Here is an 88,674-nt window from a genome sequence, read left to right as displayed (position 1 = left end):
AGTTCATCACCAAAGCTCCATTCGGGGGTCGGCGCACCCACAACCCATGGGGGTGGGCAGGGCACGCAAGCACCGTCAGGCGCTCAAACAAGGGGGAAAGTCTTCAAACCAGCAGCTCGCGGGGCGACGGGGGTCGCCTCTTCGCGGCGCCGGGACCATATCCAACGACCGACGGCCCCACATCATTCCGGGCCCGGCCACCCAGCGGGCGCCTCGATCGCGTGGTTCATGTGCAACGACCGGCGGCCCACCATCATTCCGGGCCTGCCACCCCTTGCGGGGGCTCGGTCGGGCGGTTCATGTGTAACGACCGGCGGCCCGCCATCATTCCGGAACCGCGCCGGCGCCCCAGATCTCCGTGGGGCCGACCCCGGCAGCCCCGGCTCCAAGGGGCCTTCCTCGGCCGTGCACCCGCGTTCAACGACCCCCGGCCGCCCACCATTCCGGCCCCAGGATGCCGCCGGCCACTCGCAAACCGGACATCATCCGCCAGAACACTCCGACAGGCGACCACGAACCTCCGCTGATCCACACCAGGTCGCGTAAACGGCGGTATCCGACAGCCGCCGATAGCGCCACATCCCGTATATGGAGTCGATCAAGGACCGGCGGCACCGGCCCGGGCTGCGTCGGGCCGGCCACCGGACCGGTCGACGCCCCGGCCAGAGCCGCCTAGCCGGCACGCAAAGGGCAAAACTTCACGGCCTCGGTGGGCGTCTGCGCGGAGCGCGGTGGCCGTCTGCTCGGAGCGCACCGTGGGGAAGGTGTGGTTTCCCGCGGCCCGAGGGTCCCTTCCGTGGGGTCAGGTTCGGCACCCCCGTACACGATGGGCGAACCACGCGGCCCCGGACATCCGGGCGGTGAATGCCCGCGACGGGGATGTGGCCCGCCGTGACCGACGGAGGGATCAAGCCTGACCGCCCGGAGCCGGGCACGGCGGGCCACATCCCACACCGCGCCACAGACGGACGTCGAAGGTGCAGCGAGAGGCCGGCAACCAGGTACGGCAAAGGGGCCCCCTCCCGTCCCCGGGAAGGGCCCCTTTGCTACGAAACTCAGCTGCGCGCGCCCAGCGGCGCCGACGCCTCGGCGAACTCCTCGCGCGGGTCGTGCAGCTGGCCCAGCGCGACCACCTCACGCTTGAGGAAGAACGCCAGCGTCCAGTCGACCACGACCCGGACCTTGCGGTTGAACGACGGGATCCGCGACATGTGGTACGTGCGGTGCATGAACCAGGCCGGCCAGCCGGTCATCTTCACGCCGTAGACCTGGGCCACGCCCTTGTGCAGGCCGAGGCTGGCCACGCTGCCAGCGTGCTTGTGCTTGTAGTTGACCGGCTCGCGGCCCCGGATCACGTTCGCGATGTTGTCGGCCATCCTGGCGGCCTGCCGGACCGCGTGCTGGGCGCTGGGCGAGCAGAAGTTGCCCGGCTCCTTGGTCAGGTCCGGTACGGCGGCGCAGTCACCCGCGCTCCACGCGCCCTCGACCACCCGGTCGCCGTCCACGATCTGCAGGGTGGGCACGCAGGTGACCCGGCGGCGCTCGTCGCGCGGGAAGTTGGTGGCGTCCAGCATCGGCGACGGCTTCACGCCGGCCGTCCAGACGATCGTGTCGGCGGGGAAGCTGTCGCCGTCGGAGAGCTTGACCACCCCGTCGACGCAGGATTCGAGCCGGGTGTCCAGGCGGATGTCCATGTTCCGCTTCAGCAGCTGCTGCACCGTGTAGGCGCCCATGTCCCGGTCGACCTCCGGCAGCACCCGCTGGGTGGCCTCGACCAGGACCCAGCGCATGTCCTCCGGCTTCAGCTCCGGGTAGTAGCGCAGCGCGTCCCGGGCCATGTCCTCCATCTCGGCCAGCGCCTCGATGCCGGCGTAGCCGCCGCCGACGAAGACGAAGGTGAGCGCGCGCCGGCGGACCTCCGGGTCGGTCGTGACGGCCGCCACGTCGAGCCGGTCCAGCACGTGGTTGCGCAGGAAGACGGCCTCACCGATGGTCTTGAACCCGATGCCGTGCTCGTGCAGCCCGGGGATCGGCAGGGTGCGGGAGACCGAGCCGGGGGCGACCACCACGTGGTCGTACTGGATCTCCCGGGTCGGGCCGCTGATCGGCTGCACGATCGCCGTCTTCCGGTCGTGGTCGATCCGGGTGACCGCACCCGCCACCACCGTGCACCGCCGCAACTCCCGCCGCAGCGGCACCACCGCGTGCCGGGGCGAGATGTTGCCCGCCGAGGCCTCCGGGAGGAACGGCTGGTAGGTCATGTGCGGCTGCGGGTCGACGACGATGACCTCGGCCTCACGGGAGCTCAGCTTCTTGGACAGGCGCAGAGCGGCGTACAGGCCCACGTGCCCGGCACCCACGACAAGGATCCGCTTCGGGTTCACGTCATCTATCTTTCCCCCGGCGGCTTGACTAATCCCGGTCGAGACCCCCCGTTGTGACGGAGCACAACCCCTGTGACCTGCACAACGTCCCGCGACGTCCCGTTATTTGCGACGCAGGAGAAAGCTGAGCAGCGCGGCGAGACCCACCGCCACGAGCAGCCCGGCCACGGTGGCCGCCTGGAAACCACGGTCCCCACCGAGCCCACCGAGCCAGGCCAGCACGATGCCGAGCACCGCGCTCGCCAGCACCACCCCGCCGGCCCGGGCCAGCCACCGCAGCACCAGATCCGGGTCGACCAGCGCGTCGGGCGGCAGCAGCGCGGCCAGCGCGCAGAGTGTGTGCGCCAGGTAGAGCAGGGCCGCCACGGCGAGCAGCCGCCACAGCGCCAGCGGTCGCCCGTACCCGAGGGTGGCGAGCAGCCAGCCACCGACCGTGACCAGCGCCGCGAAGGTCGGCCAGATCCGGCGCGGCCCGACCGCCGGCAGCACCGCCACCACCGTGAGGGCCAGCACCGACCGTGGGGTGAAGGCCTGCACCGGGTACGCGACCAGGAAGCCGACCAGCACGCTGAGGAAGACACCGGCGCGGACCAGCAGCGGCGTGAGGCTGATCCGGCGGACCGCGTACCGAAGGGCGCGGACCCGCTCGTTCAGTCCTTCCACGAGCTCGGTCATCGCACTCCCACCCGCGGGGCGGTGGCCAGGCGGGCCACGTCGCGCAGCACCTGGTCGAGGCTGCCGGCGCCGGCCCAGCGGACCACCGGCACGCCGTGCTCGCGGAGCTGACCGATCATCGTGTCCCGGTCCAGCCGCCACAGCCGGTACGCGACCTCGGCCCAGCCGCGGTCCTTCGGCGCCGGCAGGTCGGCCGGCAGGGTGTCCACCGCGACCACGAACCGCCCGCCCCGGGCCATCCGGGCCAACATCTGGGCCGAGCGCTCGTCCAGCAGCGGGGTGAGCACCACCACCAGCGCGTCCGAGGAGAGCAGCTGCGGGCCGAAGACCTGGTCGTACGGCTCGTGCGGGGAGGACTCGGCCCGCACGTCGAGCAGCCATTCCAGCACGGTCAGGTACTGCCGACGGCCGGTGGCCGGGCGGAGTCGACGGGCGGCCGGGCCGTACTCCAGCAGCGCCACCCGGTCGCCCCGGTGCAGGTAGTGCTCGGCGATCGCGGCGGCGGCCCGGACCGTGGTGTCCAGCACGGACGCCGGGCCACCTACGCCGCCGGACCGGCCCGCCTCGGCGAGCACGTCGAGCAGCACCACCACCTCGGCGTCCCGGTCGGACAGGGTGGCCGCCACGTGCAGTTGGCGGGCCCGCAGCGACACCCGCCAGTCGATCCGGCGCAGCCGGTCCCCGGGAGCGAAGACCCGCACGCCGGCCAGCTCACCGCCCTCCCCCGGCCGCCGGGAGTGGTGCGCGCCGACCAGCCCAGCGGCCCGGGGCATCGCCTCGACCGCCTCGAACGGCTCGGTCCTCGGGTAGACCCGCGTCCGCACCGGATCGGTGATGACCGCTCGCGAGACCAGCAGCCCGTCGGCGATGGCGACCCGCACCCCGGCCGGACCGATCGGGTGCCACCCCCAGCGCAGCGCCGTCCCGGTCAGCGCCAGGTCGACCGCGGTGCCGCGAGGCACCGAGGTGACGAACGGCCGGTCGGCACCGCCGGAGCGGCTCACGTCCACCCCGGAGCCGCCGAAATCGACCCGCTCGACCCGCAGCCAGTGGGACATCCGGGTACGGACCACCGCCATGTCGTACGAGACGGTGTCCGAGTTGGCGACGGCGACCGTGGCGGCCATCGGGGAACCCTCGACCAGGTGCGCGTCCCCGGCGTCGATCTCCAGCTCGGGCAGCGTGCCGGGCCGGCGGCGCAGCCCGTACGCGGTGCCCAGGGCGAACGGCGTGGCCAGCACGACCAGGTCGATCCGGCCGAGCAGCACGGCGGCGACGAGCAGCAGCCCGGTGAGCAGCACGGCCCGGCCGAGCGCCCAGGTGGGCGCCCAGCTCGCCGGCTCCTGGCGGTCGGCCATCAGCGCCCGGCGGCGTAGCTGGGCAGCGCGCCGCTGGCCGGGGCGGGCGTGGACTCCAGCACCTCACCGACCACGAAGGACGGGTCGACCCGGCGCAGCCACATCTCCGGGCGCAGGGTGATCCGGTGGGCCAGCGCGGGCACCGCCACCGCCTTGACGTCCTCCGGCACCACGTAGTCGCGGTTGGCGAGCACGGCCCGGACCCGGGACAGCAGCAGCAGCGCCAGCGAGCCGCGCGGCGAGGCGCCGACCAGCGCCGACGGATGCTCCCGGGTGGCCGCGGTCAGCGCCACGATGTAGCGGCCGACGGAGTCCTCGACCACCACGTCCTCCAGCGCCGCCTGCATGGCAAGCAGCGTGCCGGCGTCCACCACCGGCTTGATCTCGGCCTCCTCGCGGCGGCGGGCGATCCGCCGGCGCAGCACGTCCCACTCCTCCTCGTGGTCGGGGTAGCCGAACGACACCCGGAGCAGGAACCGGTCGAGCTGCGCCTCGGGCAGCGGGTACGTCCCCTCGTACTCGATCGGGTTGGCGGTGGCGAGCACGTGGAACGGCTCGTCCAGCCGGTAGGTGACGCCCTCGACGGAGACCTGTTTCTCCTGCATCGCCTCCAGCAGCGCCGACTGGGTCTTCGGCGGGGTCCGGTTGATCTCGTCGGCGAGGAGCAGGTTGGTGAAGACCGGTCCGGCCCGGAACGAGAAGTCGCCGCTGCGCTGGTCGTAGAGGAAGGAGCCGGTGACGTCGGCGGGCAGCAGGTCGGGGGTGAACTGGAGGCGGCGGAAATCCAGCCCGAGGGCCTGCGCGAACGAGCGCGCGGTCAGCGTCTTGCCCAGGCCGGGCAGGTCCTCCAGCAGCACGTGGCCGCCGGCCAGGATGCCGGCGAGGACCAGCTCCAGCGCCTCCCGCTTGCCGACCACGACCGTGCCGACCGCGTCCAGCACCTCCTGGGCCAGCCGGCCCACCTCGGCGGGGGGCATCCCCCGCGCCACGTCGTTCATCAGAGCTTCTCCAGTTCGGCGACGATCGCCGCGAGGTCGCGCGGCGACGGGGGACGGCGGGAGGGCGTAGCGAGGAAGGTCCACAGCGGCTCGCCCAGCAGGCTGCGGGCCCGGGCCGGGTCGGACTCGCGGGTGACGCCGTGCTTCTGGCGCAGCCGCTCGTCGGCGAGCTCGCCGAGCCGGGGAAGGATCCGCTCGGTGAACCGCTCCCGGTTGCCGCCGCTCCAGTCCAGCGGGCGTTCCCAGCCGTTGATGGCGGCGCGCAGCGCGTCCCGGGCGCCCCAGTTCCAGGTGCCCGGCTCCTCGCCGGCCGGGGCCCGGCCACCGGCCCGGGGCGGCGGCGGGGGTGACAGCGCGGTGGTGACCCGGCGCACCGCGAGCACCGCGAGCACCCCCGCCACGATGATCCAGAGCGACACCTGGAGGCCGACCGCGCGCAGGCCGACCACGATCACCACCACGATCGCCGCGGTGACCGCGAGGATCCGCAGCGCCGCGCGCAGCCACCCGCCACGCGCGTCCCGCGCCTCCCCGGCCGGCTCCTCGTCGAACGACAGCAGGTCATCGATACTCGTGCTCATGCGGCCACCCTGAGCCGGCCGATTCGCTCACTCATACCGCCGCCTCCCTCCGGCCGGCGACGTCATGAGGCACCACCACCCTGAGCTGACCGATTCGCTCGCTTCGCTCACTCATACCGCCGCCTCCCCGGGACCGGCGGCGGCCACGGTGGTCAGTTCGCCGCGCAGCCGGCGCAGCGCGGCTCGGGCCTGGTCGCGCATCTGCTCGTCGACCGTGTGGGTGGCGTACCGGGCCTCCCGGTAGACGTGCGCGAAGCCGTCCAGAACCCCGACGCTGGCGATCGCCGGGACGCCGGCCGCCGGGTCACCGCGCAGCAGCCGGGTGACCAGGTCGGTGGGGGTGTCCCCGACCAGCCGGGGCACCCCGGCCTCCTCGGCGGCCTCCTCCAGCCGGACCCAGCAGGCGATCACCGCCGTCCGCGGATCGGTGGACCGGTCGTCCAGCTCCACCAGGCCGGCGTCCAGGGCGGCCACCACCTCCCGGGCGGTGCCGTCGGCGGTACGCCGGACCCGTTGCGTCGGGACGGCCCGGGTGGTCCGCCGCAGCGCCCCGCCGACCAGCGTCCACACGACGTACCCGGCGACCACCAGCGCGGCCGTACCGAGCACGACGAGGAAGGCGGTGATGATCCACTGAGGAATCTCGACAGAGTTGGCCTGGCCCGCGTCCCGGGGCTCGACCGGAATCGAGGGCGCGGGCTCGGCGGTGGGATAGTCCGGCACGTAGGGGATGTTGTCCGCGGCGGGCGGGATCCGGCTGGCGCCGATCGCGGAGTGCCCGGCGGCGAGCGCGGCGACGGCGAGCAGCAGGGTCACCGCGACGACCGGCCACCACCTGCGCAGCACGCCGAGGTCCATCCCACCGCCCTACGCAATCCTCAGTCGTCCACCCCGGCCAACCGCTTCGCCCGGGCGAACACGTCGTCCAACATCGCTGGTGTCAGCCGCCCGGTGAAGGTGTTCTGCTGGCTGACGTGGTAGCAGCCGAGCAGCGCCGGTACGGACCTGCCGGACCAGTGTGCCCCATGACCGAAGGCTGGGCGCGGAGTGGGCGGGCGCTGTCCGTACACGTCGCGCAGGACCGGCCACCACGCGGCCCAGGCGAACGCGCCCAGCGCGACCACGACGCGCAGCGTGGGCCGGATCAGCGCGACCTCCCGGTGCAGCCAGGGCGCGCAGGTGTCGCGTTCGGTCGGGGTGGGCTTGTTGTCCGGCGGCGCGCAGCGGACCGCGGCGAAGATGCGGGTGTCGCGCAGGGCCAGGCCGTCGTCGACGGCGACGCTGGTCGGCTGGTTGGCCAGCCCGGCGCGGTACAGCGCGGCGAACAGCACGTCACCGGAGCGGTCGCCGGTGAAGATCCGGCCGGTGCGGTTGCCGCCGTGTGCGGCCGGCGCCAGGCCGAGGATGCCGATCCGCGCGTCGGGCGCGCCGAAGCCGGGCACCGGGCGGCCCCAGTATTCCTGGTCGCGGAAGGCGGCCCGCTTCGTCCGGGCGACCTCCTCCCGCCAGGCGACCAGCCGGGGACAGGCGAAACAGTTGCTGATCTCGGCGTCGAGGTTGGCCAGATCGGTCGCCCGCGCGGCGCGGGCGACCACCTCGGCGGGGGTACGCGGCTCAGCCAAGCCTGGCCCGGAAGAGTTCGAGGGTACGGGCCCAGGCGGTGGCGGCGGCGCGCTGGTCGAAGTGCTCCGGCCGGTCCTCGTTGAAGAACGCGTGCGAGGTGCCCGGGTAGTCGTAGGTCTGGCAGTCGCCACCGGCGGCCTCGACGGCCCGGCGTACGCTCTGCACCCCGTCCGCGGCCGAGGTGCCGTCCGCCTCCGAGCAGTGGATGAGCGCGGCCTTGCCCGCGTAGTCGGCCCAGTCGGTGCCCATGCCCTCCCAGGGCAGGCGGGGGTAGAAGCCGGCGGTGGCGACGATCCGCTCGGAGAACGTGCCCGACCAGAGGGCCAGGCTCGCCCCGGCGCAGAACCCGGCGCAGCCGATCCGGCCGGCGACCTCGGGGCGGCCGGAGAGGTATTCGGCGGCAGCCGCGATGTCACTGGCCGCCTCGTCCATCTGCGTGCTGTTCAGCATCTGCCGGGGCTCACTCGGCTTGCTGGCCGGGCCGCCGTGGCGGAAGTCCGGCGCGAGGGCGACGAAGCCGGCCTCGGCGAAGCGGTCCACCACCGCCCGGACGTGGGGCACCAGACCCCACCAGTCCTGGATGACGATGACCGCCGGGCTGGCCGCACCGCCGGAGGGTATCGCGAGATACCCCTCGCTCGTCCCCCCGTTGCCGGTGAAGCTCACCATCTCGCCCATTGGCTCGTCCTCCTAGCGGTCAGTCATCGTTGGCTGGTCGCCCAGTGGGTGTTACGTGCGGGTAGCGTGCCACGCCCTCGGCGGCCCGGGGAAGACGCGGGCAGAGTGGCCTTCACCTCCCGTTCGCCCTGTGGACGAGACAGAGCAGGTAGCCGTCGCCGTCGTCGCCGACACGGTATAGGACGTACCCGTCGTCGCCCGGCCGGAAGTACGGCTCGCAGCCGGCCGCCGAGCGGCCCCGTGCCGCCGCCGGGTCCTGCACCCGGCCGGTCACCGCGTACGCCGCGGCGGGCGAGTCGCAGCGGACCACCCGCGCGTCGTCGGCCGCCTTCGCCTCGACACCGGCGACGGTGGGCAACTCGGCCACGCAGTCACCGATCCTCGCCTCGGCGGTGCCGTCCTCGCCGCCGAGGACGTCGCGCAGGTCGCCACCCGGACCCACCTTGATCAGCAGGCCGACCAGCAGGGCGGTGGCGACGCCCAGCAGCAGCACGACCACGCCCAGCACGGCACCGAGGCGGGACGGTGCGGCGACAGGTCCCGGCGGCGTCCCGTCGGTGGCCGGCCGGGCGGAGGAGGGGGTGGCCTGCTCTGACACGGGCGTCCTTTCGCGGGAGTCGACGAGCATGCGACACCGTAGCGATCGGGACCGTACCCCGTCGCCCCTCCCCGGCCAATCGGTCCATCATGGACACGACACGGGGCGCCCGTCGGTCGACGGACGCCCCGTGGCGAGGGATCAGCGGGTCGGGGTCGGCCCCGGGTCGGTCGGTTCCGGCGCGCCGGGCGGCGAACTCGCGGTCGGCGTGACCGTCGGCTCCGTGGACGGCGTGGGGCTCGCGCTCGGCGCGGGCGACGCCGGGGCCGCGGTCGGCTGCGGCGGCACCGGGGTCGGGGCGGACGGCCGGGGCGCGAAGGGGGCCCGGTCCGGGCAGTACGGGTAGACGTTGCGCGGCGGGTACTGGCTGCTGTCGGCGCAGGTGGGGTAGCCGAGCCGGATCGGCACGCCGTTCTGGTCGAAGAGCCGGGCGTTGCGCACCAGGCGCCCCTCCTCGTCGTAGACGAAGACGTCCTCGATCGAGTCGTACGGGTTGCCGACCGAGACCCCCTGGTAGGGGGCGAACTCGTCCGAGCTGGCGTGCTGGTCGACGTTGACCAGCGCGGCGAGGGCGAAGAGCAGCAGGGCGGCCGTGCCGAGGCGCAGCACCCGCCGCGGCCAGCCCCGGAGGTCGACGGAGTGGCGGCCCAGCCAGACCGAGGCGAGGACCGTGCCGGCGAGCAGGAACAGGCCGGCCAGCACGCTGCCGCTGAGCCGGGGCAGCAGCCCGGACGGCTCGCCGAGGGCGGCGGAGACCAGCAGCGCGGCCAGCCAGCCGCGGACCAGCCACCACGCCGGGCGCAGCGGCCGGAGGAACGCGCTCGCCGTGGCGTACCCGAGGAGCGGGCCCAGCCGGGTGTCGAGGCCGCGCAGCGCGGCGGCGATCCGGGCGCGGGTGGCGGCGAATCGGCGGTCCGGGGAAGGCTGCCCGCCCCCGTCGGCGCCGGCGGCGGTCCGCAGCTCGGCCGCGTACGCCTCCGGCGCGCCGAGCCGGTCGATCAGCGTGCCGTCGGTCTCCGCGGCGACCTCGGTGAGGTGTTCCGGCAGATCTTCGGTCAACTCGTCGCGGACGGCGGGCGGCAGGTCGGCCAGGGCGGCCCGCACCCGGTCGACGTAGTCCGCGATCTCCTGCCCAGTGACGGTCATGCCGCCATCCCCCGATCGTCGAGCAGTGCGTCCATGGTGGTGGCGAAGGAGCGCCAGGTCTTGCCGGAGCGGACGAGCTGGTCCCGACCGGCGGCGTTGAGGGCGTAGTACTTGCGGTGCGGGCCGGACTCGCTCGGCACCACGTACGCGGTCAGCAGGCCGGCGGCGAAGAGCCGGCGCAGGGTGCCGTAGACGGAGGCGTCGCCGACCTCCTCCAGGCCGGCCTCGCGCAGCCGGCGGAGGATGTCGTAACCGTAACCGTCCTCGTCCTTGAGCACGGCGAGAACGGCCAGGTCGAGCACGCCCTTGAGGAGCTGCGTCGTATCCACGCATTGCACGGTACTGTGGATTGCACAGTACCGTCAAGAAAACAGTAGTTCTCCGCCGTGTCATAGGTTGGAGCCATGTCGTGGAGCAGCTACGCCTCGTTCCTGGTCTTCGCCACGGTGCTGATCCTCATCCCGGGGCCGGACTTCGCCGTGGTCACCCGCAACACCCTGGCCGCCGGCCGCCAGCGCGGCAGGTGGAGCGCGCTCGGCGTGACCGCCTCGAACGCGGTACAGGGGGTGACCGCCGCCGCCGGCCTCGGCGCGCTCATCGTGCGCTCGCAGCCGCTGTTCGAGACGATCCGCTGGGCCGGGGTGGCGTACCTGGCGTACCTGGGATTGCAGGCGTGCCGCTCGGCCTGGCGCGGCGACTACGCACCGCTGGCCGGCGACGCCGTCACCGCACCCGGCCAGGCGCTCACCGGCTTCCGGCAGGGCTTCCTGTCCAACATCACCAACCCCAAGGTGCTGGCCTTCTACCTGGCCGTGCTGCCGCAGTTCGTCGGCGGCTCGGCATCCCTGGGCGCGCTGCTCGCCTTCGCGCTCAGCCACGCGGTGCTCAGCCTGGCGTACCTGCTGGTGCTGGTCGCGGCGCTGAACCGGGCCCGCGAGCTGCTGTCCCGGCGACGGGTACGCCGCTGGTTGGACGGGCTGACCGGGGTGGCCCTGCTCGGCTTCGGCACCCGCCTCGCCCTCGCCCTCGCCTGAGGATCCTCGGTCACCTCACCGTCCGCGACCCGCAGCATTTCCTGGAGTACGCCCACCAGCGCGCGAGCCTGCGCCAGGCCGATCGGCCACCACTCGACCTCCTCGCCGATGGAGAGTTCCAGCGCCACGCCGTCAGCGGCGGCTGCCGTCGAAGTCGTCGGAGCGGATGTTCGGCTTGATGCGCTTGACGATCATCAGCTGAGGCATGCCGTGTGAATTACTCAGGGAATCCGCAACGTGACCGCACGCCTGCCAACCCGGATCCCTTTCTGTGCTGGCACTTAAGTTTGGCTTACGTGCGGGCTGATTCACGAGGAAGATCGATAGCTTGCCCCGATGCGACACATCGGAACCGTGATCGCCGCAGCCATCGTCGGTCCGCTGGCGTGGGTCCTCTTCGCCCTTGGCCAGGACCGGTCGGCGCAGGCGTTCGCAGATGCACAGAACGGCGGCGCACTGGACAGCGCTGACCTCGTCCGGCCCGCGCTGGTGCTGGCGGCGGCCGGGATCCTGCTCGGGCTCATCGCCACGCTTCGGATCTCCCCGCTGGGCGCGACACTGGCCGGGTTGTTCTACTCGGCCAGTTACCTGGGCCTGCTGGTCAGCCCGACCGCGATGATGAGCCTGCTCGACCACAAGCTGACCTTGGCCGGCCGCGAAGTCGACCTGGCCGTCCCCCTCCGGACCGGGACGGCACTGGTGGTGGGCTCGCTGTTGCTCGTCGCGGTCGTGAGCGTCCGCCGGTGGCAGCGGTGGCCGCAGCCTGCGGCCGACGCTCCCGCAGCGCTGCAACCGGACGAGATCATCTCGTCCACGACGCAACAGGACCGCCCCCTGGGTGTGGACGGTCTCGGATTGAGCACGCCGAGCAAGAAGCCCGAGCCGGAGCTGGTTCGGGCCGGCGGTTCGGACGGGGCGGGTCGCTCGGATGACACCAGCTCGGACTGGGCCGGTCGCTCGGACTGGGCCGGTTCGCTGTCGGGCGGTGCCGGGGACAGGCTCGGGCGGTCGTCGGGTTGGCCGCGCCAGACGTCGCGGTGAGCCGTTGACGGCCTCACCCGCGCCGGCCTGCGTCTACGCGATGCGACGGAGCATGGCTGACAGATCCCGGACATGGGACCTGTCAGCCCCTCCGTCCCATCCGTCTTTCTGCGGCAGAATTTGCACGAACCGACTAGACATAGAGCTTGCGGAGTTCGTCACCGTATCGAGGCGATCTCCACGAGGTTGCCGACCTCAAGATATTTGATCACTCCGCCAGCCGCCGAAGCAGTTCAGCGTCCCGCTCGGCAACCTCACGGGCAAGATCCCGCACACCGGCGCGATGACTGCGCGCCGAAACGTACTCCTCGATTGCCACAACAGTGGTCGAGTTCATCGACCGGCGCTCCTGCTCGGCGAGCTGCTTGAGCCGCTCGTGCAGCCCGTCAGGCAGATTGACGATGGTGATCATATGGAAATCGTACGGCCGCGGGCAGGGCAACCACCTACTCTGAGGTCCCCGCGAGGCTCCAGGCGATGCCGTCGAGGATGTCGTGCTCGCTGGCGACGACCGACGGCATCCCGGCGCGCTCCATGATGACCCGGAGCACCAGGGCGCCCGCGCCGATCACGTCGGCGCGGCCGGGGTGCATCACCGGAATCGCCAGCCGCTGCTCGCTGCTCTTCGCCAGCAGGTCGGCGGTCACCTCGGCGACCTGGTCGTACGACACCCGGGCGTGGTGGATGCGCTCCGGGTCGTACTCCTGGAGCCCTTGGGCGATGGCGACCACGGTGGTGACCGACCCGGCGAGCCCGACCAGCGTGGCGGCCTGGCGCCCCGGCACCACCTCCAGGGCGCGGTCCACCGCCACCGCGATGTCGGCCTGCGCGGCGGCGATCTCGTCGAGGCTCGGCGGGTTGCCGTGCAGGTGCCGCTCGGTCATCCGGACGCAGCCGATGTCCATAGACACTGCCGCCGTCACCCCGCCCTCGCGGGTGCCGACCACGAACTCGGTCGAGCCGCCGCCGATGTCGACCACCAGGTACGGCGGCTGGGCGTCAGCGGGCAGCCCGCGCACCGCGCCGGTGAAGGAGAGGCGGGCCTCCTCGTCGCCGGTGACCACCTCGGGCGGCACGCCGAGGGTCTGCTCGACCATCGCCCGGAACTCCGCGGCGTTGCTGGCGTCCCGGGTCGCCGAGGTGGCGCACATCCGGACCCGCTCCGCGCCGAACTTCTCGATCTCGGCGGCGTAGTCGGCGAGCGCCACCCGGGTCCGCTCGATCGCCTCCGGGGCGAGCCGGCCGGTCCGGTCGACGCCCTGACCCAGCCGGACGATCTCCATCCGGCGGCACAGGTCCACCAGCGGCGCCTGTGGGCCGGCCGCCGGGTCGGGCAGGTCGGCGACCAGCAGTCGGATCGAGTTCGTCCCGCAGTCGATGGCAGCCACGCGCGTCGTCACGGCAGTCACCCTACGGCAGCCGGCCGCCCCGCAGCAGGCGCGCCGGGTAGCCGGCGGCGACGGCGCGAGCGCAGCAGGTCAGGCAGCCAGGGCAGCCCGGCGACCAGCGCCAGCAGGGTGAGCAGCGGGAGCCGCCACCACCCGGAGACGGTCACCCGGGGCGGGTCCGGCGTCGGCGAAACCCACGGGCGGGCGGTCTTCGACCAGGCCAGGAAGGCGTCGCCGACCGGCAGCAGGCCCAGGGCGTACCGCTTGGTGTCCGGGGTGTCCACCGGCAGGCCGACCAGCTCGCCGTAGTTGGCCAGCGCACGGGCCAGCGCCGCGTCCCCCTGCACCTGGGCCGCGCCGAGGGTGACCACGGTGGCCGAGAAGCTCACGCCGAGCGGCAGCGGGCCGGAATCCACGTCGGCCGGGCCGTCCGTCCCGCGCGGGTACTCGCGCACGGCCGGGCCGAGCCCCAGCGGCGACACCACGTACAGCTCGCGGAAGCGCAGGTACTGGGCGCGGGCGAAGGCCGGCTCGATCTCGCCGAGGAAGCGGTGGATGACACTCTGCGAGGTCGCCCGGGCCACCTCGGCCGGGGCACCGGTGGCCAGGTCGACCCGGTGCGGCAGCAGCCCGGTCGCGGGATCCAACCGCTGGCGTACGCCGTCCAGCCAGCGCCGTACCGTCGGGTCGAAGCGGGGTGGCAGCAGCGAGTCGTGCAGCCGTAGCGAGGCGACCGCCACGGTCGAGTCCACCGGCCACGCCTGTCCCGGATACGCGGGCAGGTACGGCGAGGCCGAGGCGTCGAACGCGGCGGCGAGGGCGGCCGAGGCGTCGGCGAAGCGGCGGACCTCGGCCGGGTCACGGTGCTGCGGAGCCTGGAGGGTGAGCACCCCGCCGCGCAACCAGTTCGTCCAGCCCTGGTAGAAGACCCCGTACGCCGGGACGAGGTCGGGACTGAACGGTGCCCGGCCGGCCGGCGACTCCAGCCGATCCAGCGCCCAGCGGGCCTCCCGCAGCGCGGTGACCCGTTCCCCCTGCGCCGCGCGCAACCCGGTGTCGACCCGAGCTAGTCCGTAGAGGACGTGGGCGAAGAACCAGCCCTCCGGGAAGAGTGCCTGGGCGTCCTCGCCCGCGCCCTCGTCCAGCGCCTGCCGCAGGAAGGTGAGCTGCCTCGTCACGCCGGGCGCGTCGCCGGTCGGGCCGGACGCGGTGGCCGGTGCGACGAGGCGTACCGCACCGAGCAGGGCGGCGAGGCTGATCAGGGCCGCCGCGACGCGGCCGACCCATCGCATGATCCGCACCGGGACAGGATGCCGGAACCGGTCAAGCGGTCGTCAGAGACGCAGCAGCATGCGGGTGTTGCCGAGGGTGTTCGGCTTGACCCGTTCCAGGTCGAGGAACTCGGCCACGCCCTCGTCGTACGAGCGGAGCAGCTGCTCGTAGACGGGCTGCGGCACCGGCGCACCGTCGATCTCCGTGAAGCCGAACGAGCCGAAGAACCGGGTCTCGAAGGTCAGCACGAAGATCCGGGCCACTCCGACCTCGCGGGCCGCGTCGATCAGCTCGCCGACGATCCGGTGCCCGATCTTGCGGCCCCGGCAGGCCGGGTCGACCGCCACGGTGCGGATCTCGGCCAGGTCCTCCCACATCACGTGCAGGGCGCCGCAGCCGACCACCGTGCCGTCCGGGGTGACCGCCACCCGGAACTCCGGCACGTCCTCGTAGAGGGTGACGGTGGCCTTGCTGAGCAGCCGCCGGTCGTCGGTGTAGGTGTCGACCAGCCGCCGGATGCCGCGTACGTCGGCGGTGCGGGCCCGGCGGACCGTGATCTCGTCGGCGGCGCTCATCTCACTCCGCCGCCGGGACGTCCACGCACGGGCCGGCCGCCCACCACTTCTCCACCAGGGCGAGGGTCTCGTCGCCGAACGGGTTGACTCCAGGCCCGGCGGCGAGCGCGTGCCCGAGGTGGACGTGCAGGCACTTCACCCGTCCGGGCATGCCGCCGGCCGAGATGCCGGCGATCTCCGGCACCTGGCCGATCGCCTCCCGGCGGGCCAGGTAGTCCTCGTGCGCGGCCCGGTAGCGGGCGGCCAGCTCCGGGTCGGCGGCCAGCCGCTCGGCCATCTCCTTCATCAGCCCGGCCGACTCCAGCCGGCTGCACGCGGCCGTCGCCCGCGGACAGGTCAGGTAGAACAGCGTCGGGAAGGGGGTGCCGTCGGCCAGCCGCGGCGTCGTCTCCACCACGTCGGGCAGGCCGCACGGGCAGCGGTGGGCCACCGCCCGGGTGCCGCGGGGCGGGCGTCCGAGCTGCGCGGCCACCGCGGCCAAATCGGCCTCGGTGGCCGGTTGCCGCTCCGGAGGGGGTACGGAATCCGCCGCCGGATCCTGCGGTGGTACGACGCTCACGGTGACGCCTTTCGTTCCCGACTGCGGGGCTCGCAGAACCGGCTCACTCCTCGCGCTCACGGGTGCCTGTCTCCTGCTTGGGTGGTGCCTACTTGTCCGGGCGCTCGGCGTTGGCCGCCTGCACGCTGGACCACAGCGTGTCGTACCAGGGATCCGGCGGCTTCGGCGGCCCCGGCTTCGCGCCCTTGCCGGCGTCCCGGGCGGCCCCCTCGGGATCGGAGAGCACCACCAGCAGGGTCTCCCCCGGCCGCCCCATGAAGAAGCGCTCCCGGGCCTGCGTCTCGATGTACGCCGGGTCCTGCCACTTGGCCGCCTCGGCGGTGAGCTCCTCGATCCGCTTGCGCTGGTCGGCCTGGGACGCCTCCATCCGCTGGATGTCCGCCTGCTGGTCCAGATAGACCCGGACCGGATAGGTGTACGCCAGGGCGAGCGCGATCAGCACCGCGAAGAGCACGGTCGCGCGCCCGGTGAAGCGCCGGGGTTGGGGTGCGGTGAGCCGCTTGACCGTGCCACCGGCGGCGGTACGCCGCGCCGCCGCGGGACGGCTCGTGGAGCGTACGCCGTCGGTGCCGCGGGCACCGGCGGACGAGCGGCCGGCGGCGCGCGGCTCGGCGCGCACCCCGCCCTCGCGGACGGACGGCCGGATCCGGGCACCGCCCGGCCGGCCGGCCTGGCCCGGCCGACGGGCGGGACGCTGACCACCCGGTGTGCGGCGCTGCTGCATCGTCACACCCCTCCCCCGGAGCTCTCCGCTCAGGCCGAACGGTAGCGCGGGAACGCGCCGGCGCCGGCGTACCGCGCCGCGTCGGCCAGCTCCTCCTCGATCCGCAGGAGCTGGTTGTACTTGGCGACCCGGTCGGACCGGGCCGGGGCGCCGGTCTTGATCTGGCCGCAGCCGGTGGCGACCGCCAGGTCGGCGATGGTGGTGTCCTCGGTCTCGCCGGAGCGGTGGCTCATCATGCAGGTGAAGCCGGCCCGGTGGGCCAGGTCGACCGCGTCCAGGGTCTCGGTGAGCGAGCCGATCTGGTTGACCTTCACCAGCACCGCGTTGGCGGCCTTCTCGGTGATGCCCCGGGCGATGCGCTGCGGGTTGGTGACGAAGAGGTCGTCACCGACGATCTGGATGCGCTCGCCGAGCGCCGCGGTCAGCGTGGCCCAGCCGCTCCAGTCGTCCTCCGACAGCGGGTCCTCGATGGACACGATCGGGTAGTCGCCGACGAGCTTGGTGTAGTAGTTGCTCATCTCCTCGGCGGACTTGGTGGCGCCCTCGAAGGTGTAGGTGCCGTTCTCGAAGAACTCGGTGGCGGCAACGTCGAGGGCGAAGACGATGTCGGTGCCCAGCCGGTAGCCGGCCTTCTCCACCGCCTCGGCGATCAGGTCCAGCGCGGCGGCGTTGGTCGGCAGGTTCGGGGCGAAGCCGCCCTCGTCGCCGAGGCCGGTCGACAGGTCCTTCTTCTTCAGCACCGACTTCAGCGCGTGGTAGACCTCGGCACCGGAGCGCAGCGCGTCCCGGAAGGTGGGCGCGCCGATCGGCGCGATCATGAACTCCTGGATGTCGACGTTGGAGTCGGCGTGCGCGCCACCGTTGAGGATGTTCATCATCGGCACCGGCAGCAGGTGTGCGTTCGGGCCGCCCAGGTAGCGGAAGAGGCTCAGCTCGGCGCTGCCCGCGGCGGCCTTCGCGACGGCCAGGGAGACGCCGAGGATCGCGTTGGCGCCCAGCTCGGCCTTGTTGTCGGTGCCGTCGAGGTCGAGCATCTTCTGGTCGATCAGCCGCTGCTCGCTGGCCTCGTACCCGATCAGCTCGTCGACGATCTTGTCCTCGATGTTGGCGACCGCCTTCTCGACACCCTTGCCCTGGTAGCGGTCCTTGTCACCGTCGCGCAGCTCGATCGCCTCGAAGGCGCCGGTGGAGGCGCCGGACGGCACCGCGGCGCGGGCGATCGTGCCGTCGTCGAGCCCGACCTCGACCTCGACCGTCGGGTTGCCCCGCGAGTCCAGGATCTCCCGGGCGACGATTCCCTCGATGGTTGCCACTGAGTCGCTCCTCGTTTGTGTGTTCCGGTCCGGTATGGGCCGCGACGGTGCGGCTGAGGCAGGTGTTGAACGCAGCGTATCGGGCGACGCCGGGACCCACCTCGCGGCCCGGCGCGCCGCGACGCTCGGTGACGACTCGCCCGATGCCGCCACGACGGACATTCCCGAATTCCCGGGCGTCAACCGGCAACGAGTTTGCGAGAGGTTGCCCCGATCGACAAGGCTGTGCGGCATGCCCGCCGCCTCGACGACTCTCCGCGTGCTCGCCGCCTCGGTCATCGCGTCGCTCTCGGTCACCGGCTGTCAGACCCTCGACGACGCCGGGGTCGCGCTCGGGCGGGCCGACCTGGTCAACGACCTCACCGCCCGGATGGACCGGGCACTGGAACAGACCTGGGCGGCCGACTACCAGCTCCCGGGCGGCCGCACCGCCTCGATCGCCCAGACCGTGAAGCCGCTCCGCTCGTCCTACACCTGGCCGGACGGCAAGATCACGGTCACTCAGCAGGCGGTGACCCGCTGCGCGACCACCGGCGGGCGTACCTCCTGCGAGGTGTCGCCGCCCGTGCTGACCGCCGGCAAGCCGTCGGTGATCGTCTACGCCGACGCCCGCCAGCACGGCCTGGTCACCCCGCCGGCGGTGATCCGACTGCTGACCGACGCGGCCCTCGACCAGGCGGCGACCATCGAGCAGACCGACACCACCCTGGCCGGCCGCCACGCCACCTGCGTCGACGTCACCCGCGCCGGTGAGCACTTCACCGCCTGCGTCACCAACGAGGGGGTGCTCGGCAGCTTCACCGGCACCCTCGACGGCAAGCCGGCGGAGATCACGCTGACCCGCTACACCGACGCCGTCGAGGCGGCCAGCTTCGACGTGCCGGCCGGGGCGAGCGTGGTGGACCGCCGCCGCCCCGAGACCTCGTGACCGGGCGGCCCGAGGAAGCCGCTGCCACGCCCGGATCCCCGGCCGGGACCGGCGCGCCGGCCGGGAGCGACGCGCCTGCCGCCGGCGCCCTGACCCGCCGGGCCGGGGCGGGCGGGGGTGGATTCGTCCCGGGCGCCGCCCCGGGCCGACCCCCGGCGTCCGGCGACCTGGCGTTGCCGGTGGCCGGACGGAAGCTGCTGACCGGCCCGGACGGGCACCTCTCCCGGATCGGTGACCTGCCCGCCGGCCTCGGCTGGGTGCCGGTGGGCACGCTGGACGGCGTGCCGGCCTGGGCGGCCGAGGCGGTCGACGCCGAGGCGCTGCCCGGGCGCTGGCGCGGCTGGCGGGGCATCGCCGCCGAGCTGCCGGAACCGCTGGCCGCCCTGGCCGGGCGGGCCCTCGCGGTGGTCACCTGGCGGCGTACGCACCGATGGTGCGGGGCGTGCCGGACGGAACTGGCCGACGTGCCGGGCGAGACCGCCCGCCGCTGCCCCGGCTGCGGCCTGACCGTGTTCGTGCCGCTCTCGGTCGCCGTGCTGGTGGCGATCACCCGGCCCGGCCGGGCCGGCGGCCTTGACGAACTGCTGCTGGTGCGGCACGCGTACGGGCCGACGGAGCTGTGGGCGCTGGTGGCCGGCTTCGTGGAGGCCGGCGAGTCGCTGGAGGCGGCCGCGCACCGGGAGGTCGGCGAGGAGGTCGGGCTGGCCATCGGGCGGCCCGCCTACGTCGACAGCCAGCCCTGGGCCATGTCCGGGCCGGGCACCCTGCTCGCCGGCTTCACCGCCCCGGTGACCGACCCGGCCGCCGAGCCGGTGGTCGACGCCAAGGAGCTCACCGAGGCCCGCTGGTTCCCGGTGGACGCGCTGCCGGCGGAGCTGCCGCCCGCGTACTCCCTCTCGCGCTGGCTGATCGACGCGGTCGCCGCCCGCCCGCGAGGCTGAACCGGACGCGACCGCCCGGTCAGATGGCGGTCGCCGCCCGCCCGCCAGGCTGAACCGGGCGCGGCCGCCCGGTCAGATCCCCAGCAGGGTACGCAGGTGGCGTGGGGGCGGGCAGTCGTGCGCCAGCATCGCGTCGTGCCACTCGCGGACCGACACGCCGTCCGGCCGGGCACGGGCGATGTCGGCCAGCTCGCTGTAGCCGACGAAGTAGGTGGAGAGCTGGGCGGAGGTGAGCAGCGCCCGCCGCCACTTGCCGGCCGCCTCGCCCTCCTCCTGGAAGCCGCGCCCGGTCATCAGCGCCATCGCCTCCGCCTCGGGCAGCTCCTCGCAGTGCACGAGCTGGTCGAGCAGCGCGTTGATGGTCATCCGGAGCTGCATCTTGAGCTGCTGGAGGCGGACCGGCAGCCCGCCGAACCCGAGGCCGACCATCAGCTCCTCGGTGTAGACGGCCCAGCCCTCGACGAACACCCCCGACTCGGTGAGCGGCCGGACCCGGGTCGGTCCGGCGTACCGGCGGGCGTGGGCGAGCTGGAGGAAGTGCCCCGGCATCGCCTCGTGCACGGTCAGGTTGCGGATCATGTGGTCGTTGTATTCGCGGTAGAACGACTCGACCCGCTGCGCCGGCCAGTCCGCCGGGGTCGGCGCGATGCAGTAGAAGGTCGGCACGTCCGCCGTCTCCAGCGGGCCCGGCGAGTCGCAGTAGGCCACCGCCACGCCCCGGGCGAACTCCGGCATCTCCTGGATCACGCACGGGTCGTCGACCAGGGTGACCAGGTCGTGCGCGCGGACGAAGTCGGTCGCCTCGTCCAGCGTGACCGAGGCCAGGTCCACGATGGTGGCGTCGTCGGGGTGCTCGGCGGCGAGCAGGTCCAGCGCCCGGCGTACGGTCTCGTCGTCGGCCGGGCCGCCGACCAGCTCGACGGCCGCCTCGCGGATCTCCGCGGTGACCCGGTCCAGGTTGTCCCAGGCGCGGCGCTGGACCTCGGCGGCGCTCAGCTCCGTGTCGAGGGTGTGCCAGAGCCGGGCCTCCCAGCGCCGCCGGCCCAGCCGGGGGTCGCGCCCCGGCCCGGAATCGGCGGCGAGACCCATCCGCAGCCAGGCCACGAACTCCTCCAGCGCGGCGATCGCCGCGGTGGCGGCCGGCTCCACCCGGGCGTACATCGCCGGCGCCTCGGCCAGCAGCCCGGGCAGCTCGTCGCGGATCAGCGCCGCCGTGCCGGTGAACTGCCCGACCGCCGTCTCGGCGTGGATCCGCGGCATGTCGCGCAGCGTGGCGCGCGCGGTCGCCAACGCGTCGGGCACGGCCGCCAGCCGCCCGGCCAGGGAGGTCAGCCGCTCCTCGGCCGGCGCGAACGGGCGGGCCAGCAGGGCGTGCAGCAGCGGGCCCGGGTTGTGCCGCAGCGGGTCCCACTCGTCCGCGCGGATCTCCGCCGCCTCGAACAGCTCCCGGTCGACCAGGCTGCTCAGCAGCGCGTGGTCCACCCGCTCCTCGACGTCCAGCGAGTCCGGGTCCAGCTCCGAGAGCGCGTCGGCCGCGTCCCGGAGCATCGCCTGGTCGGCGGCGCGGGCGTCGGCGGACAGATCGGGCAGGCGGTCGTCGTAGCGGTGGTCCCCGGCCGACGTGGCCAGCCCGGGTCGGCTCTCCAGCAACGCCTCGACGATCCGCTCCGCCAGCGGCACAAACGCTTCCACGCCCCTGACCCTACCGATCTCCACCGACGTTCTCGTTGATGCCCGCGTTCTCGTTGATCAAGGAGTGTGCGTCAGCCTCCGCTTTCCGACGCCAGCTCCTTGATCAACTCTCGTCGGCGCTGGGCGGCGCGGGGCGGGCGGCGGCTTCGGCGGCGCGGACGGCGTCGGCGTAGGCCAGGGTGGTGCGGCGCAGCGCCGCCTCCGGGTCGATACCCGCCTGCCTGGCCGCGGCGACGGTGGCCAGGAGGCTGGCGCCGAGCCGGGCCTCCGGGTCCACCTGGGACTCGGCGAGCGGCGGCGGCACGGCGAGCCCGATCCGCCCGGCCCGGTCCAGGATCTTCGCGGCGAGCGCCAGCGCCGGCTGGCTCAGCGCGATGCCGTCCAGCACCGACGCGCGTGCCTTCTCGGCCCGCTTGATCCGCTCCCAGGCCGCCTCGATCTCCTCGATCGAGCCAGCCTGCTCCCCGGAGAAGACGTGCGGGTTGCGCCGGACCATCTTGTCGACCAGGTCACCGGCCACGTCGTCGACCGTCCAGCGCTTCCCCTCCGGCAACTCCTCGGCGAGCCGGGCGTGCAGCAGCACCTGGAGCAGCACGTCGCCCAACTCCTCGCGGAGCGCGTCGGTGTCGTCCGCGCTGATCGCGTCGTACGCCTCGTAGCACTCCTCGAGCAGGAAGCCGGCGAGGCTGCGGTGGGTCTGTGCCCGCTTCCACGGGTCACCGCCAGGGGAGGCGAGCCGGTCCATCACCTCGACCGCGTCGAGCAGCCGGGCGCCCGGCGGGTCCCAGGACCCGTACATCAGCTCCAGCTCGGCCAGGCCCGGCTCGCGGGCCAGCCGCAGCCCCAACTCCCGGGCCAGCGCCTCGTCGCCGGCCGGCCCGGCCAGCCAGACCGCGCTGCCGTGCGCCGCCACCGCGTCGAGCAGGGCCTGGGTGGCGCCCTCCGCCACCACCGTGACCTCGGCGCCCGCCGCCCGGACCGCCCTGGTCAGCTCGCTCTCCGCGCCGGCGAGCACCGGCGCGGAGCGTACGACGTCCCAGGCGGCCGCGGTCAGCAGACCGGCCGGCAGCCGGGGCGAGGTGACCAGCAGGACGATCCGCGCGGTCATGCTCAGGGTGTGACCGCGCCGGCCGACTCGGAGACCTCCGGCTCGGGCTTGGAGACGTCGGTCACCGCGTCGGACCCGGGCTCGCCCAGCGGCACGCTCACCGCGGCCTGGCCGGCGGCGAAGCTGAGCAGCGGGATCTCCAGCGGACGGTAGCGGGGGCTGACGCTCACCTGGTAGTCGGCGACCGCCGTGGCCAGTACCTTCTTGCTGCCCAGCGCCCCACGCAGCTGGTCTCCGTCGAGCTGGGCGGCGGCCTGCTGGACGGTCACCTCGGCCGGGATCACCCCGGCCGCCTTACCGGCGGCGACCAGCTCGACGAGGTCCTGCTCGGTCGGCGCCACCGGCTCGGCGGCGGGCAGGGAGTTCATGCAGGTGGTCAGCTCGGCCACCCGCTCGGCGTACGCGGTGTCGGCGGGGACGCCGAGCTGCGGGCCGACCTGGTCCGCGGTGATCTGCTGCTGCGGCTGGTAGCCCTTGTCGTCGGCGATCCGCTGGCACACGTCGAGCAGCACCAGGTTGCTGACCACCTGGTTGCGGGACGGCATCCGCAACCCGTTCGACGCGGCCTGCTTCGGGCTGGCGCTGGGCGTGGACTGCTCGGCCCGCAACTCGTCGAGCAGGCGGGTCACCGCATCCTCGGTGATCCGGTGGTCACCGACGTAGGCGGCGACTCCCGGCTCGGCACGGCAACCGGCGATGGCGACGAGACCGACCGCCACACTGGCGGCGGCGATGAGACGGCGAGCACGCATGACGGCCACTCTCTCATGCCCGGCAGGCAGCTGTGACGCCGCCCACCCGGATGGGCTCACCGCGCCCCCGCGCCGGCCGGTTCCGCCGCGACCGGCTCGCCCAGCACATCCTTGAGGAGCTGGGCGCACCACTCCAGCAGCGCCTGATCGCGCAGCGGCTCGCCGCCGACCCGGCGAGTGCTCGGCCGGGGCACGCTGACCTGGTCGAGCGCCTGCTTGTAGACCGAGTCCGGGTGGTAGCGCTTGAGCCGCAGCTGCTTCGAGTCGGGCAGCGGCAGCGGGCTGAACCGGATGTGCTTGCCCTGCATCGACACGTCGGTCAGGCCGTACCGCCGGGCCAGCAGCCGGAACCGGGCCACCGCGACCAGGTTCTGCACCGGCGCGGGCGGCTCGCCGTAGCGGTCGGTCATCTCGGCGACCACCTCACGCAGCCGCTCCTCGTCGCGGGCCTCGGCGAGCTTGCGGTACATCTCCAGGCGCAGCCGTTCCACGCCGACGTAGTCGTGCGGCAGGTGCGCGTCGACCGGCAGGTCCACCTTGACCTCGGTCTCCTCCTCCGCGTGCTCGCCCTTGAAGGCGGAGACGGCCTCGCCGACCATCCGGACGTACAGGTCGAAGCCGACGCCCTCGATGTGGCCGGACTGCTCGCCGCCGAGCAGGTTGCCGGCGCCCCGGATCTCCAGGTCCTTCATCGCCACGTACATGCCGGCGCCCAGCTCGGTGTGCTGGGCGATGGTGGCCAGCCGCTCGTGCGCGTTCTCGGTGAGCGGCTTGTCCGTCGGGTAGAGGAAGTAGGCGTACGCCCGCTCCCGGCCGCGGCCGACCCGGCCCCGGATCTGGTGCAGCTGGGACAGGCCGAGCAGGTCGGCCCGCTCCACGATCAGGGTATTGGCGTTCGGGATGTCGATGCCGGACTCCACGATCGTGGTGCAGACCAGGACGTCGAACTCCTTCTCCCAGAAGCCGACCATCACCTTCTCGAGCGCTTCCTCGCTCATCTGGCCGTGCGCCACCGCGACCCGGGCCTCGGGCACCAGCTCGCGGAGCCGGCGGGCCGCCTTCTCGATCGACTCGACCCGGTTGTGCAGGTAGAACACCTGGCCGTCGCGGAGCAGCTCGCGGTGCACCGCGGCGGCCACCTGCCGCTCGTCGTACGCCCCGACGGCGGTGAGCACCGGGTGCCGCTCCTCCGGCGGGGTAGCGATGGTGGACATCTCCCGGATCCCGGTGATCGCCATCTCCAGCGTGCGCGGGATCGGGGTGGCCGACATGGCCAGCACGTCGACCGAGGCGCGCAGGGTCTTCAGGTGCTCCTTGTGCTCGACGCCGAAGCGCTGCTCCTCGTCGATGATGACCAGGCCGAGCTGCTTGAACCGGGTGGCCGCCTGGAGCAGCCGGTGGGTGCCGATCACGATGTCGACCGTGCCGTCGGCCACCATCGCCAGGGTCTGCTCGGCCTCCTTCGGCGTCTGGAACCGGGAGAGCTGCCGGATGGTGATCGGGAACTGGCTCATCCGCTCGGCGAAGGTGTTGTAGTGCTGCTGCACCAGCAGGGTGGTGGGCACCAGCACGGCCACCTGCTTGCCGTCCTGCACCGCCTTGAACGCCGCCCGGACCGCGATCTCGGTCTTGCCGTAGCCGACGTCGCCGCAGATCAGCCGGTCCATCGGGACGGTCTGCTCCATGTCCCGCTTGACCTCCTCGATGGCGGCCAGCTGGTCCGGCGTCTCCTGCCAGGGGAAGGCGTCCTCCAACTCCCGCTGCCACGGGGTGTCCGGGCCGAACGAGTGCCCCTTGGACGCCTTGCGGGCGGCGTAGAGCTGGATGAGCTGAGCGGCGATCTCGCGGACCGCCTTGCGGGCGCGCGCCTTCGACTTCTGCCAGTCCGAGCCGCCCATCTTGTGCAGGGTGGGCTGCTCGCCGCCGACGTAGCGGGAGAGCTGGTCGAGCTGGTCGGTGGGGACGAAGAGCCGGTCGCCGGGCTGGCCGCGCTTGCTCGGGGCGTACTCGATGACCAGGTATTCCCGGGAGGCGCCGTTGACCGTGCGCTGCACCAGCTCGACGTACCGGCCGATGCCGTGCTGCTCGTGCACCACGTGGTCGCCGGCCTTGAGCTCCAGCGGGTCGATGGTGTTGCGCCGCCGGCTGGGCAGCTTGCGCATGTCCCGGGTGGAGGCGCCCCGGCCGCCGGTCACGTCGTTGCCAGTGAGCAGCACGAACCGGGACGCCTCGTCGACGAAGCCGGCGGTCAGGCAGCCGCAGGAGACCAGCAGCTCGCCGGGGGCGGGCGCGGCCGGCACCTCCTCGATGAGCCGGGCGCCGAGCCCGGCGTCGCGGAGCACCTCGACGGCCCGCTGGGCGGGACCGTGCCCCTCGAAGACCAGCGCGATCGACCAGCCCTCGCCGGCCCAACGCTTCAGGTCGTCGACCACCCGGGCGGTCTCCCCGTGGTAGAGCGGCGCCGGCTGGGCGGCCAGGGTCACCGCGATCGCGTCGTCGGGGGTGACGTCGACCTCGGTGGGCTCGGTGGGCTCGTCCTCCCACGGCTGCCGGGTCGGCGCGGCCTCCGCCTCCACTAGGCCGAACGGCGCGAGCGTCCACCAGGGCTGGCGCAGGGCGCGGGCGGCCGTGCGTACGTCGGCCAGGGTCCGGAATGCGGCGGCGCCCAGGTCGATCGGGGCCTGGCCCCCGACGGCGGCCGCGGCCCAGCTCGCCTGGAGGAACTCCTCCGAGGTACGCACCAGATCGTGCGCACGAGTACGGATCCGCTCCGGGTCGCAGAGCAGCACGTGGCTGCCGGCCGGCATGCAGTCCAGCAGCAGCTCCATCGAGTCGGCGCCGATCAGCGCCGGGGCGAGCGACTCCATCCCCTCGACCGGGATGCCCTCGGCCAGCTTGTCGAGGATCTCGGCCAGCTCCGGATGCTCCTCGGCCAGCGCGGCGGCCCGCCGGCGCACCGCCGGGGTGAGCAGCAGCTCCCGGCACGGTGGCGCCCAGAGCTGCGGAACCTGCTCGATGGTCCGCTGGTCGGCGACGGCGAAGGTACGGATCTCCTCCACCTCGTCGCCCCAGAACTCGACCCGGGACGGGTGCTCGTCGGTGGGCGGGAAGACGTCGAGGATGCCGCCCCGGACGGCGAACTCGCCCCGCTTGGTCACCAGATCCACCCGCGCGTACGCCATGTCGGTGAGCCGGCGGGCGACCTCCTCCAGGTCCGCCTCGTCACCGGCGGTGAGCTGCACCGGCTCCAGGTCGCCGAGCCCCTTGAGCTGCGGCTGCAGCAGCGACCGGACGGGCGCCACCACCACCCGCAGCGGCCCCGTCCGCCCGTGCGCGTCGGCCGACTCCGGGTGCGCCAGCCGGCGCAGCACGGCCAGCCGCCGCCCGACGGTGTCGGAGCGGGGCGAGAGCCGCTCGTGCGGCAGCGTCTCCCAGGACGGGAAGACGGCCACCTGCTCCGGCGGCAGCAGGCTGCCCAACGCGGACGCGAGGTCCTCGGCCTCCCGGGTGGTGGCGGTGACGGCGAGCACCGGACGCCCGGCACCGCCCACCGGCTCGTCCGCGGCGACGGCCGCCACCGCGAACGGACGCAGCGCGGCCGGCGCGGTGATGTCGAGGCCGTCGACCTGCGCGGCACCGGAGCGCGCCAGGTCACGCGCCCGGGCCAGCCCGGGGTCGGCCAGGGCGGCGGAGAAGAGTCCGGTGAGCATGAGTGATCACTTCCAGGAGGTCGACGCACGGCGACGACCCCGCGTCCAGCCGGACGGGGGGTGCACCGTTCGAGACTATCCCCCTCCCGGGACATTCCGGGTGGTGCCCGACGCCACCGGCGGGGGCGGGAGGCTGCCCGGGGGCGCCACATCGGCGAGGTGGCGGTATCCCACGCCGAGCACACCGCCAACTCGGCGAGGTGGCGGTGTCCGGATCTTGACCACGGCCGGCGGGCGTGGTGCGGTGACCGCATGGCAGGTGAGTACCGGGCGGTCTTCGACGCGGAGGTCGTCTTCGTCAACGGCGGCGGGTTGCGGACCGAGGGATTCCGGCTGGACGTCCCTGGCCCGGAGGTCGACGACGCGACGCTGGGCACGCTCCTGGTCCGGCATCTCGGGCTGCTGATGGTGGGCGAGGTGCGGATCACCAACAAGACGGTCGTCGAGGAGCCGCACAAGGGCGGCCGGGGAGTCGGCGTCCCGGCGGGCGAGGGCGGCCGGCGCCTGGTCGAGTTGAGTCACCTGATCACCGACGGGATGACCACGCTGCCCGGCTGGCCGGCGCCGCGGATCACCGACTGGCTGACCCGGGAGGCGTCCCGCGCGAACTACGCCCCGGGCGTGGAGTTCCACGTCGCCCGGATCGACATGATCGCCAACACCGGCACCTACCTCGACACGCCCGCCCACCGCTGGGCGGACGGGGCCGACCTCGCCGGCACCCCGCTCGACCGCCTCGCCGACCTGCCCGGAATCGTGGTCCGGGTGCCGGCCGGCACCCGGGCGGTGGACGGGCTGATGCTGGCCCCGTACGACGTGGCGGGGCGGGCGGTGCTGCTGCACACCGGGTGGGACGCGCACTTCGGCACCGACCGGTACGCCGGTCCCGACGCACCCCACCTGACCGGCGACGGCGCGGAGTGGCTGGTGGCGGCGGGAGCCGCACTGGTTGGCATCGACTCGATCAACATCGACGACATGACTGCGGCCGCCGCTGGCGAGCGCCCCGCGCACAGCACCCTGCTCGCCGGCGGCATCCCGATCGTGGAGCACCTGACCGGGCTGGGCACCCTGCCTCCGGAGGGGTTCCGGTTCACCGCCGCGCCGCCGATGGTGGCCGGCATGGGCACCTTCCCGGTCCGCGCCTTCGCCGTCGTCGACGGCTGACCGACCTCCGCTTGGGGCAGGTCAGGCCGGTGCGGAGCCGTCCGACGGTCCGGCCGGCTCAGGAGCTGTCCAGGTGAGCCGGCCGGTACGCAGATCCTCGACCACCGACCGCAGCCACCGCTCCTCGGCGGCGGCCACCGCGTCCAGGTGCTCGTCCTCCAGGTTGAACACCCTGGGCAGGTCGGGGTGCGCGCCCAGCGCGGCGGCCCGCTCGTTCCGGGTCCGCCCAAGGCGCTCGGCCCGCTCCTCCAGCACCTCTGCCGCCTCCGTCGGGCTGAGCATCGCCAGGTGGGACAGGGCCGCCGGGAACTGCGGAAACTCCTGCTTCGGCTCGGCCAGCATCCGCCTCAGCCACTCTCGGGCGACCCGCCGGCCGGCGTCGGTCAACTCGTACACCGTGCGTTCCGGGTAGGCCTGCTCCCGGCCGGTCTCGCGCACCGCGATCAGGCCGTCGGCGTGCAGGCGCTCGATGGTCCGGTAGAGGCTCGCCCGCTGCCCCACGTTGACCACCTGGTCCTTGCCCCACTGCCGGATGAGCCGCTGCACCCCGTACGGGTGCAGCGGCTCGTGGTGCAGCAGGGCGAGCACGGTCAGGGCGAGCGGCGAACTCCGTACGGCGGTCTCCATGACAGCGATCGTAGAGCCAGTCGAACTAGTTGACACGGACTAGTTTCACTGCAACTATTCTCCTTGTTACGCGCCAAGAGGGGAGCCCGCAGATGAGCGCGGTACGGACGGCACTGGTGATCGGTGGCGGCATCGGCGGCACGGTCACCGCGATGGCACTCGCCCGGGCAGGCATCGAGGCGACGGTTCACGAGGCGTACCCGGGGGACGCCGACGGGGTCGGCGCGATGCTGAGCCTGGCCCCGAACGGCCTGGCGGCCCTGCGGATCGTCGGAGCGGAGGAGGTGGTCCAGGCCGCCGGCCACCCCGTCCCCGGTGTGGTCCTCGCGGACAGCGCGGGGAACCAGCTCAGCGAGTTCCACGGCTTCCCCGGGCTGCCCGCCACCCACGCGATGGCCCGCGCGGACCTGTACCGGGCGCTGACCGACCACGCGCTCGCCCGAGGCGTGAAGATCGAGTACGGCAAGCGCCTCGTCGCGGCCGAGGAGCGCCCGGACGCGGTCACCGCCGTCTTCGCCGACGGCAGCACCGCGAGCGCCGACGTGCTGATCGGCGCGGACGGCATCCGTTCCACCGTCCGCACACTGATCGACCCGGCCGCACCCGGCCCCGAGTACGCCGGCGTGCTCGGCTTCGGCGGGCTGGCCGCCGAGGACACCGTGGCCGCCGCGCCCGGCACCATGTACTTCGCCTTCGGCAGCTCGTTCATCGGGTACTGGCGGCTGCCCGACGGTCAGCTCTGCTGGTTCGCCAGCCTGCCGCGTACCGAGCCGCTGAGCCGGGCGGAGGTCCACCGGATCCCGGCCGAACAGTGGCTGGCGGAGCTGCGCGAGCGCTACGCGGACCACGTCCCCGGCGCCCAACTGCTGGCGCACACCACACCCGACACCCTGATGGCGACCGGGCCGATGGAGCGCATGCCGTCCGTGCCGCACTGGCACCGGGGACGCCTGGTCCTCGTCGGCGATGCGGTTCACGCCCCCTCGTCCAGCTCCGGGCAGGGCGCCTCGCTGGCCATCGAGAGCGCCATCGAGCTGGCCCGCTGCCTACGTGACCTGCCCGACCACGCCGCCGCGTTCGACGCGTACGAGCGGCTGCGGCGCGGCCGGGTGGAGCTGATCGGCGGCAACGCGGCCGCCACGAACCGGGCCAAGGCCGGGCAGGCGGCCTCCCCGCCCACCCTGCCCAGCCCGGAGCAGATGTTCGGCCCCGTCCACCGTCACCTGATCGACTGGGACGCGACGGCGAGCCACGCCGGTCAGTAGCGCACCGAGATCCGCCGCTCGACGGCGTCGACCCGGACCTCCCCGCCGTACGGGATGATCAACTGCGGGTCGGTGTGGCCGAGGTCGACGTCGAACACCACCACAGCGTCGGGGTGGTACGCCGCCAGCGCCCGCGTGACCGCGTCCCGCTGCGCCTCGGCGAACTCCCGGCGCTGTGCCGTGGTGTGCGGGCGGTCGAAATCCCACGCCTTGGCCCGGCCCACCAGCACCGCCGGGAAGCCGGCGAGCAGCCCGCGCTCGCCCATGTTGCGGAGGATTCGGAAGACCTCGGTGGCCGAGGGCAGTTCCTCCGACGTCTCGATGATCAGCACCTCACCCGCGTGGTCCGCCACCGCACCGACCCGGTCGGTGGCCAGCAGCCAGTGCAGGATCTCCAGGTTCCCGCCCCAGGTACGCCCCTGCACCACGGTCGCCGGCCCCTGCCAACGCCACCCGGTGCCGGGGAACATCACCGGCTCGTCCGCCAGCGTGGCCGGGTCCCGCCAGTCGTTCGGCTGGTCGCCCCACTCGGTGGCCGGGCTCAGGTCGTACCAGCCGAAGGTGAAGAAGGCGGCCCGCAGCGAGTCGAAGGTCAGCGGGTGCGGCTTGCCGGGCCGGCCGAGGTGTACCAGCACCGATCCGCCGTGGTACGCCACGATCCCCAGCCGGTAGAGGTGGTTGAGGACGTTGGTGTTGTCCGAGTAGCCGAAGTACGGCTTCGGGTTGGCCCGCAGCACCGCGTCGTCCAGGTGGGGCGTGACCGTGATCAGGTCTTCCCCGCCGACGGTGGCCAGCACGGCGGTGATCGTCGGATCGGCGAAGGCGGCGGTCAGGTCCCGCGCCCGGTCCCGCGGGTCGGCGCCCATCTGCCGGGTCGTCGGATACTCCACCGGCTCCAGCCCGAACTCGTCGCGCAGCCGGCGCAGCCCCAGTTCGTACACGTGGGGGAAGAGGCCCGGCAACCCGGCGGACGGGGAGACCACGGCGACCCGGTCGCCGGGCTTCGGCTTGCCGGGATAGCGCAGCGACGTCATGCCGCGACGCTATCGGCCCGGGCCAGCGGATTTTCCGGCCGTCCACCGGGCCGGCCGGTCGCGCGCCGGGCGGGGCGGGGCGGCGAAACCGCACAACCCGGGCGAAGCGCCGCCCTAGGCTGGCCACGTGGGCGAGCAGGGGCGGGAGCTTCCGGTACGCGAGTGGCTGCCGCGGGCGGCCGGGCTGCTGATCGGCACGCTCGCCCTGGCCACCGCGTTCATCGCGGCGTACGTCGGGGCGCTGCACAAGCCGACCCCGCACGACCTGCCGGTCGGGGTGGCCGCGGGTGACCAGCGCGCCCAGGCGGTGCTGGCCGCCGTCCGCAGCCGGACCGACACGCTCAAGCCCGTCCAGTACGACAACCAGGACCGCGCCCTCGACGCCCTGCGGTCCCGCGAGGTCTACGCGGTGCTCCACGCCGACCCGGGCGGCGGCCTGACCCTGACCACGGCCAGCGCCAGCGCGCCCGCCGCCACCGATCTGGTCACCCAGGTGCTCACCCAGGCCGCCCGGCAGGCCAACCTGCCGCTCCAGGTCACCGACGAGGTGCCCACCGCCGCCGGCGACCCGCGCGGGTTGGTGCCGTTCTACCTCGCGGTCGGCCTGGTCCTCGGGGGCTACCTGGCGTCCACCGCCCTGGGCATCTCGCTCGGCACCGCACCCCGCAGCCTGCGCCGCGCCGGCCTGCGGATCGCCACCCTCGCGGTGCACTCCGTGCTGCTCGGGATCATCGGCGCGGTGCTGGTCGGGCCGGTGATGCACATCTGGGACCACGAGGTCGTGGTGGTCTTCCTGGTGGGCGCGCTCACCGTGTTCGCCGCCGGCATGGTCGCCGCGGCGGTGCAGGGGTGGCTGGGGTTGCTCGGCACCGGGCTGGTGATCCTGCTGCTGGTCGTGCTCGGCAACCCCGGCTCGGGCGGCATCTACGCCCCGGAGTTCCTGCCCGCCTTCCTGCGCGGGATGCACCGGTGGAACGTCCCCGGCCTGGCCACCGACTCGCTCAAGTCGGCCGTCTACTTCGACTGGCGGGGCGCGCGCTGGCCGCTGGTGGCACTGGGGATCTGGGCCGTGCTCGGGATCCTCGGGCTGGTCACCGCGACGCTCTTCCGGGTGCACCGGCGCGCCGTCCGGGCCGCGCGGGCCCGTCCGGCCGCACCCGGGAGACCGATGGCCGATGGCTGAACCGGTCGATCCGTCCTGGAGTGCAGATCATCACCCCGTCCCCCTCCTGACACCGGGGCCCACGCGGATACGATCCAGGGAGTCGGACAGCGCTGTCCTTCGTACTCGCGTAAGGAGCGCACCGTGACCGACCAGCACGACCACGACGGGCCCGACGCCGCTCTCCGGGCCGACATCCGCCGCCTCGGCACCCTGCTCGGGCAGACCCTCGCCCGCCAGGAGGGCCGGCCGCTCCTCGACCTGGTCGAGGAGATCCGCGCGCAGGTCCGCTCCGACGCCCCCGCCGCCGCGCAGCGCCTCGCCGGCCTGGACGTCACCACCGGCACGAAGCTGGCCCGCGCCTTCTCCACCTACTTCCACCTGGCCAACATCACCGAGCAGGTGCATCGGGCCCGTGACCTGCGCCGCCGCCGGGCGATGCACGGCGGCTGGCTGGACCAGGCTGCCAAGATGATCGCCGAGCGCGGGGTCCCGGCCGAGGAGATCGCCGCGGTGGCCCGCCGGCTGGCGGTACGCCCGGTCTTCACCGCCCACCCCACCGAGGCGGCCCGCCGGTCGATCCTGTCCAAGCTGCGCGCCATCGCCGACGAACTCGACGCGGAGACCGCCAACGCCATCCTCTACGGGGCCAGCGACGAGGGCCCGGCCAACCGGCGCCTGGCCGAGCTGCTGGATCTGATGTGGCAGACCGACGAGCTGCGGCTGGACCGGCCCGACCCGACCGACGAGGCCCGCAACGCCATCTACTACCTCCGCGACCTGCACGCCGAGGCCGCCCCGCAGGTCCTCGACGACCTCGCCGACACGCTGCGCACCCTGGGCGTGGAGACCTCGCCGACCGCCCGCCCGCTGACCTTCGGCACCTGGATCGGCGGCGACCGGGACGGCAACCCGTTCGTCACCCCGACGGTCACCCGCGAGGTGCTGCGGATCCAGCACGAGCACGGCATCGAGGCCACCGAGAAGGCGATGGACGAGCTCATCAGCGAAGTCTCCGTCTCCCGCCGGCTGCGCGCGGTCTCGCTGGACCTCTCCGCCAGCCTCGCCACCGACCTGGACGCGCTGCCCGAGGTGGCGCCCCGGTTCCGGCGGGTCAACGCCGAGGAGCCCTACCGGCTCAAGGCGCGGTGCGTGAAGGCGAAGCTGGCCAACACCCGGGAGCGGCTGCGCAACGACACCCCGCACGTGCCGGGGCGGGACTACCGCGGCTCCGCCGAGCTGATCGCCGACCTGGAGCTGCTGCGCGCCTCGCTGGCCCGCAACTCCGGGCAGCTCACCGCCGTGGGCCGGCTCGCCTCGACGATCCGTACGGTCTCCGCGTTCGGGCTGCACCTGGCCACCATGGACGTCCGCGAGCACGCCGACGCGCACCACGCAGTCCTCGCCCAGCTCTACGGGGCGGTCGGTGAGGTGTCCGACTACCCGTCGCTGAGCCGACTGGAGCGCACCAAGCTGCTCGCCGACGAGCTGGCCGGCCGCCGGCCGCTCTCCACCCTCGACACGCCGCTCACCGAGAACGCCCGGAAGACGTTCGACGTGTTCGGGGCGATCCGCGAGGCCCAGGACCGGTTCGGCGCCGAGGTGATCGAGTCGTACATCATCTCGATGACCCTCGGCGTGGACGACGTGCTCGCCGCGGTGGTGCTGGCCCGCGAGGCCGGCCTGATCGACGTGCACAGCGGCCGGGCCCGGATCGGTTTCGTGCCGCTGCTGGAGACCCCGGCCGAGCTGAACGCCGGCGGCGAACTGCTGGACGAGCTGCTGTCGCTGCCGGCGTACCGGGCGCTGGTCGCGGCCCGGGGCGACGTACAGGAGGTGATGCTGGGCTACTCCGACTCCAACAAGGAGGCCGGCATCACCACCAGCCAGTGGTCCATCCACCGGGCCCAGCGGGCGCTGCGCGACGTGGCCGCCCGGCACGGCGTGCACCTGCGGCTCTTCCACGGCCGGGGCGGCACGGTCGGCCGGGGCGGCGGACCCACCCACGACGCCATCCTGGCCCAGCCGTACGGCACCCTGGACGGTGCCATCAAGGTCACCGAGCAGGGCGAGGTCATCTCCGACAAGTACACGCTGCCCGCGCTGGCCCGGGAGAACCTGGAGCTGACCGTGGCCGCGGTGCTCCAGGCGACGCTGCTGCACACCGCGCCCCGGCAGCCGGCCGAGATGCTGGAACGCTGGGACGCGACCATGGACGTGGTCTCCGAGGCGGCGTTCCGGTCGTACCGGTCGCTGGTCGAGGACCCGGACCTGGCCGCGTACTTCTGGGCCTCCACTCCCACCGAGCTGCTGGGTCAGCTGAACATCGGCTCCCGGCCGGCGAAGCGGCCGAACACCGGTGCCGGCCTGGCGGGCCTGCGGGCCATCCCGTGGGTGTTCGGCTGGACGCAGACCCGGCAGATCGTCCCCGGCTGGTTCGGCGTCGGGTCCGGGCTGGCCGCCGCGCGTGCCGCCGGTCTGGAGGACGTGCTCGCCGAGATGCACCGGAACTGGCACTTCTTCCGCACGTTCCTGTCGAACGTCGAGATGATGCTGACCAAGACCGACCTCACCATCGCCCGCCGGTACGTCGAGACCCTGGTCCCGAAGAAGCTGCACCCGATCTTCGAGAAGATCGAGCAGGAGTACGAGCTGACCAAGCAGGAGGTGCTGGCGGTCACCGCCTCGCCGGCCCTGCTGGAGAACTCGCCCGTCCTCCAGCGGACGCTGGCGGTGCGCGACACCTACCTCGAGCCGCTGCACCACCTCCAGGTGGCGCTGCTGCGGCAGTACCGGGACTCCGGCGCCGCGGGCCGCGCGGTGGCGACCGCGCCCGGCGGCCGCCGCGCCCCCAACGACGGTACGGCGCTGGAGCGGGCGCTGCTGACCACGGTCAACGGCATCGCCGCCGGCATGCGCAACACCGGCTGACCGACGTCGGACGGCAACGGGCCCCGGTCACGCCGACCGGGGCTCGTTGCCGTGCTGCGCTCAGCGGCCGGTCACCAGTCGCCGCCGCCGAAGTCGCCCCCACCGAAGTCCCCGCCGCCGAAGTCACCGAAGCCGCCGTAGTCGCCACCGCCGGAATAGTCCCCGCCGGAGAAGTCGCCACCGCCCTGACCGCCGGTGAACTGGTCGCCGCCGAACTGGTCGCCGCCGAACTGGTCGCCGCCGAAGTCGTTACCCTGGTCGCCGTAGTCCTGGCCGTCGCCGAAGCCGTCCTGGAAGCCCTCCTGATAGCCGGCCTCGTAGCCGTAACCAGGGTCGGCGAAGGCGGGTGAGAAGAGGGCGTCGGCGATCAGCATGCCGCCGATCACCCCGGCCCCGGCGCCGAGCGCGGTCTTCCACCACGGCGTCGAGTACCAGCCGGCGGGCACCCGCCGCCCCTGCCAGTTGCCGCCCGGGTAGTAGTAGGGGGTGTGGTTGCCCGGCTGCGGGCCGGCCCGGTAGGTCTGCCCCTGCACGTTGACCTCGCGCTCCTTGGTGAGCACCCCGGCGCCCCGGGCGGCGGCCAGCGGCGGCAACTCCGGCCCCGGGTCGATGCCCAGCGCGGTCCGCGCCGCCCGGATGTACGCCAGCCCCTCCAGCGCGGTCTCCCGGGCCAGCGCGAACTGGTGCGGGGTGCGCGCCTGCTCCAGCTGGGAGCCGGCCGCGTTGTACCGCTCGCCAGCGTCGGCCAGCGCCTGGCGTACCGCCGGGGCGTCGCCGTGCAGGTTCATCAGCTGCCCGCCGAGCCGCTCGTACCAGCGCTGCGCCTCGGCCCGGGCGTCGGCCAGCTCGGTGGCCCTGCGCGACCTGCTCCCCCACCGCCAGAACACCAGGGCACCTCCGAGCATCAGCACCAGGACGAACCACAGCGCAACTCTCATGACTCGACGGTACCCACGCCGGTCACGTCGTACCTGTTTGGCAAGCTTCGGAGGGTGACGAGCATCGCAACGCTGGCCGTGGTGATCATCTGTCTCGCCGCCGGCGGCGCGGTGGGCTGGCTGGCCGCCAAGTCCCGCTCGGCGACCCAGATCGCCCGGCTGGAGGCGACTCTCGCCGCCACCCGCGAGGGCGAGGGGCGGCTGGAGCAGTCGATGCGGGCGCTCAGCTACGAGGCGACCGCCCAGTCACAGGAGGCCGTGGCCCGGGCGGTGGCCCCGCTGCACGACACCCTCCGGCGCTACGAGCAGCGGGTCGCCGAGCTGGAGCATGACCGGGTCGACGCGTACGCGGAGCTGCGCGAGCAGGTGCGGGCGATGAGCACGGTCTCCGGGGAGCTGCGCACCGAGACCAAGCAGCTCGTCGCGGCGCTGCGCGCCCCGCAGGTCCGCGGCCGCTGGGGCGAGCACCAGCTCCGCCGGATCGTCGAGGCGGCCGGCATGCTGGAGCACTGCGACTTCTCCGAGCAGGTCACCGCCGCCACCGACCACCAGGGGGTACGCCCCGACCTGGTGGTCCGGCTGCACGGCGGCCGGACGGTGGTGGTCGACGCCAAGGCGCCCTTCGACGCGTACCTGACCGCCATGGAAGCGCGCGACGAGCGGGGGCGGGACACCCACCTCGACGCGCACGCCCGGCACCTGCGGGCGCACGTGGACTCCCTGGCCGCCAAGTCCTACTGGGCCGCGTTCGACCAGTCGCCCGAGTTCGTGGTGCTCTTCGTGCCGGCGGACCCGTTCCTCGACGTGGCGTTGCAGCGCGACCCAACGCTGCTGGAGCACGCGTTCGCCCGCAACGTGGTGCTGGCCACGCCGGCCACCCTGGTGGCGCTGCTGCGCACCGTGGCCTACTCGTGGCGGCAGGAGGCCCTGGCCCGCAACGCCGCCACGGTGCACTCGCTGGCCCGCGAGCTGTACGGGCGACTGTCCACCCTGGGCGACCACGTGGGCAAGCTGGGCGCCTCGCTGGGCGGGGCGGTGACCGCGTACAACCGGGCGGTGGGTTCGCTGGAGGCGCGAGTGCTGGTCAGCGCCCGCAAGCTGGCCGAGCTGGGCGTCTCCGACCAGGCGTTGACCGCTCCGCCCCAGGTCGAGGTGGCGCCCCGCCAGCCGCAGGCGCCTGAGCTGCTGTCGCCCGGCACCGGCCCGGCGTCCACGTCGGCCGGCCGGGACATCGAGGACTGACCGGGGCGACGACCACGACCGATCCGTGTCACGGACTGATCACAACCGACCTCGCGCTAGTGACACCGGCACGGCCCACCCCGAAGGATCTCGGTTACCTGTGCCCTGTTCCTGAAGGGCCCTGTTCTCTGGAGGAAGAGAACGTGAGTCAACCCCGCAACCGGAGCCGGCGCACCTCCGCCGCGCTCTTCGCCTCGGTCCTGGCGGCCGGCGCCATGACCATCGGGAGTGGTGCCGCCACCGCGAGCGCCGCACCCGCCGCCGCTCCCGACGCCGCCCAGCCGACCGCCGCTGAGACGCTCGGTGCCCACGACGCCAAGCTGCTCGACGAGGCGGAGGCGAAGCACGCCCCCACCGTCACCCTGATCATCGCCGCCAAGCAGGGCTCGACCAAGAAGGTCGCCGACGGGCTCAAGGGCCTCGGCGCCGCGGTCACCCAGCGGTACGACCAGGTCGGCTTCCTGCTGGCCAAGGTCCCCACCGGGAAGGTCCTCAAGGCCGCCACGCTGCCGGGTGTCTCGGCGGTCGACCTCGACGAGACCATCAAGCTGCCCGACCCAACCCCCGAGGCCGCCCCGGCCGGCGCGAAGATCGCCAAGCAGGGCGAGACGCTGGCCGGCCCGGGCGCGGACACCGGTGCCGTCAACCCGTACATGCCGACCAACGAGACCGGCGCGGAGGCCTTCAAGGCCGCGCACCCGACCTGGGACGGCCGCGGCGTCACCATCGGCATCATGGACTCCGGTGTGGACCTGGACCAGCCGGCGCTCCAGCAGACCACCACCGGCGAGCGCAAAATCGTCGACTGGGTCACCGCGACCGACCCGTTCGAGGACGCCTCCTGGCGCGCGATGATCACCGAGGTGAGCGGCCCGTCGTTCACCACCTCGCTCGGCACCTGGAAGGCGCCGGCCGGCACGTACAAGTTCAACGTCTTCCGGGAGAACATCACCGCCGCCAGCGACGCCGGCGGCGACGTGAACCGCGACGGTGACAAGACCGACTTCTGGGGCATCCTGTACGACCAGGCCACCGGCAACATCTGGGTGGACGCCAACCAGAACAACGACTTCACCGACGACGAGCTGATGCGGCCGTACAAGGAGAAGTTCCAGGTCGGCCACTTCGGCACGGACAACCCGGCCACCGCGGTACGGGAACAGATCCCGTTCGTGGTCGAGTACCGTCGCAACGTCGACACCACTCCGGTCGGCGGCCCCGGCCTGGTCGACTACGTCAACATCGGCATCATCGAGAGCACCCACGGCACGCACGTCGCCGGCATCACCGCCGCCAACGACATGCTGGGCAACAGCGCCTTCGACGGCGCGGCCCCGGGCGCCAAGCTGGTCTCCGCCCGGGCCTGCTCGTGGGGCGGCGGCTGCACCTACGCGGCGCTCACCACCGGCATGGTCGACCTGGTGGTCAACCGCAAGGTCGACGTGATCAACATGTCGATCGGCGGGCTGCCGGCGCTGAACGACGGCGCCAACGCCCGCGCCCAGCTCTACAACACCCTGATCACCACGTACGGCGTGCAGATGTTCATCTCGGCCGGCAACTCCGGCCCGGGCCTGAACACCGTCGGCGACCCGTCGGTCGCCGACAACGTGGTCAGCGTCGCCGCCAACATCAGCAAGGACACCTGGCTGGCCAACTACGGCTCGGTGGTCCGCAAGGACAACGCGCTGTTCAACTTCTCCTCGCGCGGCCCGCGTGAGGACGGCGGGTTCAAGCCGAACATCGCCGCCCCCGGCTCGGCCATCTCGACCGCGCCGACCTGGCAGCCCGGCGTCCCCGTCGCGGAGGCCGGCTACCCGCTGCCCCCGGGCTACCAGATGCTGAACGGCACCTCGATGGCCTCCCCGCAGGCCACCGGCGCCGCCGCGCTGCTGCTCTCCGCCGCCAAGGCCACCGGCCAGGCGGTCACCCCGGCCGCGCTGCGCCGGGCCATCTACACCTCCGCCAAGCCGATCGCGGGCGTCCCGACGTACGCCCAGGGCTACGGCATGTTCAACGTGCCGGGCGCGTGGAAGCTGCTGGCCCAGGGCGTGACGACCCGCACCTACACCTCCGCGGCGGCGGTCTGCACCGAGCTGTCGGCGAACCTGGCGAAGTACAACGAGCAGCTCGGCACCTTCGAGCCGAGCCCGAACGTGGGCACCGGCATCCACAACCGCTGCGCCGCCGACCGCGGTGGCCAGCAGGTGAAGGAGGGCCGCTTCTACGAGGTCAAGTTGACCCGGACCAGCGGCCCGAACAAGAGCATCAGGCACGAGATCGCCTTCCGCGGCAACGACGGCACCTTCACCGCGCCGGCCGTCGTGTGGCTGCCGCTGAACAAGACCGTCACGGTCCAGGTGAAGGCCAAGCCGATGACCGCCGGCGCGCACGGCGCCATCATGACCGTCGACGACCCGGCCACCCCGGTGGTCGACTTCGAGGTCTCCACCGTGGTGGTCGCCTCGAACACGGTCACCGCCCCGGCCTACTCGTTCTCCACCCAGGGCTCGGTGGAGCGCAACGGGTTCACCTCGTACTACGTGACGGTTCCCCAGGGCGCCGGCGCGCTGCAGGTGAACCTGTCCGGCGTCGCCACCGGCTCGCAGACCCGGTTCATCGCCATCAACCCGTACGGCGTGCCGGTGGAGAGCACCGCGAGCACGGCCTGCTACACCAACTTCTCCGACGCCGCCGCCTGCAAGCCGCAGGAGCGGGACTACCAGAACCCGATCCCGGGCGTCTGGGAGATCGAGGTGGAGGCCCGGCGTACCTCGCCGACGCTGGACAACCCGTTCCAGCTGCAGGCGCGGGTGCAGGGCGTCAAGGTCGAGCCGGGCGTCGTCGAACTGCCGTCCGTCACCGCCGGCGCGCCCACCGAGGTGAGCTGGGGCCTGACCAACACCTTCGGTCCGGTCCAGGTGACCGGTGTGGGTGGCCCGCTCTCCAGCGTGCGCGCCGAGCGGCCGACCATCACCGAGGGCACCGTCCAGGAGTACACGGTCGACATCCCGGCCGGCGTGTCCAGCTTCACCGCCCGGATCGGCAACCCGGCCAACCCCAGCACCGACCTCGACCTGTACGTCTTCCTCGGCACCACCGAGGTCGGCCGCTCGGCCGACGGTGACTCGGAGGAGGCGGTGACCCTGCGGAACCCGGCTCCCGGCACCTACCGGGTGCGGATCGACGGGTACGCGGTGGACGGCGCCGGCGGCAGCACCGCCTACGACTACCGGGACTCGTTCGCCTCGGCGTCGCTGGGTAACGTCTCCGCCCCGGCCACGCCGCTGACCCTGGCCAACGGCGCCACCGCGACCCTGACCGGTACGGTGACCGCCCTGGCCACCCCGGCCGCCGGCCGGGAGCTCTTCGGCGACCTGGCCGTCACCACCACCGAGGGCGCGGTCGTCGGCCGCGGCTCGGTGGCCATCGGCGCGGTCAACTGACCCCACCAAACCCGAGGAGCCCCGCCCCCAACCAGGGGGCGGGGCTCCTCCCTTTGCCGGGTCAGGCGGGTTTGGCGGTCTCGACGACGAAGGGGGTGCCCTGCTGGCAGGTGGTCATCATGCCGGGCTGGGCGTGGCCGGTGACGGTGACCCGGGCACCGGCCTTCAGCACGTCACGCGGGCCGCCGACCAGCAGGTTGCCGTCGAGCAGCAGGCAGTTCGGCTCCACCCCGGCCTGCACCGTGCCGGTGAGCGTGGTGGTGCCGGCGCTCGACGGCCCGCCCTTGGTGGGCGGTGTCGGGTCGGTCGGGCTGACGCTGGGGTCGGGGCTGGGCGTGCTGGTCACCGGGGCGGCTCCCGTCGGGCCGGGGCCGGCAGTCTCGGCGCCCGGGCCGGCGCAGGCGGTGAGCGCGACGCCGGCGAGCAGGGCGACGATCGCCGTCCGAGGAGTCTTCATGAGCGGTTGGACGTACCGGGCGGCCGATCCGTTCCGCCGGGTCAGCCGCGAGCGGCCGCGGCGGCCTTCAGGTCGCGCTTGAGCTCCTGCGGCAGCGAGAAGGTCAGCCGCTCGTTGGCGGTGGTGACCTCCTCCACGTCGGTGAAGCCCCGCTCGGCCAGGCGCGCGAGCACCTGCTGAACCAGCTCGTCTGGCACGCTGGCACCCGAGGTGACGCCGACCGTACGCGCGTCGGTCAGCCAGGCGTCGTCGATCTCGTGGGCGAAGTCGACCAGGTGCCCGGCCCGGGCGCCGGCGTCCAGGGCCACCTCGACCAGGCGTACCGAGTTGGAGGAGTTGCGCGAGCCCACCACGATCACCACGTCGCAGTCCGGGGCGATCTCCTTCACCACGTGCTGCCGGTTGGAGGTGGCGTAGCAGATGTCGTCGCTGGGCGGCGACTGGAGCAGCGGCAGCTTCTGCTTGAGCCGGGCCACCGTCTCCAGGGTCTCGTCGACGGAGAGGGTGGTCTGGGAGAGCCAGACGACCTTGCCGGGGTCGCGCACGGTGACCTTGTCGACGCCGTCCGGGCCGTCGACCAGCTGGATGTGCGCGGGGGCCTCACCGGCGGTGCCGATGACCTCCTCGTGCCCCTCGTGGCCGATCAGCAGGATGTCGTAGTCCTCGGCCGCGAACCGCCGGGCCTCCTGGTGCACCTTGGTGACCAGCGGGCAGGTCGCGTCGATCGCCTTGAGCGAGCGCGCCTTCGCCTGCTCGTACACCTCGGGGGCCACGCCGTGCGCGGAGAAGATGACGGTGGCGCCCTCCGGCACCTCCTCGTTCTCCTCCACGAAGATCGCGCCCTTGGCCTCCAGGGTCTGCACCACGTGCTTGTTGTGCACGATCTGCTTGCGGACGTAGATCGGGGCGCCGTAGAGCCGCAACGCCTCCTCGACGGTCTGCACCGCCCGATCCACGCCCGCGCAGTAGCCGCGGGGCTTGGCCAGGAGCACGCGCTTGCCGGTCCGGTGAGTCGTCTCAGCCTCAGTCACCCAACCATCGTACGTGCCCGATTTTTCCCCGGCAGCGACCGCGAGCCTGACCCCAGCTCGCCACCGTGACCCGACGCCGCCGTACCACACCCGGGGCACGCCCGCCCGCTTGCACCCGTCGATCATGAGCTTCGCGGCGGCGGGAGATCGACACCGCCGCCAACCTCATGATCGACGCGGGTGGTGTCGGCCCCGGGCCGTAGGGTGGGCGGGTGAGCACGGGCAAGGTGGAGCGGAGCACGTCCGAGGAGCCGTGGCCGGTCCGGGTGGTCAGCCAGAAGATCGGCGCCTGGATCGCCCGGCTGGGCTGGGTCTGGGTGGACGGTCAGGTGGCGCAGATCAGCCGCCGGCCCGGCGCCACCACCGTCTTCCTCACCCTGCGTGATCCGTCGGCGGATCTGAGCCTCACCGTCACCACCAACCGCGACGTGCTCGACGCGGGCGCGCCCGAGCTGCGCGAGGGCGCCCGGGTGGTGCTGCACGCCAAACCCGAGTTCTACGCCGCCCGGGGCACGCTCAGCCTGCGCGCCGACGAGATCCGCCAGGTCGGGCTCGGCGAGCTGCTGGCCCGGTTGGAGAAGCTCAAGAAGCTGCTGGCCGCGGAGGGGCTCTTCGATCGGGCCCGCAAGCGTCGCCCCCCGTTCCTGCCCGGGCGGATCGGCCTGATCACCGGCCGCGCCTCGGCCGCCGAGCGGGACGTGCTGACCAACGCGCGCCGGCGCTGGCCGGCGGTGGAGTTCCGCACGGTCAACGTCGCGGTGCAGGGGCCGAGCGCGGTGCCGCAGATCGTCGACGCGCTGAAGGTGCTCGACGCCGACCCGACCATCGACGTGATCATCATCGCCCGGGGTGGCGGCAGCATCGAGGACCTGCTGCCCTTCTCCGACGAGGCGCTCTGCCGGGCGGTCTTCGCCTGCCGCACACCGGTGGTCAGCGCGATCGGCCACGAGACGGATGCGCCGCTGCTGGACTACGTCGCCGACGTCCGCGCCTCGACGCCGACGGACGCGGCGAAGCGGATCGTCCCCGACCTCACCGAGGAGGTACGCCTCATCGGCCAGGCCCGGTCCCGGCTGGAGCGGGCGGTCCGCAACCTGGTCGACCGGGAGCAGCACCGCCTCGACCTGCTGCGCTCCCGGCCGGTGCTGGCCCGCCCGCAGGTGATGGTCGACCAGCGGACCGCCGAGGTCGCCGCGCTGCGCGACCGGACCGGCCGCTGCCTGGACCACCGGCTTGGCGCCGCCGCCGACGACCTGCGCCACACCCTGGCCCGGCTGCGCGCGCTCTCCCCCGCGGCGACCCTCGACCGGGGATACGCGATCGTCCAGCGGGCCGACGGCCACGTGGTACGCGCCGCGTCCGAGGTGACCAAGGGCGACCCGCTGCGGGTACGCCTCGCCGAGGGCGAGCTCGCCGCGACCGTGGACGGCTGATGAAATGGAACCCGATGACTGACGAGAAGAAGGACGAGCGGCTCAGCTACGAGCAGGCTCGCGCCGAGTTGGCCGGCGTGGTCGAGCGGCTGGAGGCCGGCGGCACGTCGCTGGAGGAGTCGCTGGCGCTCTGGGAGCGCGGCGAGCAGCTCGCCGAGACCTGCCAGCGCTGGCTGGACGGCGCCCGGGCCCGCATCGACGCCGCCCGACAGCGCGCGGCGGAACAGTGACGGGACGGCCGGAGCCGTCCCGTCACCAGCCTCAGTCGAACAGGTTGTAGAACTCCGGCGGCGCCTCGACGACCTGGTCGGCCGGGGGCTTCTGGGCGGCGCTGGCGTTGCCGTAGTCCGTGTAGGTGATCCGGATGTCCTGGGCGGCGCTCTGGCCGGCGGCCGGGACCTGCAGCACCAGCTCGCTGAGCCGGCCCTGCGGGTCGACCTTCGCGGTGAACGGCACCGACTTCGCCTGCGCCCCGAGCGCGGTGATCACGGCCGGGTCGAGCGAGCCCGCCTCCGCCGCCTTGGACACATCGACGGTGCCCGCGTAGGTGCCCTCGCCGGTCTGCCGGACCTCGGTGATGCCCTGGGTCAGCACCGCGCTGCCGGCCGGGTCGAGCTTGTCGAAGTCGAAGCCCAGGGCCCGGTTGCCCTTGATCCGGGTCTGGTCGAGGTGCTGGTACTTGCCGAGGTTGAGCTTCTGCACGCCGGGGACGCTGCCGGCGGCCTTGCCGCCCAGCTCCAGCTTCACCCAGCTGTCCGGCTTGTAGTGGATCAGGTCCAGCTTCATCATCAGGTCCGACGACTGGTCGCCGATCGTCATCCGCATCTCCGCGCTCTGGCTCGGCTCGTGCACCTGCCCCTCGGCGGTGGAGCCGGCGCCGGACATGCTGAACCGGAAGTTGCCGTCGCGGATCGCGTTCGTGGAGTTGAGCAGGGCCTGCTTGGCGTCGCCGGGCGTACCGCTGGGCGCGACGCTGCCGGAGACGGTCGGGGAGGCGGAGGTCCCCGCCGCGCCGGTCCCGTTGTCGTTGCAGGCGGCCAGGGCGGGGCTGAGCAGTGCCGCGGCGAAGGCCGCCGCGCTGAAGCGTCGAATCTTCACGTGAACTCTCCAGGTGGGTCGTCCGGCCCACGGAGGTGCCGGAGGCGGGCGCCGGAGCGGTGACGCGAGCTCCGGCGCACGAGCCCGGTCCGGCCGGCGTCGCCGCCACCGGGCGGGCCCGTGTCCTCCTCTGTTCCCGGAAGCGAGGTTCGGCAATCCCTGTCCGTTCGGCACAGACGACCCGTGCCGGATGAGCGACGGACGCCGTCCCGCCCGCACCCGGATCAGCGCAGGGCGGTGGCGAGCTGGCGCAGCTCGTTGTCCCTGGCATCGCCGACGACGATTACCGTGCGGTTCGGTTCCAGCAGCACGAGCGCCTGCTCGTTGCTCCGGGCGGTGTAGCGCTGCCAGCTCACGCCGGCCAGGTCAGCGGGGCCCTGCGGCTGGCCGCCCTTCAGCTCGGCGGGCAGCAGCTTCTCGGCGGGTACGTTGCTCTCCACGAGCTGCGCGCCGCGCCCCTCCGGGGTCACGTAGCCGATGCGCAGCGTCGCGCCGCCCGCCTCGGTCTGGTAGCGGGCGCTGACCGTACGCCAGCCGGAGCTCAATCCCTCCGGCGAGCTGACCGGAAAGGCACCCGCCTCCCGGGCCTGCTGCACGGCGGGCGCCGGGTCGACGGCGGCCGGCTCGTCCCCACCCAGGACGCCGCGGTAGAAGGCGAGCAGCAGCGCGATCGGGACCAGCAGCACCAGCAGCGAGAGCGCCATGTCCCGGGGCGACCGCTCGGAGCGCGCCCGGTCCTTACCGGCGGGCGGCGCGGGGTGTTCTCCCGTGGCGGCCAGTGGGGAGACCCCGCCCGACGCCACGAGGGCCGGTTCGCCGGACGTCTGGTTCGGCCCGGCGGTCGACCGGACGGGCGGCTGACCGTCCGGCGGGGTGACGTCGGTCGGTACACGATCGGCAGGCTGTGCGGCTTCCACCCGTCCATTCTCGCAGCCGTCCGGGTGACGTGATCCTGGCCTCCTCCGCCCCGGCCCGGCGCGGGAGCTGTCATCGTGTGAGGATCAGCGACAAAGCCGGCGGCGGCACGGCCGCAATCCGCCGGTCCACCCCGCAACGTCGCGAGGAGGAATCCGTGATGACAACCACCAGGACGCGGACCCCGCAGAACCTCGACCGCAACCTCGCCCTCGACCTGGTCCGGGTCACCGAGGCCGCGGCGATGGCGGCCGGCCGCTGGGTCGGCCGGGGCGACAAGGAGGGCGGTGACGGGGCAGCCGTCGACGCCATGCGCAAGCTGATCAACTCGATCCCGATGCGGGGGGTCGTGGTGATCGGCGAGGGCGAGAAGGACAACGCCCCGATGCTCTTCAACGGTGAGGAGGTCGGCGACGGGACGGGACCCGAGGTGGACGTGGCGGTCGACCCGATCGACGGCACCACCCTGATGAGCAAGGGCATGCCGAACGCACTCGCGGTGCTCGCGGTCGCCGAACGCGGCGCGATGTTCGACCCGAGCGCCGTCTTCTACATGGAGAAGCTCGCCGTCGGCCCGATGTACGCCGACGTGGTCGACATCAACGCCGGGGTGGCCGAGAACATCCGCCGGATCGCCAAGGTCAAGGGCACCGACGCCGCCGAGGTGACGGTCTGCGTGCTGGACCGGTCCCGCCACGACGACCTGGTGAAGCAGATCCGGCGTACCGGGGCGGGCATCCGGCTCATCTCCGACGGCGACATCGCGGGCGCCATCGCCGCCGCCCGTGGCGAGTCGGACGTCGACGTGCTGATGGGCATCGGCGGCACCCCGGAGGGCATCACCGCGGCCTGCGCCCTCAAGTGCATGGGCGGCATGATGCAGGCCAAGCTCTGGCCGAAGGACGCCGAGGAGCGGGAGAAGGCGATCGCCGCCGGGCACGACCTCGACCGGGTGCTGTTCACCGACGACCTGGTCACCGGGGACAACTGCTTCTTCGTGGCGACCGGCGTGACCTCCGGCGACCTGCTGCGCGGCGTGCGCTACCGGGCCGGCGGGGCGTACACCCAGTCGATCGTGATGCGCTCCAAGAGCGGCACCATCCGTGTGATCGACTCGTACCACCGGTTGGAGAAGCTCGCCCTCTACTCGGCGGTCGACTTCGACGGACGACCCCTGGCCGAGCAGGAGTGACCGCGACCGGGACGGCGGCGCCCCCCACGCTGCCGACCACGCGGCGGATCGCCGGTGTCGGGCTGGCCACCGCCTCGGGGGTCGCGGTGGCCGTCCAGTCCCGGATCAACGGCGAACTCGGCGTACGCCTGGCGGACGGGATCGCCGCCGCGGTGGTCTCGTTCGGCCTGGGCCTGCTGGTGCTGCTGGTGCTGATCCCCGCCACCCCGGGCGGCCGGCGGGGGCTGGCCGCCCTCCGGGCGGCGCTGCGGGACGGCTCCCTGCGACCGTGGCAGTGCCTCGGCGGGGTGTGCGGCGCCTTCCTGGTGGCCACCCAGGGGCTGACCATCGGCACGCTCGGGGTGGCCGTGTTCACCGTGGCCGTGGTGGCCGGCCAGTCCGGCAGCAGCCTGCTGGTGGACCGGGCCGGCATCGGCCCTACCGGCCGCCAGCCGGTCACCTCGAACCGGCTGGTCGGCGCCGCGCTCACCGTGCTGGCCGTGCTGCTGGCGGTGAGCGGCCGGCTCGGCGACCCGCGCGCCCTGGCGCTGGCCCTGCTGCCGCTGGCGGCCGGGGTCGGCATCGCCTGGCAGCAGGCGGTGAACGGCCGGGTCCGGGGAGCCTCCGGCAGCGCCCTGGCCGCCACCCTGGTCAACTTCACGGTCGGCACCGCCGCGCTGCTCGCCACCTTCGCGGTGGAGGTGGCGGTCCGCGGCCGCCCGGCCGGTGCCCTGCCGAGCGAGCCCTGGCTCTATGTGGGTGGCCCGATCGGCATCGTGTTCATCGCGCTCGCCGCCGCCATCGTCCGCTTCACCGGCGTGCTGCTGCTCGGCCTGGCCACCATCGCCGGGCAGATCGTCGGCGCGGTCCTGCTGGACGTGGCTCTGCCGACGGCGGCCTCGCACCCCGGGCCGGCCACCCTGCTCGGCGCGGCGCTGACCCTGGTCGCGGTCCTCATCGCCGCGCTGGGCCCGCCGCCGCGCCTGCCAGCAAGGGGTCCTTCCTAGCGCTCGCCGCTGAGCAGGGCTCCCGCTCAACGCCCCGACCGGCCGCGCAGGCCCGCGACCGTCTCCTTCACCGCCACGTCCAAGGGGGTCGGCTCGATCCCCAGGGTGGCGGTGGCGGCGGAGGAATCCATCACGAACGGCCGGTCGAACTGGTAGGCGGTCTCCCGCAGCTCACGGGCCATCGGGTTGGCGAGGCCGCCGAGCCACAGCACCGGGTAGGGCATCCGGGTCAGCTTCGGCGCCGGCGCGCCGACCAGGGCCGCCGCGCGGGCCGCCAGGTCCCGCATCGGTACGGCCGGCCCGCTGGGCACGTGCCAGGGCCGTCCCCAGGCCCGCTCGTCGGTCGCGGCGGCGACCAGGGTACGGGCGACATCCGGGATGTACGTCCAGGTGTGCGGGGCGTCCCAGTCGACCGGCAGGAAGGCCCGCCGTCCGTCGAGCACCCGGGGCAGCACCATCATCGCCAGCGAGGTGCCGCCGACGCCGAGATAGTCGGAGCCGCGTACCTCGGTGACCCGGACCCGGCCGGCCCGGTGCGCGGCCAGCGCGTCGGCCCACATCCGGTTCCGCACCTGCCCCTTGGTGCCGGTCGCGGCGGGCGGGGTCGCCTCGGTCATCGGGGCGTCGACCGGGCCGTACCCGTAGAGGTTGCCGACCGTGGCGAGCACTGCGCCGGTCCGCTCGGCGGCGGTGAGCAGCGCGGCGGCCAGCGGCGGCCAGTCCACCGGCCACCGGTGGTAGGCCGGGTTGGCGCAGTTGTGGAGCGCGACCGCGCCCTCGGTCAGCGCGGTCAGCCGGGCGGCGTCGGCGGCGTCGGCGGCGACCCGCTCGATCGCGGGGTGCTCGGGTCCGGTGCCGCGGCGGGTCACCACCCGCACCCGGTCGCCCCGCTCGGCGAGGAGACGGGCGGTGGCGGAGCCGACGGGTCCGGCGCCGACGATCACGTGCAGGGCCATGGAGGGCCACCCTTCGAAGCAGAGATCCGTTTCGAGAGCACTGCTCTCGCTAGGTCTCACCCAGCATGACTCCCGCGCCGCTCACTGTCAAGAGCACTGCTCTCTGTTTTGATTGGCGCTCTCATCCATGGCAGAGTGGGTGCATGGTCGCTCACTCGCTCCGTGCCCGGGTACGCGCCGGCATGATCGACGAGATCAAGGCGGTGGCCCGCCGCCACCTCGCCACCGACGGCGCGAACCTCTCGCTGCGCGCGGTCGCCCGCGACATGGGCATGGTCTCCTCGGCCATCTACCGCTACTTCCCCAGCCGGGACGACCTGCTCACCGCGCTGATCCTCGAGGCGTACGACGCGCTCGGCGACGCCGTGGAGGCGGCCGACGCGGCGGTCGACCGGGCCGACCTGCGCGGGCGCTGGCACGCCGCGTGCCGGGCCGCCCGGTCCTGGGCGCTGGCCCACCCCGCCGAGTACGCGCTGCTCTACGGCAGCCCGGTCCCCGGCTACGCGGCCCCCGAGGACACCGTCGCCCCGGCGAGCCGACCCCCGTTGGCCCTGGTCGGCATCCTCCGCGACGGCCTGGCCGACGGCCGGCTCAGCCCGCCCGACGAGGAGCTGCCCGAGCCGGTCCGCGCCGACCTCGCCGAGTTGGCCGCCGGCTTCTCCCCCGGCCTGCCGGAGCCACTGCTGGCCCGCGGCCTGGCCGGCTGGACGCAGCTCTTCGGGCTGATCAGCTTCGAGCTGTTCGGACGGCTGAACGGGGTCATCCCGCACCGCGACGAGCACTTCGACCACCAGACCGCCCTGATGGCCGACCTCATCGGCCTGCCCTGACCCGATCGGCGTTCGAGGCGCGGTGGCGGACCTGAGGTGGCGTCGGCGGCCGCACGGCTACCTCGGCGCCGGGGGCCGTACCGGGCCCGCCGGGTGGGGCACCGCCGGTGGGTACGGCGGGTCGGCGAGCGGTTCGAACGACCCGACCAGCCGGGCCGCCCGCCAGCCGAGCAGCAGCCCCGGCACCGCCGCCAGCCCGGCGAGCGCCACGGCGGTCGAGACGTACGCCGGACGGCCGTAGAGCCACCCGGTCAGCGGCAGTCCGGCCAGCACCAGCGTGAGCGCGGCCGCCAGCAGCACCTCGAGGGTCCACCGGCCCGGGGCACGCCACACCCAGTGGGGGATCAGGGCGAGCAACGGCGTGCCGAGCAGCAGGACGACACAGCCGAGGGCCGCCACAAAGGCGAACAGGTCGTCGCTCAGCCACACCGCGGACAGCGGCAGCACGGTACCTACCGTGAGCGCCCCGAGCAGGGCCGGCAACCAGCCACCGCGCCCGACCAGGCGACCGGCCCGCGCAGCGGCCACGACGAGCACCAGTTCGGCCAGGGCGAACGCCAGCAGCCCGGCCCGGAGCGGGTCGGCGTGGCGGTCCGCGGGCGAACTCGCGCCGAGCGGCGGTGGGCCGCCGCCGTAGGGGCCACCGGTGAACCCGATCCGCCGCCAGTCGCCGTCGGGTCCGCGTACGGCGAAGCCGTCCCGGCCGTTCGCGACCAGCACCACGTGCCGCCCGGCACCGACGTCCAGCACGGTCAGTTCCTGACCGGCGATCCGCTCCCCGCGCGGTCCGGCGTCCTGGTACCGCCGGCTCAGGATCGCCCGCTGCTCCTCGGTGACCTCCCAGGCCAGCCGCCAGGTCCGGCCGGCGTCGTCGCTCTCCTCCACCCGGATCCGCCCCGCCGCCAGGCGGTAGCAACGCTGCGGCGCCGCGGCCGAGCAGTCCTCCCGCGTCGGCGCGGCGGATGGCGTGGCCGACGGCGGCGCGGCCGGCGACCCGGACGCCGGCGGGAACCGCGGATCGAGGCGCTGCTCCTCGGCGGCGGTCGGATCACGCCACGTATCGCCGCCGTCGTCACTCACCCGCCACGTCGCGCCGAACGAGCGGATGTCCGCACCCCGGCTCTCCCCGATCCCGGCGGCCAGCCGGCCGTCGACCACCGTCGCCCGGGCCGCGTCGAAGTACCAGACCGCGCTGGTGGCCGCCACGGCGAGCGTCGCCGCCGGCAGCACCACCAGCAGCCGGACCAGTCGGGCCAACCGACGCCCCACCGGATCGCGCCGGGCGCGACGCCAGGTCCAGCCGGCCAGGGCCAGGGCCGGAAGGGCCAGCAGGTCGGTGCGGTCGGCCCGGACCAGCGACGGCCCGCTGACCACGCTCCAGGCCGATGACGCGGCTGCCGCGGCGTACCCACTGGTCTTGACCACGGTGAAGCCGATGCCGACCAGCCCCAGCCCGAGCCCGGCGGCGGCCCTGGCCGGAATGCGGGGCACGGCCAGCGCGACGAGCGCCGCGACCAGCGGCGGTGCGAGCACCAGACCGGCGACGTCGCTGAGCTTGCCGGTGAGCCAGCCGGGCTGGGCGGCCTTGAGCACGTGGTCGTTGAGCGCCAGGACGACCAGCGCGAGCACCGTCACCGGATGGCCCAGCCAGGCCAGCGCGACGCGGGCGGCGTCCGGCACGGTCGGGCGGTCCATCCGTCCACCGTGGCGTCGGCCGGTCTCGATCAGGCCACGCTCCGGCGGGGATCGGGACTCAACTGCCGTCGGACGAGTGGCCGGGGAAGAGGTGGGCGGTGGGGTCGATGGCCACTGCGGCGTTGTTCACCGCCGTGGCCGCCTCGCCGAAGCCGGTGGCGATCAGCCGGACCTTGCCCGGATATTCGGTGATGTCGCCGGCCGCGAAGACCCGGGGCAGGTTGGTGGCCATCGCGCTGTTCACCAGGATGTGCCGGCGGTCCAGCTGCAGCCCCCACTCGGCGAGCGGGCCCAGGTCGGCGGTGAAGCCGAGGGCCGCGACCAGGGTGTCCACCGGCAGGCTCTCCGCCGCGCCGCCGCGCACGGTGAAGTCCACGCCGGTGAGCTGCTCCTCGCCGTACAACCGGGTCACCTCGGCGTTGACCACGACGCGGACGGGCAGCGACCGCACCCGGGCCACGGTCGACGCGTGGGCACGGAACTTCTCCCGCCGGTGCACCAGCGTCACCGAGCGGGCGATCGGCTGGAGCGTCACGGCCCAGTCGAAGGCCGAGTCGCCGCCGCCGACGATGACCACGTCCCGGTCGGCCAGCTCGGCCGGCTGCGGTACGAAATAGACGATCCCGGTGCCCAGGAAGCTGTCGGCCACCGGCAGCGGCCGGGGCGTGAAGCTGCCCAGGCCACCCGTCACCAGCACCGCGCCGCAGTGCAGCTGCTCGCCGCCGGCCAGGCCGAGCACCGGCCGCCCGTCGAGGTACGACAGCTTCTCCGCCCGGGTGCCGAGCAGGTATTCAGGGTGGAACGGCGCGGCCTGGGCGACCAGGTTCGCCACCAGCTCCCGCCCCTTGATGGTGGGGAACCCGGCGACGTCGAGGATGAGCTTCTCCGGGTACATGGCGGTCACCTGCCCGCCCGGCTCGGGCAGCGCGTCGACCACCGCCACGGAGAGTCCGCGGAACCCGGCGTAGTACGCGGCGAAGAGCCCGGCCGGCCCGGCGCCGATCACGGCGATATCGACCTCGCGCATGGCGCACCGTCACTTTCCGCTCACGGATCAACGCGTGCTGATCCCGACGGTAGGCGGCCCGGTGCCCGCGGGCAAGCAGGTCACGCCGACGGCCCGGCGCCCGGTCAGGGCAGGGTCAGCGTGGGCGACTCGCCGCGCTCCGCCGCCAGCGCCTCACCCCGGCGGCGGCGGAACAGGATCGCCGCCACGATCCCGCCGAGCAGCCCGAACAGGTGCCCCTGCCAGGAGATGTGCTCGTCGGTGGGGAGGATGCCGAGCAACTGCCAGCCGTAGAGCAGACCGACCAGCAGCACCACGGCGAAGTTCCACCAGCTCCGCTCGACGACGCCGCGGGTCAGCAGGACGCCGAGGTAGCCGAAGATCACCCCGCTGGCGCCGACCACCACCGAGTTCGGCGAGCCGGTGAACCACACCCCCAGGCCGCTGATCAGGATGATCAACAGCGTGGACCAGAGGAACCGGCGGGTGCCGGCGGCCAGCACGAAGGTGCCGAGCAGGATCAGCGGGATGCTGTTGCTGTAGAGGTGGTTGAAGTCGGCGTGCAGGAACGGCGAGAAGAAGACCCCGTCGAGCCCCTGGATCCGGTGCGGGATGATCCCGGCGGTGACGTCGAGGTTGCCGTGCAGGCCGACGTCGAGCGCCTCGATGAGGAACAGCACCGGCACCACCGCGCACATGGCGACGAAGGCCCGGCCCAGTGAGGCGTAGAACGCCTCGGTGCCGAACCGTCGGGGATCGCCGCTCGTCGAGCCATCGCGCCAGGTCACGTACCAACAGCTATCAGCAATCCCGGCCGACCGCCACCCGGGTCCGGCATGCCGTGACATGACGACGGCGGGGTGCGCGGATCTCCGCCCACCCCGCCGTCGTCACCGTCCGATCAGTACCAGCCCGTGCTCTGCGAGTGCTGCCACGCGCCGCAGGGGTTGTCGTACCGGCCCTCGATGTAGCCGAGGCCCCATTTGATCTGGGTGGCCGGGTTGGTCTTCCAGTCGGCCGCGACCGAGCCCATCTTGCTGCCGGGCAGGGCCTGCGGGATCCCGTACGCGCCGGACCCCTCGTTGTAGGCCTTGTGGTTCCAGCCGCTCTCCTTGGTCCAGAGCTTGTCCAGACACGGGAACTGGTCGATGCCGAAGCCTTCCTTCAGCATGAGCGCGCAGCCGATGGCCCGGTTGCCGCTGTATTCCTCGCAGGAGGCCGGGATCGGCCCGTCGTACGGCTTCGCCGCGGCCGCCTCCGCGCGCGCCTTCTTCCGCGACGCGGCGGCTGCCTCGGCCTCCCGGGCCCGCTCGGCGGCCTCCTTGGCTGCCGCCGCCGCCCGCAGCTTCGCCTGGTACTCGGCGGCCCGCTGCCGGGCCGACTCCACGCGGTGGTCGGCCTGCCGCTCGCGCTGGTACGCGTACTCTGCCTGGTCGACCTCCAGGCCGGCCTGCGCGGTCAGGCCCTGTTGCTGGGTCTGTCGGTCTTCGCCCAGATAGAAGCCGCCGGCAACGCCCACGGAGAGCAGCGCGACAGCGGCCGTACGGGCACCGAACCGGCTCCACAGCCGACTCACGAAGTGTCCCTTCGTCGGGGGCAAGGACTCGACGCGACGCGTGGCCGTCGGTGGGCCGCGCCGGCGTCGCGAGCGCCCCGACCCCGCGGTCGCAGCCGACGCACCGGCGTTCGTGGCTCTCGCCGCCCGTGGCGAACGATGCTCGACGATCTTCCTGGTGCGTGGGCGCTCGATGGACACCATTGCGCACAGTGAGGCTGATGGGAAATGAAGAGGGCGAATTGTGATCTGCACCACAAAGTGAAGGCCCTCAAACAAGGACAAAGGCACCCGGCGGGTCGGCCTCAGAGGGGGATGTCCTCCAACAGATCCGTGACCATCGCGGCGATCGGAGAACGCTCCGAACGGCTGAGGGTGACGTGCGCGAAGAGGGGATGGCCCTTCAACGCCTCGATCACCGCGGTCACCCCGTCGTGCCGCCCCACCCGGAGGTTGTCCCGCTGGGCCACGTCGTGGGTGAGCACCACCCGCGACCCCTGGCCGATCCGGGACAGCACGGTGAGCAGCACGCCCCGCTCCAGCGACTGCGCCTCGTCGACGATGACGAAGGCGTCGTGCAGGCTGCGACCGCGGATGTGGGTCAGCGGCAGCACCTCCAGCAGCCCCCGCGAGGTGACCTCCTCGAGCACGTTCTCGTGCACCACCGCGCCGAGCGTGTCGAAGACCGCCTGCGCCCAGGGCGACATCTTCTCCGACTCCGAGCCGGGCAGGTAGCCGAGTTCCTGCCCGCCGACCGCGTAAAGCGGGCGGAAGACGATCACCTTCTTGTGCCGGCGGCGCTCCATCACCGCCTCCAAGCCGGCGCAGAGCGCCAGCGCGGACTTGCCGGTGCCGGCCCGGCCGCCCAGCGAGACGATGCCGATCGACTCGTCCAGCAGCAGGTCGAGCGCGATCCGCTGCTCCGCCGAGCGGCCGTGCACGCCGAACGCCTCCCGGTCGCCGCGGACCAGCCGTACGGTCTTGTCGGGCAGCACCCGGCCGAGCGCCGAGCCGCGCGTCGAGTGCAGCACCAGCCCGGTATGGCAGGGCAGGTCACCGGCCGCGTCGACGTCCAGCGTCTCCCCCGCGTACAGCCGGGCGATCTCCTCCTCGGCCAACTCCAGCTCGGCCATGCCGGTCCAGGTCGGGTCGCTGGCCTGGCCGTGCCGGTACTCGTCGGCCCGCAGGCCGACCGACGCCGCCTTCACTCGTAGCGGCATGTCCTTGCTGACCAGGGTGACCTCCCGCCCCTCGGCGGCGAGGTTGAGCGCCACGGAGAGGATCCGCGCGTCGTTCGACTCGTTCCGGAAGCCCGGCGGCAGCACCCCGTCGTCGGTGTGGTTCAGCTCCACCCGGAGGGTGCCGCCCTCCTCGTTGGCGGGCACCGGCCGGTCCAGCCGGCCGTGCTGCACCCGCAGCTCGTCCAGCATGCGCAGCGACCGGCGGGCGAACCAGCCCAGCTCGGGATGGTGCCGCTTGCCCTCCAGCTCGGAGATGACCACCAGCGGCAGCACCACCTCGTGCTCGGCGAAGCGGTGGAACGCCGCGGGATCGGAGAGGAGGACCGAGGTGTCCAGGACGAAGGCCTGGCCGGCTGGTCGGGGCTCCTCGGTGCCGGCCGGCGCGGCCGCCGCCCGGCGGCTGCGGGTGGTCCGGCGGGTCGTGGCAGTCGCGGCCGGGGTCTGGTCGGCACCGGCGGGGGTACGGCGAGTCGTCACAGGCCTGCTCCGCGGATGGGCACCCGGCCACCCGTGTTCCGCCTCGTCCGGTGCCCGGTGGACACGGGGTCGGATGCGGGCCCCGTGCGCGAGGTCGCAGATCCGGGCTCTCCGGCTGGCTCGGGAAAACCCCGTGCCATGCCTAGACGCTAGTGGCACCAGGGCCCGTCGGCTAGTGGTCGGTGTGGATCTCACCTGACCGGGAGATGAACGGCGCGCGGCGGAACCGGCCGGGATGCATGCCCCCTGCGCGCATCCCGGCCGGCGGAGCCACCGTCACCGGTCTGACGTGGCCCCGACGGTGCGCGCCCGCCGCGGACGACACACCGTGCTCTGGGCGGGCCTCAGCCCTGCCGCCGGACCAGGGTCCCGGTCTGCCGGCGGCCGGCGACGGCGGCACTGAACGAGGACCCGGTGTACGTGGTGCCCTGCCGGGTGGCGAGCCCGCCGAGCTGGGCGGGCGCGGTGGCCCGCAGGGCCGGATTGGCAGTCGTCCGCGCGGTGACGGCGGCGGGGACGGCCGTCCCGGCGAACGGCACCGCGGCGCGGGTGGCCGTGGTGGTCACCGACACCGGCGCCGGACCGGCCAGCGCCGAGGTGATCGCGGCCTGCGCGTCGCGGCGCCGCCGGTGCCACGCCCCCCGGTCGCCGTCGAAGTAGCCCTGGCGGTAGCCGAACCGGTAGCCGATCCGGTAGCTGAGCTGGCCGTGCAGCCGACCCGCCGCGTAGCAGGTCGAGCCGAGCACGAGGACGAGCACGACGGCGAGGAACGGGCTCATCCGGTCACTCCCGCTGGCCGCCGGGTCATCGCTCCTCCGGCTCGACCTCGGGGTCGACGACCAGCAGCCGCTCCAGGTCGGCGGTGCTGACCTCCTCGACCAGCTCGACGCTGATCCGGCAGCCGTCCAGGATCACCTCGGCCACCGAGGAGCGCCGGATCTCGCCACCGGCGTCGTAGACCCGGACGCTCAGCTCCGGACAGCCGAGGTGGGTCCGCCAGGCGTTCCACTCGGCCCGGTCACCGACACTGAGGGAGAGGTACCGGCAGCCGCGGGCGAGGTAGAGGCGCCACGGCGCGCTCAGCCCGGCGGCCACTCCGTCCGCGATCAGACCGAAGGCCTGGGCACGGGTCGCAAGCTCGGTCACGAGACCCCCTCGTCACCCGCGGAGTGACGCATGTGAGCACTGATCGTCTCATGCACGTGACACACCGTAAGTTGTCTCATGAGCGTGACAGTATCAGCTTTTCGTCTGTTTACCGCCGTCCTGGTGTCCTCCTATTCTGCCCGGGTGACACCCCTCAGGATCAGCACTGGATCGTTTACCGGAAATCCGAGTACGCCGTCACGTCAGCGTGACAGCAGCGCGCCAGGACGCGCCGCCGAGACCGACGGGTCGTACCGTCACGGAGTGACCGAGACCGCCAACGCACGGAAGATCGCCTTCGCCACCTTCGTCCGCCGTGCCCTGGACGAGGCGCGGGCCATGCGGGCCTGGAGCGGCACCGAGGTGTCCCGGCGCACCGGCGTCTCCCGGCAGACCATCAACCGGTGGGTACGCGGGGACTGGGCCAGCGACCCGGAGGCGGAACGGGTGGTCGCCTTCTGCGAGGGGCTGGGCCTCAACCCGGCCGCCGCCTTCACCGCCCTCGGCTGGGACCGCGCCACCAGCCCGCGCACCCCCGCGACACCGCCGCCGATGGACCCCGACGTCGAGGCGCTGCTGCGCCGACTGGTCGACCCGAACGTCTCGGACGCGGAGAAATTCCACATTCGGGAAACCATTCGTTACCTCGCTTATCGGCCGACCCTCCCGGTCAATGTTCGAAACAGCGGTAAACAGGCCGGCTAGTTCCTCAGATGGCGAAAGAACGGCAGGTCAGACCCGATCGTTTCGCTCCGGGGGCGTAACGGGCACGCTAGCGTCCCTATTCGTACTGCTTGGGCTCGTCGTCGGCGGGGGGACGGGACAAGGCCGAACCCAGCCCTGCGGGACAGAAGGAGGGGTCTGTCCATGACCCTGAAATGGTTGGCAGTCGTGGTCGCGGTGGTGTCGGTGACATCGTGCGTGACCGGCAACGTGGTGGTCGGCGTACTGAACGGCGGGCAGCTTCCCCTGGTCGTCAATCTTCTCGCGCTCACCACGGCCGGCACCGCGGTGATCCTCGCCGTCCTCGCCGAGCTGCACGACCGGCTCAACGACCGGGTCAGCGCGCTCACCGAGTTCCTGGTGGCGCGGCTCAACGAGATCGAGGCGCACTCCGGCGACCGCAACAGCGGGTTCGTGGAGGGCTACCTGCTGAGCCACGGCCCGGAGGCGACCGTGGTGCCGTTCGGGCCCCGGGGACGGGGAGCCGCCGAACGCTGAATCCGCGTCGCCCGAGCGTCATATCTCGGCCACGAATACGCCGCCGTGGCCGGGGTACGCTGTCGCGCGTGCCGCCGTTGAATCTGGGCAACCAATCGCCGAAGACGCCGCTGGACGCCGAGCACGCCTGGCGGGCCACCGCCACCCGGGCCGCCGACGTGGTGTTCTTCTTCGACTTCGACGGCACCCTGGCACCGGTCGACGACGACCCCACCGCGGTCCGGCCCGCGCCGAAGGTGCTCGCCGCGCTGGAGGCGCTCGCCCCGCACGTACGCCGGATCGCCATCGTCTCCGCGCGCCCGGTGGAGTTCCTCCGCGACCAGCTCGGCGGCCTCGCCGGCATCGACCTGTACGGGCTCTACGGCCTGGAGCACAGCCACTCCGGCGGGGAGACCGTGACCGAGCCGGCCGCCCTGCCCTGGGTGCCCACCATGGCGGAGCTGGCCGAGCAGGCCCGCGCCGAGCTGCCGCCCGGCGCCCTGGTGGAGTTCAAGCGGCTCTCCGTCGCCCTGCACTGGCGTACCGCCCCCCAGCTCGGCGACCTGGTCCAGGAGTGGGGCCGGGCGCGGGCCGAGCGACTGGGCCTGCGCTGCCAGGCCGGGCGCATGGTGCTGGAGCTGAAGCCGCCGGTCGACCGGGACAAGGGCATGGTCATCGGGGAGGTGGTCCAGGACGCCGGTGGCGCCTGGTACTTCGGTGACGACGTCTCGGACATCAAGGCGTTCGCCGCCCTGCGCGCCCGGGCCGCCGCCGACCCGGACTTCATCGGCGTCTGCGTCGCCGTCGCCAACCCGGAGACCGGGCACGAGGTCGCCGACGCCGCCGACCTCACCCTCGAGTCGCCCGCCGCCCTCGCCGACTTCCTCACCGGGGCCCTGTCCCGGCTGCGCTGACCGCTTTGCGCCGGGGACTGGTCAGACCCCGTAGCGCCGCTGGCGGGTGGCGTACGAGCGCAGGGCGCGGAGGAAGTCGACCCGGCGGAAGTCGGGCCAGTTGAGCTCGCAGAAGTAGAACTCCGAGTGGGCCGACTGCCACAGCATGAAACCGGAGAGCCGCTGCTCGCCGCTGGTCCGGATGATCAGATCCGGGTCCGGGAGGCCCTTGGTGTAGAGGTGCTCGGAGATCAGGTCGACGTCGATCGAGCCGGCCAGCTCCTCGATGGTCCCGCCGTTGGCCGCGTGCTCCAGCAGCAGCGAGCGGACCGCGTCGGCGATCTCGCGCCGCCCGCCGTACCCGACGGCGATGTTGACCTGCGCCCCACCGCTGCGCTCCCGGGTGCGCTCCGCGGCCGCCTTGAGCGCGGCGGCGTGGTGCGCGGGCAGCACGTCGAGGGCGCCGACCATGCGCAGCCGCCAGGGGTTGCCCTCCTCGGCCAGCTCGGTGGTGAGGTCCTCGATGATCTGGAGCAGCGGGTCCAGCTCGGCGGCCGGCCGGGAGAGGTTGTCGGTGGAGAGCAGCCAGAGCGTCACGTGCCCGACGCCGGCCGCGTCGCACCAGCGCAGCAGCTCCTTGATCCGCTCCGCGCCCATCCGGTGGCCGTCGTTCGGATCGACGAAGCCCATCTCCCGGGCCCATCTGCGGTTGCCGTCGCACATCACGCCGACGTGCCGGGGCACCGGCTTGCCCGCGAGCTTCGCCGTCAGCCGGCGCTCGTACACGGAGTAGAGGAGTTTCCGCAGAGTCATCACCTTGCAGGGTAGCGACCCAGGTTGAAGATCAGTGTCGCGGTGGCTGATCTCGCTGGGTGAGACCGATGCCGATCATGGCCAGGGTACGGGCGTCGAGACGTCCGTCACCCAGTCCCAGCTCCACCACGGTCCGGTAGACCCGGCCGTCCCGCCGGGCCGCGCGGACCGCCGCGTCCACCACCTGACGCCGCCGGGCCAGCCAGGCGGCCGCCGAGCTGTGCCGCAAATGCGTGCCGAGCCGGCGGCGGAGGGTGTCGGCGTACCGGCGGGCCGCCTGCGCCGGGCTGCCGGCCGCCGCCACGCCGGCCAGCGCGCCGGAGCGCAGCGCGTAGAAGATGCCCTCGCCGGTGAACGGATTGATCAGCGACAGCGCGTCGCCGGCCAGCACCACCCGGCCCCGCCCGGGCATCGGCCGGTGCGTGGAGAGCGGCAGGTGGTGGGCCCGCAACTCGGTGACCCTGGCCGGATCGGTGCCGGGCAGCAGGGCGGCCAGCCGGTCCAGCAGGTGCGCGCGGGTCAGTGGCTCGCCGCGCAGTACCTCCCCGTACCCGACGTTCGCCCGGCCGTCCCCGATCGGAAAGGACCACGCGTACGCCGGCCAGCGCGGGGCCGAGGTGATGATGAGCTGCTCGGGCGGGCCGGGCAGCGCTGGGGCATAGCCACGGATGGCCAGCGCGAGGTGACGGTCCGGGTTTGCCGGATGGCCGAGGGCCCGACGGAGCACGGAGCCCGCACCGTCCGCCCCCACCACGGCCCGGCCGGTCAGCTCGCCGTCGAGCACCACCCGGTCGTCACGCAGGTCGACCCGGCGTACGGTGTGCCGGCGCAGCTCCGCGCCGGCGGCGACCGCCGCGGCCACCAGCCGGGCGTCGAACACCGCCCGGGGCACCGTGTACGCGGGCCGGGGCAGCGCCCGGGCCACCGTGCCGCCGCCGGGGCCGACGAGGCGCAGCGCGGGCAGCGGGGCGTACCCGTCGACCGCCCCGGTCACACCCAGCTCGGCGAGGACGTCCAGCGCGTGCGCCGCGATGCCGTCGCCGCACGCCTTGTCACGGGGAAAGTCGTACCGGTCCAGCAGCAGCACCCGCGCCCCGGCCCGCCGCGCAGCGAGCGCGGCGGCCGACCCCGCCGGCCCCGCCCCCACCACGATCACGTCCCACTCCGCACCCACCCGCTCATCCTGCCCCGCCCCTGGGCGATCGCACCGGTGATCATGAAGTTGGCGGCGATGTCGATCTCTTCCACCGCAGTCAACCTCATGATCACCGCAGCGCGCGGGGGGCGGTCGGCGCTTGGACGGGGGACGGCCGCCGGACCTTGATGGTCTCGGCGGCCGTCCTTGTGGCATCCGGTGTCGCCCGGTACGGGCAACCGGCGCACCTACCGCTGCGGCTGCTCCGCGTCGAGGCGGGCGCGCAGCGCGTCCAGCTCGGCCCAGAGGACGCCGGGGAGCTTGTCCCCGAACTTCTCGAACCACTCGGTGACCAGCGGCAGCTCGTTGCGCCACTCCTCCGGGTCGACCTTGAGGGCGATCCGGACGTCCTCCGGGGTCATGTCCAGGCCCTCGACGTCGAGCGCGTCCTGAGCCGGAACCATGCCGATCGGCGTCTCGACGGCCTCGGCGCGGCCCTCGATCCGCTCGATGATCCACTTGAGCACCCGGGAGTTCTCGCCGAAGCCCGGCCAGAGGAAGCTGCCGTCCGGGTCCTTGCGGAACCAGTTGACGTAGTAGATCTTGGGCAGCTTCGCCTCATCGCCGTCGACGCCCTTGCCCATCTCGATCCAGTGCCGGAAGTAGTCGCCGGCGTGGTAGCCGATGAACGGCAGCATCGCCATCGGGTCCCGGCGGACCACGCCGACCGCGCCGGAGGCCGCCGCGGTGGTCTCCGAGGAGAGAGTGGCGCCCATGTAGACCCCGTGCACCCAGTCACGCGCCTCGGTGACCAGCGGGACGGTGTCCCGGCGACGGCCGCCGAACAGGATGGCGTCGATCGGCACCCCGTTCGGGTCGTAGTAATCCTCGGCGAGGATCGGGCACTGGGTGATCGGGGTGCAGAACCGGCTGTTGGCGTGCGAGGAGAGCTCGCCGCTCTCCGGCGTCCAGTCCCGGCCCTTCCAGTCGACCAGGTGCGCCGGCGGCTCACCCATGCCCTCCCACCAGATGTCGCCGTCGTCGGTCAGCGCGACGTTGGTGAAGACGGAGTTGCCGCGGTCCAGGGTCCGCATCGCGTTGGCGTTGGTCTTCCAGTCGGTGCCCGGGGCGACCCCGAAGAGGCCGAACTCGGGGTTGATCGCGTAGAGGCGGCCGTCCGGGCCGAACCGCATCCAGGCGATGTCGTCGCCGATGGTCTCGACCTTCCAGCCCGGGATGGTGGGCTCCAGCATGGCCAGGTTGGTCTTGCCGCAGGCCGACGGGAAGGCGCCGGCGACGTGGTAGACGCGGCCCTCCGGCGAGGTGATCTTGAGGATCAGCATGTGCTCGGCGAGCCAGCCCTCGTCCCGGCCCATCACGCTGGCGATCCGCAGCGAGTAGCACTTCTTGCCCAGCAGCGAGTTGCCGCCGTAGCCGGAGCCGAAGGACCAGATCTCCCGGGTCTCCGGGAAGTGCGAAATGTACTTGGTGTCGTTGCACGGCCACGCCACGTCCTGCTGGCCGGGGGCGAGCGGGGCGCCGATGGAGTGCAGGGCACGCACGAAGTCGGCGTCGTCGCCCATCGCCTCCAGGATCTTCGCGCCCATCCGCGTCATGATCCGCATCGAGGCGACCACGTAGCCGCTGTCGGTGATCTCGACGCCGAACATCGGGTTCTTCGCCTCGACCGGGCCCATCACGAACGGAATGACGTACATCGTCCGGCCGCGCATCGAACCGCGGTAGAGGTCCGTCATGGTGCGCTTCATCTCGGCCGGCGCCATCCAGTTGTTGGTGGGGCCGGCGTCCGCCTCGTCGACCGAGCAGATGAAGGTGCGCTCCTCGACCCGCGCGACGTCCGTCGGGTCCGTCCGGGCGTAGAACGAGTTGGGCTTCTTCTCGGGGTTCAGCCGGATCAGGGTGCCGTTCTCGACGAGTTCGTCGGTGAGGCGGCGCCACTCCTCATCGGACCCGTCCACCCAGACCACCCGATCCGGAGTGGTCAGTTCCGCGACCTCACGTACCCAGGCGAGCAGTTTGGGGTGGGACGTCGGGGCCTGATCGATACCCCGAACAGTAGCCGGAGCAACCATGTCACATCTCCTTGTGGTCGACGCTGACCGATGTATTGGATGCACGAGTTCTGGCGCGCGGGCACGTCGCCTTCGTGGAAACCTGGGATTGGCCTCAGCGTAAACCGGCCTGCGTCGAGAGTCAGTGGGACTCGTTGTGAAGAACTGCACAAGGTACGGCCACGCTGCGGCATCGCGATCTGATACCCGCTTTCGCGCGCAGTTTCACGCAAATCTTGTGAGGAACCTTCGACGGACACCCGGCGGCGCGCCCGCAACGGGTGGCCACCGCGTCGCCAGGAACCTGCTCGGTCCCGGCCAAATTCCGCCGCCGGCCGGTTACGCTCCGTTCACATAGACGGGACCGGGCAGGAAGGCGGGGCGGGCGTGACCACTGCGTCCCGCAGCCGGATCTCGCGCCGCTCGGCGGCACGCCGCACCGGTGTGCCGTCCGCTCGCCGTTGCTACCCCTCCCTGCCATGCCCAACCGGTACTCTCGGCGGGTGGCCGCGACGATGACCGGGGACCAGCCGGGGGCTCCGCAGACCCGTCGGGGTCTGCTCGGGGTCCTGATCGACCGTTTCGGTCACCTGGTCCGCGAGCTGAGCAAGTTCGCCACGGTGGGCGGGCTCGCCTTCCTCGTCGACTTCGCGCTCTTCAACTACCTGGCCAGCGTCCAGCACGAGCCGCCGGTCCTGGCGAAGACCATCTCCACGGTGGTGGCGGCCACCCTGGCCTTCCTGGGCAACCGGTTCTGGACCTGGCGGCACCGCCAGCGCTCCCACCCGGCCCGGGAGTACGCGCTGTTCTTCTTCTTCAACGGGGTCGGCCTCGGCATCGCGGTGGCCTGTCTCGCCATCAGTCACTACGGGCTGGGCGGTCTCTGGCCCCGGGTGTTCCAGACCCCACTGGCCGACAACATCGCCAGCTTCATCGTCGGCACCGGCCTCGGGACGCTGTTCCGATTCTGGTCGTACCGGCGGTTCGTTTTCGTGGAGGCGGGAACTCCTCCCGTTCCGGCAACGAGCGACGACCGAGAGTCAGGGGCGTGACCCAGCGCCCATCCCGTCCCGCCGGGCCGAGCCGGCCCTGCCCACTGCCCTAAGGTGTTTCGCATGCCTGGAGTCCGTCTGCTGCCCGAGCGCTGGCAGAAGTTCATCCACGAGGCGCTCAAATTCGGCATCGTCGGCGGCATCAACACCGTCATCAATTACGCGGTGTTCAATGCGCTGGCACTCACGGTTTTCCGCGACGGCCAGCTCAAGGCGACCGTGGTGGCGACCATCGTCGCGACGATCACGTCGTATCTGATGAACCGGCACTGGACGTACCGGGATCGACCGAAGTCGGCACTGCGCCGCGAATACGTACTGTTCTTCCTGTTCAACGCCACCGGTCTGCTCATCGAACTCGGCGTGCTGGCGGCCGCCAAGTACGGCTTCGGCGTGACCAGCCTGCTCATGCTGAACCTCGCGAAGACCGGCGGTGTCGTGCTCGCCACGATGTTCCGCTTCTGGTCCTACCGGACGTTCGTCTTCCAGCCGGTCCCGCAGCACGCCAAGGAGACCTGGCACAGCATTCCGCGTGACGAATGGGACAACGTCGGGGAGATGGACCCGGTCGCGGAGCTGGCCGAGTCGGTCAGCGAACTGGAGGAGACCGAGCCGCGGCCGGGCCAACGGACCGCGCGGGCGGCCGACCGGCGGCCGGACTACGCCCCCACCCAGGGCCGGCCCGCACCGGCGGACGCCGGCCTGGGCCACGTCCTCGGCGCCGACCTGGACGCCGAACTCGCCGCCGAACTCCAGCCCACCCCCCGCCGCCCCCACCGCTGACCGGGGCAGAGCGAGCGTCGATCAAGAAGTTTGCGTCGGATCCGCGCTCGGTTCCGACGCAAACTTCTTGATCGACAAGGCCGGGGTCAGGCGGAGGGGTCGCGGAGGGGTTTGCCCTCGCGCATGTCGGCCAGGATCTCGCGCATCTCGCCGTCGCCCAGCGAGTGCTTGTCGTGGTGGGCCTCGACCAGCTCGTAGAGCTTAGTCTGCACCTTGTCCACGTGCGGCACGTCAGAGAGCACCGACTGGCCCCGCTCACCGGCCGACTCGATGGTGAGGGTGCCGCAGCCGAGCAGCCGCTCCACGAAGCGCTGGTGCATCGAGTGGTCGTTGATCCGGGTCAGCGGCAGGTCCCGCCGGTTACGGGAGAAGACACCCTCCTGGAGCAGCACCCGCTCGTTCGTGAAGAGGTAGTGGGTGGTACGCCAGACGAGGAACGGCCACAGGCCCAGCCAGAACACCAGCACCAGGGCGAGCGCGGCGATCACGTAGAGCGCGATCATGCCGCCGCCGCCCCCGGGCAGCAGGACCCAGCCGGCGACCACCGCCGCGACGGCGAGCACCAGCACCAGGATCGGCCGGATCAAGGCCTTCCAGTGCGGGTGCAGGTGGAGCACGACGTGCTCGTCCTCGGTGAGCACGTCTTCGGGGAACGCCACGGGAACCTCCTCGCAGAACAGGACGCGCTGACGGTAACCGGTCGGCGCATCCCGCGGGGATCAGCCGCGCGGCGGGTGTCAGGAAGGGCCCCTTCCTATACCAGAGGCCCTGCCGTTCAGCGCACGTGCAGCACGTCGCCAGCGGCCAGGCGGAGTTCGCCACCGGGGCCGTCGACCAGCAGCTGGCCGTCCGGGTCCACCCCGGTGGCGGTGCCGCGGACCTCCCGGCCGTCCGGGAGCAGCACCCGGACCTGGCGGCCGACCGTGGCGCACGCGGCCAGGTAGGCGTCCCGCAGGCCGCTGGCGACCGCGTCGCCGCCGGCTGTGCGCCAGCGGTCGTACCAGTCGGCGAGCGAGCGGAGCAGGGCGCGCAGCAGCGGGTCCCGGTCGGTGGCGGCAGCCCCGGCGAGCAGGAGCGAGGTGGCGGGCAGCCCCGTCGGGCTCTCCGGCAGCTCGCCGGCGCGCAGCGTCACGTTGAGCCCGATGCCTACCACGATCGCGGAGGGCTGGTCCGGCGCGTCGCCCGGCACCGCCTCGGCCAGCACACCCGCGCACTTGGCACCGTCGATCAGGAGGTCGTTGGGCCACTTGAGCTGGGCGTCCAGCTCGGCCAGCCGGGCCACCGCCTCGACCAGCGCCACCCCGGCGAGCAGCGGCAGCCAGCCGTACCGCAGGGGTGGCACGGGCGACCAGCCGCGCTCCGCGACGGCCTCCCCGGGCCGGAGCAGCACACTGGTCGCGATGCCGGCCCGGGGCGGCGACTGCCACACCCGGCCACGCCGGCCCCGCCCGGCGGTCTGCCGCTCGGCCACCACCACCAGCCCCTCCGGCTCGCCGGCCCGCGCGGCCTCGACCACGTCGGCGTTGGTGGAGCCGGTCTCCGCGCGCAGGTCCAGCCGGCGCCACGGCCCGTGCGGGGCGACGAGCGCGCGCTGCAGCCGGGCCGCCGACAGCGGCGGGCGGTCCAGATCGGTGTACGGCGAGCCGGGCATCCCGCCAGCCTACGGCCCCGACGCGGGACGGTGGCGGGGATGCCGGTGAGGCGCACTGCACAACGGCACCGACCTGAACCATCGTTATATTCCCTGGGTGACTACCGAGACCGGGATCAACATCCACACCACCGCCGGCAAGCTGGCGGACCTGGAACGTCGGGTCGACGAGGCGGTGCACGCCGGGTCGGCGCGCGCGGTCGAGAAGCAGCACGCGCGGGGCAAGAAGACCGCCCGGGAGCGGATCGAGATGCTGCTCGACGAGGGCTCCTTCGTCGAGTTGGACGAGTTCGCCCGGCACCGGTCCACCAACTTCGGTCTGGAGAAGACCCGCCCGTACGGCGACGGCGTGGTGACCGGCTACGGCACCGTGGACGGCCGGCAGGTCTGCGTCTTCGCGCAGGACTTCACGGTCTTCGGCGGCTCCCTCGGCGAGGTGTTCGGCGAGAAGATCGTCAAGGTGATGGACCTGGCCATGAAGATCGGCTGCCCGGTCATCGGCATCAACGACTCCGGTGGCGCGCGGATCCAGGAGGGCGTCGCCTCGCTCGGCCTCTACGGCGAGATCTTCTTCCGCAACGTCCGGGCCAGCGGCGTCATCCCGCAGATCTCCCTGATCATGGGCCCGTGCGCGGGTGGCGCGGTCTACTCGCCGGCGGTCACCGACTTCACCGTGATGGTCGACCAGACCTCGCACATGTTCATCACCGGCCCCGACGTGATCAAGACGGTCACCGGCGAGGACGTCGGGATGGAGGAACTGGGTGGCGCCCGCACCCACAACACCCGCAGCGGCAACGCGCACTACCTCGGCAGCGACGAGCAGGACGCGATCGAGTACGTCAAGGCGCTGCTGTCGTACCTGCCGTCGAACAACCTGGACGAGCCGCCGCTCTTCGACGCCCCGGCCGACCTCGACGTCACCGACGACGACCGGGAACTGGACACCCTGATCCCGGACTCGGCCAACCAGCCGTACGACATGCACCGGGTCATCGAGCACGTCCTCGACGACGGCGAGTTCCTGGAGGTCCAGCCCCTCTACGCGCAGAACATGCTGGTGGGCTTCGGCCGGGTCGAGGGCCGCCCGGTCGGCGTGGTCGCCAACCAGCCGATGCAGTTCGCCGGCACCCTCGACATCGCCGCGTCGGAGAAGGCAGCCCGGTTCGTGCGGACCTGCGACGCGTTCAACATCCCGGTGCTGACCTTCGTGGACGTGCCCGGCTTCCTCCCCGGCACTGGGCAGGAGTGGGACGGCATCATCCGCCGCGGCGCCAAACTCATCTACGCCTACGCCGAAGCCACCGTCCCGAAGGTCACCGTGATCACTCGCAAGGCGTACGGCGGCGCGTACGACGTCATGGGCTCCAAACACCTCGGCGCCGACCTCAACTTCGCCTGGCCGACCGCCCAGATCGCGGTTATGGGCGCCCAGGGTGCGGTGAACATCCTCCACCGGCAGGAACTGGCCAACGCCGACGACCCGGCAGCCGTCCGAGCCGAGAAGATCGCCGAGTACGAGGACACCCTCGCCAACCCCTACATCGCCGCCGAACGCGGCTACGTCGACAGCGTGATCCCGCCACACGAGACCCGCACCCAGATCGTCCGCGCCCTACGCGTGCTCCGCACCAAGCGGGAGACCCTGCCGCCGAAGAAGCACGGCAACATCCCGCTCTGACGCTCCTGTCCCGCGACGGGCCGGTGCGGGCCCGCCGCGGGATCCGCGTCAACAGCTTGGGTTGGCGGCGGTGCAGAGGCGATCGGCGGCGATGAGGGCCAGGTCCCGTACCTGCCTCTCGTCGAACATCTTGGCCGGGCGGTACGAGGAATAGGCCATCCCGACATCCGGAGTGAGCACCGTGACGAGGTCGCCGACCTGCACCACCGCGCGGAGGGCCTCACCGCCGTCCAGCAGGCCGCGCTGCCGACCCGAGTCGACCGACGCCCGGGTGTGCCGCAGCAGGACGGCCCGGTCCCCGGCGAAGTCCCGTGCCACCACCTGCCAGTGATGCTGGATCGACACCGTCACGGGCCGCCCGCCCTGCTCGGTCGGCGTCGTCTGCAGCCACTCCGGGCAGGCCCGCATGAACCGGTCGAGGTCCGCGAAGAGCCGGCCGGACGCGGCCGGCGCCAACCGATAGACGTCCTGGACCAGCACCTGCCTCGGGACATTCTGGTCCGGATCTGCGCGCAGCAGATTCCGAGACCTCGAGTAGCGCGACTCCACCGGCGCCACGCTCACGTCGTGTTCCCTGGCGCACGTCTCGAGCGTCGGGTCGACCTTCACGGGCTCGCCGAGGCCCGAGCTGCTCATCTCAACGTCCGCCTTGACCGGCAGGTCGAGTTGGGACAGCAACACCTCGGCCGGGATTTCGCTGCGCGCCGAGCCGCCCTGATCCGCCCAGCCGAGGGCGGGTACCACGCCGGGTTGCGCTGCCACCGCGACGGTGGCACCCGAGACGACGGCCAGCATCACCGCCGCCAGCACCGCCGTGCGCCGGCCGCGACGCCGGGCCCGGGCGCGCAGCTCGGCGGCGTCAGGCCAACGGACAGTACGCAGGTCCCGCTGCAGCAGTTCGACAAATGCCAGGTCGTCGTCACGCATCGGCGGCCTCCTCCAGATCCACGACGGCGAGCAGCCCGGCGAGCGCGGCCCGCCCCCGGGAGAGTCGCGCCTTCACCGTGCCGACCGGCGCCGCCGTCTCCCGGGCGACCTCGGCGACCGGCATGCCGAGCAGGTAGTAGAGCGCGATGGCGGTGCGCTGCTCCTCGGGCAGCCGGCGCAGCGCGGCCACCACCTCGACGGTGTCGGTGCTGGGCGGCGGGATGCTCTCCTCCGCCCCGTGCCGCAGGTACGCCCGGGCGCGGCTGCGCAGGCTGCGCCACCGGCTCACCGCGATCCGGCTGGCCACCACCCGTACCCACGCCTCCGGGTCGTCGTACCCGCTCACCGTCGACCAGCGCTGCCAGGCCCGGATGTACGCCTCCTGCACGGCGTCCTGGGCCTCGGCGAGGTTGCCGGTGAGCACGTAGACGAAGCCCAGCAGTCGTTGCCGGCTGCCCCGGTAGAACTCGTCGAACCCGTCGACGTCCGGCACCCTGTTACCTCCCCCGTGACGGTCGCAGGAGAGACGCCTGGCATCGGGGGTGGGGTTGCCCGGTCAGCCGACCATTTTCTCCAACTCGACGAGGGGGAACCCGCCGGCCGGGATGCGCTCGCGTACCGCCCGACGGACCGCGACCTGGACCGCCGCGTTCGCCGGGGTCGGCACCCCGTGCAGCCGGCCGAGCAGCACGATCTCGCCGTTGAGGTGGTCGGCCTCGGCGGAGCCCGCGCCCCGGGCCAGGCTCTGCCAGGTGGAGCCGCCGGCCCGCTCCTCGCCGTCGACGGGCCGGTGCCGCACCTGGTCGCCCCGCTCGGCGGCTTCCTCGGCGGGGGTGGTGTGCGCGATGCCGGCGGCGGCCAGCACGGCCTCCCCCTCGGCGCGTACCCGGGCGGCGAGCGGTTCCGGGATGTCCGAGCCGAGCAGCGCCTGGAGGCCGTTGCCGAGGTTGCCGAGCAGCTTGCCGTACTTCCAGCGCATCGCGTCGTCGCGGACCGGAGCGACGAAACCGGCGGCGGTCAGGTCGGCGGCCGTCGCCCGGCTGGTGTCGTCCGATCCGGACGGGTAGCGGCCCAGGTGCAGCATGCCCGGGTGCGGGTGCCCGTTGGCGACCACCACACCCGGTTCGAGGTGGGTGGCGGGCAGCCAGACGCAGACCGGGTGCACCCGGGCGAAGAGCCGCAGCGCGGCCCGCTCGTTGGCGACGCCGTTCTGGGCGAGGAGGATCGGCAGCCGCTCACCCGCCGTGCCGCCGCCCTCGACCGGGGTGTCCACCCAGGTCGCCAGCGCCGCCTCGGTGTCCTGCGACTTGACCGTCAGCACCAGCACGGTCTCGGCCGGCAGCGGCCGGTTGCCCGGCCCGGCCACGGCGGGCAGCCGGCTGGTCACCGTGCCGTCCGGCGTCCGCAGGACCAGCCCCCGCTCGCGGATGGCGTCCAGGTGCGCGCCGCGGGCCACCAGCGTCACGTCGCGGCCGGCCTCCCCCAGCCGTACGCCGATGGTGCCGCCGACCGCGCCCGCCCCGATGATCACGTATCGCACGGTCTGATTCTGCCTCGCCGGTCAGTCCGCCGTGGCGAGGTGGCACAACCACCGCTTGCCCGCCGGGGTGACGTCCCGCTCCCGGCGAAGCAGGCGGAAACCTGCCCGGGCCAGCAACGCCTCGGCCTCGGCGGGGCGGTACCGGGCGAAGAACCGGTCGGCTTCCTCGCCGGGCCACCTCTGCCAACTCTCCCCGTCGCCCTCCTGCAGGCTGAGCAGCAACGGACCCCCGGGGCGCAGAATCCGACGAACCTCCGCCAGCGCCACCGGGGCCGCAGCCTTGGGCAGGTGCAGCAGGGACGCCGAGCACCAGACCCCGCCGAAGGCACGGTCGCGGAACGGCAGCCGCAACATGTCGCCCTGCACCAACGGCGCATCGGCCCGGCTGCGGGCGGCACACAGCATCGCGGCCGACAGATCCAGGCCGACCGCCGCCGTTCCGCGGGCAGCCCAGTAGCCGAGATCCCGGCCGGGACCGCAACCCAGGTCCAGCAGCGGCCCGTCGGTCCGGCGCTGGAACTCGTCGGCCAGCGCCAGGTACGGGCCGGGCACCTCGGGGTTGCGGGCGGCGAAGTCGTCGGCGATCCGGTCGTATGCGGCCCGGTTCCGGGTGGTCACCTCGTCCATGGCCCGGCAGCCTAACGTCCGGGACCGATGCCCGCCGTCCTCGCTCGCGCGACGCAGGTCGGGCGCAGCTAGAGGGTGAGGCCCGTGTCGGTGAGGATTGGGCCGGCCAGCAGCAGCGCGCCGCCGACCAGCACGGCCAGGTTGACCAGGGCGAAGACCGTCACCCAGAACAGCGCCGGGAACGGCGTGAGCCGGGCGAGCTGGTCGGCGTCGGACTGGGGCATCCGACCCCGGCCGCGCAGCCGTTGCAGCTCGACCACCGGGCGTACGCCGCCGAGGAGCAGGAACCAGACCGACGTCCAGGCGAAGGCCGCCTGCACCTGCGGCGACGCGTACCAGGACACCGCCAGCACCACACCGCCGGTGACCAGCAGTGACAGCACCCCGAAGACGTTGCGGATCAGCACCAGCATGGCCAGCAGCAGCACCACGGCGACCCAGAGCAGCAGGGTGATCCGGTTACCGGCGAGCAGCCACGCCCCGGCGAGACCGACCAGCGACGGGGCGACGTACCCGGACAGCAGGGTGACGATCATGCCGGGGCCGCTGGGGCGGCCCGCGGAGAGGGTGAGCCCGGAGGTGTCCGAGTGCAGCCGGATGCCGCGCAGTTTCCGGCCGGTCAGCAGCGCGGTCAGGGCGTGGCCGCCCTCGTGCGCGATGGTCACCGCGTTGCGGGCGATCCGCCAGGGCACCCGGGTGGCGACCACCGCCAGCGCCACGGCGGCGGTGACCAGCACTAGCAGTGGCGGCGGGTCGGGCTGCGCGCTCAACAGCTTGTCCCAGAGGGTGGTGAGGCCGTCGATGAGGGGCATGGGCGGGCAGCCTACCGGCCCGAGCTGTGTCGTTCGGCGGGCGCGGCCTCGTATCGTTTGATACTGACCGGGTGGCGATCGGAGCGGGAGGTGAACGCCGGTGGGTGCGGCACCCCTTGAGCCTCTTGACCAGCATGTCGGCCTCTGGACCGAGGCCGACTACTTCGCCATGGGCGAGAGCCGTAACCGGATCGAACTGCTCGACGGGAGCCTGATCGTGAGCCCTGCCCCGAGCAAGCGGCATCAGACTGTCTCGCGACGGCTCGCCAACTCGGTGGAGTCGGCCGTCGCACCGGACGGGCTTCTCGTGTTCGAGGCCGTGAACGTCCGGCTCGGGGTGAATCGGATCGTCATTCCGGACCTGGTCGTCGCTGACACCGATGACGAGGGCACCGTGATCGAGGTAGGCGAGGTCCGGCTCGTCTGCGAGATTGTTTCTCCCGGGAACGCCGCCGCCGACCGCCTGGTCAAGATGCAGCTCTACGCGATCGCCCGGATCCCGTGGCACCTGCTCGTCGAGCAGGACGGCGACAGCCATGCGCTGCGGCTGTACCGGCTCGAGGGCGCGCACTACGTCGAGGAGCGGGTGGCCAAGGCCGGCGAGACTCTTACGTTCACCGAGCCGTTCCGCTGGGCACTGGACCCGGCCGCGCTTCGCTGACCAGCCCTGAGCGGTCAGCGAAGCGATGATAACCGTCAATGAAAATTTCTTTAAGCCCTCTTGCGGCAGGGGGCACTTACCTCCAAGGATGGGCATCAATCAATCGCCGTCTCGGGAGGGCATCAATGGCTCGTAGCAGACTCTCCGTTCGCCGGTTGCTCGCCACCGGCCTGACCATCGCCACCACCGCGGTGGCGGCCCTCGTCGCCACCGCCGGACCGGCGGCGGCCGCCACCACCCCCGGCATCGACGTCTCCAACTACCAGGGCAGCATCAACTGGACCAGCGTCCGGAACGCCGGCATCCAGTTCGCCTTCATCAAGGCGACCGAGGGTACGAGCTACAAGGACCCGTCCTTCAACACCAACTACCCCAACGCCTACTACGCCGGCGTGATCCGCGGGGCGTACCACTTCGCCCGGCCGAACGTCTCCGGCGGCGCGGCGCAGGCGGACTTCCTGGTCAACAACGGTGGCGCCTGGTCGGCCGACAGCCGGACCCTGCCGGCCGCGCTCGACCTGGAGGCCAATCCGTACAGCGGCGGCTACTGCTACGGCCTGACCACCTCGGGGATGCGCACCTGGATCAGCGACTTCATCAACCGGTACAAGGCCCGCACCACCCGGTACGCGGTCATCTACACCACCACGAGCTGGTGGAACCAGTGCACCGGCAGCTGGACCGCCCCGTGGGCCAACAACCCGCTGTGGATCGCCCGCTGGGCCAGCTCGCCCGGCACCCTGCCGGCCGGCGCCCCGTTCTGGAGCTTCTGGCAGTACACCAGCACCGGCAGCGTCTCCGGGATCAGCGGCAACGTGGACCGCAACTACTGGAACGGTGACCGGACCCGGCTGATCGCGTTGGCCAACAACACCTGAGGGTCCTGACGCAACAGGTCGGCGGCAGCGGGACCGGCTATCACGTCGATAGCCCGTCCGGCTGCCGCCGCTGTCGTCTGTGGCGCCCGGTCAGGCCCGGCGTCGCGTGCCGGCCGGCACGGGAAGCGCACCCCGTCCGGCCAGGGTGGTGCGGCGGGCCAGCCGCCAGGTCGCCACCCCCGCGGCGACGAGGGCCACGACCGTGAGCACCGCAACCGGCGCGGACAGGCCGGCGCTCACCAGCAGCAGGACGATGTCCCCGAGCGCGACCAGCATCCACAGTGCCAGCCGGGGCCCGGTGTCCTTGTGTCGGTAACCCATGTCGTACCTCCTTCCGTCGTCGCAACTTCCATACCCCGTACGACGGAAGGCCATGCGAATCACTTCGCGGGCCGGGATTGCTCCCTCAGTCCACCCGGTCCGGCTTGAAGTTCTTGGTGATCACGTCCCAGTTGGCCAGGTTGGCCGCCCAGTCCTGCTCCGGGACCTCCCACCGGAGGGCGAAGCCCCGGTCGCTGGCGGTGACCACGCCCCGGTTGCGCACGTGGAAGCGGACGCCCTTCCGCGTCTCCAACCAGTCCCAGTCGGCGCAGGTCCGGTAGTAGTCGCAACGAGTGATGTCCACCAGCTTGTAGTTGTCGACGAGTCGCCGGCGGTTGGGCTCCTGCTGCTGCCAGTCCGTGTACGCGTCCTTTTTGGGCGAGTTGGTCCACTGGACGAGCAGCACGCGTTGCGCCCCGCCGATCTCGTAGAGCACAACGGTGTCGGAGCGAACGCGGGCCTGCCAGCCGTCCGGGATCGGCACCTGGAATCCGTTCGGGCCCTTGTAGTAGTGCCAGCCGGCGGGCAGGGTGCCGGCGGAGGCCGAGGGGGTCACCGACGGGGTCGGGCTGGGCGCCGCGCTGCTCGGCGCGGCCGAGGTCGCCGCCGGTGCCGAGGCGCCGCTGGTGGCCGCGCTCGGCCGGCCCCCGTCACCGCCGTCATCGCCGCTGGTGAGCAGTGGCACGGCCAGCGCGAGGCCGAGCAGCAGCACCGCGACCAGCGCCCCGATCAGCAGGTTGCGCCGGTTGCGCTCCGGCTTCGTACCCGGGACGACCGCGGCCCGGCCGGTCGACGGCGCCGGACTCACCGGTGCCGCCAGGACGGAGGTCGAGCTCTTCGGCGGGGGCAGCGGCTCCGCCGGGCCGTCGACGACGGGCTCACCGTCCACCTGCGTCTCGTCGAGGGCCGGATCGGGTCCGTCGACCCGGGTGTCGTCGGCGGCCGGACCCGGTCCGTCCACCCGAGTCTCGTCGAGGGCCGGCGTGGGGTCGAGCTTCGCGGTCGGCTCGGCGACCGGCGGGGTCACCTTCGCGGTGGGCGCGTCCTCCGCCCCATCCGGAACCTTGACCGTGGCGGCGGCCGCGCCTGCGGCGGCGACCGGGGCCGGATCGGGCTTGCGAGGGGCCGAAGTGGACGAACCGCCGACCGGGCGCGGCCCCGGGACCAGCGGCGGGCGCGGCTCGCGCGGACCGTTCGGCCCCGGCCGGCGTACGCCGTCCAGCAGCGAGATGCTCTTCGCGCGCCGCCCGGCGGCCTTGCGGAGCAGGCGCTCCGCCACCTCGGCGGTGATCCGCTCGGTGGGGTCCTTGCGCAGCAGGCCCTGCAGGACCGGCTTGAGCGGCCCGGCGTTCTTCGGCGGCGGCAGCGGCTCGGTGGCGAGCGCGGCCAGGGTGGCGATCGCCGACGGCCGAGCGTACGGCGACTTGCCCTCGACGGCCGCGTAGAGAGTCGCGCCCAGCGACCAGAGATCGGCCTCCGGCCCCGCGGTGCCGTCCCGCGCCCGCTCGGGCGCGATGTACGCGGGCGAGCCGAGCACCATGCCGGTGCGGGTGACGTTCGGGTCGCCGGGGATGGTGGCCAGGCCGAAGTCGGTGAGCACCACCCGGCCGTCGTTGCCGAGCAGCACATTGCCCGGCTTGACGTCGCGGTGCATGATTCCGGCCTTGTGCGCGGCCTTCAACGCGCCCAGCACCCCGAGGCCGATCTGGACGGCCTTGGCCGTGGACACCGGACCATCCTCGGCGATCGTGTCCTGCAACGACCTGGACGGCACGTACTCCATGACGATCCACGGGTCGCCGTCGGTACGCAGCACGTCGAAGATACGGACCACGTTGATGTTGTTCAGCCGGGCGATCGCCCGCGCTTCCCGCAGCGAGCGTTCCCGCATCTCGCGGCGCTCCTCGGGGGTGAGGCTCGGCGGCGGGACGAGTTCCTTGATGGCCACGTCCCGGTGCAGCACCTCGTCGCGCGCCTTCCACACCCGACCCATGCCGCCCTGGCCGAGCGGCGAGATGAGCCGGTACCGGTCGGCAACGAGTTGGGGAAGCGCGTCAGACATCGCTGAGACGGTACCCGGCTGCTCCGACGCTCACACCGCCGGCACGCCACTGTGCGGCGAAGGTCAAGTTGTCGACGCGTACCCTGAGACCATGTCTGCCGAAGAGCCGCTGTTCCGGATCGTCCGGGGGGCGCCCACTGCCGAGGAGCTGGCCGCCCTGGTCGGGGCGATCGTGGTCCGGACCCGACCGGCCGCCGCCCCCGCGCCGGCCGTCGTGTCGCAGTGGACGCGCAGCGCCCGTCCGGCCGGCACGACGCTGGTCGCCGGTCCGGGCGCGTGGCGCGCCTCCGGCCTCCCCCGCTGACCTTTCCCCGGGTACGCACATCCGGGGCTGCCGAGATCCGCGACGAGCCGTTAATCTCACTCAGGGAAACGGTGCGGTGACAGGCAGGAGGGTCGATGATCCCCGAGGCGAACCGGCCAGCGGGCTGGCTGCGCGACTACGGCGCCATCGAGGCGGACATCCGGCAGATGCGCGAGTTCGCCGACCGCCTCCAGGACGAGGTCCTCCGCAACTACGCCCCACACCTGTCATACATCGCGGATGACATGAAGGCGGCCATTCCCAACCCCGCCGACGCCTTCATCGAGCTGGTGCAGTTCCTCCAGGCGCACCACGAAACACAGACGGCGACCGCCGAGGTGGTCTGGGGCCTGGTGCCCGCCACCGGCCACCTGGCCGGCGCCGCGCACCTGATCGCCACCAGATACGCGGACTCCGACGCCTTCTCCTCCGCCCAGGTCGCCGACGTGCAGGAGGCCCTCGCCCGCTCCGCAGGCGGCGGCAGCCGCCCCCTGCCGGCGCTGACCGATCCCTCCGCCGCCGACGACCGGCCGGTGGTGCTGCCGTGATCGAACGGGGCGGCGGGCGCACCTCCGGGCTCACCGACTGGCACCTGATGGACGTGCTCAGCATGTGGGCCTGCCTCCAGGACCAGGACACCAGCGGGCAGTGGAAGCAGGTCGCCGGCTGGCGCAAGGTCTGCGACCTCGCCCTGGCCCACCTCAGCCGGTTGCAGGAATACCGCCGCGGGCTCGCCGAGGCATGGCCGCCGGAGACCAACGCCGCCGCGCGCGCGTACCTCGGCGAACTGGACCAGCTCATCGACAAGGTGCAGCGCACCCACGACACCGCCGCCGCGAACTACGACGCGCTCGCCGCCGCCACCCGCGCCATCGGCAGCACCCGCGCCGAACTCAAGCCGATCCACGACGAGTACGCGGCCAAGCTCCGGCAGAAGCAGGCGTACGAGGCGACGCTCGCCGACCCGAAGGCGGTGGCCGGCAGCCGACTACCCGAGCAGCCGCCGGTGACGGACGCGGACCTGGAACGGTTGAACGTCCAGGCGCGGGGGCTGATGACGGGGTTGAGCGGCGAACTCCAACAAGCCCAAGTCATGCTCCGCCAACCACCACCCATCCGGCGACCAGGCATCGAGACGAACAACCCCGACACATATGGCACGAACAACCAGGTGCCGATCATCCCGCCGGTCGTGCCAGTGCCTTTGGCGACATCGGCCGTGAAACCCCGCGTGACCGAGCCAGCAATGGGCAAGAGGCCCGTGACTGCGCCAACCACGCCCGGGATCGGCCCAGTGCTCGGCGGAGTTGGCCCTGCCCTAACTCCTCCGCCTACAGGTGGAACGCCCGGCGCGATCTTGCCGGCTACACCTGCATCCCCGATCCCAGCAGGTGGCCTGCCATCGGCTCTGCCACCCATAAACAGGCCGGGCCTTGGCAAGCCAGTAAGCAGCTTGCAGGAGGGAGCCGGCCCAGTCGACAAGCCCGTCGCAAACCGCAACGCTCCCGTCACGCCGCCACGTCCCATGCAGCCAGGCGGGCTGATTGGCGGAATGCCAGGCATGGGCCTGGGTCAACCCAGTGCTCGGGCCATACCGCCCCGTCGAATCAATCCGGTGGGAGGGGTGATCGGAGGCGGCGGAGCTGGTACCGCACCGAGCGGTGCTGCCGGTTTACGACCAGGATCTGGCCGAGGCCCCATTGCCGGGGCACACTATGGACCTCCCTTCGGAACATTGCCGTCCCTGGGAGCCACTCCTCCTGGTTCTGGCGACACCAATGGCATAAGAGACAGTCGCCGCACAGGGGATAATGGCGGACCGCGTCGCTGGGACCCAGATAACCCTTGGGAGACCGACGAGGGTGTTAGTCCTGTAGTCCGCCCACCCGATAAGGAAGGACCAATCGACCCCGGTCCAGCAATTGGTCTTGGCCGGTGAAAGGAAAGGTCAGCCGGGCCACGAGCGCCGCATTCGCAGCATGCGTGTTTCTTCTTCAATCGACGCCATCGCATGCCGATCTCAACTCAAATGGCGCCAGCCAGGTTCGAAAAGACCAGTGGCATCTGAAATACCTGAGCGTCAGCGAGGCACATAAGGTGAGCCGGGGCGCAGGGATTGTGGTTGCGGTGCCAGACACAGGCGTGGACCCTCATCCCGACTTGGCCGAAAATTTATTGCAAGGCACGGACACCATCGAGGGCGGGAGCGGCGATGGTCGCCGAGACCCAAATAGCCATGGCACGTCCATGGCGGGGCTTATAGCAGCACACGGTAGGTCAGAAGGCTTGGGAGCGCTGGGAATCGCACCCGAAGCCAAGATTTTACCCATTATGTCCTCTGCAGCCGACAATCGCGGGAGTGTTGACGACCTAGCAGCAGCAATTGAATATGCGATTTCACGTCACGCAGACGTGATTAGTGTTTCCAGCACTGGCACAACAAGTGCTCGCCTGATTCGAGCAGTTAAGAGCGCTCTGGCCTCAGATATTGTTGTCGTCGCTGGCGCAGGAAACCACCCCGAGGTAGCAGCGGTCGGGTATCCAGCATCAGAGGATGGAGTTCTGGCCGTCGGCGGGGTCGACCGCCTGGGAAGGCATGCTGCTATCTCCGTGGCTGGACCCGGAATTGATGTCGCCGCACCTGCAGTGGATATTTACAGCACGAGCTATGGCGGCAAGTATTCGAAAGGCACCGGCACGTCCAGCGCGACAGCGATCGTTGCCGGGGCGGCTGCGCTTATCCGGTCCAAGTACCCCAATCTCCCGGCGGAGGAGGTCGCGCATCGCCTGACCGCCACCGCGATCGACAAGGGCCCGCCCGGCCGGGACGACGAGTACGGCTACGGCGTCATCGACCTGGTCGCGGCGCTCACGGCGGACGTACCCCCGCTGGGTTTCGGGTCGACGGAGGCGGCCCCGCCCGTGCCGACCAGGGCGGCGCCGGAGGAAGAGGGTGAGGACGACGGCGCGACCGCGCGGGGCCTGGCGACGCTGGGCGTCCTGCTGGCGGCGGGCGGCGGCTACCTCGTGTGGCGGCGGCGTCGACGTGCCGACGACCCGCCGCCGCGGATCAGCCGGTAGCGTCGCTCCCGTGTCGACCTCCATGCCGCTGCGCCTCGTGCTCGCCTCACAGAGTCCCGCCCGCCGCAAGCTGCTCCAGGCCGCCGGGATCGAACCCGACGTGCTGGTCAGCGGCGTCGACGAGTCACAGGTGGTCAGCGACCGGGCGGAGGACCTGTGCCTGGAGTTGGCCCGGCTGAAGGCGCAGGCGGTGCTGGGCCGGCTGCGCGCCGCGCCGGACGAGCGGACGCTGGTGCTCGGCTGCGACTCGGTGCTGGCGTTCGGCGGGGAGATCCTGGGCAAGCCGGCGGACGCGGCGGACGCCACCCGCCGTTGGCAGCGGATGCGCGGGCGGAGCGGGGTGCTGCACACCGGGCACTGCCTGATCGACGTGCTCCACGAGTCGCGGGCCGAGGCGGTAGCGTCGACCACGGTGCACTTCGCGGACGTCAGCGACCAGGAGATCGCCGCGTATGTGGCGACGGGCGAGCCGCTGGCGGTGGCCGGGGCGTTCACCATCGACGGGCTGGGCGGCGCGTTCCTGACCGGTATCGAGGGCGACCCGGGCACGGTGGTGGGGCTGAGCCTGCCGCTGCTCCGCGGTCTGCTCGGTGAGTTGGGGCTGAGTGTCACCGACTTGTGGACGAAGGTTGCGCCCGGCGGCCAGGAGATCGAGCATCTCGGTTAACGTCCGATCATGACCACCAAGCCGCTTCCGCTCACGCCGGAACTGCACGCGTACCTCGTCGCGCACGGGTCGGTGCCGGACGAGATCGTCCGTGAACTGACCGAGGAGACCCGGGCCGCCCTGCCGGAGCAGGCTGGCATGCAGGTCGCGCCGGAGCAGGCCGCGTTCCTGACCTTCCTCACCCGGCTGCTCAATGTGCGGCAGGCGGTGGAGGTGGGTACGTTCACCGGGCTGTCCGCGCTGGCGATCGCCCGCGGGCTGGCTGACGGCGGCCGGCTGACCTGCTTCGACATCTCGGAGGAATACACCGGCATCGCCCGGCGGTACTGGGCGCGGGCCGGCGTGCAGGACCGGATCGACCTGCGGATCGGCCCGGCCGGGGACCGGCTGCGGGAGCTGCCCCAGGAGCGGCATCTCGACCTCGCGTTCATCGACGCGGACAAGGTCGGTTACCCGGTCTACTGGGACGAGCTGGTGCCACGGATGCGGCCGGGCGGTGTCATCGCGGTGGACAACACCCTGCGCGGCGGCCGGGTGCTCGCCCCGGAGAACGCCGACGACCGCGCCATCGCCGCGTTCAACGACGAGATTCTGGCAGACGTCCGGGTCGAGGTGGTCATGCTGCCCATCGCCGACGGCGTGAGCCTCGCACGCGTGCGCTGAGGCCCGGCGCGCCGGCCAGATCGCCGATGTGGCGGTGTCCACGGGGCCGCGACACCGCCACATCGGCGAGCTGCGCCGGCCCGCGAGGCGACACCCCCACATCGGCGACCTCGACCAGTCCAGCAGGCCGCGGCACCGCCACATCGGCGACCTGCGCCGGTCCACGAGGCAACACCGCCACATCGGCGACCTCGACCAGTGCACCAGGGCGCGACACCGCTACGTCGGCGAGGTGGAGTCGATCAAGCGGCCCTGGCGGGGAGCGGTTGGGGGGTGGCGGCCGGGGCGCGCAGCGCCCGGCCCAGCCGCAGGGTGAGCAGCACGGCCGCGGCGATGAAGCCGGGCAGCAGCAGGAAGGCCAGGTGCGGGCCGACGCCGTCGGCCACCCAGCCGAGGGCGACCGGGGCGATCCCGAAGCCCACCCCCATCGAGTACGACGACCAGCCGGCCGCCTTGTCCGCGGCCGGCCCGGCGGCGGCGAGGGCGATGGAGAGGGCCAGCGGGTAGTGCAGGGCGTTGCCCAAGCCGAGCACGACCAGGCCGGTCACCGCCAGCCAGCCGGCCGGGGCGGACCAGAAGACGACGAACCCGACCAGCGAGACGGTCAGCGCGGCGAGCAGCAGCGGCACCGGCGGCCAGCGCAGCGCTAGCCGGCCGCCGGCCGCCCGGCCGATGAACATCCCGCAGACGATCGCGGCGACGGCCGCCGAGGCGCCGCCGGCGCTGAGCCCGGCGTGGGTACGCAGCACGTCGGCGGCCCAGAGCGACAGGCACACCTCGATCGAGCCGGTGACCGACATGAGCACCCAGGCGATCCAGTACGCCCTGGGGAGCCGGCGGGTGGCGGCCCGGTCACCGGCACGCCCGTCCGGGGCGGTGGCGGCCGGGGCGCCCAGCGCCACGTCGGCCGCCGAGGCGGCCACGCCGGCGGGGGCCGGGTCGACCAGCGCCACGCCGGCCGCCGAGGCGGTCACGCCGGCATCGGCGGAGGCGGTCACGCCGGCGTCGGCGTTGGCGGAGGTGGTCACCGCGACCGGGTCGATGGCGGCCGGGGCGGTCGCCCCGGTCGGGTCGGCGGCAGCCGCGTCAGCGGGGGCGCCCTTCGGCAGGCGTACCCGGAAGGCCAGGGCGGCGAGCGCGACCAGCGCGATCAGGCCGACCTCGACGGCCATTGCGGGCCGCCAGCCGAGACCGGCGTCGACGGTGGCGCCGATGACCAGCGGGGCGAGGATGCCCATCCCGGCGCAGACGGCGTTGGCCTCGGTGAGCGCGGCGGGCGCGGTCGGCCCGTGGTGGGCGGTGAGCAGCACGCTGACCCCGCTGATCACCATCATGCCGAAGGTGGCGATCACCGCGACGGCGGCGAGGGTGGCGGGCAGCGGGCGCAGCAGCCCGAGCGCGGTGACGCCGGCGGCCACGCCGGCGAGGCCGAGCCAGGTGGCCGGGCCGCGGCCGAGGCGGCGGGCGGCCGGTGCGAAGAGCGCCCCGCCGAGGATCGCGCCGACGGCGATGCCGGTGCTGTGCAGGCCGGCGACGGCGGCGCTGGTGCCCTGTTCGTCGCGGAGCAGCGGGACGACCGGACCGAACCCGTAGAGGAAGAAGCCCCACAGCCCCAGCTGGGCGTAGGTCAACCAGGTCGTCCGGTCACGGCTGAGGCGGGGCACCGGCCTACGCTACGCGCGTCGGGCCGGTGCCCCGCCTCGGGTGAGAGGCAGCTCTCGTCGGGTCAGCGGACGCTGCGGGCGAACTGCCGCGCGGCCCAGACCACCCCGGCGACGGCGAGCACCGCGATGATCGTCAGCCCCTGCCAGACCTTGTCGTTGCTGAGGTCACCGGCGAAGAGCGCCCGGACGCCGTCGACCGCCCAGGAGAACGGGTTCCAGTTGGCGATGCCCTGGAGCCAGCCGGGGGCCAGGGCGAGCGGCAGCAGGATGCCGGAGAGCAGCAGCACCGGCTGGGCGACGGTGTTCATCAGCGGGGCGAGGGCGTCCTCGCTCTTGACCTTGAGCGCCACGCCGTAGGAGACGGCCGAGGTCATCAGCGCGATCAGCGCCAGCATCAGGTACGCCAGCAGCAGGTATCCGATGAAGACACGCAGGTCGAACAGGAGCGCCAGCAGGGTGATGATGACCGCCTGCGCGATCAGCGAGACCACGTCCCGCAGTGAGCGGCCGAGCAGCAGGGCGAGCCGGCTGACCGGGGTGACCCGGGACCGTTCGATGACCCCGGCGCGCAGCTCGGCGATCAGGCCGAAGCCCTGGAACAGGCCGCCGAAGATGGCCAGCAGCACCAGCAGGCCGGGGACGAAGATCTTGTAGGCCGCGGCCTGGGTCGGCGCGTTCAGCGCCGCCTTGAGCAGCGGGGCGAAGAGCAGCAGGTACATCACCGGCTGGAAGACACCGACGAAGACCCAGACCGGGTTGCGCAGCAGCAGCTGGATCTGGCGCTGGAAGATCAGCCAGGTGTCGCGGGCGAGCTTCATGAGAGTTCTCCGGGTGGTCAGGACTCGCGCAGCGAGCGGCCGGTCTTGGTGAGGAAGACGTCGTCGAGGCTGGGGCGGTGCAGCTCGATGGAGCGCAGGTCCAGCCCGGCGCCGTCGAGGCGGCGCAGCACCTGCGGGATGGCGGTGGCCCCTTCGTCGACGTAGAGGCGCAGGCCGCCCTCGTCGACGGTCTCCAGCTTGTTGACGTACGCCTCGGTGTCGAGCAGCTCGGCGGCGCGCGGGGTGGCCGGGGCGTCGAGGCCGACGAGCACCACCTCGCCGGAGATCTCCCGCTTCAGCTCGGCCGGCGTGCCCTCGGCGACCACCTCGCCGTGGTCCATGATCGCGATCCGGTCGCAGAGCGCGTCCGCCTCGTCGAGGTAGTGCGTGGTGATGAAGACGGTCATCCCCTCGGCGCGCAGCCGGCGGATCTCGTCCCACATGTGCGCCCGGCTCTGCGGGTCCAGGCCGGTGGTCGGCTCGTCCAGGAAGACGATCTTCGGCTCGTGGATGATGCCGAGCGCGATCTCGACTCGCCGGCGCTGGCCACCGGAGTAGGTCTTGCACTTGCGGTCCGCGTACTCGCTGAGCTGGAAGGCGTCCAGGGCGCGGGCGGCGCGGCGGTGCGCCTCGGCTTTGGCGATGCCGTAGAGCCGGGCCTGGAGCACCAGCTCCTCGCGGGCGGTGGACTCGTCCCAGGTGCTGCCGCCCTGGGCGACGTAGCCGATCCGGCGGCGCACCTCGGCCGGGTCCTTGCGCAGGTCCGCCCCGGCGATGGTGGCCTCGCCACCGTCGGGCTCGATGAGGGTGGCGAGCATCCGCAGGGTGGTCGTCTTGCCGGCGCCGTTGGGGCCGAGGAAACCGAAGATCTCCCCCTCGGCGACCTCGAGGTTGACCCCCCGGACCGCGTCCACGGTCTTCGTCTCGCGACCCGCGCGGGAGCGGAACGACTTCCGCAGCCCCCTGGTCTCGATCATGTCTGCTCCTGGTCGTCCGGGCCGGAGGTGACCGGCCGCCGATCGTCCGCGAGGAGGACACACCACTCCCCTGCGGTTCGCGCCGAGACTAACGCGATATAGCTCGCGTGGTCAACGTTGATTATTTCGCGTTGTCCTCGCCAGGGGCGGCGCCGTCCGTCCACCCCGACCATCCCTCGGCCTGCTCCATGGAAGCGGGCAGGTACGACACTCCTGACTCGATCCGCTCGGCGATCCGCCCGCACCAGCCCATCTCCGCCTCGGCCCGGGCCAGCCACAGCTCGAACATCCAGCCGACGTGCACCGGCTTGGTGTTGCGTACCCAGTCCGACTCCAGCGAGGCGCGCATCGACTCGATGCCGGCCCGGATCAGGTTGGCCCGGTTGCGCAGGGCCGCCGCCGCCTCGTCCCGCGGCATGGCCGGCAGGAAGGAGAAGGCCGCCACGAACGGGTCCGGCACCTCGTGGAGTTGCCACCACTGCGCGCGCAGCAGGGTCTCGAACTCCTCCACCCCCTTGGCCGTCACCTCGTACGTGGTGCGGGCGGGACGCGCGCCGACCTGCTCGGTCGACACCGCCCGCAGCAGCCCCTCGTCGGTGAGCTTGCGCAGCGCGTGATAGATCGACCCCGGTTGCACGTTGGCCCACTTGTCCGCGCTCCAGCTCAGCAGCTCACGGCGTACGTCGTAGCCGTGCACCGGCTGCATCCACCTGACCAGGCCCAGAATCATCATCCGCGTTGCCGACACCGGACAAGCGTAATAAGCAAATTTGACTAAGCCGCGGTGGGACGTGCGGCATCCCACACTGAGCGATCGTTAGGGCGGCGAGGCCGGCCGATAAACTCCCGGCATCGACCTCCGGGGAGGAGCCACCAAGGTGCGCAAGGTACTCATCGCCAACCGCGGCGAGATCGCGGTCCGCGTCATCCGCGCTTGCCGCGACGCCGGGCTGGAGAGCGTCGCCGTCTACGCGGACTCCGACCGGGACGCCCTGCACGCCACCCTCGCCGACGAGGCGTACGCCCTGGGGGGCGACACCGCGGCGGACAGCTACCTGCGGATCGACAAGCTGATCGACGTCGCGGCCAGGTCCGGTGCCGACGCGGTGCACCCCGGCTACGGCTTCCTCTCCGAGAACGCCGACTTCGCCCAGGCGGTCATCGACGCCGGGCTGACCTGGATCGGCCCGACCCCGCAGGCGATCCGCGACCTCGGCGACAAGGTGACCGCCCGGCACATCGCCCAGCGCGCCGGCGCGCCCCTGGTCCCCGGCACCCCGGACCCGGTCGGCAACGCCGACGAGGTGATGGCCTTCGCCGTCGACCACGGCCTGCCGGTCGCGATCAAGGCGGCCTTCGGTGGTGGCGGGCGCGGCCTCAAGGTGGCCCGCACCATGGAGGAGATCCCGCACCTGTTCGAGTCGGCCACCCGCGAGGCGGTCGCCGCGTTCGGCCGGGGCGAGTGCTTCGTCGAGCGTTACCTGGACCAGCCCCGCCACGTCGAGGCGCAGGTCCTCGCCGACCAGCACGGCAACGTGATCGTCGTGGGCACCCGCGACTGCTCGCTGCAGCGCCGGCACCAGAAGCTGGTCGAGGAGGCCCCGGCGCCGTTCCTCACCGAGGCGCAGCGCGCGCAGATCCACTCCAGCGCCAAGGCGATCTGCCGGGAGGCCGGCTACCACGGCGCCGGCACGGTGGAATACCTGGTCGGCGCCGACGGCACCATCTCCTTCCTGGAGGTCAACACCCGCCTCCAGGTGGAGCACCCGGTCACCGAGGAGACCGCCGGCATCGACCTGGTCCGCGAGCAGTTCCGCATCGCCGACGGCGAGAAGCTGCGCTTCACCGAGGACCCGACCCCGCGCGGGCACTCGATCGAGTTCCGGATCAACGGCGAGGACCCGGGCCGCAACTTCCTCCCCGCCCCGGGCACCATCACCGCGCTGCGGCTGCCCACCGGGCCGGGCGTCCGGGTGGACACCGGCATCTCGGCCGGGGACGTGATCGGTGGCAACTTCGACTCGCTGCTCGCCAAGGTGATCATCAGCGGCGAGACGCGTACCGAGGCGCTGGAGCGGGCTCGCCGGGCGCTGGACGAGATGGTCGTCGAGGGGATGGCCACCGCGCTGCCCTTCCACCGGCTGGTGGTCCGGGACCCGGCGTTCACCGCCGAGCCGTTCACCGTCCACACCCGGTGGATCGAGACCGAGTTCGACAACACCGTGCCGGCCTTCACCGCCCCCGCCGGCGCCGTCGAGGGCCCGGCCGAGCGCGAGACCGTCGTGGTCGAGGTGGGTGGCAAGCGGCTGGAGGTCACGCTCCCCGCCGGCGTCGGCGCGGGTACGGCCGCCGCCGCGCCCGCCGCGAAGAAGCCGGCTCGCCGGGGCGGTGGCGCCAAGGCCGGCGCGGCGGTCAGCGGCGACACCCTCGCCTCCCCCATGCAGGGCACCATCGTCAAGATCGCCGTCGCGGACGGGGACACCGTCGCCGAGGGCGACCTGATCGTCGTGCTGGAGGCGATGAAGATGGAGCAGCCGCTGCACGCCCACAAGGCGGGCACGGTCAGCGGCCTCTCCGCCGAGGTGGGGGCGGTCATCACCGCCGGCGCCCCGATCTGCACCATCGCCTGAGGCGTCAGGCGGGCCCCTTCTCCACGCCTCGGGCACCGGAAGGGGCCCTGCCAACAGGTCCGCGGCTCAGCGGAGCGCGACGGCCGCCTCCGCGCGGACCGCGTCGGTCAGCGCGCCGAGCACGCGTGACTCCAGCCGCCAGTGCTGCCAGTACAGCGGCACGTCGACGTGCCGTCCCGGGTCGAGGTCGACACAGGCGCCGCCGGCCAGGTCCGCCTCGGCCAACCGCTCCGGGACCAGCCCCCAGGCGAGGCCACACCGGATCGCCTCGCTGAACGCCGGCACCGACGGCACGTGGTGCACCGGCGGGTCGAGCTCCCGGCCGGTCACCGCCCGCACGAAGCGGTGCTGGACGCGGTCCTTGCGGTCGAAGACGAGCATCGGCGCCGCGGCCAGCGCCTCGGCCGTCAGCCCGTCGGGGAACCAGCGGGCGACCAGCGCCGGGGCGGCGAGCGCCCGGTAGCGCATCGCGCCGAGCGGGCGTACCCGGCAGCCCTGGACCGGCTCGCGCTGGGCGGTCACCGCCGCCAGCACCGCGCCGTCGCGCAGCAGCTCGGCGGTGTGATCCTGGTCATCCTGGCGTACGTCGAAGCAGGCGGCCAGCTCGGCCGGGACCCGGGCCAGCGCGGCGACGAACCAGGTGGCCAGCGAGTCGGCGTTGGCCACCACCGGCACCCGGGTCGGCCCGGCCGCCCCGTCCACCGCCCCGCACGCCTCGGCGAGCGCCTCCCGTTCGAGCAGGGTCAACTGGACGGCCAGCCGGAGCAGCGGTTGCCCCGCACCGGTCGCCTGGCAGGGTCGGCTGCGCCGGACCAGCACCTGCCCGACGACCTCCTCCAGCGCGCGGATCCGCTGGCTCACCGCCGACGGGGTGACGTGCAGGACGCGAGCCGCGCCCTCGAAGCTGCCCTCGCCGACCACGGCGGCCAGGGTACGGAGCTGGGCGGTGTCGAGTCCTTCCATAAGACCAGCTTACGAAGCATCAGAAAGATTAGTTGGACTGCATCGGACCCGATCCCTAGCCTCGGACCCGTGCCAGACCTGCTCCCCTCCGCCGTCGCCGGGTTCTCCGTCTCGTTCGCGCTGATCGTCGCCATCGGCGCGCAGAACGCCTTCGTGCTCCGCCAGGGGCTGCGCCGGGAGCACGTGCTTCCCGTGGTGATCGCCTGCGCGGCCTCGGACGCCCTGCTCATCGCGGCGGGCATCGCCGGTCTCGGCACCGCCGTGGCGGACCGGCCGGGCCTGCTGTCCGCCATCCGCTGGGTCGGGGGCGCGTTCCTGCTCGGGTACGCCGTGCTCGCCGCCCGCCGGGCGCTTCGCCCGGGCACCCTCACCCCCACCGAGCGGCCGCCGGCCACGCTCCGGGCGACCGTGCTGGCCTGCCTCGCCTTCACCTACCTCAACCCGCACGTCTACCTGGACACCGTGCTGCTGCTCGGCGGCGTGGCCCAGCAGTACGAGCAGCGCTGGGCGTTCGGGGTCGGCGCGACGCTGGCCAGCGTGGTCTGGTTCACCGCGCTCGGCGGTGCGGCGCACCGGCTGGCGCCGCTGCTCGCGCGTACCTCCGCCTGGCGGGTGCTGGACGGCGCGGTCGCCGTCGTGATGACCGTGATCGCCGCGGCGCTGCTGCTCGGCTGACCCCGGCCGCCCGGCCGGCCGGGGTGTTTTCCGTGACCATCGCGGGCACGAACGGGTGCTGGCGGGAATGATGTTCCGGTGCGGTTCCTTCATGGCGCGGTCCCCGCGCACGACCTGACCTACAACGACGTCTTCATGGCGCCCAACCGTTCCGAGGTGGGCTCCCGGCTCGACGTCGACCTGGCCACGGCCGACGGCACCGGCACCACCATCCCG

86 protein-coding genes (1 of these 86 cut by a window edge) are annotated in these 88,674 nt (G+C 72.8%); 32 read left to right on the top strand and 54 right to left on the bottom strand.

Annotated elements, in window-relative coordinates:
• Positions 1–1,055: 1,055 nt before the first annotated feature.
• The 11 genes from ACY34I_RS15030 to ACY34I_RS14980 form a co-directional block, all read right to left on the bottom strand.
• Positions 1,056–2,384, bottom strand: coding sequence for an NAD(P)/FAD-dependent oxidoreductase (locus tag ACY34I_RS15030; RefSeq protein WP_148798354.1), 1,329 nt, complete (start codon positions 2,382–2,384; stop codon positions 1,056–1,058).
• A 102-nt stretch (positions 2,385–2,486) separates the two neighbouring features.
• Complete coding sequence (locus tag ACY34I_RS15025) at positions 2,487–3,059, bottom strand: hypothetical protein (protein WP_462755642.1); 573 nt, start codon at positions 3,057–3,059, stop codon at positions 2,487–2,489.
• Positions 3,056–4,417 carry a DUF58 domain-containing protein gene (locus ACY34I_RS15020; protein ID WP_462755641.1) on the bottom strand — a complete coding sequence of 454 codons (1,362 nt, stop codon included), beginning with the start codon at positions 4,415–4,417 and terminating at the stop codon, positions 3,056–3,058. Before ACY34I_RS15020 ends, ACY34I_RS15025 begins: the two co-directional genes overlap by 4 nt.
• Positions 4,417–5,415: an AAA family ATPase gene (locus tag ACY34I_RS15015; RefSeq protein WP_148798348.1), complete on the bottom strand. Its 999-nt coding sequence runs from the start codon at positions 5,413–5,415 to the stop codon at positions 4,417–4,419. The genes ACY34I_RS15020 and ACY34I_RS15015 overlap by 1 nt, the downstream gene beginning before the upstream one ends.
• Complete coding sequence (locus ACY34I_RS15010; protein ID WP_462755640.1) at positions 5,415–5,996, bottom strand: hypothetical protein; 582 nt, start codon at positions 5,994–5,996, stop codon at positions 5,415–5,417. The genes ACY34I_RS15015 and ACY34I_RS15010 overlap by 1 nt, the downstream gene beginning before the upstream one ends.
• Positions 5,997–6,107: 111 nt before the next feature.
• A complete protein-coding gene (locus tag ACY34I_RS15005) occupies positions 6,108–6,854 on the bottom strand; it encodes a DUF4129 domain-containing protein (RefSeq protein ID WP_462755639.1) in 747 nt (248 codons plus the stop codon).
• A gap of 20 nt (positions 6,855–6,874) precedes the next feature.
• A complete protein-coding gene (locus ACY34I_RS15000; protein WP_462755654.1) occupies positions 6,875–7,591 on the bottom strand; it encodes a uracil-DNA glycosylase in 717 nt (238 codons plus the stop codon).
• A gap of 19 nt (positions 7,592–7,610) precedes the next feature.
• Positions 7,611–8,297, bottom strand: coding sequence for a dienelactone hydrolase family protein (locus ACY34I_RS14995; protein ID WP_148798342.1), 687 nt, complete (start codon positions 8,295–8,297; stop codon positions 7,611–7,613).
• 112 nt (positions 8,298–8,409) lie between these two features.
• Positions 8,410–8,895, bottom strand: a complete 486-nt coding sequence (locus ACY34I_RS14990) for an LppU/SCO3897 family protein (protein WP_462755638.1) — start codon at positions 8,893–8,895, stop codon at positions 8,410–8,412.
• Between the two features lie 141 nt (positions 8,896–9,036).
• Complete coding sequence (locus ACY34I_RS14985; protein ID WP_462755637.1) at positions 9,037–10,041, bottom strand: HAAS signaling domain-containing protein; 1,005 nt, start codon at positions 10,039–10,041, stop codon at positions 9,037–9,039.
• Entirely contained in the window at positions 10,038–10,370 is a 333-nt protein-coding gene (locus ACY34I_RS14980; protein ID WP_148798336.1) for a PadR family transcriptional regulator, read from the bottom strand. Before ACY34I_RS14980 ends, ACY34I_RS14985 begins: the two co-directional genes overlap by 4 nt.
• A 75-nt stretch (positions 10,371–10,445) precedes the next feature.
• On the opposite strand from ACY34I_RS14980, the gene ACY34I_RS14975 reads away from it, so the two are divergent.
• Positions 10,446–11,075 carry a LysE family translocator gene (locus ACY34I_RS14975; protein WP_462755636.1) on the top strand — a complete coding sequence of 210 codons (630 nt, stop codon included), beginning with the start codon at positions 10,446–10,448 and terminating at the stop codon, positions 11,073–11,075.
• A gap of 336 nt (positions 11,076–11,411) precedes the next feature.
• Entirely contained in the window at positions 11,412–12,116 is a 705-nt protein-coding gene (locus ACY34I_RS14970) for a hypothetical protein (RefSeq protein ID WP_462755635.1), read from the top strand.
• Positions 12,117–12,324: 208 nt separating this feature from the next.
• On the opposite strand, the gene ACY34I_RS14965 is transcribed toward ACY34I_RS14970, so the two are convergent.
• The 7 genes from ACY34I_RS14965 to eno all read right to left on the bottom strand — a co-directional run bounded on the left by ACY34I_RS14965 (position 12,325) and on the right by eno (position 17,947).
• On the bottom strand, positions 12,325–12,528 hold the full coding sequence (locus tag ACY34I_RS14965) for a FitA-like ribbon-helix-helix domain-containing protein (RefSeq protein ID WP_462755634.1): 204 nt from the start codon (positions 12,526–12,528) through the stop codon (positions 12,325–12,327).
• A gap of 34 nt (positions 12,529–12,562) precedes the next feature.
• On the bottom strand, positions 12,563–13,504 hold the full coding sequence (locus ACY34I_RS14960) for a Ppx/GppA phosphatase family protein (RefSeq protein WP_462755653.1): 942 nt from the start codon (positions 13,502–13,504) through the stop codon (positions 12,563–12,565).
• A gap of 17 nt (positions 13,505–13,521) precedes the next feature.
• Positions 13,522–14,805 (bottom strand): hypothetical protein, encoded by a 1,284-nt coding sequence (locus tag ACY34I_RS14955; protein WP_462755633.1) that lies wholly within the window; start codon positions 14,803–14,805, stop codon positions 13,522–13,524.
• 33 nt (positions 14,806–14,838) lie between these two features.
• On the bottom strand, positions 14,839–15,351 hold the full coding sequence (locus tag ACY34I_RS14950; protein WP_462755632.1) for an amino-acid N-acetyltransferase: 513 nt from the start codon (positions 15,349–15,351) through the stop codon (positions 14,839–14,841).
• Position 15,352: 1 nt separating this feature from the next.
• Positions 15,353–15,910, bottom strand: a complete 558-nt coding sequence (locus ACY34I_RS14945) for a DUF501 domain-containing protein (RefSeq protein WP_148798324.1) — start codon at positions 15,908–15,910, stop codon at positions 15,353–15,355.
• Positions 15,911–15,998: 88 nt separating this feature from the next.
• Positions 15,999–16,634, bottom strand: a complete 636-nt coding sequence (locus tag ACY34I_RS14940; RefSeq protein WP_462755631.1) for an FtsB family cell division protein — start codon at positions 16,632–16,634, stop codon at positions 15,999–16,001.
• A gap of 29 nt (positions 16,635–16,663) precedes the next feature.
• Complete coding sequence (eno, locus tag ACY34I_RS14935; RefSeq protein WP_462755630.1) at positions 16,664–17,947, bottom strand: phosphopyruvate hydratase; 1,284 nt, start codon at positions 17,945–17,947, stop codon at positions 16,664–16,666.
• 232 nt (positions 17,948–18,179) lie between these two features.
• Here eno and ACY34I_RS14930 point away from each other — a divergent pair, with 232 nt between their 5' ends.
• Together ACY34I_RS14930 and ACY34I_RS14925 are read left to right on the top strand one after the other, a co-directional pair.
• Positions 18,180–18,875 carry a hypothetical protein gene (locus ACY34I_RS14930; RefSeq protein ID WP_462755629.1) on the top strand — a complete coding sequence of 232 codons (696 nt, stop codon included), beginning with the start codon at positions 18,180–18,182 and terminating at the stop codon, positions 18,873–18,875.
• Positions 18,872–19,816, top strand: coding sequence for an NAD(+) diphosphatase (locus ACY34I_RS14925; protein WP_462755628.1), 945 nt, complete (start codon positions 18,872–18,874; stop codon positions 19,814–19,816). The genes ACY34I_RS14930 and ACY34I_RS14925 overlap by 4 nt, the downstream gene beginning before the upstream one ends.
• Positions 19,817–19,888: 72 nt before the next feature.
• Here ACY34I_RS14925 and ACY34I_RS14920 read toward each other — a convergent pair whose 3' ends face one another.
• The 4 genes from ACY34I_RS14920 to mfd all read right to left on the bottom strand — a co-directional run bounded on the left by ACY34I_RS14920 (position 19,889) and on the right by mfd (position 27,078).
• On the bottom strand, positions 19,889–21,508 hold the full coding sequence (locus tag ACY34I_RS14920; RefSeq protein ID WP_462755627.1) for a DUF885 domain-containing protein: 1,620 nt from the start codon (positions 21,506–21,508) through the stop codon (positions 19,889–19,891).
• 103 nt (positions 21,509–21,611) lie between these two features.
• Positions 21,612–22,616 carry a nucleoside triphosphate pyrophosphohydrolase gene (locus ACY34I_RS14915; RefSeq protein ID WP_462755626.1) on the bottom strand — a complete coding sequence of 335 codons (1,005 nt, stop codon included), beginning with the start codon at positions 22,614–22,616 and terminating at the stop codon, positions 21,612–21,614.
• A 2-nt stretch (positions 22,617–22,618) separates the two neighbouring features.
• The gene (locus ACY34I_RS14910; protein ID WP_462755625.1) at positions 22,619–23,368 is read right to left on the bottom strand and encodes a hypothetical protein; all 750 of its coding nucleotides are present in this window, start codon (positions 23,366–23,368) and stop codon (positions 22,619–22,621) included.
• Between the two features lie 56 nt (positions 23,369–23,424).
• Complete coding sequence (gene mfd / locus ACY34I_RS14905) at positions 23,425–27,078, bottom strand: transcription-repair coupling factor (RefSeq protein WP_462755624.1); 3,654 nt, start codon at positions 27,076–27,078, stop codon at positions 23,425–23,427.
• Positions 27,079–27,330: 252 nt separating this feature from the next.
• On the opposite strand from mfd, the gene ACY34I_RS14900 reads away from it, so the two are divergent.
• Entirely contained in the window at positions 27,331–28,245 is a 915-nt protein-coding gene (locus tag ACY34I_RS14900) for a cyclase family protein (RefSeq protein ID WP_462755623.1), read from the top strand.
• Between the two features lie 21 nt (positions 28,246–28,266).
• Here the strand turns inward: ACY34I_RS14900 and ACY34I_RS14895 are convergent, their stop codons facing one another.
• Positions 28,267–28,872 (bottom strand): PadR family transcriptional regulator, encoded by a 606-nt coding sequence (locus ACY34I_RS14895; protein ID WP_148798305.1) that lies wholly within the window; start codon positions 28,870–28,872, stop codon positions 28,267–28,269.
• A 92-nt stretch (positions 28,873–28,964) separates the two neighbouring features.
• On the opposite strand from ACY34I_RS14895, the gene ACY34I_RS14890 reads away from it, so the two are divergent.
• A complete protein-coding gene (locus ACY34I_RS14890) occupies positions 28,965–30,137 on the top strand; it encodes an FAD-dependent monooxygenase (protein WP_462755622.1) in 1,173 nt (390 codons plus the stop codon).
• Here the strand turns inward: ACY34I_RS14890 and ACY34I_RS14885 are convergent.
• Entirely contained in the window at positions 30,131–31,171 is a 1,041-nt protein-coding gene (locus ACY34I_RS14885; RefSeq protein ID WP_462755621.1) for a S66 family peptidase, read from the bottom strand. The two genes, ACY34I_RS14890 and ACY34I_RS14885, sit on opposite strands and share 7 nt — an antisense overlap.
• A gap of 127 nt (positions 31,172–31,298) precedes the next feature.
• On the opposite strand from ACY34I_RS14885, the gene ACY34I_RS14880 reads away from it, so the two are divergent.
• The gene (locus tag ACY34I_RS14880) at positions 31,299–32,354 is read left to right on the top strand and encodes a hypothetical protein (RefSeq protein WP_462755620.1); all 1,056 of its coding nucleotides are present in this window, start codon (positions 31,299–31,301) and stop codon (positions 32,352–32,354) included.
• Between the two features lie 123 nt (positions 32,355–32,477).
• Positions 32,478–35,264 (top strand): phosphoenolpyruvate carboxylase, encoded by a 2,787-nt coding sequence (ppc, locus tag ACY34I_RS14875; protein WP_462755619.1) that lies wholly within the window; start codon positions 32,478–32,480, stop codon positions 35,262–35,264.
• Positions 35,265–35,335: 71 nt separating this feature from the next.
• On the opposite strand, the gene ACY34I_RS14870 is transcribed toward ppc, so the two are convergent.
• Complete coding sequence (locus tag ACY34I_RS14870) at positions 35,336–36,202, bottom strand: hypothetical protein (protein ID WP_462755618.1); 867 nt, start codon at positions 36,200–36,202, stop codon at positions 35,336–35,338.
• 54 nt (positions 36,203–36,256) lie between these two features.
• Between ACY34I_RS14870 and rmuC the strand changes: the two genes are divergently transcribed.
• Both rmuC and ACY34I_RS14860 read left to right on the top strand, forming a co-directional pair.
• Positions 36,257–37,444, top strand: a complete 1,188-nt coding sequence (gene rmuC, locus ACY34I_RS14865; protein ID WP_462755617.1) for a DNA recombination protein RmuC — start codon at positions 36,257–36,259, stop codon at positions 37,442–37,444.
• A 143-nt stretch (positions 37,445–37,587) separates the two neighbouring features.
• Positions 37,588–40,890, top strand: a complete 3,303-nt coding sequence (locus tag ACY34I_RS14860; protein ID WP_462755616.1) for a S8 family serine peptidase — start codon at positions 37,588–37,590, stop codon at positions 40,888–40,890.
• Positions 40,891–40,951: 61 nt separating this feature from the next.
• Here ACY34I_RS14860 and ACY34I_RS14855 read toward each other — a convergent pair whose 3' ends face one another.
• Both ACY34I_RS14855 and ACY34I_RS14850 read right to left on the bottom strand, forming a co-directional pair.
• Positions 40,952–41,347 (bottom strand): hypothetical protein, encoded by a 396-nt coding sequence (locus ACY34I_RS14855; RefSeq protein ID WP_462755615.1) that lies wholly within the window; start codon positions 41,345–41,347, stop codon positions 40,952–40,954.
• A 41-nt stretch (positions 41,348–41,388) separates the two neighbouring features.
• Positions 41,389–42,378: a 4-hydroxy-3-methylbut-2-enyl diphosphate reductase gene (locus ACY34I_RS14850; protein WP_462755614.1), complete on the bottom strand. Its 990-nt coding sequence runs from the start codon at positions 42,376–42,378 to the stop codon at positions 41,389–41,391.
• Between the two features lie 212 nt (positions 42,379–42,590).
• On the opposite strand from ACY34I_RS14850, the gene xseA reads away from it, so the two are divergent.
• A complete protein-coding gene (gene xseA, locus ACY34I_RS14845) occupies positions 42,591–43,811 on the top strand; it encodes an exodeoxyribonuclease VII large subunit (protein WP_462755613.1) in 1,221 nt (406 codons plus the stop codon).
• Positions 43,812–43,825: 14 nt separating this feature from the next.
• Positions 43,826–44,041, top strand: coding sequence for an exodeoxyribonuclease VII small subunit (locus ACY34I_RS14840; protein WP_148798283.1), 216 nt, complete (start codon positions 43,826–43,828; stop codon positions 44,039–44,041).
• Positions 44,042–44,072: 31 nt separating this feature from the next.
• On the opposite strand, the gene ACY34I_RS14835 is transcribed toward ACY34I_RS14840, so the two are convergent.
• Positions 44,073–44,909 carry a hypothetical protein gene (locus tag ACY34I_RS14835; RefSeq protein ID WP_148798282.1) on the bottom strand — a complete coding sequence of 279 codons (837 nt, stop codon included), beginning with the start codon at positions 44,907–44,909 and terminating at the stop codon, positions 44,073–44,075.
• Between the two features lie 224 nt (positions 44,910–45,133).
• Positions 45,134–45,826, bottom strand: a complete 693-nt coding sequence (locus ACY34I_RS14830; protein WP_462755612.1) for a DUF4245 domain-containing protein — start codon at positions 45,824–45,826, stop codon at positions 45,134–45,136.
• Positions 45,827–45,984: 158 nt separating this feature from the next.
• On the opposite strand from ACY34I_RS14830, the gene glpX reads away from it, so the two are divergent.
• Positions 45,985–47,016 carry a class II fructose-bisphosphatase gene (gene glpX, locus ACY34I_RS14825; RefSeq protein ID WP_148798278.1) on the top strand — a complete coding sequence of 344 codons (1,032 nt, stop codon included), beginning with the start codon at positions 45,985–45,987 and terminating at the stop codon, positions 47,014–47,016.
• Positions 47,013–48,002: a DMT family transporter gene (locus tag ACY34I_RS14820; protein ID WP_462755611.1), complete on the top strand. Its 990-nt coding sequence runs from the start codon at positions 47,013–47,015 to the stop codon at positions 48,000–48,002. The genes glpX and ACY34I_RS14820 overlap by 4 nt, the downstream gene beginning before the upstream one ends.
• A 26-nt stretch (positions 48,003–48,028) precedes the next feature.
• Here ACY34I_RS14820 and ACY34I_RS14815 read toward each other — a convergent pair whose 3' ends face one another.
• Complete coding sequence (locus tag ACY34I_RS14815) at positions 48,029–48,958, bottom strand: NAD-dependent epimerase/dehydratase family protein (protein ID WP_462755610.1); 930 nt, start codon at positions 48,956–48,958, stop codon at positions 48,029–48,031.
• 143 nt (positions 48,959–49,101) lie between these two features.
• Between ACY34I_RS14815 and ACY34I_RS14810 the strand changes: the two genes are divergently transcribed.
• Entirely contained in the window at positions 49,102–49,788 is a 687-nt protein-coding gene (locus ACY34I_RS14810; protein WP_462755609.1) for a TetR/AcrR family transcriptional regulator, read from the top strand.
• A 57-nt stretch (positions 49,789–49,845) separates the two neighbouring features.
• Here the strand turns inward: ACY34I_RS14810 and ACY34I_RS14805 are convergent, their stop codons facing one another.
• The 7 genes from ACY34I_RS14805 to ACY34I_RS14775 all read right to left on the bottom strand — a co-directional run bounded on the left by ACY34I_RS14805 (position 49,846) and on the right by ACY34I_RS14775 (position 56,908).
• Positions 49,846–51,483, bottom strand: a complete 1,638-nt coding sequence (locus tag ACY34I_RS14805; RefSeq protein ID WP_462755608.1) for a hypothetical protein — start codon at positions 51,481–51,483, stop codon at positions 49,846–49,848.
• Positions 51,484–51,541: 58 nt separating this feature from the next.
• Positions 51,542–52,510 (bottom strand): NAD(P)/FAD-dependent oxidoreductase, encoded by a 969-nt coding sequence (locus ACY34I_RS14800; RefSeq protein WP_462755607.1) that lies wholly within the window; start codon positions 52,508–52,510, stop codon positions 51,542–51,544.
• 104 nt (positions 52,511–52,614) lie between these two features.
• Entirely contained in the window at positions 52,615–53,277 is a 663-nt protein-coding gene (locus ACY34I_RS14795; RefSeq protein ID WP_462755606.1) for a rhomboid family intramembrane serine protease, read from the bottom strand.
• A gap of 113 nt (positions 53,278–53,390) precedes the next feature.
• Positions 53,391–54,065 carry an aggregation-promoting factor C-terminal-like domain-containing protein gene (locus ACY34I_RS14790; protein WP_148798263.1) on the bottom strand — a complete coding sequence of 225 codons (675 nt, stop codon included), beginning with the start codon at positions 54,063–54,065 and terminating at the stop codon, positions 53,391–53,393.
• A 284-nt stretch (positions 54,066–54,349) separates the two neighbouring features.
• The gene (locus tag ACY34I_RS14785) at positions 54,350–55,762 is read right to left on the bottom strand and encodes a PhoH family protein (protein WP_462755605.1); all 1,413 of its coding nucleotides are present in this window, start codon (positions 55,760–55,762) and stop codon (positions 54,350–54,352) included.
• Between the two features lie 344 nt (positions 55,763–56,106).
• The gene (locus ACY34I_RS14780) at positions 56,107–56,541 is read right to left on the bottom strand and encodes a hypothetical protein (RefSeq protein ID WP_148798259.1); all 435 of its coding nucleotides are present in this window, start codon (positions 56,539–56,541) and stop codon (positions 56,107–56,109) included.
• Positions 56,542–56,566: 25 nt separating this feature from the next.
• Positions 56,567–56,908, bottom strand: coding sequence for a hypothetical protein (locus ACY34I_RS14775; protein WP_148798257.1), 342 nt, complete (start codon positions 56,906–56,908; stop codon positions 56,567–56,569).
• A 264-nt stretch (positions 56,909–57,172) separates the two neighbouring features.
• Between ACY34I_RS14775 and ACY34I_RS14770 the strand changes: the two genes are divergently transcribed.
• The 3 genes from ACY34I_RS14770 to otsB all read left to right on the top strand — a co-directional run bounded on the left by ACY34I_RS14770 (position 57,173) and on the right by otsB (position 59,022).
• Positions 57,173–57,613, top strand: coding sequence for an XRE family transcriptional regulator (locus tag ACY34I_RS14770; protein ID WP_462755604.1), 441 nt, complete (start codon positions 57,173–57,175; stop codon positions 57,611–57,613).
• A 162-nt stretch (positions 57,614–57,775) separates the two neighbouring features.
• Positions 57,776–58,129 (top strand): hypothetical protein, encoded by a 354-nt coding sequence (locus tag ACY34I_RS14765; protein WP_462755603.1) that lies wholly within the window; start codon positions 57,776–57,778, stop codon positions 58,127–58,129.
• A gap of 68 nt (positions 58,130–58,197) precedes the next feature.
• Complete coding sequence (otsB, locus tag ACY34I_RS14760; RefSeq protein WP_148798251.1) at positions 58,198–59,022, top strand: trehalose-phosphatase; 825 nt, start codon at positions 58,198–58,200, stop codon at positions 59,020–59,022.
• 21 nt (positions 59,023–59,043) lie between these two features.
• On the opposite strand, the gene ACY34I_RS14755 is transcribed toward otsB, so the two are convergent.
• From ACY34I_RS14755 to ACY34I_RS14745, 3 genes are all read right to left on the bottom strand, one after another.
• Positions 59,044–59,814: an isoprenyl transferase gene (locus ACY34I_RS14755; protein ID WP_148798249.1), complete on the bottom strand. Its 771-nt coding sequence runs from the start codon at positions 59,812–59,814 to the stop codon at positions 59,044–59,046.
• A 31-nt stretch (positions 59,815–59,845) separates the two neighbouring features.
• The gene (locus tag ACY34I_RS14750; RefSeq protein ID WP_462755602.1) at positions 59,846–60,988 is read right to left on the bottom strand and encodes a geranylgeranyl reductase family protein; all 1,143 of its coding nucleotides are present in this window, start codon (positions 60,986–60,988) and stop codon (positions 59,846–59,848) included.
• Between the two features lie 209 nt (positions 60,989–61,197).
• On the bottom strand, positions 61,198–63,042 hold the full coding sequence (locus ACY34I_RS14745; protein WP_148798247.1) for a phosphoenolpyruvate carboxykinase (GTP): 1,845 nt from the start codon (positions 63,040–63,042) through the stop codon (positions 61,198–61,200).
• A gap of 494 nt (positions 63,043–63,536) precedes the next feature.
• Between ACY34I_RS14745 and ACY34I_RS14740 the strand changes: the two genes are divergently transcribed.
• Positions 63,537–64,073 (top strand): GtrA family protein, encoded by a 537-nt coding sequence (locus ACY34I_RS14740; RefSeq protein ID WP_148798358.1) that lies wholly within the window; start codon positions 63,537–63,539, stop codon positions 64,071–64,073.
• Positions 64,074–64,136: 63 nt separating this feature from the next.
• Complete coding sequence (locus tag ACY34I_RS14735; protein ID WP_462755601.1) at positions 64,137–64,856, top strand: GtrA family protein; 720 nt, start codon at positions 64,137–64,139, stop codon at positions 64,854–64,856.
• Between the two features lie 86 nt (positions 64,857–64,942).
• Here the strand turns inward: ACY34I_RS14735 and ACY34I_RS14730 are convergent, their stop codons facing one another.
• Positions 64,943–65,515: a PH domain-containing protein gene (locus ACY34I_RS14730; RefSeq protein ID WP_462755600.1), complete on the bottom strand. Its 573-nt coding sequence runs from the start codon at positions 65,513–65,515 to the stop codon at positions 64,943–64,945.
• A gap of 116 nt (positions 65,516–65,631) precedes the next feature.
• Complete coding sequence (locus ACY34I_RS14725) at positions 65,632–66,507, bottom strand: biotin--[acetyl-CoA-carboxylase] ligase (protein WP_462755599.1); 876 nt, start codon at positions 66,505–66,507, stop codon at positions 65,632–65,634.
• Between the two features lie 97 nt (positions 66,508–66,604).
• Between ACY34I_RS14725 and ACY34I_RS14720 the strand changes: the two genes are divergently transcribed.
• Positions 66,605–68,188 (top strand): acyl-CoA carboxylase subunit beta, encoded by a 1,584-nt coding sequence (locus ACY34I_RS14720; protein WP_462755598.1) that lies wholly within the window; start codon positions 66,605–66,607, stop codon positions 68,186–68,188.
• A gap of 48 nt (positions 68,189–68,236) precedes the next feature.
• Here ACY34I_RS14720 and ACY34I_RS14715 read toward each other — a convergent pair whose 3' ends face one another.
• The 5 genes from ACY34I_RS14715 to ACY34I_RS14695 all read right to left on the bottom strand — a co-directional run bounded on the left by ACY34I_RS14715 (position 68,237) and on the right by ACY34I_RS14695 (position 72,094).
• The gene (locus tag ACY34I_RS14715; protein WP_462755597.1) at positions 68,237–69,115 is read right to left on the bottom strand and encodes a hypothetical protein; all 879 of its coding nucleotides are present in this window, start codon (positions 69,113–69,115) and stop codon (positions 68,237–68,239) included.
• Entirely contained in the window at positions 69,108–69,608 is a 501-nt protein-coding gene (locus ACY34I_RS14710) for a SigE family RNA polymerase sigma factor (RefSeq protein ID WP_462755596.1), read from the bottom strand. Before ACY34I_RS14710 ends, ACY34I_RS14715 begins: the two co-directional genes overlap by 8 nt.
• Before the next feature lie 63 nt (positions 69,609–69,671).
• Positions 69,672–70,655, bottom strand: a complete 984-nt coding sequence (locus ACY34I_RS14705) for a ketopantoate reductase family protein (RefSeq protein WP_462755595.1) — start codon at positions 70,653–70,655, stop codon at positions 69,672–69,674.
• 21 nt (positions 70,656–70,676) lie between these two features.
• On the bottom strand, positions 70,677–71,282 hold the full coding sequence (locus tag ACY34I_RS14700) for a class I SAM-dependent methyltransferase (protein WP_462755594.1): 606 nt from the start codon (positions 71,280–71,282) through the stop codon (positions 70,677–70,679).
• Between the two features lie 68 nt (positions 71,283–71,350).
• Complete coding sequence (locus ACY34I_RS14695; protein WP_462755593.1) at positions 71,351–72,094, bottom strand: M50 family metallopeptidase; 744 nt, start codon at positions 72,092–72,094, stop codon at positions 71,351–71,353.
• Between the two features lie 169 nt (positions 72,095–72,263).
• Here ACY34I_RS14695 and ACY34I_RS14690 point away from each other — a divergent pair, with 169 nt between their 5' ends.
• Together ACY34I_RS14690 and ACY34I_RS14685 are read left to right on the top strand one after the other, a co-directional pair.
• The gene (locus ACY34I_RS14690; RefSeq protein ID WP_462755652.1) at positions 72,264–72,755 is read left to right on the top strand and encodes a Uma2 family endonuclease; all 492 of its coding nucleotides are present in this window, start codon (positions 72,264–72,266) and stop codon (positions 72,753–72,755) included.
• Positions 72,756–72,880: 125 nt separating this feature from the next.
• On the top strand, positions 72,881–73,633 hold the full coding sequence (locus tag ACY34I_RS14685; protein ID WP_462755592.1) for a GH25 family lysozyme: 753 nt from the start codon (positions 72,881–72,883) through the stop codon (positions 73,631–73,633).
• Positions 73,634–73,723: 90 nt separating this feature from the next.
• On the opposite strand, the gene ACY34I_RS14680 is transcribed toward ACY34I_RS14685, so the two are convergent.
• Both ACY34I_RS14680 and ACY34I_RS14675 read right to left on the bottom strand, forming a co-directional pair.
• The gene (locus ACY34I_RS14680) at positions 73,724–73,954 is read right to left on the bottom strand and encodes a hypothetical protein (RefSeq protein ID WP_462755591.1); all 231 of its coding nucleotides are present in this window, start codon (positions 73,952–73,954) and stop codon (positions 73,724–73,726) included.
• Between the two features lie 85 nt (positions 73,955–74,039).
• On the bottom strand, positions 74,040–76,016 hold the full coding sequence (locus ACY34I_RS14675; protein WP_462755590.1) for a serine/threonine-protein kinase: 1,977 nt from the start codon (positions 76,014–76,016) through the stop codon (positions 74,040–74,042).
• Between the two features lie 91 nt (positions 76,017–76,107).
• On the opposite strand from ACY34I_RS14675, the gene ACY34I_RS14670 reads away from it, so the two are divergent.
• From ACY34I_RS14670 to ACY34I_RS14645, 6 genes are all read left to right on the top strand, one after another.
• Positions 76,108–76,320 carry an acyl-CoA carboxylase subunit epsilon gene (locus ACY34I_RS14670; protein WP_462755589.1) on the top strand — a complete coding sequence of 71 codons (213 nt, stop codon included), beginning with the start codon at positions 76,108–76,110 and terminating at the stop codon, positions 76,318–76,320.
• 95 nt (positions 76,321–76,415) lie between these two features.
• A complete protein-coding gene (locus ACY34I_RS14665) occupies positions 76,416–76,868 on the top strand; it encodes a hypothetical protein (protein ID WP_148798215.1) in 453 nt (150 codons plus the stop codon).
• Positions 76,865–78,259: a hypothetical protein gene (locus tag ACY34I_RS14660; protein WP_462755588.1), complete on the top strand. Its 1,395-nt coding sequence runs from the start codon at positions 76,865–76,867 to the stop codon at positions 78,257–78,259. Before ACY34I_RS14665 ends, ACY34I_RS14660 begins: the two co-directional genes overlap by 4 nt.
• Positions 78,256–79,401, top strand: coding sequence for a type VII secretion-associated serine protease mycosin (gene mycP / locus ACY34I_RS14655; protein WP_462755587.1), 1,146 nt, complete (start codon positions 78,256–78,258; stop codon positions 79,399–79,401). The genes ACY34I_RS14660 and mycP overlap by 4 nt, the downstream gene beginning before the upstream one ends.
• Before the next feature lie 10 nt (positions 79,402–79,411).
• On the top strand, positions 79,412–80,068 hold the full coding sequence (locus ACY34I_RS14650; RefSeq protein ID WP_462755586.1) for a Maf family protein: 657 nt from the start codon (positions 79,412–79,414) through the stop codon (positions 80,066–80,068).
• A 9-nt stretch (positions 80,069–80,077) separates the two neighbouring features.
• Complete coding sequence (locus ACY34I_RS14645; protein WP_462755585.1) at positions 80,078–80,731, top strand: O-methyltransferase; 654 nt, start codon at positions 80,078–80,080, stop codon at positions 80,729–80,731.
• A 242-nt stretch (positions 80,732–80,973) separates the two neighbouring features.
• Here ACY34I_RS14645 and ACY34I_RS14640 read toward each other — a convergent pair whose 3' ends face one another.
• The 4 genes from ACY34I_RS14640 to ACY34I_RS14625 form a co-directional block, all read right to left on the bottom strand.
• Positions 80,974–82,395, bottom strand: a complete 1,422-nt coding sequence (locus ACY34I_RS14640; protein ID WP_462755584.1) for an MFS transporter — start codon at positions 82,393–82,395, stop codon at positions 80,974–80,976.
• 62 nt (positions 82,396–82,457) lie between these two features.
• Positions 82,458–83,213 carry an ABC transporter permease gene (locus ACY34I_RS14635; RefSeq protein ID WP_148804331.1) on the bottom strand — a complete coding sequence of 252 codons (756 nt, stop codon included), beginning with the start codon at positions 83,211–83,213 and terminating at the stop codon, positions 82,458–82,460.
• Between the two features lie 17 nt (positions 83,214–83,230).
• Positions 83,231–84,190, bottom strand: a complete 960-nt coding sequence (locus tag ACY34I_RS14630) for an ATP-binding cassette domain-containing protein (RefSeq protein ID WP_462755583.1) — start codon at positions 84,188–84,190, stop codon at positions 83,231–83,233.
• Between the two features lie 121 nt (positions 84,191–84,311).
• Entirely contained in the window at positions 84,312–84,923 is a 612-nt protein-coding gene (locus ACY34I_RS14625; protein ID WP_462755651.1) for a PadR family transcriptional regulator, read from the bottom strand.
• A 145-nt stretch (positions 84,924–85,068) separates the two neighbouring features.
• On the opposite strand from ACY34I_RS14625, the gene ACY34I_RS14620 reads away from it, so the two are divergent.
• Positions 85,069–86,820, top strand: a complete 1,752-nt coding sequence (locus ACY34I_RS14620) for an acetyl/propionyl/methylcrotonyl-CoA carboxylase subunit alpha (protein ID WP_462755582.1) — start codon at positions 85,069–85,071, stop codon at positions 86,818–86,820.
• Between the two features lie 66 nt (positions 86,821–86,886).
• Here the strand turns inward: ACY34I_RS14620 and ACY34I_RS14615 are convergent, their stop codons facing one another.
• Positions 86,887–87,783, bottom strand: coding sequence for a LysR family transcriptional regulator ArgP (locus tag ACY34I_RS14615; RefSeq protein WP_462755581.1), 897 nt, complete (start codon positions 87,781–87,783; stop codon positions 86,887–86,889).
• A 78-nt stretch (positions 87,784–87,861) separates the two neighbouring features.
• Between ACY34I_RS14615 and ACY34I_RS14610 the strand changes: the two genes are divergently transcribed.
• Positions 87,862–88,458 (top strand): LysE/ArgO family amino acid transporter, encoded by a 597-nt coding sequence (locus ACY34I_RS14610; RefSeq protein ID WP_462755650.1) that lies wholly within the window; start codon positions 87,862–87,864, stop codon positions 88,456–88,458.
• A 78-nt stretch (positions 88,459–88,536) separates the two neighbouring features.
• Positions 88,537–88,674: the 5' portion of a GuaB1 family IMP dehydrogenase-related protein gene (locus tag ACY34I_RS14605; protein ID WP_462755580.1), read on the top strand. It continues 1,302 nt past the right edge of the window; the window shows 138 of its 1,440 coding nt (coding positions 1–138); the start codon lies at positions 88,537–88,539; its stop codon lies beyond the right edge, outside the window.

Source organism: Micromonospora sp. RTBAU3-60 (assembly GCF_054963695.1).
Note: the sequence above shows the minus strand (reverse complement) of the source record. Positions and strands in the feature narration are given on the sequence as shown.

Coding starts and splice junctions, on each gene's coding strand:
- ACY34I_RS15025 (WP_462755642.1), bottom strand. CDS start 3,059: ATGACCGAGCTCGTGGAAGGACTGAACGAGCGGGTCCGCGCCCTTCGG.
- ACY34I_RS15020 (WP_462755641.1), bottom strand. CDS start 4,417: ATGGCCGACCGCCAGGAGCCGGCGAGCTGGGCGCCCACCTGGGCGCTC.
- ACY34I_RS15015 (WP_148798348.1), bottom strand. CDS start 5,415: ATGAACGACGTGGCGCGGGGGATGCCCCCCGCCGAGGTGGGCCGGCTG.
- ACY34I_RS15010 (WP_462755640.1), bottom strand. CDS start 5,996: ATGAGCACGAGTATCGATGACCTGCTGTCGTTCGACGAGGAGCCGGCC.
- ACY34I_RS15005 (WP_462755639.1), bottom strand. CDS start 6,854: ATGGACCTCGGCGTGCTGCGCAGGTGGTGGCCGGTCGTCGCGGTGACC.
- ACY34I_RS14995 (WP_148798342.1), bottom strand. CDS start 8,297: ATGGGCGAGATGGTGAGCTTCACCGGCAACGGGGGGACGAGCGAGGGG.
- ACY34I_RS14985 (WP_462755637.1), bottom strand. CDS start 10,041: ATGACCGTCACTGGGCAGGAGATCGCGGACTACGTCGACCGGGTGCGG.
- ACY34I_RS14975 (WP_462755636.1), top strand. CDS start 10,446: ATGTCGTGGAGCAGCTACGCCTCGTTCCTGGTCTTCGCCACGGTGCTG.
- ACY34I_RS14970 (WP_462755635.1), top strand. CDS start 11,412: ATGCGACACATCGGAACCGTGATCGCCGCAGCCATCGTCGGTCCGCTG.
- ACY34I_RS14965 (WP_462755634.1), bottom strand. CDS start 12,528: ATGATCACCATCGTCAATCTGCCTGACGGGCTGCACGAGCGGCTCAAG.
- ACY34I_RS14950 (WP_462755632.1), bottom strand. CDS start 15,351: ATGAGCGCCGCCGACGAGATCACGGTCCGCCGGGCCCGCACCGCCGAC.
- ACY34I_RS14940 (WP_462755631.1), bottom strand. CDS start 16,634: ATGCAGCAGCGCCGCACACCGGGTGGTCAGCGTCCCGCCCGTCGGCCG.
- ACY34I_RS14930 (WP_462755629.1), top strand. CDS start 18,180: ATGCCCGCCGCCTCGACGACTCTCCGCGTGCTCGCCGCCTCGGTCATC.
- ACY34I_RS14915 (WP_462755626.1), bottom strand. CDS start 22,616: ATGACCGCGCGGATCGTCCTGCTGGTCACCTCGCCCCGGCTGCCGGCC.
- ACY34I_RS14910 (WP_462755625.1), bottom strand. CDS start 23,368: ATGCGTGCTCGCCGTCTCATCGCCGCCGCCAGTGTGGCGGTCGGTCTC.
- mfd (WP_462755624.1), bottom strand. CDS start 27,078: ATGCTCACCGGACTCTTCTCCGCCGCCCTGGCCGACCCCGGGCTGGCC.
- ACY34I_RS14900 (WP_462755623.1), top strand. CDS start 27,331: ATGGCAGGTGAGTACCGGGCGGTCTTCGACGCGGAGGTCGTCTTCGTC.
- ACY34I_RS14895 (WP_148798305.1), bottom strand. CDS start 28,872: ATGGAGACCGCCGTACGGAGTTCGCCGCTCGCCCTGACCGTGCTCGCC.
- ACY34I_RS14890 (WP_462755622.1), top strand. CDS start 28,965: ATGAGCGCGGTACGGACGGCACTGGTGATCGGTGGCGGCATCGGCGGC.
- ACY34I_RS14885 (WP_462755621.1), bottom strand. CDS start 31,171: ATGACGTCGCTGCGCTATCCCGGCAAGCCGAAGCCCGGCGACCGGGTC.
- ACY34I_RS14870 (WP_462755618.1), bottom strand. CDS start 36,202: ATGAGAGTTGCGCTGTGGTTCGTCCTGGTGCTGATGCTCGGAGGTGCC.
- ACY34I_RS14855 (WP_462755615.1), bottom strand. CDS start 41,347: ATGAAGACTCCTCGGACGGCGATCGTCGCCCTGCTCGCCGGCGTCGCG.
- ACY34I_RS14840 (WP_148798283.1), top strand. CDS start 43,826: ATGACTGACGAGAAGAAGGACGAGCGGCTCAGCTACGAGCAGGCTCGC.
- glpX (WP_148798278.1), top strand. CDS start 45,985: ATGACAACCACCAGGACGCGGACCCCGCAGAACCTCGACCGCAACCTC.
- ACY34I_RS14815 (WP_462755610.1), bottom strand. CDS start 48,958: ATGGCCCTGCACGTGATCGTCGGCGCCGGACCCGTCGGCTCCGCCACC.
- ACY34I_RS14810 (WP_462755609.1), top strand. CDS start 49,102: ATGGTCGCTCACTCGCTCCGTGCCCGGGTACGCGCCGGCATGATCGAC.
- ACY34I_RS14805 (WP_462755608.1), bottom strand. CDS start 51,483: ATGGACCGCCCGACCGTGCCGGACGCCGCCCGCGTCGCGCTGGCCTGG.
- ACY34I_RS14800 (WP_462755607.1), bottom strand. CDS start 52,510: ATGCGCGAGGTCGATATCGCCGTGATCGGCGCCGGGCCGGCCGGGCTC.
- ACY34I_RS14780 (WP_148798259.1), bottom strand. CDS start 56,541: ATGAGCCCGTTCCTCGCCGTCGTGCTCGTCCTCGTGCTCGGCTCGACC.
- ACY34I_RS14765 (WP_462755603.1), top strand. CDS start 57,776: ATGACCCTGAAATGGTTGGCAGTCGTGGTCGCGGTGGTGTCGGTGACA.
- ACY34I_RS14755 (WP_148798249.1), bottom strand. CDS start 59,814: ATGACTCTGCGGAAACTCCTCTACTCCGTGTACGAGCGCCGGCTGACG.
- ACY34I_RS14745 (WP_148798247.1), bottom strand. CDS start 63,042: ATGGTTGCTCCGGCTACTGTTCGGGGTATCGATCAGGCCCCGACGTCC.
- ACY34I_RS14740 (WP_148798358.1), top strand. CDS start 63,537: ATGACCGGGGACCAGCCGGGGGCTCCGCAGACCCGTCGGGGTCTGCTC.
- ACY34I_RS14735 (WP_462755601.1), top strand. CDS start 64,137: ATGCCTGGAGTCCGTCTGCTGCCCGAGCGCTGGCAGAAGTTCATCCAC.
- ACY34I_RS14725 (WP_462755599.1), bottom strand. CDS start 66,507: ATGCCCGGCTCGCCGTACACCGATCTGGACCGCCCGCCGCTGTCGGCG.
- ACY34I_RS14715 (WP_462755597.1), bottom strand. CDS start 69,115: ATGCGTGACGACGACCTGGCATTTGTCGAACTGCTGCAGCGGGACCTG.
- ACY34I_RS14700 (WP_462755594.1), bottom strand. CDS start 71,282: ATGGACGAGGTGACCACCCGGAACCGGGCCGCATACGACCGGATCGCC.
- ACY34I_RS14695 (WP_462755593.1), bottom strand. CDS start 72,094: ATGCCCCTCATCGACGGCCTCACCACCCTCTGGGACAAGCTGTTGAGC.
- ACY34I_RS14690 (WP_462755652.1), top strand. CDS start 72,264: ATGGGCGAGAGCCGTAACCGGATCGAACTGCTCGACGGGAGCCTGATC.
- ACY34I_RS14685 (WP_462755592.1), top strand. CDS start 72,881: ATGGCTCGTAGCAGACTCTCCGTTCGCCGGTTGCTCGCCACCGGCCTG.
- ACY34I_RS14680 (WP_462755591.1), bottom strand. CDS start 73,954: ATGGGTTACCGACACAAGGACACCGGGCCCCGGCTGGCACTGTGGATG.
- ACY34I_RS14675 (WP_462755590.1), bottom strand. CDS start 76,016: ATGTCTGACGCGCTTCCCCAACTCGTTGCCGACCGGTACCGGCTCATC.
- ACY34I_RS14670 (WP_462755589.1), top strand. CDS start 76,108: ATGTCTGCCGAAGAGCCGCTGTTCCGGATCGTCCGGGGGGCGCCCACT.
- ACY34I_RS14665 (WP_148798215.1), top strand. CDS start 76,416: ATGATCCCCGAGGCGAACCGGCCAGCGGGCTGGCTGCGCGACTACGGC.
- ACY34I_RS14645 (WP_462755585.1), top strand. CDS start 80,078: ATGACCACCAAGCCGCTTCCGCTCACGCCGGAACTGCACGCGTACCTC.
- ACY34I_RS14635 (WP_148804331.1), bottom strand. CDS start 83,213: ATGAAGCTCGCCCGCGACACCTGGCTGATCTTCCAGCGCCAGATCCAG.
- ACY34I_RS14630 (WP_462755583.1), bottom strand. CDS start 84,190: ATGATCGAGACCAGGGGGCTGCGGAAGTCGTTCCGCTCCCGCGCGGGT.
- ACY34I_RS14625 (WP_462755651.1), bottom strand. CDS start 84,923: ATGATGATTCTGGGCCTGGTCAGGTGGATGCAGCCGGTGCACGGCTAC.
- ACY34I_RS14615 (WP_462755581.1), bottom strand. CDS start 87,783: ATGGAAGGACTCGACACCGCCCAGCTCCGTACCCTGGCCGCCGTGGTC.